This window comes from Streptomyces sp. NBC_01198 (assembly GCF_036010485.1).
Taxonomy (GTDB): Bacteria; Actinomycetota; Actinomycetes; order Streptomycetales; family Streptomycetaceae; genus Actinacidiphila.
This window is the reverse complement of record NZ_CP108568.1, coordinates 1142929-1256275: the sequence shown is the minus strand read 5'-3', so window position 1 is coordinate 1256275 and position 113347 is coordinate 1142929. Positions and strand designations below refer to the sequence as shown.

Below are 113347 nucleotides of genomic sequence, written 5' to 3'. Positions count from 1 at the left end.
GCCGGGCCGCCTCGCTGATCTCGTCGGGGATGGTCAGGTAGAACTGGCGCATCAGGAAGACCCCGAACGCACCGAACGCCTGGATGAGGATCAGCGACCAGCGGGTGTTCACCAGGCCGAGCTTGTCCATGATGATGTACTGCGGAACCATGTACGCCTGCCAGGGCACGGCGATGGTGGCGATGTAGCCCAGGAAGAGGGCGTCCCGGCCGGGGAAGCGCACCTTGGCGAAGCCGTATGCGGCGAAGCTGCCGGTGAGCACCTGGAGGAAGGTGATCACCGCACTGAGCAGCAGGGAGTTCCCCAGATAGGTGGCGAGCGGTATCTGCTTCCAGATGTCCGTGAAGTTGCGCCAGCGGTAGCTCTTGGGGACCCACTCGATCGGCACGGTGAAGACGTCCCTGTCGGCCTTCACCGAGGAGATCGCCATCCACACGAAGGGCAGCAGGATCGCCGTTGTGAGGAGGACCAGGAACAGGTACAGCAGCGCGCGGCCGGCGGCGTGCCCGGTGTGGCGCCGCGACACGGCCGCGGCGGTCGGCGGCGCGGGTGCGGGCGTCGTCCGGGGGCGTTCCCTGCCCGGCGCGGTGGTGTTCATCGCTCGCTCCTGCGCTGGATCTGGAACTGGGCGAGGGTGACGGCCAGCACGATCACGAAGAGCGCGAGCGAGACCGCTGAGGAGTAGCCGAACCGGCCGTGCGTGATGCCCTCGCGGAAGATCAGCTGGGACAGCACCAGCGTGGACCGTCCAGGACCGCCCTCGGTCATCACCTGGACCAGGTCGAAGACCTTGAAACTGGAAATGGTGAGCATGACCGTCACGAAGAAGGTGGTGGGCCGCAGGCCCGGCATGGTCACATGCCGGAAACGCGCCCACGGCCCCGCGCCGTCCATCCGGGCCGCTTCGTAGAGCTCGGCCGGGATGGTCTGGAGGCCGGCCAGGAAGAGCACCATGTAGTAACCCATGTCGCGCCACACGCTGGTCGCGATGAGCGCGGGCAGGGACCAGTCGGTCGAGGTGGTCCACCCCGGCGGATGGGACCAGCCCAGGTGCCGGAGCAGCTGGTTGACGGGGCCGATGTCCGGGCTGAGCAGCATGTTCCAGACGACCGCCACCGCGACCAGCGAGGTGACGTAGGGGAAGAAGAACGCGGTGCGCAGGATCCCGACCCCGCGCAGCTTCTGGTTGAGCAGGACCGCCAGGCCGAGCGATGCCGCGAGGGTCAGCGGGATGTGCCCGGCCGCGTACCAGCAGGTGTTCTGGAGCGCTGTCCAGAAGTTGTCGTCGTGCCGCATCCGGCGGAAGTTGGCCAGGCCGACCCACTTCGGGGTGGAGTACGAGTCCCAGTCGGTGAAGGCGACCACGAACGTACCCGCCACCGGGACCAGGGTCAGGGCGGCGAAGCCCAGGAGGTTCGGCAGGACGAAGCTCCAGCCGATCAGCGCGTTGCGCCGGCGCCGGCGGCGGGTGGCCGCCGGCGCCGTACGGGTGGTGACGGTCGTCACTGGACTTCGGTCTTCACGCGGTGGTCCATCTCCTTGATGCCCGCGTCGACGGACTTCTCGCCGGTCATCACCAGTTCGTGCTCCTCGGTGAGGATCTGGTCGATGTCGGAGGACTTGTCGCTGACCGGCATCTCCAACTGCACCTTGGACGGCTGCATGGCCTGGCGGGACGCCGCGTCGGTGGGCATGCCCCGGACCCCGAAGAAGGTGCTCGTGACCGAGCTGTCGTGGTACGACGGGACCAGGCCGACCTTCGCCAGGACGGCCGCGCCCTGCGGACCCGAGGCCCATTCGACGAACTGCTTCGCGGCGTCCGCGTTGCGGGCCTTCTTGTTCACCGCGAAGGCGGTGGGGGAGCCGAAGGTGACGGTTTTACCGTCGGCGGTGGTCTGCGGCAGCGGCGCCATGCCCCAGTCGACCGGGTTCTTGCCCTCGGCTTTCTCAGCGAGCAGGGCTGCGGCCCACCAGGTGCCCATCGGGACCATGGCGGCCTTGCCGGTGGTGAACTGGGAGTCGTAGGTGGTCTTCTGGCTCGACGCGGTGGCGAAGGGCAGGGTGGCGCCGGCCTTCTGGACGTCCAGTGCGATGCCGTACTGGTCCTTCATCCACCCGTAGTCCCCGCCGAGCAGGTCACCGCCGGTCTGCGCGGACGCTACCGCCTGCACGACCGAACGCCAGGTGTGCAGATACGTGCCGTACGTCTTCGATGCCCCCGATCCCGTGGTCAGCTGCTTGGCCAGGGAGTCGAAACCGCTCCACGTCAGATGGGACACATCCGCGTCACCGACCAGCTTCTTGTTGTAGAACAGCACCCAGAAATCCTGCCGGTACGGGAGCGCGTAGTACTGACCCCCCAGGTCGTAGTCGGCAAGCCCGGCGTAGGCCGACTTGTCCGGGAGTCCGGCGACCGAGCCCGTCAGCGGCAGCAGTTGGCCGCGGGTGGCGTAGCGGGCGTAGTCCGTGACGTTCTTCATCGTCAGCACGTCGGTCCTGTCGCCACCGGCGAGCATCGTGGTGACCTTGTCCGGGTAGTCGTCAGCGAGGATGTCGACCGGCTGCACGTCGATCTTGGGGTACTTCGCCTCGAAGCCGTCGATGAGCGCCTTGAACTCCGGCGTGGTCTGGTAATTCCACAGCGCGATCTTGACGACCGTACGACCGTCGGACGTGGTGCCGGAACCGCCGCCGCTCCCGCATGCCGCGGCGCCGAAGAGCGTTGCGGCCAGAGCGACCGGCAGGAGTCTCGTGGTGGTCATTCTCATGGGGTGCGGCTCCTTGTGCCGAGGGGGGATGAAGCGGGGGATCAGGGGGGAGTCAGGCGCTCAGACCCAGCGCCCAGTGCTCGGCCGTTATCTCGGCGGTGAGCGGCTGGTGCGCCGTCCACCGCGCGAGTTCGTCCAGGGTGTGGTCGGTGAGCCGGCCGATCTCGGTGCCGAGTGAGCCGGCGATGTGCGGCGTGACCATGACCTGGGCCAGCCGCCGCAGCGGGGAGTCGAGCGGAAGCGGCTCGGGATCGGTGACGTCGAGGATGGCGAACAGCCGGCCGGCGGCGCACTCCGCCGCGAGTGCGGCGCTGTCGATGAGGCTGCCGCGCGCGGTGTTGATCACCGTGGCGTGATCGGGCAGCAGGCTCAGCTCCGCGGCCCCGATCAGATGCCGGGTCTCGGCCAGTTCCGGGGCGTGCAGCGTCAGGACGTCGGCCCGGGAAAGCGCTTCTTCCAGGGGCACCAGCGTCGCGCCGGCCGCCGCGACCTGGTCGGGGTCGGCGTACGGGTCGGCGACGAGGCAGGTGGTGCCGCCGAGCAGGCCGAGGAGGTCGACGACCTTGCGCCCGATCCGGGAGAAGCCGACGACACCGACCGTGCGGCCGAAGTTCGACAGGTCGCCGTAGCCGGTGACACTGCCCCAGCCCCCGTAGGCGCGCTGCTCGTCCGCGGCGAGGAAGGGGGCTTTCTTCCCCGCGAAGATGATGGCGGCCAGGGTGTATTCGGCGACAGGTATGGCGTTGGCGTCGGCCGCGCTCGCGACCTGGATGCCGCGCCGCCACACCGCGTCCCCGAGCAGGCCCCGTACGCTGCCCGCGCAGTGCAGCACCGCACGGAGCTCCGGCGCTGAGGTCAGCCGCGCGGACGTCAGCGGCGGCGCGCCCCATGAAGTGATCAGCACCTCGACCTCGGCGAGCCGGGCTCTCGCCTCGGGGGTGTCGAGGTCGTCTGTCCACAGCGGGTCGCCCAGTGTGACCAGCGCGGCGAGCCGGTCCAGCCGGCTCCGGTCGAAGTGGGCGTCGAAGCTCTGTCGGCTCATCACGACCAGCGCGTCGGGCTTGGTCTGCATCAGGCGTCGGGTCCTGTTCCTCGGAACGACTGCTACACCGGTGTTTCCAGGCAGTTCCGTTCCAAATACGTTGGGAACAGGGATAGTGGTGTTCAGTAGCCGTTCACTAGCGTTCGAACAGAACTGCAACCAAACGTTCAGATGCGAACACCTGGACTGAGAGGCGCCTTGATGGGCGACGACCGACTCTTCGCACTCCAGCGACGTGAGCGCGTGATGGAGGAACTGCGCCGCCATGGCGCGGTGCGGGTCCGTGACCTGGCCAAGGTCCTCGAAGTCAGCGAGCTGACCATCAGGCGCGACATCAGTACGCTCGCCGGCTGCGGTCTGCTCACCAGGGTGCACGGCGGCGCGACCCTGCCGACCGATCTGGAGCGTGCCGGCACGGCTGCTCCGGGTCGTCGGCCGCGGCCGGCGGCAACGGCCTTCACCATCGGAATGGTGGTGCCCTCACTGGACTTCTACTGGCCGCCGATCGTCGGGGGCGCCCGTGCCGCGGCCGCCGCGCTGGGTGTGCAGATCCAGCTGCGCGGGTCGAGCTACGACCAGGCCGAGGACCGGCGCCAGATATCCCGGCTGATCGCCGCCCAGCAGGTGCAGGGGCTGCTGCTCGCCCCCAACCTCGAAGGCGACGGCGTCGACGAGATGATCGACTGGATCGGCAATCTGCCGGTCCCCACCATCCTCGTCGAGCGCCAGACGCCCGACTGGACTCCCACACCCCGCCAGCTGGAGTGGGTCCGCAGCGATCACGCCCTCGGCCTGGAGATGGCGGTCCGCCATCTGTACGAGCACGGCCACCGGCGCATGGGCCTGGTGCTCTCCAAGGGCAGTCCCACCTCCGCCCACCTCTCGGTGGGCTGGCAGCGGGTCTGCGCGGAACTGGCACTGCCCGCCGAGTTCGTGGTGCGCGAGACCGTCGCACTCAGCGTGCCGGGCCACCGCGAGATCATCAGCAGGATCCTGGCGCGCTGCCGGCACCACCGCACCACCGCCCTGATCGTGCACAGCGACCCCGACGCGATCTCCATCGCGCAATACCTCGCGGAGCAGGGCGTCACCATCCCCGGCGACATGGCGATGGTCAGCTACGACGACGAGGTGGCCCAACTCGCGGAGCCCGCCATGACCGCGGTGCGCCCGTCGAAGGGCCGGGTCGGGCGGGTGGCGGTCGACATGATGGTCTCCCGGCTGATCGAGGGGAAGCGCCGCCCCGCACAACGCGTCCTCATCCTCCCGGAGTTGGTCATCCGGAACTCCTCCGTGGCCTCCTCCGGGCAGATCTGGACCACACACGCGGGCAACACCGCTCCCTACGGCTGACGCTTCCGCACCGGAACCACCGTGCTCGGAAGCCGGCGATCGTGTTCGACTGTGTTCGCAACTGTTGACCGGGCGGCGCCGGACGGATTGAGTGAGCGGACACCACGGCCCGCCCGGGCCCCCGCATCCCATGGAGCTCGCCATGACGTCCGGTCTCCCGGCCGAGGACCGCGACCGGTCACCGTTCACCGGCTGGACCCGGGAGCACTGGGCGGCGCTGGCCGACCGCACAGCGGAAGCGGTGGCCCCCTACCGCTCCCCGAAGGGGGCGTCCATCGACCTGCCCGGCCCAGCGAGCCGCAACGGCCGCCGCTCGGACGGTCTTGAAGGCTTCGCCCGCACCTTTCTGCTGGCCGGATTCCGGGTGGCGGGCGAGGCCGGCGCCGACCCGGCCGGGCTACTGGAGCGCTACGCGGAGGGGCTCGCCGCCGGTACGGACCCGCACTCGCCCGAGGCGTGGCCGCGTCCCGACGAGTTGGACCAGGCCAAGGTCGAGGCCGCCTCCATCGCCCTCGTCCTGCAAACCACCCGCCCCTGGCTCTGGGACCGGCTCGACGACGGGGTACGGCAGCGGACGCTTGACTGGCTGGGCACGGTCGTCGGACAGCGGTACCCGCCGATCAACTGGGTGTGGTTCAGGATCGTGGTGGAGTCCTTCCTGCGGGAGGCGGGCGGCCCGTGGAGCGCCACCGACATCGAGGAGGACCTCGACGTCCACGCCTCGCTGCGGCGCCCCGGCGGCTGGCTCAGCGACGGACAGGAACGGGCCTACGACCACTACACCGGGTGGGCACTGCACCTGTACCCGCTGCTGTGGACGCACCTGTTCGACGTGACGGGGACGCTCTGCGCACCCCGGTTGCGCGGCAGATGGCAGGACGACCTCGGCGCGTATCTCGACGACGCGGTGTGCCTGATCGGGTCCGACGGATCCCCGCTGCTGCAAGGACGCAGCCTCACCTACCGCTTCGCCGCCGCCGCGCCCCTGTGGGTCGGGGCGCTGACCGGCACCGGAAACCTCGGCCCCGGTCTGATACGGCGCGCGGCCAGCGGTATGCTGCGGCATTTCCGCGGGCAGGGCGCGTTCGAGCCCGACGGACTGCTCCGCCTCGGCTGGCGCGGGGAGTGGCTGCCGATACGGCAGGCATACTCGGGGCCCGGCTCCCCCTACTGGGCCGCCAAGGGCATGCTCGGCCTGATGCTCCCCGCCGACCACCCGGTGTGGACGGCCACCGAGGCGCCGCTGCCGGTGGAAGAGGCCGACGTGGCACGGGTGGTCGCCGCTCCCGGCTGGCTGGTCTCCGCGCGGCGGTCGGACGGCGTCGCGGTGGTCGTCAACCACGGCACCGACCACGGCCGCCCCGGGGACTGCCGCGCCGACGCACCGCTGTACGCCCGCCTCGGCTACTCCACCGCCACCGTGCCGCCGCTGACCGGGCCGACGACATCGGATCCGCTCGACAACAGCGTCGTCGTACTTGACGACACCGGCCGGGCCACCCACCGGAGCGGCTTCACCACACTCTTCGCCGACCGCCGTACCGACGGCAGCCTCGTGGGGGCGTCGCGGGGCCTGGTGCGATGGGTCGACACCTCCGGGGACGCCACACCCGACCACGGCTCCGGCCGCACCGGCCCGCACATCCCGGGCCCGCTGGTCACCGTCGCCTCCGTACTGCGCGCGGGCACCGAGATCCGGCTCGTCCGGCTCGACGCCCCCGAGGGGCCGTCGGCGGCCTGGCGGTCTGTACGACTGGGCGGCTGGCCGCTTCCCACCGAGGCGGGCCCCGCGCACACACCGGGCGAGGAGGGTGCATACGCCGAGGCGAGCGACGGGGGACTGCGCAGCGCCGTACGCGGCTTGCGCGGCTTCACCCGCGCCGGCGTGTTCGTCGAGGACGGCACGACCCCACTCGCCGCCCGGACCGCCGTCCCCTGGCTGGCCACCCCGGAACCCGTACCGCTCGGGGTCGTACTGGCCGCATCCGTACGGCTCGACCGCGGCGCCGGCGATGACCAGGAACCGGCCGTGTCCGTGCGGGACGGGGGCGGCGGAATCCACCATGTGACGGTCGAGTGGCCGGACGGCGTGTGCACGGACGTGACCCTGCCCGCGCCGTGAGGCGACGGCCGGTGCCCTCAGGCCGACGGCCTGGGCCATGGGATCGCCGACGCCGCGACCTTCGCCTCGTCGAGTGTCCTGACGTACGGCAACCGCAACGACAACCGCCTGCCGGGACAGTCCCCGGTACACCAGCCCCGGCCTGCGACGAGGCCGGGGCGTGGCGGCACTACTGCGGCCGGTTCAGCTCCACTTCTGGTTGCTGCCCCCGTTGCAGGTCCACAGTTCGAGCAGCGTCCCGTTGGTGGTGGCGGCGCCGGTCGCATCCAGGCACAGTCCGGACTGGACCCCGACGATGGTTCCGTCGGAGTTGAGGCGCCACTTCTGGTTGTCGCCGCCCCAGCAGGAGTAGATCTGGACCTTGACGCCGTTGCCGGTTCCGGCAGCGTCCAGGCATTTGCTCCCCAGGACCCTCAGCTCGCTGTCGGAGGTGTAGGTCCACTGCTGGTTGCTGTTGCCGGAGCAGTCCCACAGCTGCACCTGGGTGCCGTCGGCGGTGGTGGAGTTGGGGACGTCCATGCAGCGTCCTGACCCCGAGCCCTTGATCGCCCTGGTGCCGCCGTTGCTGGGCGGTGTGGTCGGCGAGGTCGGCGACGAGGTCGTGCCGGCGGCGTTGAGGGTGTTGAGCACTGTGGTGTAGGCGGCCTTGGCGTTGCCGTTGCTGTCGAAGAGCAGAGGGTTGTCGCCGCTGCGCCAGGAGTCGCTGTCGCGGATGCCCCAGACGGTGATGCCGGTGCAACGGGCGACGTTCAGGCAGGCTCGGACGGTGTTGCCGTATTGGGTGGTGCCGGCTTGGGCGATGTCGAGTTCGGTGAGCTGGACGTCGACGCCCAGGGCGGCGAAGTTGCTGAGGGTGGTCTGGAAGCTGGAGGGGGGTCCGCCGTTGCCGAAGTGGCTCTGGAAGCCGACGCAGTCGATCGGGACGCCACGGGACTTGAAGTCCTTGACCATGTTGTAGACGCCCTGGGTCTTGGCGTCCGACCAGTTCTCGATGTTGTAGTCGTTGTAGCAGAGCTTGGCGTTCGCATCGACCGAACGGGCCGTGCGGAAGGCGTGCTCGATGAAGCCGTTGCCGAGCTTGTCCTGGAAGGGCGAGCTGCGGTGCTGGCCGCTGCCACCGTCGGCGAACGCCTCGTTGACCACGTCCCAGGCGTAGATCTTGCCCTTGAAGTGCGTCATCTCCTGCGTGATGTGGTTGTCCATCGCCGACTGCAGGTCCGAGGCCGACAGGTTCGACACCCATCCCGGCAGCTGGTTGTGCCAGACCAGGGTGTGACCGCGCATCCGCTGGCCATGGGCCTGGGCGTGACTGACGATCTGGTCGGCCGGCCCGAAGTTGAAGTTCCCGCGGGACGGCTCGGTGGTGTCCCACTTCATCTCGTTCTCCGGGGTGATCATGTTGAATTCCCGGTCGAGAATGGTGGAGTACGCGGAGTTGCCGAGCTTGCTCGCCGGCACCGCGGTACCGAAGTACCGGCCCGACTGCGCGGCCGCCGAACCCAGCGAACCCGCCGCCGCAGCGTGCGGCGCCGATGTCGCCAGAGCGACGACAGCCAGGGAGGCGCCGACCGCCACTCCGGTGGCCGCTGCCACGGCTTTTGTGTGGATGCTTCGATGTCCGGTGAGCCAAGACATGTCGGTGGGTGCTCCTCACAGTGGGGGGACAGGGCATCGACCGGAGGGCCGGGTGCCCTGCTGCTATCTGCGCACTGTGCGCACTGTCTGCCCTGGCGGGCAGGTGAGCGCTAACAATCCGCTCGCCGTCCGTGGGTAGGGAGGGCGAAATTTTCGGGATTCCAACGATCGATTCGCGGCACCATAGGACGCCCGTCGGAACGCGTCAATACATCTCACAGCGAGGCTCCTCGTGTGCGAAACGGGTGCGGGCGCGGGGCACTTGACCAACTCGCACTGCTACCAGCGCCTTGACCAGGGCCGATCAGATCGGGCGCGATCTTTCCTGTTCCTGGTCGACGGCGGAGACATCGAAAATTTCGATTCCTAGGCGTTGACGTTTCGGGGACTGCGTGCGCACACTTGCCCACGTCTCGCACACCGGGCAGGGATGCGCCGCCTGTCGACCCGTCGTCGCCTGCGAGGGGCCTTGCGTTCGCGGTCCGCGTCCGGAGTTGTTTGGGAGCGCTCCCACCCCTACGTCGGCTGCTGTCCGGAAGGGAGACGTACCGTGCACCTAGCCTGGGAAGCGCCCACGGGCGCTCGGAGAAGCACGATGTACCAGCGTTCACGGCCCGGGTCGGTCAGAACGGCCGTGGCCGCGCTGGTGGCCGTCGCGGGACTGCTCGCGGTGTTGCTGGCCCTCCAGCCGGCGGCGGCCGCGGACAATCCCTACCAGCGGGGACCCGACCCCACGCTGGCCGGTGTGGCCGCTTCCAGGGGGCCGTTCGCCACCGCGCAGACGAGCGTCGCGCCGGGCAACGGATTCAACGGCGGCACGATCTACTACCCCACCGACACCAGCGCGGGCACCTGGGGAGCGGTGGCGATCGTCCCCGGTTACACCGCCCTGTTCGCCGATGAGGAAGCGTGGATGGGACCCTGGCTGTCCTCTTTCGGGTTCGTCGTGATCGGCATCGAGACCAACAGCCGTACCGACTACGACGCTGCTCGGGGAACCCAACTCCTGGCGGCGCTTGACTACCTCACCCAGCGCAGTCCGGTACGGGACCGCGTCGATACCAGCCGGCTCTCCGTGATCGGCCACTCCATGGGGGGTGGTGGCGTGGTGTACGCCTCCGAGCACCGGCCGTCGCTCAGGGCCGCGGTCGCCCTGGCGCCCTTCTCACCGTCGCAGAACATGTCCACCGACCAGGTGCCGACGATGGTCATGGCCGGGCAGAACGACACCGTGGTCACCCCCTCGTACCTCGACGGCCTCTACGCCACCATGCCGGCCGCCACCCAGAGTGACTTCGTGCAGATCGCCGGGGCCGACCACGTCTACTACACGCATCCGCAGAGCACCGAGATGCGTCTGCTGATCCCCTGGCTCAAGATCTTCGTCGACAACGACACCCGCTACACACAGTTCCTCTGCCCGTCGTTGGCCGATCCGGGCGGTATTTCGATCTACCACAGCAAGTGCCCCTACGTGCCGCCGGGTGGGACCACCAGCGGTGGCACCACGACCGGTGGCACCACGACCGGTGGCACCACGACCGGTGGAACGACGACCGGCGGCACCACCACCGGCGGCACGGTCAGTGGCGGTACGACCTCAGGGGGCACCCAGGGGGGCGCTTGCACGGCGACCTACACGACTGTCAACGCCTGGTCCGGCGGCTTCCAGGGAGAGGTCAAGGTCACGGCAGGCGGCGAACCGATCAGCGGATGGACCGTGCGGTGGACGCTGGGCAGTGGCCAGAGCATCAGTCAGGTGTGGAACGGCACCATCAGCACCAGCGGCTCTGATGTGTCGGTGCGCAACGCCTCCTACAACGGTTCACTGCAACCCTCCGCGTCAACCACGTTCGGGTTCCTCGGCACCGGTACGCCCGCCGGCGTGTCATTGAGCTGCACCAGTCAGTGACCGGGGCGGGTCGGAGCGGCGGAACCGGACCGCCCCCTGCTGGCGCGCAGGGAGACCTGACGGGCCGGCAGGGTCTGACCGCCGGCCGGTAGTCGACGGTCGGACCACCGCTGCTCCGGCAGCCGAACCGCCGTCCGCGGCGGAGCTCAACGGCCGCGAGCCCGACCGGCTCCGCCGCCGGCCGGGCTGGGTGGTGTCAGCTCAGGAGAAGAACCCCACAACGCTGCGGATGCGGTCCCCGGCGAACTCCACACTGTCGTAGCCGGTGGCCACGGTGCCCAGGCGCCAGCTGAACAGAGCCCGGTCGTGGTGGACGCCGATCAGCTTGTCGAGGCTGAACTGCAGGTCGCCGAACGTCTCCTGCGCCCGGCCGATCGCCTCCGACAGTTCGGCCCGCCCCAGCAGGCCCGCGTAGTCGGGGTCCACGTAGAGCGAGTCGTCCGTCAGGACGGACCGCATCAGCTTCAACCGGGCGGCGGCGTCGCGTTCGTTCCAGATGTCGAGGTAACGGAGGATGAGGTCGTCGGCGCTCACTTGCTTGCTCCTTGGAGGGTTTCGGGAACGACGCCCGGCCCGGGTGCGGGACGGGAAGGGGGGTAGGCGAGGGCGATCACACCGCCGGCGACGGTGACGGCTGCCACGGTCCATCCGGCGGCGTGCAGGCCGTCGAGGGGATCGGCCGAGCTGGTGGCGATGGCGACGAAGACCGCCAGGCCGAGCGCGCCGCCGAGTTCCTTGGTGGTGGCGGCCAGCCCGGACGCGACACCCTGCTCGTGGGGGGCGACGCCGGATCCGGCGGCGGCGAAGAGGGCGACGAAGGCGACGCCGCCGAAGAAGCCCCACACGGCGCTTCCGGGCAGGAGCGTCCAGAAGCCGCCCCCGGGTGTGGCACCTGCGATCAGGACGGCGATGCCCGTGCCGGTCCCGGCCATCGCCACGGCGAGCGTGGTGCGGATACCCCATCGGCCGAGCAGCACCGGGGTGGCCTTCAGGGCGGCGATCATGCAGGTGACGGTGAGCGGAAGGAACGTCAGTCCCGCCTGCAGCGAGCTGTAGCCGAGGACGGGCTGGAGGTAGCAGGTCAGGATGTAGTAGCCGCCGCCCAGCGTGCCCTGGAAGACCGCGATCACGATCATGGTGACGGCCAGGCCGCGGCTCCGTACCAGGTGCAGCGGGACCAGCGGCTCGCGGGTGCGGGTCTCCACCGTCAGGAACAGCGCGAGCAGGAGCACCCCGGCGGCCAGTGCCCCACCGCCGCGCAGCGTCCCCCAGCCGACGTCGGTGGCACTGGCCAGCCCGAACACCAACAGGGCCGAGCCGGCGGTGCCGAGCGCCGCACCTGGTACGTCGAACCCGCCGGGGGAGCGGGCGGGGTCGGCCGGCAGCAGGCGCGGCGCCGCCAGCGCGCAGCCGAGCGCCAGCGGCACGTTGACGAAGAACACCCATTCCCACCCGAGGTAGTTGGTGAGCACCCCGCCCAGGAGCGAACCCGCGGCCAGGCCAGAGCTGCCCGCCATGCCCCAGACGCCCAGTGCCCTGTTGCGTTCCGGGCCTTCGGCGAAGCCCCGGTAGATGAGCGTGAGGGTGGCCGGGGTCAGCAGGGCCCCGCCGACGCCCTGCACCGCACGGGCGGCGACCAGCGCCCCGGCACCTGACGCCAGACCGCCCGCCAGCGAGGCGATGCCGTACAGCGCCAGCCCGGCAACGAACATCCGGCGCGCGCCCAGCCGGTCGACGGCCCGCCCGCCGAGGAGGAGAAACCCGCCGAGTCCGACCGCGTAGGCGCTGACCACCCATTGCACGGACGACGGGCCGAACCCCAGCGCCTGCCCGATGTCGGGCAGCGCCACATAGACGATGTTGTAGTCCAGAGCCACGATGAGCTGCGTCAACGCGAGCAGGCCAAGGCGTAGCCGTTGCAGTTCCATCACATATCCTACGTCGTAGAATTTCTACACGCCGTGTAGAAACAGACACGGCGTACAGTAATCCAACCTTGTAGAGTGTCAAGCGTGAGCGAACAGCAGCAGACCCAGAGCCGCCGCGCTCGGCTCCGTGAGCAGACCAGCGCCGAGATCAAGGCGATCGCGCTGAAGCTCATGGCCGGCGGAGGCCCCGACGCCATCTCGCTGCGAGCCATCGCCCGGGAGATGGGGATGACGGCCGGCGCGATCTACAGCTACTTCCCGACCCGCGACGACCTGATCACGACGCTCATCGGCGACGTCTACTCCTCGGCGGTGCAAGCCGCCGAGTCCGCCCGGGACAGCGTCTCGGAAAGCGATCCCGGAGCCCGGATCATGGCCTGGGCAGGGGCCATGCGCGCTTGGGCGCTGGCCAACCCCGAGGGTTTCCGGTTGATCTACGGCGACCCCGTACCGGGCTACCAGCCCCCGGAGGACGGCCCCGGCAAAGCCGCCGAACTGCGCGCCTGCACCGGCCTCGTCGGCCTCGTCGCCGCCGCCTGGCCGTCGGCCTGCACGCAGCATCCGGCAGATCACTACGAATGGGCCGACTTCGATCCCGGCCTGGTCGCGCACGTCCGGGAGGACTTCGCCGCCCTGCCGCCGATGGCGCTCGCCGTGACCCTGCGCGTCTGGGGCCGCATGCACGGCCTGATGGCCCTGGAGATCTACGGTCACCTGCGCACCCTCATCCACGACCCTGCCACCGTCTACCGCGACGAGATGCGCGACCTCATCGCGTCCCTCGGCCTCACCTGCTGATCCCTGCTGCCGACCAAGCAAGGGATCGGCGCCGGTACGGTCGGGCGGCTCGGCCGGCCTGGGGCGGGGTCTCAACGCGCGTTGAGGGCGGCGAGCTTGACGCGGATCCCGTCGGCGTGGGGGCGGTCGAGTCCGGTGAGGATGCCCAGGTGCGGCCCGGGCATCTCCGGCACCCCGGAGGAGAACGACTTCTTCGCCGGATCGCTCGCCGTCGGCGACCTCCGCGCCCTGTCCGACAATGCCGCGTGGCCGGCAGGCAGGCGTCAGCCGGTCAGCCGGTCGCCGGATAGGCCAGGGTCCGGTCGGTGTCCTCGTCGTCGACGAGGCCGACGTAGGCGTCGACGGTGCCGGGGACGACGGTGAGCGCGGTCGACCTGTCGTTGCCGGTGCGGGCGTCGACGACGACAGGTCCGTTGGCGGTCTGCCCGTAGACGGCGCCGTGCCAGACCGCCGACACCTTGGGGGCCACGCGCGTGTGCTTGCTGTCGGGCAGCCACCACAGGTCTTTGGCACTCTTCGCGTCCAGAGCGATTACGTAATTGTCGATGGGTGCCGTGCACACGGTGACGCTGCGGTCGTCATAGACGCATGAACTGCCCGCCCACTCCTCCAGTTCGGTGAGCTTGTCGCCGCTGACGGCATCCAGGATTCGCAAGTTGCTGTTGTGGGAGCCGCCGTAGTTGACCGACAGGCGGTCCGGGGCGAAGTAGTGTGCGCCCAGCTCGTACTCGTCCTTGTACTTGGTCCAGACCGGCTTCCCGTCCGCGAGGCCCAGAGCGGCCAAGGATTGCTTCAGGCCCTCGAACGTGCCCACCACCACACCGGTGCCGGTCATGATCGGATGGAAGTCGTCCGCCTTGTGCCACAACGTCGCGCCCGTGGCGCCCTTGACGAGGTCGACGGCGTACGTGGTGGGGGCGCCGTAACTGTCGTCGGCCGCCACGACCGCGATGCCGTCCTGGACGCCGATCAGCTTGACGGCGACGGACGGGTCCGCGGAACGGCCCCAGTCGGGCAGGTCGCCGAACCGCTTGGTCCACGCGGGACGGTTGGTGACGCTGTCCACCGCGATCATCTCGATGACCCTCTTGCCCTGGGTCGTTCCGCGGCCGGGGAGGTCCAGCACGAACGTGACCAGCACGAGCGTCCTGCCCCCCACGGTGGCGAGCGAGGGCGCTTGCGTCATCCCTTTCACCACGGTTTCCCCCGCACCGGGTTGCGGCCGGACGGTGTTCAGGGTCTTGCCGGTTCCGGCGTCGATGATCTGCAGTTCACCCGACTCCGACGTGGCGAGCAGACCGGTGTCCTTCGGCGGAGCCAGGTAGACCGTCCGGTCGTGGAGCAGCTTCAAGCCGTCGGGGATGACGACACCGGACTCGGCGGCGAATTTCAGCGGCGGATCGAAGGGCTTGGCCGTCCGGGTCGGTGGCGCAGGCGCCTTCGAAGGCGCCTGCGGGCCCGACACGCTCGGCTCGGCTGACGGTTTCGCCGGACCGGATTCGCAGGCGCTCACCAGGGATAAGGAGACAGCGACGACCGCCAGGCCGGCGGCCAGTCGTCGTGCGGGTCGACCCATGGACCTCATACGGACGCTCCCCGTCTTCACTGGCATCGTCGAATGGCCGGCGTCGTGTCGACGACCGGGGCGGAGCGGCCGCGGACCAGGGTCTGCGCAGCGTGGTACGTGGGGGTCCTACGGTACTGGTGGTCTGCTACCGGCGGTAGCTGTCGGACTACGGTTGGCTGATGCCGGTGCGCCGGACGCGGCGGAACCGGACGAGCCGGCGAGTCCCACTGCGGATCAACTGGTGCTGCCGCCCCTGCCCCGGCATGCCGCATCTCGCACACGCCCTCCCACCGGGATGGACGGGGTTGTCGGCAGGAGCAGGGCCGGGCGGATCACTCGCCCGAGTTCCGGCCGTCCGGCGGCCGCTTTCGCCTGGCCGTGGGCGGGTTGCGTCGGCATGCGCTGTTTCGGAGATCACTATGGACGATTCGTCGCGGGTTCATTCGGCCGCATCGGGGGTTTCTTAGCGTCGCTAATGGTTTGCACTGTTCCGCAGGGGAGCGGTGAACGAAAGGCGAAGACGCAGATGGAAACACCCAGGGAGTCCAACGGTTCTGGCCGTACGGCCGAATCCGCCGACCTCACCCGTCGGAGGTTCGTCGTCGCGGCCGGTGCCGCCGTCGCCGCGGTCGGCATCGGCGCGGGCACCGCCGAAGCGGCCACCGGCTCCGCGGCCAAGGCGACCGACACCGTCAAGGCGGCCACCACGGTCACCGGCGTCGTCAACGGATCCGGCGCCGGCAAGGCACCCAAGGGCAAGTGGCTGGCGGGCGACACCCACGTCCACGACGACCATTCGTCCGACGGCAGCGGTCCGCGGCAGACGTCCCACCAGGCCCTCCCCGGCAACCTGCCGGTCGGCGACCAGATCGGGCAGGGCGAGAGCGCCGGCCTCGACTTCATGCCGCTGACCGACCACCGGACCTACGACCAGGTCTGGGACCCGCAGTGGAAGTCGTCCAAGCTGCTGCTCCTCCCCGGCGAGGAGGCGAACGGCTCGCCGCACGCCATCGTGCTGGGCAACGTCGACGTGATCGTGGACGGCGCCAACCCGCCCGGCTCCGCGAGCTTCCGCCACGTGCAGCAGTCGGTCTGGGACGCCCACGCCCAGGGCGCGGTGTGGTCGCAGGCCCACCCCGACGACGGCGAGTACACCCGGGCCGACGGCCCGAACGACAACGCCAGCGTCCAAGGCGCGAACCTGGTCGAGGTGCTCAACGTCGCCAGCGACCCCGATGTCGAGGTCGAGTACGCGGAGAACCGCTGGAACGCCGGATTCCGCTTCGGTGTGGCTGCGGCCAGCGACTGCCACTTCCGCGAGCTGTGGGACGTCGACTCCCCCGGGGAGCCGACCACCCACGTCTACGCGGCCGACCGCTCGGTCCTGGGCATCCTCGACGGTTTCCGCAGCGGCCGCACGACGCTCTCGCAGAACACCGCAGGTCCGTTCGTCACCATCGAGGCGGACGTCGACGGTGACGGTGTGTTCGAGGCCGTGGGCGGCGACGAGGTCGTCGTGGCCGACCGCAAGCTGTCCAAGAAGGCCACGCTGCGCGTGAAGGTCAAGGGCGGCAAGGGCACCAGCGTCCTCGTCTACGCGGCCCCCGGCCGTTCCGCCGGCCCGGTCGTGACCTTCCGGCCGCAGCGCACCAACGAGACGTTCGAGGTCCCGCTGGTGCTCAAGGGCACCGACCACGGCTGGTACCGGGTCGAGGTCCGCTCCCCGGGCAGCGCCTCCGGTTCCGAGGCCGACCCGAACCTGCCGGACCAGCTCCGCGCCGCCACCTCGCCGATCTTCGTGTCCGTCGGCGCCCCGGCCGACCCCCGGCCCGAGATCGCGCTCCCGGCGGCCGACATCACCGACGACCGGGCGACGCTGATCACCGGCGACCTGGGCACCTTCACCGGCTTCTCGGACGTGGCGGTCGTCGGCGGTGTCACACACGTCGTGGCCGAGCTGCACGAGAACCAGGCCAGCAAGGTGGTCTACCGCCGCCTCGACGCCAAGGGCCGGCTCACCAAGTCCGTCACGGTCTCCGGCCGTTCGGCGACCGCGCGCTTCCCGCGCATCGTCGCCACCGGCAAGGACGTCTGGGTGGTGTGGCAGGACGAGCGGGGCAAGGAGCAGCCGCACCGTCCGGTCGTCCTGCTGGCGCACAGCCCGGACGGCGGCGACTCCTTCAAGGCGCCCGACCAGATCAGCAAGGGCAAGGGCCGCGCGATCAACCCGGCGCTGGCGCTGATCGAGGACAAGCACCCGCTGGTCGCCTGGTCCGACAACAGCCAGGGCGCGTTCGACGTCTACGCGCAGATCATCGGCGTCGACAAGGCCGCGATGAACCTCTCCACGGCTGGCAAGGCGACGAGCCCCGGTGTGCCCACCGACGCCCGCTCCCCGCGCCACCCCGCTTCCCTCTTCCCGGTCATCGCGGTCCAGGACGGCAAGCACGCGGTGATCAGCTGGCAGGACGACCGCTACGACCCGGACCCGCTGTGGACCGGCCACACCCCGCCCGCCGGCCAGCCGGCGAGCGGCGGCACCGACCCCGACAACTGGCAGATCCTGGCGTCGGTCCGCAAGGCCCCGAACCGCACCTGGAGCAACCCGGTCCAGGTCAGCAAGGTCACCGACCGCGCCGACCGCCACCCGGGTCTGACCGTGGACGAGGACGGCACGTTCGTCGCCATCTGGCAGAGCGGCGCCCTCCAGAGCTCCGGCGCCAACCTCGGGCTCCGCGCCGCGCGTTCCACCGACGGCGGCACCACCTGGACGGCCTGCGAGCAGGTCGCCCCGGCCCCGGACGCGATGAGCCAGCTGGCGAAGCTGGCCGTCGACCCCGACGGCACGGTGCGGGCGGTCTGGTACGACTCCCGCTCGACGGACTGGCGCTGGAAGATCTTCACCGCCACCCTCGACCCGAAGACCGGCTGGACCCCGGCCACCCAGGTGAGCCACCAGGGCAACAACACCTGGCCGGCGCTCCACCAGGGCGTCGTGGTCTTCACCAGCGACCGCGGCGCGAAGCGGACGCAGCGTGACGCGACCCAGCAGGTCTTCCTGACCAAGCTGGTCTGAGCACACCTCCCACAACACGCCCCGGGGCGGCCGGCGCCCCCCGCCGCCCGCCCCGGCCCTGTGGGTGTCAGTCCGGAACTGAATGAATCTGTCCGATCGAGTCCATTTGGTTGGATGTATTGACACCCGATCGAACACTAGGGCTCAATACGGAACAGTCTGAAACTCCTGACGTGGTGATCGACTCAAAGGAGAGTCATGTCCAAGCGCGCGCTCGTCGCGACGGTTGCCCTGGCGTCCTCGCTGTTCCTGTCCACCCTTACGGGCTCGACGCCCGCGCAAGCCCAGGACAACGGTGCGTCGCGGACGCCACCGATGGGGTGGAGCAGCTGGAGCTCCGTCAGAAACAACCCGACCGAGGCCAAGATCAAGGCCCAGGCTCAGGCGATGCACGACTCGGGCCTGATGTCTGCGGGTTACAAGTACATCAACCTGGACGACTACTACATCAAGAACCCCGGCACCACCGTCGATCAGTACGGTCGCTGGGTCGTCGACACCGGCAAGTTCCCGGACGGTATGAAGAACCTGGGCGACTTCGTCCACGGCCTGGGTGAGAAGTTCGGCATGTACGTGACGCCGGGCATCCCGAAGGCGGCGTACGACCAGAACACTCCGATCGAGGGCACCTCCTACCACGCACGGGACATCGTCTCGAGCACGTCGACCTTCGAGTCGAACTACGGCGGGTTCGGCAACGTCATGTACTTCATCGACTACAACAAGAACCCCACGGCGGCACAGGCGTTCGTGAACTCTTGGGCGAACCTGTTCGCCTCCTACGGGGTCGACTACATCAAGATCGACGGCGTGCACACCAGCGACCAGAACGACGTCATCGCCTGGTCGAAGGCGCTGAACCAGACCGGCCGCACCATCCACCTCGGCCTGTCGAACACCCTGGACATCAACAACATCAAGACCTGGCAGCAGTACTCCAACAGCTGGCGGACGGGAGGTGACATCGAGTGCTACTGCTCGACTCTCACCACCTGGAGCAACGTCGGGCCGCGTTGGGCGAACCTGGCTCAGTGGGGGCAGTACGCCGGTCCTGGTGGCTGGAACGACCCGGACTCGATCGAGGTCGGCAACGGTGACCACAACGGTCTGACCGTGAACGAGCGGCAGAGCGTGATCACCCTTTGGGCGATCACGCGGTCGGTGATGATGCTGGGGAGCGACCTGACCAACCTGGACGCCGGTGACCTCAACATGCTGAAGAACGCCGAGGTCACCAACGTCAACCAGACCGACTCCGTGGTGGCCGGCCAGATCTCGAACAACAACGATCTGCAGGTGTGGGCCACGAAGCAGAAGAACCCGGACGGCAGCTACACGGTCGCGTTGTTCAACCGTTCAGACCGGGCCGGCAACGAGACGGTGACGGCCAACTTCTCCGACCTCGGGTTCAGCGGTTCCGCCACGGTGCGCAACCTTTGGGGCAAGTCGAACGAGACTCTCACCAACTCCGTCAGCCGGAGCCTGGCCCCGCACGAGTCCGCGTTGTTCAAGGTCACCCCGTCCGCCTCCTCGACTCCGGTCGGCGGCAGCCTGACCAGTGGCCTCTCCGGCCGCTGTGCCGACGACCCGAACAGCACCCTGGTGAACGGCACTCAGCTGGCTGTGTGGGACTGCAACGGCGGCGCCAACCAGAAGATCACCTACAGCTCCTCGGCCAAGACGCTGAAGGTGCTGGGCAAGTGCTTCGACGCCCACGGCGGCGCCACCACCGCCGGTACGCACGTTGAGATCTACGACTGCAACGGCGGGACCAACCAGCAGTGGAACGTCAACTCCAACGGCACGATCACCGGCGTTCAGTCCGGCCTCTGCCTCGACGTCACCGGGACCACCAACCCCAACGGCGCCGGCCTGGAGTTGTGGAGCTGCACCGGAGGCGCCAACCAGAACTGGACCCTCGGGTCCGGCGTCAAGGTGGCCTGACGAACCGAGTCGTGTCCATCGCTCCTGATCGAACGGGCTGACCGCACGGACCGACTTCTGGTCCGTGCGGTCACCGGACGGGGTGTGATGCCACGTTCCTTCGAGCCATCGCCGCTGGTGGTCGTAGTCGTAGCCCGGCCCGGATGGTGGATCAGACCAGGAAGGCGTGTGATGCCGCGGAAGCCTCCGGCGCCCAGCTCTGAGGACCTGCCGGACTCCGCCCAGCGGCATGCCCTGCAACCGGAGCTGCGGGACGTCCACGCCGTGTCGGGGGGGGCGTCGGCGTATCGCGGACACCCCCACCCTCGTGTTCGACAGCTATTTCCGCATCGCTCGCCTGACGATGTATACGATGAGTATGACGAGCAGGAGCAGTCCGACCCATACGGTTGCGGCCCCGCCGGGAGAACCGCCAATCAATACGGCCTCGTTGACCCTTCCTGACACGAGCTCTCCCCTTCTTACGCGAGACCTGGCCGACGCCGTTGCAGGTGACCGATGAGAGTGACGGGGGTCTTGGTGAGGTTCCCGGAGCCAGTGGCTGTGGTGCGGTCGCCGCACCCGTCGTAGCTGTAGCAGTACGTGTCCCCGCCCCCAGAGGTCGCCACCGACGTGAGCCGGTTGCCCGGGTCGTCCCCGTAGGTGGTGGTCTTCCCCGACAGGTTGTCCTCAGACGTCCTTTCAGTTGATGAGTCTCCGGTAATGCGTGGCCGGATGCTGCGTTCCACGGCAGGCGGCGGTACTTGTCGAAGTATTAGCCGCGATCGGCGAACAGCCGCTTCTGCGGGTTCCGCAGGCGGCCGCGCAGTCCGCCTATACGAGGACGACGCATGGTGCAGCAACTGGTGCACCTCTGAATTCTCCCCGTGCTGCCGGGTGAGATGGCAGGATTGTGTGCCAGCATCGGTGACGGCCGGGGGGATACACGCTATGCCGTACGGATCGGTCCACGCGCTCTACGAGGCGTGTGCGCGACAGACGCCGTCCGCGCCCGCCGTGGTGTGCGGCGGGGAGCGTCTCACCTATGGTCAACTCGACCGCCGCGCGAACCAGTTGGCCCACCGGCTGCGGGAAGCTCGGCTGCCGGCCGGCGGTCTGGTCGCGGTGTGCCTGGAGCCGGGCATCGACGCGCTGGCGGCGATGCTCGGCGTCCTCAAGGCGGGCGGCGCGTACGTGCCTCTCGGGCCGGGCGTCCCGGAGCAGCAGCTGCGCCGTGTGCTCGCCGACGCCGAGCCGTTCGCGGTGGTGACCACCGAGGCGTTACGGGTCACGGTGTCCGACGGCGGGCGCCGCCAGGTCGTGGCGGTCGATCGGGCGGCCGACGCGTCAGCCGGCCGCCCCGGGGAGCCGCTGGACGTGGAGGCGTCCGATCTCGCGTGCGTCCTGTACACGGCCGGGACGACAGGTCCGGCCAAGGGTGTGCTGGTGGAGCACGGCGTCCTCCTCAGCGCGTTCGAGGGCTCACAGGTTGTGCACCGCTCGACGTCCGATGACCGACAACTCCTCGTCGCGCCCGTGGAGTCCGCGGCGTTCACCGCGGGCTGGCTCCGTACGCTCGGCGCCGGCGGCACGCTGGTGCTCCCCGCGCCGGACGGCGTGACGCAGGACGCGCCGGCCACCGCGAAGGCGTTCCCGTCGGCCACCGCGGGGGCGCCCGCGAGTGCCGGCGCCGCAGAGCCCGCCGCCGTGCTGCGCGCGCTGATCCTGGCCGAGAACGTCACCGTGCTGGACTGTGACACGGCCACCGCACGGGGCCTGCACCGGTATGTCCGGCGGGGCGGGCTGGACCTCGGCGCGGTCCGCCTGGTCAGCGCAACCGGCGACGTCTGGTATCTCGACGAGCAGCAGGCGCTGCGCAGGACCCTGGGACCGTGGGTCCGCGTGCTCAACGTGTACGGCCCGGCCGAGGCCGCCGGCTGCGCGACCTTCTTCGAACTGCCCGACCGGCCCACGACCCTCGACCACCCCGAACGCGTCTCGCTGATCGGGGAGTCCTTCCCCGGCCTGGACGTCCAGGTGCTCGACGCAGGCGGCCGGTCCGTCCCCCAGGGCTCGGTCGGGGAGATCGCGCTCGGCGGTCCCGGCGCCGCCCGCGGCTACCGGAGCGCCGTCCGGCAGTCGGGCGCCGACGGGTGGCTGCGTACTGGCGACCTCGGCCGGATGCGGGACGACGGCCGGCTCGAACACCTCGGCCGCAAAGGCGCGCACCTCGACGCCGAGACGGTGCTGCGCGGCCACCCGTCGGTCGAGGAGTGCGCTGTCGCCGAGATCGAGACCGCTCCAGGTCGCGCGACCCTCGCCGCCTACGTCGTCCTCGCCGACGGCGCACGGTCCGATCCGGCGGGCATACGGACCTACGCCTCAGGCCGGCTGCCCTCCGCGCGGGCCCCGCGCACCGTCGTCCCGCTGGTCTCGCTGCCGCGCACCCGGGCCGGCCGGATTGACCGACGCAGCCTTCCGCTCCCGGTTCGGCCGTCCGGAGCCGGAGCGGGGCCCGGCGGCAAGGGCGGATCGGGGTACGGCTCCGACGACGCCGCGGGCTGCGCTCCGGTGGCGGTGGGTGTCGTGGCGGCCGTCCTCGCAGCGGTGTTCACCGGCTTCCTGTGGCCGCACTCGACCGACCTCGCCGGTGTGCCCCAGCCGGAGGCCCTGCTGTTCCTCGGGCTCTACGTGTGCGAGTGGCTCTCCTTCGGGCTGGGGGTCGCGTTCCTCTTCTGGGGAAGAGACGTGATGGCCCGCCAGGAGCGCTCCCGCCGCCTCACCGTCGCGGCGCACCTCTCGGCGGTCTGGCTGCTCGCCGCCTGGTGGCCGCAGGACAACTTCTACCGGCTCGCGCGCAAGACGGACTGGCCGCGCCAGGCCGCCTTGGTCTACGGCTTCAACATCACCCTCATGATCGCCGCCGCGGTGCTGCTGGCATTCCTCGCCGCGCGGCCGCGAGAACGGACCTGACGCCCGAGAGCCCGGCTTGCGCAGCCGAGGCGACGTCGGCCGCCCCCAACGATCCGTCCTGGAACATCGCGCCCAACGCGCGGTTGGCGGCGGCCACCGCCTCCTGCGCGGCGTCCAGGGCCTCGGGCGTACGGGCGGCGAGCGCCACCCCCACGTACGGATACGGGTCGAAGCTCGCCGTCGGCACGGTCGGCAGCAGCGTCGCACCGAGCGAACGGCACTCCCGTGCCACCCGGCCCAGGTGCTCGAACAATGCCGCGGGAGGCAGCCGCGCGCCCAGCGGCAGGCAGTCCAGGGTCCGTACGCAGAACGAGCCGCCGTGGATCTCGGTCAGCCTGGCCTGGATCATGAAGGCGACCGCCGGGCCGGTGAGCCGGAGGTTGATCTCGGTGGGGGAGAGCCGTCCCGCCCGGTCGGCGACGAAGTCCACGTCGTACCAGCCGCGGTAGCCCTCAGCGGCCAGCGCGCTGCCCACGGCCGAGCCGAAGCGGGCAGCGGTCTCCGCGACCGCGTCGGGCACGACCGCGGGACCGACGGTGACGCCCCGATAGCTCGTGTCCTCGATGTCCATGGCCCCGACACCGACAGCATGGACACGGCCGTCGGCGCCCACGACAGCGTCAAAGGTCGGGTCGCGCAGCGGCCCCGAGCCGTCCACATGGTCCTCGACCAGGACGCCGCCGGCAGGCAGCCGACGCGCCAGGGCGCGGGCCTGGCGCGCCGAGCCGACCTGGCCGGGCGTGACGACGAGGGTGCCGGAGCCGCCGACGCCGTACTCCGTCTTGACCACGGTCGTCCTCCCCGCGGCGCCGCGGGCGGCCAGCACTCGGGCGAGCGCGCGGCGGGAAGGGACCCGGTGCTGGGCCGGGACCGCCACGCCGGGGTGCTCGTGGGCGAGCGCCTGGAAGAGGGCGTGCGCGGCGGATTTGGACTCGTAACGGTGGACGGCCCGGAGCATCGCCGCGTCCTCGCCCCCTTGCGGGCTGGTCACGGTCGTCGCGACCCGTGCGAACTGCGCGGTGTGCCCCCACGGGATCACCGGTAAGCCGGCCGTCGCCATGCGTTCGCGTAGCACGGGGTCGGCGAGAACCGCTTCCGACAGCCCGGCGGCGTCCGCGCGACCGCCGTACACCTCGACGTCTCGCCAGCCGAGCAGCCCTGCCAGCACCTGCATCCACGCCGGATCCACGTGCCGGGGCAGGACGACGGCCTTCGGGTGCGGGCTGGCGAAGGCCGCCATGCAGGCGTAGTGGTCACCCCCGCGCCGCAACCCGGCGGAGGCGCCGGGGAATTGGGCGTTGAACTCGGCGACGTTGCCGAGGTGGACCGCACGTCGGCCGCCGGTCCACGCGCTGATCCAGGCGGGCGGCCGCACCGGACGGAGCCAGGCGGTGAGCAGCGGGAGTTCGCGGCCGGCGATCGCGCCGGACGGCGTGGTGCCCGTCCGCTCCGCGCCCATGGCCAGGTAGAACGGCTCGGCGTGCGGGTCGGAGGCGATCACCATCCGGCTGAAGCCGAGCCGCCCCGCCTCGGCCAGCACGTGCCGGTACAGCAACCGCCCCACGCCCCGCCCGATCGCGGCCGGTTCCACGAACAGCATGCCCAACTCGCCGTCCGGCGCGGTGCCCTCCAGCGTGGCGAGCCCCAGGACGCGCCAGGCGTCCCCCGACTCCGCCGCGGCGTCGGCGTTTTGCCTGAACTCCTCCACGACCACGGTCCTGCGGGCCGCCACCTCTCCCGGCCGCAGCCGCAACTCCTCCCGGCACGCGGCCAGGAACTCCGCGTCGTAACCCCAATGCCCCTTCGACCGCAGCGCCAACTCACTCAGCAGCTCGGCCTCGTCCTCCCGCGCGGCCCTGAGCCGGAGCGCCCCACCCGTGGGCCCGATCTCCGCCGCCCGGCCCGACTCGTTCCCCATGGCCCGATCCTGCCACCCGCGGCGGTCAGAAGACGTGTGCACTCTGGCAGATGGGAGAAGGCTCCGATCGGAGTTTCTGCCGGCCGGGCGGGCACCGAACGAGTTCGTGAGGCCATGGCCGCGTCCGATAGGGTCCGGCGGGAGGTGAGGGGATGAGTTTCCGGTTGGCGGCGTACGCCGTGTGCATCGAGGACGGAAAGGTGCTGGTCGCCCGGCACGTACCAGCGGTCGGGCCGGGCAACTGGACCCTTCCGGGGGGCGGGGTCGAGCCGGGAGAGGATCCGTTCGACGCGGTGATCCGGGAGGTCGCCGAGGAGACCGGCTGCTCCGCGGTGGTGGACCGCCTGCTGGGAGTGGACTCACGCGTGATCCCTGCGGCTGCCGCCCGCGCGGGAGTTGAGCACCAGAACGTCGGCATCTTCTACCAGGTCCGTATCACCGGCGGTCGGCTCCGCCCTGAGCCGAACGGCCGGATCGCCGAGTCGGTCTGGACCGCGATCTCCGATGCCGCCCGCCTGCGCCGGTCATCCCTGGTCGACATCGGCCTCGCCCTTGCGCTGGGTCTTCCGGCGACCGGCCATGTCGCTCCCGTCCCGGTCGGTGGCCTGATCCAACACTGAGGCCGGCGCCCACGGGAGCCCCCGCCCCGCCCGCGGGCCCGGACCGTCTTCCTACCCGCCGGCGCCGGCACTGTCTGCTCCCTCAGTGGGTCGGCGGCCTGAGGCTGTACCGCTTCACGACGTCGTCGAGCCAGTCCGGATCCCCGTAGGTCAGGCCGAACCTGGAGGCCAGAGCTGTGAACTCGTCGGTCCCGTGGAGACTGTCGGAGGAGGACGAGCCGGCCTCCTTGTCGGCGGCGAGCAGCTCGCCGAGTTGGCGGAAGTAGTCCTCGAATCCGCCCGGCGTGATGATCTCGACAATGCGCCCCGGCACGTCACCCGCGTTCCACATCGCGTGCATCTGGCCGCGCGGTTTCGTGATGTAGCCGCCCGCCCCGAGAACCACCTCACTGTCGTCCGACCGGAAGCCTATTTCCCCTTCGAGGACAATGGAGTGCTCGTCCTCCCCGGTGTGCCGGTGGGGGGCGGTGATGATGCCCACGGCAAAGGGGTGCTCCACGATCGACACCTCCCCGCCGGTGTCCCGGCCGTAGAGCTTGTAGGTCGCCCCGAATCCGGGGATGGTGACTTCCTCTCCCTTTCCCGGAAGCACCACGTTGACGCCCTGCGCACCTTCACCGGTCATGATCTTCCCTTCCGTTGTTCCGACGTCCTTGATCCGGTCATGCATCGCCGAACCCCTGGACGGCCCGGTCGCCGATGTCCTCACCGCCTACGAAGTGGGAGCCGAGGAGAGCCGCATAAGGCGCCGGGAAAGCGCCGGGCTCATGGCGGCGCTGCCACTCGGCGGCAGTGAGCGCGGAGAGGGTGTTGGGCAGCCGGGCGGGCCGGCGCAGTGGGGGACCGGCGGCGCGCGCCTCGCCCTCCAGGAACTCGTCCATCGCACCCTGCCGAGGACCTGCGCCGGTGCCGTCCTGCGGGATCTCCGGGTGTACCGGAAGCGGGATGCTCAGCACCGTGAAGCCACGCCCGGTGAGGATGCGGGACCGATCCTGCCCGACGTAGCAGAAGGGGCACACGAAGCCGTACCAGTGCAGGGCGGGCGCTGTATCTCCGCCCCCACGGGTGAGGAGTCGTCGATCCACATACCTTCCACCATCGCGCACCGCGCCACGGGCTGCGAGCCCAGGCGCACGGTCGGCCAGGACGGACTCCGGATGGTGCCGCCGGTGTCCTGATCAACCTCGGGACACATCAGGCGGAGCCACGGGCCGGCGAACCGGCGAACCGGCGGGACGAGCCGGCCCGGTCCGGAGCCGGGCCGGGGCGCGTCACTCGTTCGGGGACGGTGTTCGAGTCGATGTTCGAGCACGTAGGCCGGGACGCCGGGCAGGCACCTGGCACGGGCCCGCCCAACCCCCACGGGCGGGCCACCACAGGGGCCGCCCTTCTCGGGGATGACCAGGGCGGCCCCACAATCCTCATCGGGCCACCGGCCGCGTGACCCCCGGTCGTGGCGGGTTGGGCCGGACCACCCCGCCGGGCCGGGCGTCCGGGCTCCCTCTCGCGTGCACGTGTGCGCACTTGCGCAGGCTCTTCGGATGTGACCCTCACCGACCGCCGGAACCGGCCCGGCAGGCGTTCCACCGGCGCCATTACCGCAGGTCAAAGCTGTGGAATGGTGGTATGCGAGGCGGTGCAACCCCAGCGAGCAGCCCTGAGGGAAGCGCCGAAGTGATGACCGTCCCGGCCTCTCAGCCGGCCGTCGTCATCGGCATGCTCAGCGGAGGACATCTTCGCCGCCCTCATCCGCGACCAGGCCGGCCTGCCTGCCCCCGCCAGCAGCAGGGCGCGTGCAGGGCATCCCCGAGTGGGACAGCCCGCCACATGCGGCGACGCGCTCACAGCCCGGCCTACCTGAACGGTCGGCGGGCGGGGCGCTTCGTCATGTCCCTCTGCGCTCGCGCTTCCGCTTCCGGTGGCGCCACAGCGCCAGTACCGCTGCCAGTGCGGCCTTGACCCACATCGCGCTCTCCTCGCCTCGAACATGCCCCTGTCTGCCAGCCTAGGGTCCAGCCCGGGGAGTGCGAGTTCACGACCGGTGTCGCCAGACGGTTCCGGCCGCCGTCCTTCACCTCGTATTCGGCTGGGACAGGGACAGGAGCCAGGGCAGCCGCCATCGTGGAGAGACCCCCTCGTCCGCGGCCGGATCGGCGGCCGGGGCAGGAGCGGTCCAAGGGAAGCACCGCGGCCAGCAGGCCACCAGGCCGGTCCGCGCTGAACGCGCCGTCCTCGGCGACGGCGTCCCGGCACCGACGCGGGCTATGTTCGAGCAGACACCCACGCGGGCCTGATCGCCGATTCCCTGACCCTACGCACAACCCCTGGGCGCGAACCCCGATCGCTGCGAGCCCACTTCGAGGAAATACGCCAGGAAGGACAAACAGCATGACCGCCTTCAACCGCACCGACCCCGCCATCCCGGACGACGACCCGACCCGAACACTGACGGTGGCCAGCCCCGACGACCCCGCAGTCACTTACATCTCCCTCGCCGGGGACAACTACGCCATGCTGATCACCGGCAAGCAGACCAACGGGCAGTACTGCCTCATCGACATGCGCGTGCCCGACGGCGGTGGCCCCCCGCCGCACCGGCACGACTTCGAGGAGATGTTCACCGTCCTCGAAGGCGAGATCGAGTTCACTTTCCGCGACGAGAAGCACAGCGTGCGGGCCGGATCCACCGTGAACATCCCGGCCAATGCCCCCCACAACTTCCGCAATGTCGCCGGCGCACCCGCGCGCATGCTGTGCATGTGCACGCCCGCGGCCCAGGATGAATACTTCATGCTCGTCGGCGACGAGGTCGCGAGCAAGGACGCGCCGCCGCCGCGGCTCACCGACGACGAGATGGCGGAGCGCCGGCAGCGCGCTGCCGAGTTGGCTCCCGCATACCGCACCGAGATGCTCTGACAGTTCTGCGAGCGCCGGCCCGACGGCTCTCCGTGCCGGGCCGGCCTCGTAGAACCCGCACCGTCGCCGCCCTCCGCTGGGCCATCTCCGCCCGGTTCGGCTGGCGGCACGAGGTTTTCGGCAGCGCTCGGTCACAGCACGTCGAGCGGCTGCTTGCGGTCCGGCGGCGGGAAGGCGGCGTCCAGGGCGCGCAGCTCGTCCTCCCTGAGGAGCAGGTCGAGGGCGGCGCGATTCTCCTCGACGTGGGCGACGGTGGACGCCTTGGGAATGGCGATGACGTCGTCCCGGCGGAGCACCCAGGCGAGCGCCACCTGCGCGGGGGTGCTTCCGTGCACTTCGGCCACCGCGGCCAGTGCCGGATGGCCGAGCAGCCGGCCCTGTTCCACCGGTGAATACGCCATGACCGGTAGCGAGCGCTCCCGGCAGAACGGGAGCAGGTCGTACTCCGGTCCCCGCCGGGTGAGGTTGTAGAGCACCTGGTCCGTCTGCGGGCGGGCACCCGCCGGCAGGTCCGCCAGATCGTCGACGTCCAGGTTGCTCACGCCCCACGAGCCGATACTGCCGTCCGCCACCAGCCCTTCCAAGGCTTCGACCGTCTCGTCGAGCGGTACGTCACCCCGCCAGTGCAGCAGGTACAGATCGATCCGGTCCGTGCCCAGACGCCGCAGACTCGCCCGGCACGCCGCGGGCGCTCCGCGCCGGTCGGCGTGCCTCGGCGACACTTTGCTCACCACGAACGTCTCGTCCCGCCGACCGCGGATCGCCTCGCCGACCACTTCCTCGGCGGCGCCGTCCGCGTACATCTCCGCGGTGTCGACCAGCGTCATCCCCAGGTCGAAGCCCCGTCGCAGGGCGGCGACCTCGGACTGACGCCGCGCGGGATCCTCGCCCATCCCCCAGGTGCCCTGGCCGAGCGCGGGCACCCGCACACCGGAGGGAAGCTCCACTGTTCGCACCACTGCCATCCGTGCCTCTCTCAAGCCGCCGAACCGCCCGGCCGCCGACCGGCCGGGCCCCGCCATGCCCGCAGCCCGCCCAGCGGCGGCACGCCGGAGCCGGGCGGGGTCGCCAATGACGGGGAAGCGGGCCGAACCGTGAAACAGTCCGATGCGGACGATGCGGACGATTATCTCGAAGACCGGCCTCGGACCGGTGCAGCGACGCGTCACGGAGGGTGCCCGATGTCGAAACCACCGCTGCCCGAGGAGGTCGTCGCCCTGCTGGCGAAGGCCAATCCGGCCGTCATGGCCACCCTGCGGCCGGACGGCCAGCCGATTTCCACGGCGACCTGGTACCTCTGGGACGACGGCCGCATCCTCCTCACCCTGGACGAGGACCGGGCCCGGCTGAACCACCTGCGCAACGATCCCCGGGTGACGCTCACGGTGCTCGACGAGGCCGACTGGTACACCCACGTCAGCATCATCGGCCGCGCCGGCGAAATCCGGGAGGACGAGGGTCTGGTCGAGGCCGACCGGGTGTCCCAGCAGTACCTTGGACGGCCATACGCGATCCGAGACCGCCGCCGCGTCAGCGTGTGGATCGAGATCGATCGCTGGCACGCCTGGGGCGCCCTGAAGGACAGCAGCCAGGCCGGCTGACCGGCACCGTCGTTCCCACGTACGATCCGCGCGCCTCTTGATCCGCGCACCCCGTACCTGGCGCCCCGTCGGGTGTTTCCACGCCGGGCCACGTCGATGGTCCCAGGAGAGAGATCGACACCCAAGGCGTCAACGCCAAGAACGTGCAGGTACGCGGTGACGTGCCCGGGGACGCAGCCGATGTCCGCGGCAGGGCCGCCGCCTCCAGGCCGCGGCGGGAACCGCGAAGGCGGCCGACCAGGTTCCTTTGAGGACGGCTCCGGCCAGAAGGATCTTGTGAGCTGTCGCCGCACGTCAGAGGCACACTCACACTGTTCTGCCAGCGGTGAACACCGGCCCGACCGGGCTCGACGATCGCTACCGTCCAGTCTCATGACGACGATCACAACGCGCACGGTCGCGTACCCGGCCGACGGCCTGACGATGATCGGGCACCTCGCGCTCCCAGCCGGAGTCGACCGCCGGCCGGCGGTGCTGCTCGGACCGGAGGGCATGGGGCTCAGCGACGTCGAGCGCCGCCGGGCCGATGCTCTCGCCGAGCTGGGATATGTGGCGCTGGCCTTCGACGTCCACGGCGGGCGCTATTTGGCTGACCCCGAGGAGATGCTGGCCCGTTGTCTGCCGCTGCTCGCTGATCCCGACCGGATGCGGGACATCGGCCACGCCGCGCTCGACGTGTTGCGCGCCGAGCCGCGGACCGACCCCGACCGGATCGCCGCCGTCGGCTACGGCACCGGCGGCGCCATCGGGCTGGAACTCGGGCGCGACGGCGTCAACCTACGCGCGATCGGCACAGTCAACGCACTGACCACGGGCCGACCGGGCGAGGCGGCGCACATTCGCTGCCCGGTGTGGGCCGGGGTCGGGTCGGAAGACCCGATCATGCCGCCCGCGCAACGGGACGCGTTCACCGCCGAGATGCAGGCCGCGGGCGTCGACTGGCGCCTCGCGGTCTACGGCGGCGGCTTGCACGCCTTCCACCACCCGCCAGTCGACCACCCCACGGTCCCCGGCGTCGGCTACCACCCACAGCACGCGCAGCGCGCCTGGCGCGACGTCGTCGGCCTGCTCGCCGAGTGCCTGCCGGTGACGGAGTGATCCGGCCGGCAATCCGGGAGATGATCGACCGACAACATCAGGCACCAAGCGCTCAGTCCGAGCCATGAGCACGCTTCCCTGTGTGACCCCAAGAACTCGCCTGCGGATCGAACAACAGAACAATGCTTACGCCACGGTCACGAATCTTGTCCCGTTGTGGCCAAGTTTGCGATAGTTGGTCAGGTGCGGAAGACCTGGTCGGCAGGGTCGCGCCGCAATCACGCCAGAGGGGTGTTGAGCCGACGGGCGGGGCGAGGGGCCGATCGCGCCCGTCGCTTTCGCATCCGAGGTCATCGGCGCCTGATCCGGATTGCCGTAGTCCTCCACATTTCCCGCTGAGAATGAACTGATGAGTGAGGATCCGTAATGAGCGGAATGGATTCTACGTATGTTCTGATCCCGGGTGCCTGGCATGGTGGGTGGTCCTGGCGGCCGGTGGCCGAGCGGCTGCGTGCCGCCGGGCATCGCGCTGTCTGCCTTACTCTTCCCGGCATGGGGGACGGCGAGGATCCCTCGGGCATCGGCCTCCAGGACGCGGTGGACCATGTGGTCTCCGAGGTGGAGCGGCTGGGTCTCACCGACGTGATTCTGGTGGGTCACAGCTGGGGCGGATATCCGATGGCCGGCGCCGTGCACCGCCTGGCGGGCAAGGTGTCCCAGGCCGTCTACTATGCCGCGCAGATTCCTGTGCGCGGCAAGTCGATGCTGGAGGACAACCCGCCGGAGGCCGCAGCGATGCTGCGAGGGCTGATCGACGCCTCCCCGACGCGCTCCATCCCGCCCTCCCTGCAGTTCGTCCAGGACATCTTCATGCAGGATGCCGGGGAGGAGGCCCAGCGTCTGGTGGCGGAGCTCCTGACGCCGCTGCCCGGCAACTACTTCCTGGACGCGCTCGATGTCCCCGACGCGGCCGAGCTCGGCATTCCCGCGCTCTACATCCTCGGCGAGGACGACCGTGCGCTTCCCCGGCCCGGTGCGGAGTTCGCGGCGCGGCTGGGTCTGGAACCCGTCATGATCCCCGGGACCCACGAGGGCCTGCTGACCCACCCCGACGAGGTCGCCGAGGCGGTCCTGAACGGGAGGGTCTGATCAACGGCGGCGCTGTTGAGGGCGGGATCACGGACCACCTCGGTTGGCAGAAGCACGACGCGGCCGGCCGGAGCGCCGGCAACAACTGCAGCGGAGAGTGCTCCAAGGCCGTGCCGGCGCCGCCGAGCGTTTGTGGGGTTACCCGGCCGCCGAGGTGTTGTATCGGTCCGCCGGAGGCTTGCTCGCTTCGGGCGGTCCGGTCCTCGCTGGCTGGTCTGGGCATACGACTCCCCGACCCGGCCCGCGGCGGATCCAGCCGCGCTGGAAGCACTCTTCGGGCATGCGTCGGTCAGTCTGGTCGTCTGGGACCGGGACCTGCGCTGTATCCGGTTCAACGACAGCATCCACAACGGGGAGGTCTTCCGCGCCGGTCCCGAGCTCGGGGGCCACCGTTTCTGGTCGTAGGAGTGGACGGGTCACTCATGTCCTTCGTGGCGCTGGACGCCGCCGCCATCGAGTCGCGACGGCGTGCGGCAGATCTGGAAGTCGTCTTCTGCGTGGGCGCCCTCGACGGAGCCGGCCCGGTCCTTCGGGCCGCAGCCTGGCGTGGGGGTGGCGATCACTGCTGCTTGGCCAGGAATGCCTGGAAGGCGTCCACCTCCGGTCCGGACAGCGGGGCGCCGTGGCCGAAGCCGACTGCGGTGACGTTGGTGGGTATCCGAGCGGCGCCGGTTGCGCGAGCGGCGGGCTCGGCGGCGAAGGTGGCCGGCCCGTAGCCGAGGCGGCCGGCGTGGAATACCGCGTCGCCGACCAGTACCGTGCGGGTGGGTTCGTGCAGCAACGCGATGTGGCCGGGGGAATGGCCCGGCGTGTGAATCACGCGCAACCCGCCGGAACCGGCGATGAGTTCGCCGTCCTCGACCGTGGCATCGGGTTCGAACGGCGTCCAGTGTGCGGCTGGGAGCTGGTCGTATCGCCTGGCCGCCGGGCTGGACCGCCCGTCCGCCGGTACCCGTCCGCCGGCCAGCCACGCGGCGTCGGCGACATGGATCAGGACGCGGGCGCCGGTGTGCTCGCGCAGCGTGGGCGCGCCCTGCACGTGGTCGGGGTGTGCATGGGTCAGCACGATGCGGTTGAGGTCGCCAGGATCTCGGCCCAACTCGGCGATTGTGCGCAGCAGCGGGTCTACGGCTTTGGTGCTGCCGACGTCGACGAGGGTCAGACCGTCATCACCCTCCACGAGGAAGGCGTTGTTGGACTTGGATGTGGCGATTTGGATGACGCCGGGAGCAAGGATCGTCACGGATTCTCCTCGGTGCGGTGCGGTGCGGTGCGGTGCGGTGCGGTGCGGTGCGGTGCGGTGCGGGTCACCAGCGCAGTGCGGTGAAGTCGATCGGTCGTGGTGAGAGTTCTCCGGTGCGGGCGGCCAGGTCCTTCATCCGCCGGGCGAACTCGTCGGCGGGCAGCCGCTTGCGGTCGCCGTGGCCCGGCAGCAGCCATTCGAAGCGCACCCGCGGTGCCGCACGGGCCAGTGATGCGGCCAGCTCGGTGATGGAGTACCAGGTGACGGACTCGGCGACGGCGATGTCGCCGACGGACCGGGACCAGTAGAAACTGTCGCCGCTGAAGCAGTAGGTGTCGTCGGCTAGATACAGCACGCTGCCTTGGGTGTGTCCGGGCAGCGGGTGCGCGGTAACGCCGTCGGCGATCTCGATCGGCTCGGTGCCCCGGAGAATACTGTCGGCGTTCGGCGCGGCAGCCAGGTCGCCTTCGTGGATCCACAGGCGGGCGCCGAACCGGTCGGCGTATTCGCGGCCGTGCGCGGCGTGGTCGCGATGGGTGAGCAGCACGTCGGTAATCGGGCCGAGTGCCGCGTATCTCGAAGCCAGGGCGGAACTCCAGCGCGGCGTGTCGACCATCATCAGGTTTCCGGCCGGCCGGCGCAGCAGGTAGGAACTCGCGCCGGCGGTGCGCGGCGAGTTGTGGCCGCACAGGTGCACGTGCTCCGAAAGGCGGAGCGGGAAGGGATCGAGCGCCGGCTGCGGGCCGCGCGCGCCGTGCCGGATCGATCGGGTGTGGCACGCGAATGCCGCGGCGTGCAGGGCCTTTTCCTCCGCGTCGTTGCGCGGCTGGCGGATGACCGAGGAGCGGCCGGCGACCTCGGCGATCAGGTCCGGTGCAAGCTGCCGGGCTGCGTCACAGTTTGTGCAGCGGTGATCGACGCGCCAACTGGCGTCAGCCGAGTGTTCGTTCATGGCGGGATCCCTCCGCGCGGGGATAGCGGCGAATAGCGCCCAATTGATATCACGTACCGCGTGGTGAAAACCAATCGCCAAACGCTATTGACTTTATCGGAAATCGCCGCTCTCCTGACCTCATCTTGTGCGGTTGACAATTGCGGAAATAGTGCTCTCCTCAGTACCCGAGCCATAGATCGCGATCTTCACGGCTGGAAGGCGGCCTGGCTGCGGAAGTGGCTTTGTCGGGCCAGGTGAGCGGAATCAGCCCGTTCCGGCTGGTTCCGTCGTCGGTCAGGGCGGGGTCACCGCGTTCGCGGGCGACAGTGACGGCGAGGGAGGCATCGGCGAGCAGGGCCGGGGCGACCCAGCGGTGCCGGGAGTCCCGGCGGCGGACGCGAAACCCTGACCGGTTACGGCGCGGGCCCGCGCCGTCCGGTCCGTATGCCGGCCGACCACCTCCGGGAAGAGCAGAACCTAGGCGGGCAGCCGCGCCGCCGCGCTCGCTTCTTCCCGGATCGGGTCAGCGTCGCTGTCCGTTGCCGACGCGGACGGTGATATCACTGATCGCGGCGTCGGGCGGAAGGTCGAGGGCGGTCAGGATGGCAACTGCCAGCGTGGACGGGTCGATCCAGCAGGCGGGGTCGTAGACGCGGCCTTCGTGCTGCTGCATGCGTTCCTGCATCGGGGTTGCCGTGCGGCTCGGGTAGAGGGAGGTAACGCGCAGGCCGGTCTGCTGTTCTTCCGCGCGCAGGGCGTCGGCCAGTGCGCGCAGGCCGTACTTGGCTGCGGAGTAGGCCGAGCATCCGGCACGGGTGTCCAGGCCGGAGGTGGAGTTGACGAAGATCACGTGCCCGGCAGGGTGTCTGAGCCGGGGCAGCATCAGGCGGGTGAGTTCCGCGGGGGCCATGAGGTTGACGGCGAGGGTCGTTTCCCAGGTTCGCGGTGTGAGATCCGCGACGGGACCCAGGTTCAGGGTGCCCGCGACATGCAGCAGGCCGTCGACGGTGTCCGGCAGGCTGCTGTCGTGCAGGATCTTCTCCAGCGCGGCGGGCTCGGCGAGGTCGGCGATGATCGTGTGGGCTCCGGGGTAGCGCCGTGCGACGCGTTCGGCGCTCTCCGGGGTGCGGACCGGCAGGTGCAGGGTGGCGCCGCGGGCGTTCAGCCGGTCGGCAACCGCCTGCCCGATACCGGAGCCGGACCCGGTGATCACGTAGTGCTTCACGGTGTGCCCTCATAGGCCAGGGGTCCGGCCGGCCGCAGGTGCGCCGGCTCGGATCGGGATACCAGGAGGCGGCTCAGCAGCGGGGAGGCGCTGGTGGCGTCGCGGGCCTGCGCCGCCGGCAGGCCCGCGACATCGGCCGGAAGCGCACTGCCGGCGCGGGGAATCGCCAGGACGCGCATCCCGGCCCCGACGGCCGAGCGGATCCCGTTCGCGGAGTCCTCGACTGCCATGCACTCCGACGGCGGGATGCCGATGACGGCGGCCGCGCGCAGGTAGGCGTCGGGAGCCGGTTTGCCGCGGACCACGTCCTCCGCGCAGACGATCGCGCTCATCCGCGCCGCCAGTCCCAGCTCTTCGAGGATCGCGTGGACGTAGCGGCGGGGACTGGCCGTGGCCACGGCGACCGGCCCGTGGCGTTCGGCCGCGGTGACCAGGCCCCTTGCCCCCGGGAGCGCCGGGACCCGGCCCGCTGCGCATTCCACCGCCATCGCAGCGGTGCACTCCTCCATGGCCTCGGCGGCGCTGATCCCGTCACCGCACAGAGCGGCGACGAATGCCGGCCAGTCGCCGTTGCCGTGCAGCACCGCGTCGTCCGCAGGTCCCCAGCGGTGCCCGTGGCGGGCGGTGACGGACCCGCAGGCCCGCCCCCACGCCGCTCCGCTGTCCACCAGCGTGTCGTCCAGGTCGAAGACCGTCGCCGTGCGCATCGGGGGTCAGACCGCCGCCGCGCCGGCGGGCTGCAGCGCCTGCGACAACTGCTCGATCGAGACCACGGGCAGTCCGTGCAGGTCGGCGAAAGCACCTAGCCGGTCGACGCTGGTGACGGAGCCGTCGTCCTCGCACACCTCGCTGATCACCCCGACCGGCGTCAGGCCGGCCAGGCGCAGCAGGTCCACGGTCGCCTCGGTGTGCCCGCGCCGCTCCGCGATCCCGCCCGCGCGGGCGCGCAGCGGGAACACATGCCCGGGACGGACCAGTTGGCCGGGGACGGTGGTGGGATCCGCGAGCAGTCGCGCGGTCAGCGCCCGGTCCGCAGCCGAGATCCCGGAGCTGACGCCGACCGCGTCCACCGACACGGTGAAAGCCGCCGGGTCGGCCCCGGAAGCGGTCTCCACCATCGGCTGAAGCTCCAGGCGGTCGGCGATCTCCGGTGCCATGGGCACGCACAGCAGACCACCGGACCACCGGATGAGGAAACCCAAGGCCTCGGCGGTCGCGAACTGGGCCGCCATCACGAGATCGCCCTCGTTCTCACGATCCGCGTCATCGACCACGATCACGGGCCGACCCGCACGCAGCGCGTCCACCGCCACCGCCACCGTGTCCAGTGCCTCATCCGACCGGGGCAACGAGGTTGACATCACAGGAGTTCGACCCTTCACACGTTCACCGATTCACCATTCCGGGAGGTGCATCGGTATGCACGGCAGGTGTCTTGAGGAAGCCGTACGCCGAGCGGGTGAGGAGCGGGATCCGCTGCCGCCGACCGGGCACGCGTCGGCGCGGCGCGATGTCGTCGCTCACCCACGCGGTGTCAGATGGGTCCGGCGCCCCGTCGACGGCCGGTTTGAGCCGGCCTTCGAGGCAGGCGCCCGCCCGCGGCGCATTGACCTGCTCCCCGTCGCCCGAACCGCGTCGGCCGGGAGCTCCTCGTACAGTGCCTCCGCCGGCGGCAGCGCGAACGGACAGTCGCACACCCAGGAAGAAGGCAAGGCAGACGTATGAAGCACGCCACACTCGGGGGGATCGAGGTCCCGCGCATCGGCCTGGGCTGCATGTCGATGTCCGACTACTACACGGGGGCGGGAACCGACGACGCCGAGGCCATCCGTACGGTGCACCGTGCCCTCGACCTCGGGGTCACCCTCTTGGACACCGCCGAGGTCTACGGCCCTTTCACGAACGAGGAACTGGTCGGCCGCGCCGTGGCCGGCAGACGCGACGACGTGCTCCTGGCGACGAAGTTCGGGGCCATCTCACACGCCGGCGGGCGGGAGGGCGGATTCGACAGCCGCCCGGAAAACATCCGGCTCGCCGTGGACGGCTCGCTGCGGCGGCTGAACACCGACCATATCGACTTCTATTACCAGCACCGCGTGGACCCGGACACCCCCATCGAGGAGACCGTCGGGGCGCTCGGTGAGCTCGTAGCCGACGGCAAGATCCGCTACGTCGGCCTGTCCGAGGCCTCACCGGCCACCATCCGCCGCGCCCACGCCACCCACCCGGTCACGGCGTTGCAGACGGAGTTCTCGCTGTGGGCACGCGATGTCGAAGCGGAGATCCTCCCACTGCTGCGCGAACTGGGCATCGGACTGGTCCCGTACTCACCGCTCGGCCGCGGTTTCCTGACCGGTGCGCTGCGGGACACGGGCTCCCTGGATGCCGACGACTTCCGCAGGACCGACCCCCGCTTCAGCAAAGAGCATCTGAGTCCGAACCTCCGCATCGTCGAGGAGGTGGAGGCCGTCGCCGCAGAAGCGGACGCCACCCCCGCCCAGGTGGCCATCGCCTGGCTTCTTGCACAGGGCGGCGACCTGGCGCCAATTCCGGGCACCAAGCGAGTGTCGCGTGTGGAGGAGAACACCGCCGCGGACGCACTCGACCTCACCACCGGCCAACTGGCCCGCCTCACGGCGATCGCGCCTGCTGCCGGCGCCCGTTACGAGGACATGAACCAGATCGACAGCTGAGCACAGGCGACCGCCGCCGTCGACCACCGCGCGCGGGGATCCCCTCAAGACAAGGCCGGACAACCGCGGTTGGAGCAGGGGGCACTGGGTCCACGACGGGGCCGTTCGCGGTGCCGTGCCGCTGGCGTGGGGTCAGCGGTGCGCACCGGGGGGTAGGGGCGCACTGATGTGGATGCGCGCTGCGGGAGGCATTCCGGTGACAGGAGCCTTGTCGAATCGGTTCCGACTCACTACCGTCACAGTGGGAGCGCTCCCATCTCTCCGCCGACGCAGGCGGTCCCCGCCGGAGACGATCTGGCAGGCGTCTACGACAGGTCTGACCTGTGGCCCGAATGTGGAGGAGGAGTCCATGGCAGGTTCAGGTGTCAGCCGTGGGCCAGACCGTGCCCTCCGCGGGTTTGACCAATGTTAGCGCTCACCCTCCTGCATGAACCGCCCCCCACATCGCAAGGAGAGACCACGTGAACAGCAGATTCCCACGACTGACCGCGTGTGTGGCAACCGTCGCCCTGATGGTGTTCGGGCTGCTGACGGGTGGCGCGACGGCGCATGCCGCGCCGGCGGCCGCCGCGTCGACGAGCCAGTTCCACGGCGTGAACTGGGCGGACCCGAACGACAACTTCATCACCGGCCCCAACATCCCGGTGGGCCTGTCGACATCGGACAGCTACGCGACGACGTACACGAAATCCACCGCCATCCTGAAGGGCTTCCAGAACCTGGGAGCCAACACGGTCCGGCTGGGATTCAACGCGGCGACCACCTCGGGGTCCTGGTGGAACAGCTACACCGCGGCCCTGGACGCCGCCACCGCGCTGGGCATGAACGTCATCGTCGCCCCGTGGCTGCAGGGCGGGAAGGTCAGTGACACCGCGTCCTTCAACCAGATGTGGGACACGATGATCAACAAGTACGGCGCGAAGGGCAACTTCTACTTCGACATCATGAACGAGCCGTACGGCTACAACGCCACCGACCTGACGAACTTCGAGGCCAACTGGCTGGCGCGCTATCCCAACCTCCCCCGTGGCCATGTGATCGTGCCCGGCCTGTGGTCGGACGGGAACCTGTGCGCCGTCGGCGCCGACTCCCGGCTGTCGGGCACCTTGCTGTCGATCCACATCTACGGCATGTTCGGTGACTCCCACACCACCGAGGCCGCCTGGGTCAACGACTTCACCGGCAATCTGTGCGGCTATGCCGGCCGTGCCGTGCTCACCGAGTTCGGCGTCCCCATGAACACCGGCGTCAACTACAACGGGCCGAAGGACGGTTCCAACGATCTGTCCTACCTCTACGCCATCACCGACACCGTACGCAGTCTCGGCATGGGGTCCGTCCTGTGGACCGGCGTCAAGCAGACGAATCAGACGCAGGGCCCCGGTCCCTGCGAGAACGCCTCCTGCGCCATCACCTCCCTGAACGGAACCGGCACCAACCTCTCGGTCAGCGTCACCAACCAGTCCGGCCTCGACCGCCTCCAGTGGGGCTGGGGCACGGGCACGAACCCCGGTGGCGGCAGCGACCCGGGGAACACCGGTCCGCTGCGCGGCGTCGGCTCCAACCGCTGCCTCGACGTGCCCAACGCGTCCTCCACCAACGGCGTCCAGACCGCGATCTGGGACTGCAACGGCGGCGGCAACCAGCAGTGGAACCTCACCTCCGCCAAGGAGTTGCGCGTCTACGGCAGCAAGTGCCTGGACGCCTACGGCGCGGGAACCTCCGCGGGCACCAAGGTCGTCATCTGGGACTGCAACGGCGGCGCCAACCAGCGGTGGAACGTCAACAGTGACGGCACCGTGACCAATACCCAGTCCGGCCTGTGCCTGGACGTCACCGGCGCCTCCACCGCCAACGGAGCCCTGGCCGAGCTGTGGACCTGCACCGGCGCCGCCAACCAGAAGTGGGCCCGGCAGTAGCTGCCCGCAGGAGTTCCGCGGCAGGGGCCTGCGCACTCCCGCGCAGGTCCCTGCCGGACACCACCCCGCATGTCATCCCCCCACGCAGAAAGGGAAGCCCATGAGACGTCGATCCCTGCTTCCAGCGGTTCTCGCCGCCCTGGCGATGGTCCTGGCGGCCGTCGGAATCTCCTTGAGCGGATTCACCGCGACCGCCTGGTCCGCCCCCTCCGCCGCCGCTGCCACCGCCGGCTGCGGCAAGGCGCCGACGCTGACGAGCGGCACGCACACGATCACGAGCGGGGGCCAGAACCGCAGCTACATCCTCCGGGTCCCCGCCAACTACGACCAGAACCACTCCTACCGGCTGGTCCTCGGCTTCCACTGGAACGGCGGCACCGCCAACGACGTCGACTCCGGCGGAACCGACGGGTACAACTGGTCCTACTACGGCCTCAGGCGGCTCGCCGACAACGACGGCAACGGCACCGTCTTCATCGCACCCCAAGGCATCAACAACGGCTGGGCCAACTCCAACGGGCAGGACGTCACCTTCGTCGACAACATACTCAGCCAGATCGAGGGCGGCCTGTGCATCGACACCGGCCAGGTGTTCTCCTCGGGCTTCAGCTACGGCGCCGCGATGAGCTACGCACTGGCCTGTGCCCGGCCGACCGTCTTCCGCGCCGTCGCGGTCTACTCCGGCGCGAACCTGAGCGGCTGCAGCGGCGGCACCCAGCCCGTCGCCTACATCGGGCTCCACGGCCTCCGGGACAACGTCCTGCCGATCGCATCGGGCCGGGCGCTGCGCGACACGTTCGTCAGGAACAACGGCTGCACCCCCCAGAACCCGCCCGAGCCGGCGAACGGAAGCCTGACGCACATCGTCACCGCCTACTCCGGCTGCAAGGCCGGCTACCCGGTGGTGTGGGCGGCCTTCGACGGAGCCGGCCACGACCCCGGCCCCATCGACGGGTCGACCGGGGACGGCTGGCACACCTGGACCTCGGGAGTGGTGTGGAGCTTCTTCACCCAGTTCGACTCCTCCACTCCGCCCACCACCCCGCCGCCGTCCTCGAACCAGCAGATCGTGGGCCAGCAGTCGGGCCGCTGCGTCGACATCAGCAACTCCTCGACGACCAACGGCACGCAGGCCGCGCTCTGGGACTGCAACGGCGGCAGCAACCAGCGGTGGGCCTACTCCTCGAGCAAGCAGCTCGTGGTCTACGGCAACAAATGCCTGGACGCCTCCGGCCAGGGAACCGCCAACGGCACCGCGGTCGTGATCTGGGACTGCAACGGCCAGGCGAACCAGCAGTGGAACGTCAACACCAACGGAACGATCACCGGCGTGCAGTCGGGCCTGTGCCTCGACGCCAGCGGCGCCGGCACGGCGAACGGCACGAAGATCCAGCTCTGGACCTGCACCGGAGGGACGAACCAGCAGTGGAGCACGCGTAACTGACCGCCAACTCGGGGCTGAGCCGGGACACCCGGCTCAGCCCTGGTGCGGGGTACCGTGCGTGAGCGCTGACCTCTCGGGAGCTGCTCAAGGTCACGAATCCAGTCGGAACCATTGACAAGACTTAAAGTGCTGGTTGAGCCTATGGCAACGTTGTCAGGTGCCTATCGGCGCACTCCAACGACCTGTCACTGCAGGGCCCGTACGCAAGATTGGATTAACCCATGGCGCATCAAGCGCAGCCGCCGCGCGACATCTCCAGAAGGACCGTCGTGACGGCCGGGTCGTCGCTGCTGGCCGGCTTCGGGCTCGCTGCGGTACTTCCCGCGCAGCCGAGCTCCGCTGCGGAGCCAGGCGCCGGCGGAGCGAGTTCGCCCTCGGCCGGGGAGTTGGCGCTGTACCGCCCCGTCGAGGTGTCCTCGACCGACTATGCTCCGACGCCCGGTGAGTTCGTGGTGGACAAGATCGCGTCAACCGGCGTACGCGGCACCGGATGGCGGGCTGCCGACGGCGATCCGCAGTGGATCTCGGTCGACCTCCAGGCGGAGTGTCAGGTCTCGGCGATCCGGCTCACGTTCGAGGGGGACGAGCACGACCCGGTCTTCGTCCGACCCTCGGGGAACTGGTCCGACGGGACAACGGGCAAGGAGATCCTTTCGAGCTACTCGGTCGACTTCGTCGTGGAGACCTCGCGGGACAAGCGGGTCTGGACGAGCGTCTACCGCACCACCGCCGGGACCGGCGGAGTAGTGGACATCTCCCTGGACGAGCCGGTTGCCGCCCGCTGGGTGCGGATGACCTCGCGGAAGCGCTCCAATCCCAACCCGCTGGGTCTGAACGGATTCGAGGTCTACGGCGTCGCAAAGGGCCACCGCGAGCCCGCTACCGGCTGGACCGACTGGGGCCGACACGACCACAAGGCTCCCGCTCTGGAGATCGCGGCGGACGGTACGGCGCCGGTGGAGTCAGGGTGGACGCTGACCATGGACGATTGGGCGGCCGGTGAGGGCGCTGCCCTTTCCGGACCCGAGGTGGACACGAGCGCCTGGCTGCCGGCGACGGTGCCCGGCACCGTCCTTGCCTCCCTCGTCGACCAGGGCCACCTGCCAGACCCGGTGAGCGGCCTGAACAACCTGCATGTCCCCGAGGCGCTCTCCCGCCACTCCTGGTGGTACAGGCGCGAGTTCGAGGTGCCGCGTGGTCTGCAGACCGGGCCCGGACGACACGTGTGGTTGGAGTTCGACGGGATCAACCACCAGGCTGAGATCTGGCTCAACGGCCGCCAGGCGGGGGCGATGACCTATCCCTTCGCCCGCTCCGCCCTCGACATCACGGGACTGCTCGCAGCGCGGGATACGAACGCGCTGGCGGTGAAGATCACTCCGATGCCGATTCCCGGAAGCCCCGGCGACAAGGGCCCTGCGGGCGAGTCGTGGGTAGACGCCGGCGCCGGACAGATGAACCTCAACTCGCCCACCTATCTGGCCGCCTCCGGCTGGGACTGGATGCCGGCTGTCCGCGATCGGGCGGCGGGTATCTGGAATCATGTCAGGCTGCGGTCCACCGGCGCCGTCGTGATCGGCGATCCGCGGGTCGACACCGTCCTGCCGCAACTGCCGGACACCTCGGTTGCCGAGCTGACCATAACCGTGCCCGTTCGCAACGCGGACTCTGCGGACTCCCGGGCGACGGTCTCGGCGGCATTCGGCGACGTCAACGTCTCGCAGGCCGTCGTCATCCCGGCGGGGAAGAGCATCGACGTCGTCTTCACCCCCGACGCCTACAGCCGGCTGCGTCTGCGCAATCCGCGACTGTGGTGGCCGAACGGCCTCGGCGATGCGGACCTGCACGACCTGATCCTCACGGCGTCCGTCGCAGGTCAACGGAGTGACCGGCGCACCACCCGGTTCGGCATTCGCCAGTTCGGCTACAGCTACAAGCTCCCGCTGCCGTTCACGGGCAGCGGCGACTCGTACACCCAGACCGTGGATGTCGAGGCGCGAACGGCCCGCTACGTACGCATCCGATGTCTCACCCGGGCAACCGGCTGGGGCTCCTCGCTGTGGAGCCTCTCGGTCCTGGACAGCTCCAAGCCGACAGTGGACCTCGCCCTGCACGCGGCCGCGACGGCTTCCTCCTCGGCGGACGGCACACAGCCAGGCAGCGCCACGGACGGCGACCCGGCCACCCGCTGGACCTCGGCCTACGAAGACGACCAGTGGCTCCAGGTGGACCTGGGCTCGGCCGTGGCCTTCGACCGTGTCGACCTGACCTGGGAGCAGGCATACGCGCAGACGTACACCGTTCAGGTCTCGGCTGACGGCTCTGCCTGGACGGACGCGAAATCCGTGGACAACTCGGCGGTGCCGCTACCGTTCAACGGCGGTGACTCCAGCCTCCAGTCGGAAGACCTCACGCCGCAGACAGCTCGTTTCGTGCGTCTGAACTGTGGTCTCCGCCAGACCAGCTGGGGCACCTCCTTGTGGTCCCTGGCCGTGGTCAACAGTAGCGAACCGGGTACCGACCTGGCCCTGCACAAGAAGGCGACCGCGTCGAGCGAGGATCCCTCCTATCCCGTCTCCAACGCCACCGACGGTGCGCCGGGGACTCGTTGGTCGTCGGAGTACGCAGACAACCAGTGGATCCAGGTCGACCTCGGCTCTGCGCAGACCTTCGACCGGGTGTCGATCCTCTGGGAACAGGCGTACCCCAAGACGTACGTCATACAGGTGTCCAGCGACGGGCAGACCTGGACGGATGTCAAGTCCGTGAAGAATTCGCCCGATCCCCTGCAGATCAGTGTGAACGGCGTGCGGGTCCTGGCTCGTGGCGGAAACTGGGGTTGGGACGAACTGCTGCGCCGCATGCCCGCCGAGCGGATGGACGCCGCGGTGCGGATGCACCGCGACATGAACTTCACGATGATCCGCAACTGGGTGGGTTCCAGCGACCGCGAGGAGTTCTTTGCCAGTTGCGACGAGCACGGCATCCTGGTCTGGAACGACTTCCCCAATGCTTGGGGCATGGATCCCCCGGACCATGACGCCTACAACTCACTGGCCAGGGACACGGTGCTGCGCTACCGCATCCACCCCAGCGTCGTGGTGTGGTGCGGAGCCAACGAGGGCGATCCGCCCAAGGCGATCGACGACGGCATGCGGGACGCGGTGCAGTCGCAGGCACCCGGGGTGCTCTACCAGAACACCTCATCCGGGAACATCATCAACGGCGGCGGCCCGTACAACTGGGTTGAACCAGAGAAGTACTACGACCCGTCTTCGTACGGGAGCAACAGCTTCGGCTTCCACACCGAGATCGGCATGCCGGTGGTGTCCACCGCCGAGAGCATGCGCAACCTCGTCGGCGACGAGCCCGAGTGGCCGATCGGCGGGTCGTGGTATTACCACGACTGGAGCGAGCGCGGTAACCAGGCGCCGCAGAGCTACAAAGCTGCCATCGAAGCGCGCCTGGGCACGGCCAAGGGTCTCGACGACTTCGTGCGCAAGGCACAGTTTGTGAACTACGAGAACACCCGCAACATGTTCGAGGCCTGGAACGCCAACCTGTGGGACGACGCGAGTGGGCTCATGCTGTGGATGTCCCACCCCGCGTGGCACAGCATCGTATGGCAGACCTACGACTACGACTTCGACGTCAACGGAACCTACTACGGCGCGCGTGCGGCGTGTGAGCCCCTCCACGTCCAGGCTGATCCCTTGAAGTGGCAGGTGATCGCGGTCAACCACACGGCCCAAACGCTGAAGGGTGCCACGGTTGACGCCCGGATCTACGACCTGGAGGGCAAGCAACTGGGCTCAGCACGCCGGGCGATCGTGAGCGTGGATTCCTCTGCCGTCGCCGAGGCATTCGCGATGCCATGGACGGACAGCCTGCCTGACGTGCACCTCCTGCGGCTCGTCTTGGAGGACAAGCGGGGGAACGAACTGTCCCGGAACACCTACTGGCGCTATCGCACGCCGGCGTCCATGACAGCGCTCAACACGGTCGAGCCGGCCCGGCTCTCGGCTTCCATCGGACGTGTCAAGCGCCTCAACGGACGTGGTGAGCTGACCGCGACAGTCCGGAACCGCGGTTCCGCTGTCGCGGCCATGGTTCGCCTCTCCCTGCGCGACCACCACACGGGTGACCGCGTGCTGCCGACTCTGTACGGCGAGAACTACCTCTGGATGCTGCCGGGGGAGACACGAACCGTGACGTTGTCGTGGCCCGAGACGGCCCTTCCTTCGGGGCGTCCTGAGCTGCGAACTGAGGCCTACAACGCTCCGTCCATCACGGTGAGCTGAGACGAGTGCCATCCGGCGGCCGCCACGGTAAGACGGCGGCCGCCGGACGACCTCCGACAGCTCCGCCCGATCGGACCGTGTGCGGCACGTAGGAGTCCGACTCCTGCATGGAGACATCGTGCAGTGGACCGTAACGGACTGCCCTTGTCACTCGGAGTCTCGGCGCCGATGAGCACGACAGCATCCCATCCCCCCGAAGGTTGAGGACGGTGGTCCGCCTCCCCGGCCCTGACGGCCACACAGTGACTGTCCGTGGGGGGCGAATCCCGATATTGCCCCGCCGCGTACGGATGTCGCCGGGGTGAGACGATGCGGCGTCCCCGTAGGGGGATCGGAGTTTGGGGAATGTGACCACGTCTTCTGGGGTGCTGGGCGGCGGCGTGCTGCTGCTGAGCGTGATGTTCTGGGCGCAGCAGTTGCGTCTGCGGTCGTTGGGGTGCTTGCTGCGGATCGACGCAGCCGGCGTGACAGTGGTGGGCGAATCGACCGTGCCGTGGCGTGATCTGCGCAAGGTCGAGGTCGTCAGGCGGCGGATCGTGGCATTCGTGCCGCGGTCGGCGGACGTGGTGCCGCCGATCGTCCCGTCCGGGCTGAAGCGCCTGAACCCCCAGCGCACCCGGGAGAAGCTGACCGCGCGCTTCGGTTCGTCGCTGGTCGTGCCCACGAGCGCGTACGGCGTGAGCGCCGAAGAGATCGTCCACGCTGTCCGAACGTACAGCGGCGGGCTGCCGGTCTTCGACTGACCCGGACCCACATGTGACGGACCGAGGCGGGGCTGTTTTTGTTCCGCACTCTTCATGCTCACGGTGGCCATCAGCAGGACTCCCCGATCCGTGACGCGATCATCCCAGCGGGAAGCATCGCGCACTCTGCGGTCCCGCGGCCACCTCCTTGACAACGGGTCGGTACTCGCGACAGCATAAATGTGTCACGACATACACGTCGTGCCATACGACAGCGGGCGAGTGTCATGGGTCGGGCCCTCGCGATCGGGCACAGAGTGAGGAGACCTGGCCATGAATCTGGATCACCGAGCTCATGCCGACGCCTGGCTGGCCGCGTGGAACGCGCATGACCTGGACGCCGTCATGGCCTGCTACTCGGAAGACGTCGACTTCGCCGCCTCGACGGTCGTACGACGCTGGGGCAGGCCGGACGGACGCCTTCGGGGCAAGGGGGAACTGCGGCAGCACTTCGCCCTCGGCCTGGAGCTTGCTCCCGGCTTGGTGTTCACCGAGGAGACCCTGCTGGCGGCTCCCACCGGCTACGCCCTCCTGTACCGGCGCGAGAACGGCAACCGCGTGCTGGACGCGGTCGAACTGGACGAAGCAGGCCGAGCAGCCCGCGTACGGGCCTTCTACGCCACCCCCCAGAAGTAGCTGCCCCACGGACCGACGGTCGGTGGACCGCGCCGGTGGGCAAGTGATCGGCCGGCGGTTTCGCCCCCGTCAGCGAGGCATCTGCTTCCCCAACTCCCGTGCCTTCTCGCGCAGTCCCTCAGCCCGGATACGCCCTTCGGCCTGAGCGGACATCCCTGCGGCCGCAGAAACCTGGGCGCCTTCGAGTACGCCATCCGGGGCGGGTCCGAACTGTGCCCAGTCCCCACTGATCCCGGCGCGCTCGGCGAGAACCAGCACGGTGGCGGTGACCCCCTCGGAGAGCGCGAGCACTACGGCATGACTTGTTCCTCGGTGCTGCGCCAGCAGGGCGTTGACGAAGACCTCGAAGACGGCCGGGTCGATCTGGCACTCGTCGTTCTCCATCGGTCCGATGGCTGGCTCAACACGGCACCTTTCGCCAGGTCGTGACGGGTGCGGGTATCCGGTCGGATCAACGCTTCCGTCGCTGTTACGTCCTGGCCGGTCGCCGGCGACGCGGGCGTCGCTTTGCCCGGTCACCAGAGCCCTTTGGCGACAGCGACGGAGGCGTCGTCGTGGTACTTGCCGGCGCTGCGCAGGAGGTGGCCGGCGATCACGGTGGGGGAGTGCCTGAGGAGGGCGGGGAGGGTTTTGGGGGTCCACCGTTGGGTCAGTCCGTCGGAGTGCATGACCAGGGCGCTGCCGGCCGGCAGGGGGAGGGTGACGGTGCGCAGGGTGCTTATCTGGTGTCCGGCGGTTCCTGGCGTGGACGGCAGGCTGTTCTTGGTGTTCGGGGTGACGACGGCTGCGGAGATGTTGCCGATCCCGCACAGGAGTACCTGCTGCCGGTCGGGTTCGATACGTGCCACGGCCACCGCGGCGCCCCGGGTTCCGGGCAGGGCGTGGTGGATGTCCTCCATCACCGCTTCGGGTGATCGTCCCCTGCTGGCATGGAAGGCGCGGATCGCGGCCTGGGTGGCCATCTTGGCCAGGGGGCCGTGGCCGAGCCCGTCGCAGAGCAGCACCAGCAGCCCGGGCTCGGCGCCGATTGTCACGGGTGCGCTGCCGGTCGTGCTCCTGCCGCGGTCCGGCAGGGATCGCTCGGGGGTGCCGCTGCGGGAATCCGGCGCTGCCCTGAGGAGGGGTTGTCCGGGCGCTGATGTTCCGGCATCTGCCCAGCGTGTGGCCCAGCCGTCCCCGCAGTCCTGTCCTCCGCTGATGGGCCGGGCCAGCCCGCCCACCACGGATTCCGGCAGATCACCGGATGAACCGTGGTTGTAGAACCGGGCGTCACGTGGCCAGAACCGGGCCAGCATCACGGTTCCCTGGCCGGGTAGGGAGTGCAGGTCGAAGGTGTCCGCGAGCCGGGCGACCATGCCCAGGCCGATCCCCAGCGTCCCAGCCGTCGAGCGGCCATCAAGCATCGATGCGGCGACATCCGCCATCCCCGGCCCGTGGTCCATGGCCAGGAATTCGATCCCGGCCTGCTGCGCGGTCCGCACGACCCGCAGCGCGATTGCTCCGTCGACGGCGTGCTTGACCAGGTTCGAGGCTGCCTCGGAGACCGCCAGGGCGACCTCGCCGGTCCGGTGCTCGCTCAGTCCGGTCCGCGTCGCCAGCTGTGAGGCGGCCGGCCGGGCACCGGTGAGGTCGTCGCGGAACCAGGCCACGTCCTCGCTCTCCAGCAGCACACGGTTCATGGCGTACCCCAGGTGGCGCACGCCGGGACCGAGGGGCTGATCATGCTGGCACTGCTGTGTTCCATGGCAACCCCCGGAGTGGGCCGTCCCTGCCGGCGCACTCCGCCGGTCCCTGGCGGGGGCCGTCTGCCCCTGAACGGCAACCGTGATCGTGTCGAGGGAGGGTTTTCCGAGTATCGGGTGAGAGTTACCTCCTCCTCGAACACCGAAAAATCTGTCCTGGCTGGAGTAGACATTGAGCTCCGGCGTGGTTATGGTTTCTCTTGTAGCCGAGATCGAGCAGGGCCCGGCAGAGATGAACTGCCGGGCAGGCAGTACCCGCAAGTGCAGTACGCAGGACGGTGCGGTGGTGGAGTTCCGAAGCCAGAGCGGTTGCAGGACGGGCGACGGGGCTGACGACCGGACCGGGTGGCCCGCAGTGATCAGGGGCTGCCATGAGCAGGACCGCAGTTCAGGCAAGTTGCAGTACCCGTAAGTGCAGTTCGCAGTATCACGCAGCGAAGTTCAGTGAGCGGTACCTCGGTAAAGGCGTCGGCTGCGGGCGCGCGTACCGGGAGGTTCGGCAGTGGGGTTCCAAGCCAGAGCAGATGCAGGACGGGCGACGGGGCTGGCTGCCGGAGGTGGTGCTTACTCAGGCCACGGCGGTGTGCATCACCAGCAGGACCAGCGGTGCGCAACGCCAGCAGTTGATGTGTGACGGGTAGTTGACCCAGAGGGAAGAACGGAGGAGCCGAAGCATCATCGGATCGCCCGGGCGGAGCCATGGAGTCCGGGTACCGCAGGACATCGTTAGTGAGGTGGTCTCCGGTCAAGCAACCGCGATCCCCGCGCCCCCGGCAGCAGTCCGGTCGGGTCCGCGGACTCAGTAGGCCGGCGCAGTATCAGGGCCGGCAGATGGTGTAGTAGTTCCTTCGGGGCCTTGGTGCCGTTCGGCACCAAGGCCCCTCCAGCGCGTTCCGCAGAGAGGCGAGATGACAGTAGGCGACTCGTACAACCGGCTTGACGACGACGATTACCCCGCCTTCACCATGGGCCGGGCCGCCGAACTGCTCGGCACCACCCAGAACTTCCTGCGCGCCATAGGCGAAGCCCGCCTGATCACCCCGCTGCGCTCGCAGGGCGGCCACCGCCGCTACTCCCGCTACCAGCTGCGTATCGCCGCCCGCGCCCGGGAACTCGTCGACCAGGGCACTCCGATCGAGGCAGCCTGCCGCATCGTCATCCTCGAAGACCAGCTCGAAGAAGCCCAGCGCATCAACGCCGAATACCGTCGCGCCGCATCCCAGCACGTCGACCACTGACCCGCAGTCCGCGGCAACGCGCCGATACCGCGACTTCCGTGACCTTCCACTGATTTCGTAATATGAGTGCATGATCGCTGAAGAAGCCCAGTCGTCGGCACCCGGACGGGAGCCCCGGCACCTGTCCGGTGCCACACCCGACACTTTCCGCGCACCGGCGGTCGACTCGGCTGCCGGCCCGACCGGCCGGCTGAGTGCCGGGAAGGCGGCCGCCGACCTGGAAGGCGGGGTGGAGCACGCGGCTGCCGTGGTGAAGCCGGCGATGCGCGGGTGGCTGCACGCCGGGATGTTTCCCCTCGCGCTGGCCGGCGGCATCGTCCTGATCGCGCTTTCGCGTTCGGCCGCGGCAGTGGCGGCCTGCGCGGTGTACGCGGTATCGGCGCTGCTGCTGTTCGGCACGAGCGCGGTGTACCACCGCGGCAACTGGGGCGCGCGCGGGGAGGCAGTCCTGCGCCGGCTGGACCACGCGAACATCTTCTTGATCATCGCCGGCACGTACACGCCCCTGGCGGTGCTGCTGCTGAACGGCCGCCAGCAGGTGGTACTGCTGTCCCTGGTATGGTCCGGCGCCGCGGCCGGCATCGCCTTCCGCGTCTGGTGGATCCGGGCGCCGCGCTGGCTCTACACCCTGTGCTACATCGCCCTGGGCTGGGCGGCGGTGTTCTATCTGCCCGGCTTCGCGCGCGCCGGCGGCATCGCAGTCGTCGTCCTGGTCATCGCCGGCGGCCTCCTCTACACCGCGGGCGCCCTCGTCTACGGCCTGAAGCGCCCCGACCCCTGGCCGCGCTGGTTCGGGTTCCACGAGGTCTTCCACGCCCTCACCCTCGCCGCCTTCAGTGCCCACTACACCGCCATCCTCCTGGCAGCCGCATGACCTTGTTGAGGACAGGGCGATACGCGGGTTGGCAGGGGTCCGAACCCGCCTGACCACTGAAGCACCGCGCCTGCAAGGGTTGCCGGGCTTCACGCACTGTCGCTGCGGGGGTGGATGGTGAACACCTGGTCCAGGCCGGCGATGGTCAGGATGCGCAGGGTGTCGGCGGGGACGGCGGCGAGGATGAGGTGGGCGTCGGCGGCTTGGGCGTACTGGCGTGCGGCCAGGAGAGCGGTGATGCCGGTGGAGTCGCAGAACTCCAGGCCGGACAGGTCGATGACCAGGTTCTGGCCGGGGCTCAGAGCGAGTCGTGCGACCTGTCCGCGCAGGGCGGTTGACTGCTCGTAGTCGAGTGCGCCGATCACGTGGAGTACGACTCCGGTGGCGGTGGCGCGGTGGGTGATGTTCAGCGGGCTCATCGTGGTGGGTTCGTTGCCGGGCGGGTGGTCGGAGGGGTGGCGGGTGCGCCGAGTGCGAGCAGGGCGGTGTCGTCGTCCAGGCCGTCGCCGAAGCTTTCCAGCAGCCCGGTCAGTGCGGTGATGATCTGCCCGGGTGTGGCGGGGGCGTGCTCGATGGCGAAGGCGTGCAGGGCGTCGTCGCCGAAGAGGTGTTCGCGGGTGAGGCCGGTGCGAGCCTCGGTGAGGCCGTCGGTGTAGAGCAGGAGCGTGTCACCGGGGCCCAGGGTGGTCCGGGCGGTGGTGAAGCGGGCGGCGGGCAGGACGCCGACGAGGAGCCCTCCGGGGGTGGGCAGCTGGTCGACGCGCCCGTCGGCCCGCATCACCAGCGCCGGCGGGTGGCCGCCGGAGGCAAGGCGTACGGCGATGTGCCCGTGGGCGGTGCCTGGTTCGAGGATGCCGAAGATGACGGTGCAGTAGCGGGGGTCGCCGCTGGTGGCGTACCGCTCGTGCAGTACGGCGTTCAGCGTCGTCAGCGTCGCGGCCGGCTCGGGGTCGTGGAGGGCGGCGGCCCGCAGGGTGTAGCGGGTCAGTGAGGTCAGGGCAGCCGCTTGGGGACCCTTGCCGCACACGTCTCCGAGGAAGAACGCCCACTGGCCTCCGCTGAGGGGGAACAGGTCGTAGAAGTCGCCACCGAGGCGGTCGGGGGAGGCGGTGTGGTAGTGGACGGCTGTCTCCAGTCCCGGTACGGCAGGCAGCGTCGAGGGCACGAGGGACTGCTGGAGTACGGAGAGGGCGTCCGCCAGGCGTTGCCGGTCCGCCTCGGCTTGCCGGCGGGCCGCTTCCGCCTCCGCGTGGGCGCGTTCGGCCTCGGCGCGCGCTTGCTCGGCTTCCTCGCGGCGGCGCAGGAGTTCGCGCTCGTAGGCGCGCCGGTCGGAGGCATCGAAGACGGTGGTGCGCACCAGCAGCGGCTCGCCCTGGCTGCCGTGCTTGACCTTGGAGGAGACCAGCACCGGCAGTCGGCGCCCCTCGGCGGCCTTCATCTCCAGCGCGACACCGCGCAGTTCGCCCTGCATCCGCAGCAGCGGCGCGAAATGCGTCTCGTGGTACAGCCGGCCGCCGACGGTGAGGAGATCCGCGAAGCGGACCCGGCCCACCACGGCGTCGCGCTCTATCCCCAGCCATTCCAGCAGTGTCGCGTTGATCTTCGCGATGGTGCCGTCCATAAGCGTCGACAGGTAACCGCAGGGCGCCTGCTCGTACAGTTCCTCGGCGCTGTCCTCCAGTAGTGCGGAGAACGCGACATCGGTGCCCAGGGCGTCCTGCACGCCCGCTGACTCCGGTCCGTCGCCCGGCTCCTCGCCGGTGCGGCACATCACCGCAGGTCCGCCAGGAACTCCAGGATCGCCTCGTTGGTGGCCTCCGGTGCGCTCAGTTGCGGGCAGTGCCCGGTGGCATCGAGGGTGACCAGGCGGGAGGTGGGAATCGCGGCATGCACGTACGCGCCGACCTCGCGGGGGGCGATCAGGTCCTGGGAGCACTCCAGGACCAGGGTCGGCACGCTCACGCTCTTCAGGTCCTGACGGGTGTCGGACAGGAACGTGGTGCGGGCGAAAACCCGGGCGATGTCAGGATCGGTGGCGCAGAAGCTGTTCGTCAGCTCCTGCCCCAGCTCCGGCCGGTCCGGATTGCCCATGATCGCCGGAGCCATCGCGGCCGACCAGCCCAGATAGTTCGACTCCAAAGACTCCAAGAGCTCATCGATGTCCTGCGCGGCGAAGCCGCCTCGGTAGCCGTCGTCGTCGATGTAGCGGGGCGAGGGAGCCACCATGACCAGCGCCCCGATCCGCTCCGGCGCCCGACGTGCGGCCAGCACCCCGACCATGGCGCTGACCGAATGCCCGACGAACACCGCCCCGCGCAGGTCCAGCTCCTCGCAGACCTCCACCACGTCAAGGGCGTAACCCTCCAGCGAGGAGTACCGCTCCTGGCTGAAGGCCGACAGGTCCGAACCGCCGGAGCCGACGTAGTCGAACAGCACCACCCGGTGCCGCTTCTCCAGGGCGGGCACGGCCAGCCGCCACATGTTCTGATCGCAGCCGAAACCGTGCGCCAGCACTACCACCGGCCCTCCGGGAGGTCCGCTGACGGTCACGTTGTTCCTGCTGCGAATATCCATACACACCGCCTTCCCCCGCAGCCTCAGAAAACCCGGATGGCCAGGTGACAGGCAGCTCCACCGAAACGAGCGACCCCCGCCAGCCGGCCGGACGCCTGGCCACGGGCCGCGCAAAGGAGCCGGGTGAACCTATGTCATTCGGTCAGCGCCGAACCATTGGTGACTGTCACGGGTTCGTGGCGAGGCTGGGGACATGACGACATCCGCCGTACCCGCACAGGCCGACCAGCGGGCAACCTACCGGGACGTGCTGGCCGAACGCCGATTCCGGCTGCTCTTCTCGACGCGCACCCTCGCGGTCACCGCGGACTCGCTGCGCATCACCACCTTCTCGGTGCTGGTCTTCACGAACACCGGCTCCGCACTGTTCAGCGCACTGGCCTTCGGCGTCGGCTTCCTGCCGCAGCTGTTCGGCTCGGTGCTACTGGGTTCACTGGCCGACCGCCTGCCGCCACGCGCGCTCATCGCCGGCGGCTATGCGCTGGAGTGCGCCGCCGCCCTGCTGCTCGCTCTGCTGCCGATGCCGGTCGCGGCGAGCCTGGCCGTCGTGGCCCTGGTCGCTCTCGTCACACCGGTGTTCGGTGGCGTGTCGAGTCGGCTGGTCGCGCAGTGGCTGGAGGGTGACGCCTATGTGCTGGGCCGTTCGCTGAACAACATCGCCTCCTCGGGCGCGCAACTAGTCGGCCTGGCCCTTGGCGGCGCTGCCGTCGCCGCTCTCGGCCCGCACCGCGCAATCGCGGTGAGCGGCGCACTGTATCTGGGCTGCGCGCTCGCCATCCGACTCCGGCTGCCCTGGTTGGCGCCGGGGGCGCCCCGCGACGCCCGAGGCGGTGGCGGAGCCGTCCGGGCGAGCCTGCGCGGTGCCGGCCTGCTGCTGCGCGGACGCCCGGTGCGACGGCTGATGTTGGCCCAGTGGCTGCCGTCCGCGTTTGTCGCCGGCGCGGAGGGTCTGATCGTCGCCTACGCGGGCGGACGCCACTTCGCGCCGGGCCGTTACGCGGTGCTGATGGCCTGTCTGCCGGTCGGCATGCTGATCGGTGACCTGCTGGTCGGCCGACTCCTCGGGCCAGATACCCGGGAGCGACTTGTGGTCCCGCTGGTCGCCCTGATGGGGCTGCCACTGCTCGGCTTCTCCATGGAGCCCGGTGTGGTCCTTTCGTCCTGCCTGCTGCTGCTCTGCGGCTTCGGATTCGCCTACGGTCTCGGCGTGCAACGTCCCTTCCTTGACGCCTTGCCGCAGGACGGCCAGGGCCAGGCCTTCGGGCTGCTCGGCTCCGGCAATATGACGCTGCAGGGCGTCGGGCCGGTTTGCTTCGGTGCCGTGGCCGCGGGCATCGGAACCGGCGGCGCAATGGCGCTGGCGGGTGTTGCGGCAGTGCTCACCGCAGGCTGGATACTCAGCTGGCACGCGCCCACCTCGCCGGCCCCGGTCGAGGGCTGCTCAACGGGATCAAAGGGCGACACCGAACACCATGCGTAGCACCACTCCCGCACGGTAGCCGGTGCGTGATGGGTCACTCGCGACCCGTCACGCACCCAATCAGCAGGCGTCCTGACGGAGAGCCATTTCACGTAGCTCATGGTGTGAGGAGCCCCAAGCTTTTCAACTGGACAAGTGCGGCGGAATCCGTGCCGACCTTCCACCTCACTCAACGAGTGCGGCGACAACGAGATTCACGGGTCGGGCGCTCATGCCCGCCAAGACCGACGAGCCCTGTCCTAGGTGAACAGGGCCAGGTCGACGGCGTCCGCGAGGGTCCGGGCACCATCGTCGCCCGGGTGGACGCCGTCGCCGGAGTCGAAGGCGGCGGCGAGTCGGCCGGGGTCGCCCCGATCGGCGACGGCGGCTGCGAAGTCGACCACGGGCCAGTCCTGTTGGGACAGGATGGCGTGGTTCACGGCCTGCCGGACGTCCTCGTTGCCCTCGGCCAGGAACGCCGGGTAGCTGCTTCCGCCGAAGGGGGTGAGGGTGCCCAGGGCCGGTCGGATCCCGCGCTGCTGCGCACGGTCGGCCAGTGCGAACAGGCCTTCTGTGAGCTCCTTCGCGTCGGGACGGGGCGACAGGGCGATGTCGTTGAGCCCGCCCATGATCACCACATGAGTGGCTTCGGCGACGCCCAGCACGTCGCGGACGAAGCGGTCGGTCATCGAGGGCCCGACCGGTGAGCGGAGCACTCGGTTTCCACCGATACCCGCATTGAGCACGACGGCCCTGTCGACGCCGGCAGCGAGCAGCCTGCGCTGGAGGTGATCGGGATACCGCTGGTCGCGATCGGGTGTGGTGCAGTCACCTCTGGTGATCGAGTCGCCGAACGCGACGATCACCGGGCCCGTAGCCGGTGCGTCGACCAGAACCTGGGAGATCCAGAACAGTGAGGCGCACCGCGCGGATTCCGTGAGCTCGGGGCGGTCCACCTGGTTTCCGGGCGCCACCTCGGCGGTCCGCTGGGCGGAGTGCAGGTAGGTGGCGGGCTCCGTACTGCCGGAGGTGAAGCAGCTGACGACCAGCTCTTCGCCCGCTGCGACCGTGAGCGGGATCGGATCGCTCACCGCCGACTCGCCGGCCGGGATCTCCCATCGTGCGCCGCCGAGTCGGAGGGCCGGCAGCACGGACGTCGTGTCGCTGGTGCTCACCGCGACGGCGTCGAGCACCAGCGGTCCACGCCCGAACTCGTTGCTCAGCGTTACCCGCAGCGCTGCTCCTCCGCGCCGTAGCCGGACCGCCTGCCGGACCGTCTGCGCCGAGAACGCGCGGGGCGGCGGGAGGAACTGAAGCGTCTCGTCCGGCTCCGCCAGGGCGGCCAGCACTGCGGTGGACCAGGCGTCTGACATGGTGCCTCCTTGAGGGTGACGCGACCGTTTGTGGTCGTAGATCCTGCGGCGTTCGACGCACGCCGATTACGTCGATGATTGTCGAACAGTACGACCCTGATCGACAGGCTGGCAAGCGCGAACTAAACTGCTCGCGTGACCGAGACCAACGACGACAGACACCCGCCCGCCGCAGACCTCCGGCTGCCGACCGTGCTCGCTGCCCTCGCGGATCCGGTCCGGCTGGTAACGGTCCGGGTCCTTGCGGCTGTCGGTGAGTCGCCGTGCACCCAGCTGCACCACGCTGCGGAGTTGCAGATCAGCCGCTCGACGTTCTCCCACCATCAGCGGATCCTGCGCGAAGCGGGCATCCTGCGCGAGCGCATCAACGGCGCCCGGCGCATTCTCAGCGTCCGCCGGGAGGACCTGGACGCCTGTTTCCCAGGACTTATGGACGCCATCCTCAACACCCCTGACGCCTTCCTGGCCGCCCCTTGACCGGCCGGACCTCAGACGAGCCGGAACTGCCACCGGTGCGCTTGTGGTTGGAACGCTGGGACGGCCGGCCGGAAGGCCAGTGCCACTGGAAGATGGACTACCGGGCGTCAGTGGACTACTCGGGCCGGATCTCCTGGCCATCGACAACGCCGGTGTCATGTGGCGCGAGGACACCGAACAGGCCCCCTGGGCCACCCAACTGGCCGGGAGCGACCGGGTCAGGATCGGTGCGGGCTGGAACACCTACAACCGTGGTGCCGCCGTCGGCGACCTGGTGGCCTGTGACGCCTCCGGTGTCCTGTGGTTCTACGCGGGCACGGGCAAGGGGACGTTCGCGGCACGTACGCGTATCGGCGGCGGTTGGAACGTGTACACCCAGCTGATCGGCGTGGGAGACAGCGACATCGACGGCAGGGCGGACCTCATCGCTGTCGACCGCGGCGGATCCCCGTGGCGCTACCGTGCCACCGGCATCCCGCAGGCCCCTTTCGCACGCGGCGAGTTGACCAGCCTGTTCAACACCGGCAGCTACAAGTCCATGGAATGATCCCGCCACCGGAGCAGCGGGTTCTCCCCGCGCGGAACCCGCTGCTCTGATCGGGCATCGTGGACCACGATGTCCAACGGGACGCTCAGCTGTCGGGGAGCCGCCAACCCCGTTCGCCCGCAAGGCGCATGGCCGCCTCCGGGCCCCACGAGCCGCGCGCGTACGGCAGCGGGTCGGGGTGGTCGCGCAGCACGGGGTCGCACACCTGCCACAGCCGTTCGATCTCCTCGGCGCCGGTGTAGAGCGTCTGGTCGCCGTGCATCGCGTCGAGCAGCAACTTCTCGTACGCCTCCAGCGGTTCCGCGCTGGGAAACGCCTCGTCGAACCGCAACTCCAGCCGGGCGTCGGCCAGCACCATGTCCGGGCCGGGCTTCTTGGCACGCAGCACCACCGACACCTCTGGTTCGTCGGTGAGTTCCAGCACGATCTCGTTGGGGTCGCCCTGCCTGCAGGAGGCCGCGCCGAACAGCGCCTGCGGCGGGTTGCGGAACCCGACGGTCACCACCCGGCGCGTCTGCCCCATCGACTTGCCGGTCCGCAGCAGGAAGGGCACACCCTGCCAGCGCCAGTTGTCGATCCAGGCCCGGACGGCGGCGAAGGTCTCGACCGTGGAGTGCGGATCGACGCCTTCCTCGTCGCGGTATCCCTCGTACTGCCCGAACACCACCTCGTCCTGCGCGAAGGGGCGCAGCGACTGGTAGAGCTTGTACTTCTCGGCCCGCAGCTCCTTCCCGCCGATCCGCACCGGCGGCTCCAGCGCGACGAAGCCGAGGATCTGGCACAGGTGGGTGGTGACCATGTCCCGGAAGGTGCCGGTGCCCTCCATGAAGGCGGCCCGGCCCTCGATACCGAGGTCCTCCGGCACGTCGATCTGCACGTAGGCGATGTGGTCCCGGTTCCACGCCGGTTCGAACAGGCCGTTGGCGAAGCGCAGCGCAAGGATGTTCTGGACCGGCTCCTTGCCGAGGAAATGGTCGATCCGGAAGACGCGCTCCTCCGGGACCACCTCGTGCACCGCCGCGTTCAGCGCCTTCGCGCTCGCCTCGTCACTGCCGAACGGCTTCTCCATGATCAGCGACGCGTTCTCGGCCAGGCCGGTGGCGCCGACCATCTGGATCATGGGCTTCATGGTGCTCGGCGGTACCGACATGTAGACCAGCGTGCGGGCCCGCTCGCCCGCGTCCTGCTGGGCCTGCCGCACTGCGGCCGCCAGGTCCGCGCCGTCGTCCGCCGACGACGTCTGGAAGCGGATGTGGGCGGCGAAAGCCGTCCAGACGTCGTCCTCGAACACCTCGCCGGCGTGTTCACGGACCTTCGCGGCCAATTTGTCGCGGAATTCCGCGTCAGTGCCGGGTGAATGCCGGCCCGAGCCGACGATCGTGAACTTGTCTGGCAGCATCCGGGCGCGAAAGAGTTTGTAGAGGCCGGGAAAGAGTTTCCGCCCGGCCAGGTCTCCGGTCGCGCCGAACAGGACGAGGATCTGCGGATCCGCGGGGGCGGCGGAGATCCGGTCGGCAGAGGTCATGGTGCGCGTCGTCTCGCTTTCGGGGTGTGGCGTCGCCTGCGGGGGATGTGCGGCACGGTCTTGCCGGGCGAGTCTAGGTTTCGGCACCCCGAATTCCGGCGACCCGCCGTCCCGGGCGTGCGCGGCGCCACCACGATCGACCGAACGGCGGCGCGTTCGGCCACCCGACCGCCCCCACGGCCGGTCGGCCGCGGCCCGGTCGGGACGCCCCCACGCGGTCGCCCGACGGCTGGAGGCCGGCCCCGTATGGATCAATGAGTCCGCGGTCCGCGCCGAGGCCGTAGTGGCCGGCATTGGCCCGCGCGATGGCGTCCTCGATGTCGTCGAACCTCATCAGGCTCAGAACGGGGCCGGATTGTTCCTCCTGGACGATGCGGACGTGCTGCGGGGGTTGCCGGGCTGTCGATCGTCACGCGGCCGGCCAGGAACCTGGCCAGCACGGGTACCGGCGCGCAGACGCAGAGCGATGTTCGATCCGTAGTCTGCAGAACCGGCGCTGCATGCGGTGGCGCACTGACGGCATGACAGACTGTCCATCGACAGCGGGAGTTGAGGAGCGGGGACGCCGTGACGGACCTCTGGCCGGGTGGAGCCCCCACCGTCTTGCGCATGGCGCTGGGCAAGCGCCCCCAGGACCTGCCGGAGCAGGCCGGAATCGGCCCCGAGCAGGCCGCCGGCCGCTGGACGTCACGCACGCCACCGTCCGGCCGACGGAGAAGGCCGAAGCCGGGCGGAAAACCGGCCGGCCCCGTCACGCTGCGGGCCGAACGCCAGGCGCCGCTCGCTCAAGCTGATCCGCCACAAGCTACGCAGGAACTATCTACCCATGAGGCAGCACGTTGAGGACTCGCACAGTGGTGAGGCCGCTACAAACCGGAGGACGGCGATGACTGAACAGGGCTTCTCCGTCGCGGAGATCGACACGGCCAGGCCGCACCCTGCCCGGATGTACGACTTCTACCTCGGCGGCAAGGACAACTACGAGGTGGACCGGGAGGCCGCCCAGCGGGTGATCGACCTGGCCCCGCAGATCGTGCCCATGGCCCGGGCCAACCGGGCGTTCATGCACCGCGCCGTCCGGTTCCTCGCGGAGAAGGGAATTCGGCAGATCATCGACATCGGCACCGGCATTCCCACCGCGCCCAACACCCACCAGGTGGCACACGAGGTGTCACCCGAGGTCCGGGTCGCCTACGTCGACAACGACCCGATCGTCGCCACCCACGCGGGAGCGCACCTGCTCGACGCGGGCAACACCGGCTTCTTCCTCGGCGACCTGCGGGACCCGGAGAGCATCCTGGGCCACCCCACCATCGGCGAGCTCATCGACTTCGACCAGCCGATCGGCCTGATGCTCGTCGCCATCCTCCACTTCATCCGCGACGACGAAGACCCCGCCGGGCTCGTCGCCGCCTACTGCGACGCCCTACCCGCGGGCAGCTACCTGGTCCTCAGCCACGGCACCAACGACTTCCACCAGACGGACGCGAAGTCGTCGCAGGCCCGTGACGTCTACCGGGACAGGGGCGCCACCGCCACCTTGAACCTACGGTCCTACGAGCAGGTGCTCGGCTTCTTCCGTGACCTGGAACTGGTCGAGCCCGGCCTGGTCCAGCCGCCGCTGTGGCACCACGAAGGACCGGAACCGACCACGGAAGAACTGGCTCGGATCGGCTTCTACAGTGGCGTCGGTATCAAGCGCTGAGGCCGAGCGGCTTGCCCGGCGCGGTGCCCGGCAGTCGACCCTGGGCCTGACCGTGCCCACGTTGCTGATCGTCCTGCCCCTGCTCGGGTGCCGCCAGCCGACGTGCCTGCCGAGTCCAGGGGACGGAACGCCGTGATCGGCTACCCCGCGATCGGGGGACGTGGTCTGCGCCTGCTGCTCTGCGGGGGCGGGACCCTCCAGGTGCTCCGCGTCTCCGGATGCTCGATAACAACCCTCTGTTCAGGCTGAGTTGGGCGCGGAACTGTGGTGGGGCAGCCCAACGCGGGGCTAGGGTCCTTGCTGCCCGGGACCGCCACCGGAGTCGAGTGGCGGTCCCCTCACACCCTTGGGGGTCGCGTTGACCGCAATCGCACGATGCCGCCGTGCTGCCGCCCTGCTGCTCGCCACGACGGCACTGGCTACCGCCGGGGCCGCCACTGCGCAGGCCGATTCACCGGGTGGGTGGGTGCGGAGTGGCAGTTCCTCGGTCAACTCGCTGACCGGCGGCGAGGGGATCGCCACCCGCGCGGACGGCTCGGTGCTGACTCGCGGTCTCGGGTCGATCCCGTTGCGCCTGCGGTTCGCGGGCTGGAACCACGTCGGCGACCCGGACGTCGCGAACGGCTACGTCTTCGACGCCTACCAGGGCGGCGGCGACGCCACCTCGAAGATGTTCGAGGTGACCACGCCGTCGGGGCAGAGCTACGACTACACGCACTCGCTGGACGCCGGGGAACTCCTCAACAACTCCTTCGACGCGGTCTCGCCCGACGCGCAGTGGCTGGTCGGGGGCGAGTGGGGCACGATGAACCGGCTCCAGGTCTTCCCGGCCCCGCTGACCAACCCCGCCACGTCGGCCACCGGGGGAAGCCTTGCACAGGCCGGCCAGATCACCCTCGACCGCGCTGTCGAGAACATCCAGGGGTGTGACTTCGTGTCCGCGACCCGCCTGGTGTGTGCCTCGGACGACGCGGCGAAGGACGTGCTCCAGGTCGACCTGCCGCACGCCCTGGACGGCACGCCGGTCACCGGCACGGTCAGCACGCTGTTCCAGGTGCCGCGGTCGAGCATCTGCTCGGGCTCGTTCGAGACCGAGGGCATCGACTACGACCCCGCCGCGAAACTGCTGCGGGTGCAGATCGTCTCGCCCAGCGTGTGCGCCGTGACGACGACCGTCTACACCTACCGGCCGACGACGGACTGACGCAGTCCTTGCCGAAGACCTCGTCCGTGCAGGTCAAGGGGCGTGGCGGTACTGGTGGAGGATGCCGCCGAGCCGGTCGTGTTCTCGGGCGATCAGGTCCCGGTGCCAGCGCAGGACGGTGTCCGGCCGCACCAGCGGTCGCATGCGGCGGTCCATCGAGCCACCATGGCTCATCGTCGCCGTGGCCGCGACGGCCTTCGCCCCTTCCTCCTCGTACGCCGCAACCCGACCGCGGCGTGCGCGCCAGACGCAGTCAGAGGACAAGCGGTTGCACCAGCAGTCGGCAGTGTTGCGCCTGCTGAGGCTGCCGTTTACTGCACAGGCGCCGCCGTACTGCCGACGCTATATTTGCGCCTGCGGGGAAGATCCCTCGTTCCGCCGCCGGGTGCAGGGTCGGACGAGAGCGGGCGACTTACGAGTCCGCCAGAGGGGCGAGAACGAGGGGGGTTGGTTATGGCTGCTGAGCACGAACTGACGTTCTGGGGGCGGGATCAGTTCCGGAACGCGCAGTGGTCGACGATTATCCCGATGCTTGCGGGGCTGTTGATCGAAGGGGCCCTGTCCTTCTTGCAACTCGGTGCGGTGGCCGCCGGGTGGCTGATGGGCGGAACGTTGGCCCTACTGGGACTGATCGTCGTGAGCGTGTGCCGGCGCCGGACGACGTTCAGCACGGCCGGAGTCACCATCTGCGCGGGCTTCGGCCGCGGCCGTACCCACCCGTGGCAGGACATCCGATGGGTCGGCGTCCATCGGGAGAGCAACCAGCACGGCGATTACGCCCTTCTGCGGGTCACCTTCGCCAACGGGCGGACCCGCTCGCTGCCCGGCCTCGGGCGCAGCACCCTGCACCCGGTCCCGGATTTCGAAGCCAACTGCCGGAAGGTCATCCGCTGGTGGGAGGCCAGCACGGACCCGTCCATGAGGTTCCACCCGCAGGGGAAGAACTGGCTGTACCGCAAGACGCCGGAGGAGTTGGCGAGGATTCTGGTCCCGATCGCCGCGTTCATCATCATTGCCGTCGTCCTCCTGGTCCGGAAGTAGCCGCTACGTTGCCGGTGAAGGGGCACGCCGGCAGCGAGCGAAGGCCTCTACCGGGCCCCGCAACGTCGACGGCAAGGCAGGCCCTCTCCATCGAGCCGTACGGTCACGGAACACCAGAGCGGGTCTCGCGTGCCACAGCGACAGCCGCGGTCGTGACTCACAAGTCCCCGGCGTCGGCGCCGGCCAGTAGCAGCGCCAGATGGAACCGGCTGCGCGCCCCGTACCTCTCCATCAGATCCGCGACCGTGTAGGTGATGGTGCGCCGGCTCAGGCCCAGTTGTTCGGCCACCGTCTGGTCGGTGCGGCCCTCGGCGAGCAGCGTGACCACGGCGCGCTCCCTGGCCGACAGGCCCGCCGGCCATCGCACCGGCTCAGCGGCCTGCCCCCACAGTCGCTGGTAGATCTCGACCAGGGCGCGCACCAGCGGCTCGGCGGTGATCTGCCAGACCCCCTTCAGCGGATCCTCCGGGTCGATGGGCGTCATGACGATCGCCCGGTCGATGATGACCATCTTGGCCGGCAGGGCCGGCAGGATCCGATGTTCGGAGCCGGCGGCGATCAGACGCACGTCATGGCTCGACGGGGCCGATCCCAGCCAGCGCGTACGCGCATCCGGCGGCATCGGGAGCGTCCCAAGCACCGGGCGCTGGGACGACTCGGGAACCATGACCAGCCGCTCGCTGCGCTTGACGGAGACGATGTCGGCGAACCGGGCCACCACGGCATCGGCCCCGAACAGCGGGCACACACCGCGCCCGGCCCGCAGCGACTTCAGCCACGCCACCTCAGACATCGCCGGCCATCCCCTGACGTCCCACCCTGAATCCGCATCCTGCCCCAGAAACCGGGTCGCGCCAACGCGGGGCGGACACCGTTGCGACTTTGCGCAAGAACGGGGCGGGAGTGATGCGCGTCCCCCGCCGCGCCCCGCATGGTTCCTTTCATTCCCCAGTCCCGAAAGGACACCGCATGAACTACGACCTGCGCACCCTGGCCGACCGCGCCGAGCTGCACGACCTGCTCTTGCAGTTGGGGCGGGCCTTGGACGAGCACCGCTTCGGCAACCTGAAAGACGTTCTGGCGCAGGACGCCATTGGCACGACCCGCAACGGCATCGGGTCCGGCCGCGACGTTCTGATCGCACAGATCGAGGCGGGCAACAAGGACTACGCCCGCCTGCTCCACCGGTTCAGCAGCGTGCTGATCGAGGTCGATGGCGACACCGCGACGATCCGCGCGTACATCACCGCCCTGTCCGGCCACGCCGACAGTCTCCTGCCCGCCTCCCGGCGCTACGGCCTGGCCCGCAACAAGGCCGTCCGGACGCCCGACGGTTGGCGGTTCAGCGAACTGAACGTCGAGCCGGTGTTCGTGGTGGGGCAATAACACCGGGACCTACGGCCTGTCGGACACTGCGGGCGCCGAAAGCCTCCGTTGTGGGTCTCGCCAACCGAGGAGCTTCTTGAGCTTCTTCGATCCGGTGCGGAGGCTGTCGGGGCCGGGGTGGACATCCTCCGCGACCCGAATGCCGAGATCACTCTGATCACTCGCAGTCACTGATTGAATGCTCTCGGTAGTCAGTCGTGATGAGCACGACGCCCAGGAACGAGGAGAAGTCCCTCATGCGACATGTGTTCACCAAGGCGGCCAGCGTGGCCGCCGTTGGCGTGCTCGCCTTCGCCGTGGCACAGCCCTCTCAGGCCAACACCCCCCAGCAGGGGCCGGTCCGCGCCGCCGCAGCGGGCCCCGCCTACTTCGAGATGACCGACATCACCAGGGCCACCTTCGTCATCAAGCTGACGGAGAGCTCGGACATCGAGCACGCCCGCGAACTCGTCAGCGGCGCCACCACCGACGAGCCCCATGTTCTGACGCGGATCATCCCCCGGCCGGCCCCCTACAACCCGGGCTGGAGCTTCCAGGCGAACCCCGACGAGACCAGCTTCTTCAACCAGGCCATCGAGGTCTGCGACTCGTCCATCCCCTACGTCGAGGACCACCTCGACGAGGTCGGCGGCCCCTTCCTGCCCGGCCGCGTCTGGTGCGACTGGACCTCCCGTCTGGTCAGGGAAATCCCCGCACCGTAGGGTGACCGCCCGCGGGTACCGATGCCCACCCATCACGACACCCGCGTCACCGGAAGGTCTGCTCGGAGCCGGCCGTTGACCGCCTGCCCGAGCAGACCGCCACTCCCACCAGCCCGAAGCACCGGAACTCGTCTGCGACGGGGCCGTCGTGGGCACTGGTGGGGATCGAGACGGGGGCACCATGTGCCCATCGGCCCGGTCGTCAGACCCGAGGACGTGGCCGTAGGAGCCGTGCACCGGCCCCTCGGGGTGTCACTTCAGGCCGAAGGCCCGGACGACGGTCTGGGTGATGCCGCCGCCGTTGCGCTGCTTGGCGGTGACCCGGATGGAGACGTAGCCGGCCCCGTGCGGAGCTTTCAGAGACGTCTTCCAGGTGCCCCGCTTCTCCCTGAGGTCCTGGCGGTGCCAGGCGGCCCCGTCGTCGTAGGAGACGTCCAGAGTGACCGAGGAGACCGCGTCATGGGCGGAGTTGCTGCCGAGCACCTGGGGGGTGATGGAGAAGTCCGAGGTGCGCTTCGCCCGCCCCTCGGGGTCCAGGTCGGTTCCGTAGTCCAGCTGGGCCAGCGGGACGGCCTTGGCGTCCACGTCCTGAGGGGCGCCGGAGGTGAAGTCCCACTCGGTGTGGGTGGTGGGGGAGTACGGGCCGAACGCGGGGTCAGCCGTGGTCTCGGCGACCAGTCGATACGGCAGTTCCTGCGGTGACAGGTCCCAGACGTCGAGTGTGGGCGCGTCCTGGGTTCTGCGCTGCGTCACCAGCGTGTCGCCCTGATAGAGCGAGAACGTCCCCGACACCAGGTTGGAGTAGGCGTTGTGCGCCGACCCCGCGTCGCCTGCGGGTCCCGTGATGAAGAGGCTCATGCCGGGCCCGCCGCGGAACGGGATCTCGGCGCTGGTCAGCCGCGGCCGTGTGATGGGGCCGAACCAGCGGTCCTTCTGTACGCTGCCCGGCCGGAAGGACCGCACGTCGGTGTTGGACTGCCAGCCGTCGATACTCGCGTACTGCTGCCACTTGACGCCGGGTCCGGTGGACACCCAGTCGGATGCCGCCGGTCACGGTCCCCCCGCAGCAGGGCGCGCAGGCGCCTCACCTCAGCCACACCCCCGCGGATGCGGCCGCGGCGCAAAGCTCCATGGAATCGAGCTCTTCTCCAGTCGGCATGACCGGATCATCCACCCCGACCTGCCCGACCGTCCACGGGGTGCCCAGCGACCCAGCCGGCTACGGAGTAACCCTCAGCGGGAGCCGGCGCCACTTCAGGCAGTCGGTCGAGAGGCCATCTCAACTGGCAGGTGGTCAAAGGTTCAGGTGGGCCAGGACCTCTTTGTTCACGGGGAACGGACATTCCTGGGGGAGGAGTTGCCTGGCTCTCGCGCCGGAAGGCACCGTCTCAGGCCGGGCGGCCGAAGGCGCCTACACGGCCCTCCTGAGCAGTCTTGGCGCGGACGAGCGATCCCCCATAGCTCGCGGGGCCACCACCCGGGCCTGGACCCGCCAGGCCTGATGCCACTGCCCGGGCCGACAGACCGCCGAACGGACGCGGGCCCTCGCGCCGGCATCCGGTCGAAGCCGTTCACCACAGGCCGGCGCGCCGCCGCGACGGGGTCGCCCGCCAGCTCCCACCACACCACCTGGCTGGCCAGCTCAGCGACCGGGGCGGGTGCTGCGGCCCGGCTACGCCCCGGCGTTGCGGCAACCAGGTCGTGGCCGAGGTGGGTGATGGTGATGCGGGGTAGGACGGAGAGTATGGGTACCAATATCGTCGTCACGGGAGGCGCTGCCGGGCTCGGTTATGCGATCGCTGAGGAGCTGGTTGCTCGCGGACGGGGCGTTGTTCTGCTCGACCGCGACGAAACGGCATTGAAGGCCAGCGTCGAGCGCCTCGGCGGCAGGGACCGAGCAGTCGGTCTCACGGGCGATCTGTCGACCGTCGAAGGGGTCCGTACTGCCGCCAGTGCCCTCTTGGCGCGTGGTGACATCGGAGGGCTGGTGAACAACGCCGGTGGCTGGCTCCCGGATGAGCAGTATCCCGACGCAGGGCCCGAGCGGTGGATGGCCGCGCTCACACTGAACCTCACCGCTCCGATGTTGCTGACCCACCTGCTGTGGCCAATGCTCTCCACCGCAGCAGGCGCGGTGGTGAACATCGGGTCCAGCGGCGGCCTTGGCGACGCTGCCTACGGTTCCCCGGAGTACGGCGCCGCGAAAGCCGGCCTGCACCGCTTCACCACAAGCCTTGCGGGACGTACGGATGTCCGTGTGATGGCCGTGGTGCCCGGGTGGATCGGATTGGAGCGCGCACGAAAGCAATGGGCCGCGCTGACCGGACCCGAGCGCGACGAAGTCGGCCCACTCGTTCATCCCGAAGACATTGCCGCCGCAGTCTGCACTCTTCTCGCATCGGGCCGAGCGGGAGAAGTGGTCGAGATGCTGAACGGCCACCGGCCCTGAGCCGATGGTGCCGTGCGAAGCCCGGCGCCCTACCGGGGCAGTTGCGGCGACGAGGTTGCTGCACGGCGCGGCTGATCATGCCGCGCCGAGCGGCCCGGGAAGTGGCCGCCGGCTGGGAACGGGTGTGAGCGTCAGGAATTCATCGCGGCCCGGTCGGACTCACTGCGAAGAACGCAGAACTCGTTGCCCTCGGGATCGGCGAGAACGGCCCAGCCCGAGCCGTCGGGATTGCGGCGGTCGGCGACGAAGGTGGCGCCGAGGCCCACCAGGCGGTCCACCTCCTCGTCGCGTGAGGTCTCGGGGCGCAGGCACAGGTGGATGCGGTTCTTGACCGTCTTGCCCTCGGGCACCTGGTTGAAGTGCAGCACCGGGCCCTCGGCCAGCAGGACCTGGGCCTCGGGGTCGCCCGGTCCGTCCTCCGGATGCTGCGGGCGGCCGGTCACTCTGCTCCAGAACCGGGCCAGCTCATAGGCGTCTGCACAGTCGATCGCTACGTTCTGCACTACTGAGACCATGCGCGTCAGCCTTCCTGATATCCGGGCCGAACGCCATGGAGCACAACCCGTTGTGCCGGGACTTCAGACTGGAGTGGCGCCTGTCACGGCAGTTGGTGGAATGCCTGGTCGGCATCGGCCACGGCCTCGGGGTGGACGTCGGGGGCGGTTCGGCCGTCGGCGATCTTCTGCCAGTTGGCCTGGGCGAGCACCCGTTGGACCGCGAGTACCTGGGCGGCTCGCAGGCGTGCCTGGATGCCTTCGCCGAGGGCGTCCGCCAGTGCCTCCTCGTCCTCGAGCTGGTATCGCGTGAGTCGTCCCGCCAGGCTCGGCGTGCTGAACACCAGCCGATGGAACGCCACCACCGCGGGATGATCGTTGAGGCCGGTGACGGGGTCGTGCCGGTCGAGGCCGGCCCGGAAGTGCCGGTGCAGCGCCGTCACCGGCTTGATGCCGGGGCTGCGGTCGCGTACGACGCATGCCGCCTCGCCCTGGTGGTCAGCGAACCGGTGCAGCACCAGGTCTTCCTTGGTGGGGAAGTACCGGAAGAGGGTCGGCTTGGAGATCTCGGCCGCCGCAGCGATGTCGTTGACCGAGACGCGGTCGAAGCCGCGCTCCAGGAACAGTGAGATGGCCGCGTCGCCGATGGCGTCGCGCGTCCGCTCCTTCTTGCGGGCCCGCAGCCCCGTCGGCTCGCTCATCTGACCAGTTTAACATTCGTTACCGAGTTGCTTTTTTAACCGGGTAACGTTTTGATGGGCGGCATGGATCAGATACACCTTTCTCCCGTGCTCGTGACCGGGGCGACGGGCCGGGTCGGCCGCGTCGTCATCGACCGACTCCTTGACGCGGGCGTGCCGGTCCGCGCCCTCACCCATCGCTCCGAGGCGGCGGCGACCCTGCCGGCGGAGGTCGAGGTCTTCACCGGCGACCTCACGGTGCCCCAGACACTCGCCCCAGCGTTGAACGGCGCCGGTGCGGTCTTCCTCGTCTGGACCGCCCCGCCTCAGACCGCGCAGGCAGTCGTGGAGCAACTGGCAGCCCACGTACGGCGGATCGTCTTCCTCTCCTCCCCGCACCAGACACCGCACCCCTTCTTCCAGCAGCCCAACTCCATGGCGATGCTGCACGCCGACATCGAGCGGCACATCGCAGCCACCGGACTCGAGTCGACGATCATCCGGCCGGGGATGTTCGCGTCGAACTCGCTGGCCTGGTGGGCGCCGGCGATCCGGGCCGGCGAAGTCGTCCGGTGGCCCTACGGTGCTGCCGCGTCGGCACCGGTCGACGACCGCGACGTCGCAGCCGTCGCGGCGCGGACGCTCCACCAGGACGGACACGTCGGAGGCGACTACGTGCTGACGGGCCCCGAATCACTCACCCAGGCCGCGCAGGTGGGCGTCATCGGTGACGCCCTGGGGCGCCGGATCGCCTTCGAGGAGATGACACCGGACGAGTTCCGGAGCCTGTCGGAGGGCTCGGTGCCCAGCTCGGTCGCCGACATGCTGCTCGCCGCGTGGAGCGCGGCGGTCGGACAGCCCGCGTACATCACCACTGCGGTGGCCGACATCCTCGGTACGCCGCCGCGAACGTTCCACCAGTGGGCCGCCGACCACGCCACCGAGTTCACGGAGGGGCCGCAGGGGTCGTAACCTCGTCGACCGCGATCTGCGCAAGCCGCAGCGCCCACCCGCACCCCGGGGCCTCCGGGGTGCGGTGGGCCGGGCATGTCGGCCGAGGTCGCCCGGTCGGGGGAGGGCCGGGGCATGGCGGGGATGGCGGCGGTGGGCGGGTGGTGGCGGGGTCGGCGTCGGCGGCAGCGCGTCGAATCGGGTGCGGAAGTCATGCAACGGTTCACGGCCGACTGCCACTCTCCAGTGGCATGGGTAACCGTGGGGGAGGGGAACGATGAGCGCTGAGGCCGATGGCCGCGACGCCGAGTTCAGGGAGTTCATGACGGGCCGCTGGCCGTCCCTGGTGCGGATCGCCTACGGGCTGACCGGCGATCGCGGCCACGCCGAGGACCTGGCGCAGACGGCACTGGCCAAGGCCTACGCGAACTGGGCCCGGGTCCGCAGGGCCGACGATCCGGACGCCTATGTGCGCCGGATCCTCATCAACGCCAACCACGGCCGCTTCAGCAAGCGCCGGGTCACCGAGCACGACTGGGATCTGCGCCAGGAGCCGGCGGTCGCCGACGTGACGGGCGACCTCGACCAGCGGTCAGCACTGGTGGCGGCCCTGATGGAGCTGCCTCCCAAACAGCGCGCGGTCGTCGTGCTGCGCTACTGGGACGGCCTCACCGAGAACCAGGCCGCGGCGATCCTCGGCTGCTCGGTCGGCAACGTGAAGAGCCAGGCGTCGCGGGCGCTGGCGAAGCTTCGGACCAGCGCACAGCTTCAGGACGGGAGCCTGTCATGGTGAACGACGAAGACATCATCGCCGAACAACTCGGCACGGACATCGGCAGCTTCGAGCCGGGCCGTGCGCCGGTGGACGCGGTGATCAGACAGGGCAGGGCGATCAAGGCCAAGAGGCGGCTGACGGCCGGGAGCGGGCTCGCGCTCGCCGCAGTGCTGGGGGTCGGTCTTCCGTTCGCGCTCAGCGGCCACCACGGCGGGACCCCATCAGACAGGCCCGGCGACCGGGTGACCGTCGACACTCCGTCCAAGGACGACAAGGGCGTGACCGTCTTCTCCGGCAGCATCGGGCTCTACTCGTGGAACGCCCAGGTCGAGGTGCTCCCCCAGGGCCCCGACGGCAGATCAGCCTGCCTCATGGCGTTCGGCAACTGCTTTGCCGACTTCCCGGTCCCGACCGATCCGGCGGAGTTCTCGGTGAGCGGCGGCATCGCGCAGGTCGGCCAGAACGCCGACGACTACCAGTACACCGTGGACTTCCGCGCGGATGTGAAGCGGGTGGAGGTCGACCTGCAGGACGGCCAGCGGCTGCTGCTGGATCCCGTGCCGATCAGCCACCACCGGGTCGCCCTCTTCGAACTCCCGGGGGATCTGCGCATCAGCCGGACCACTGCCTACGGTGCCGACGGTAAGCAGGTCGGGTTCTCGATCCCTTTCCACCATCCCGGCGGGGCGAGCATTCCCGTCACCTGGGACGCCCCCGGCGCGACGCCCCCTTTGACGGAGGCTTCCGCGCGGATCGCGTCCGGGGTGACGGCCGGCATGATGGGCGAGGAGAAGTGGTCCATCACCGCTTACGTCGGCCCGTACGGCCAGTGCGTCGTCCGGACGGGAAGCCAGGGCAACGCCTGGTCACAGTGCGTCAACCGCGACGCGAAGCCACCCGAGTCGCTGTCGTTCACGCACGCCAAGGCGAAGAGCGCGCCGTACTGGCTGCAATCGGAGATCGACACCTCCATCGACCACCTCAGCGTCGCCTACTCCGACGGCACCACCAAGCGCCTCACCCCGACCCGCGTTGCCGGCCACGCCTTCGTCGGGGTCGTCGTCCCGGTCGGCCTGGAAGTGGAGAGCGTGACCACATTCGACAGGTCCGGCAGGCAGCTCGACGTCAACACCGGTGACCCGGTTCCCGCCAAGTAGCCCGTGCCCAGGCCGCCCGGCCGCCACGGGTCGGCCCGGGGTCAGGCCAGCGCCGAAGCGCAGCGACGCTGGACCAGGCTCAGCACCTCATCCAGGTTCCGCCGGGCCATGGCCTCCGCGGCCAGCGTGACGCACGTGTCGTGACGCAGACGCCGGATCAGTGTGCGGACCTCGTCCAGCGCGGCGGGGGAGACCGACAGGCTGTCGCAGCCGAGGCCGACCAGCAGCGGCGCGACCAGCGGCTGCGCGGCGGCGTCCCCGCATACCGAGACCTGGCGGTTGTGGCGGTGCGCGGCCCGTACGACCCGGTCGATCGCCCGCAGTACGGCGGGGTGCGCGGCGAGGTCGGGCGTCGCTGCCTGGTCGCGCCGGTCAAGGCCCAGGATCTGGCTGGTCAGGTCGTTGCTGCCGATGGAGAAGAAGTCCGCCTCCCGTGCCAGCTCGTCAGCCCCGTCGACCGCCTCGGGCAGTTCCACCATGATGCCGAGCGCCGGCACCGGAACTCCGGCGTGCGCGGCCGCCCGCTCCAGCAGCGCCCGGCAGGCCCGTACCTCGTCGACGTGGGCGACCATCGGGATCATGATCCGCAGGTCGGTGTCCGCACCCGCCCTCAGCAGGCCGCGGAACTGGTCGGCGAAGGCGTCGGGCTGCGCCAGCATGAGCGGCAGCCCGCGGCCGAGCCGCCCCGACCGGCCGCGCGCCAGGAACGGCGGCAGCTTGTCGTCCGCGAAGTCCAGCGTGCGGGCGACGACGACCTGTCCGCGCAGCGCCCCGAGCACCGGGCCGAGCACCGCCTCGTGTTGCGCCGCGCTGGGCCAGGACTCGGCGTCCAGGAAGGGGAGTTCGGTACGCAGCAGGCCGACGCCCTCCGCGTTCGCCTGCAGCGCCGCCTCGGCGTCGGCGCGGGTGGCCGCGTTGGCGCGCAGCGCGATCCGCCGCCCGTCGGCGGTCTCGGCCGGCGACTGCCGACCCACTGCGAGCTGCCGCCGGCGCTCCTGGGCCGCGGCGATGGTCCGCAGCGCGTCCGTACGCTCGCCGTCGTCCGGCCCGGCGACCGCGGTCGCGAGCCCCGCGTCGAGCAGGATCTCCGCTCCGTCCGGCAGGTCGAGCAGTGCAGGATCGACGCCCAGCAGCAGCGGGATGCCCAGCGAGCGGGCCACGATCGCCGCGTGCGAGTTGGGTCCGCCCGTCACGGCGATGGCAGCGGCCACCTTCCGGCCGGGTTCCAGCAGGTCGGCGGCGCCGATCTCGTGGGCCGCCAGGATCAGCGGCCGCTCCTCGGCGGCGGCCGGCGCCGCCCCGTGCAGCCGGGCCAGCGCCCGCCGTCCCACCTGGCGTACGTCGGCGGCCCGTTCGGCGAGCGTCGGGTCATCGAGTCCGGCCAGAGTCGCGGCCTGGGCGTCGACAGCGAGTTGGACGGCGAGCGCCGCCGGCCGCCCGTCCCGGGCGTGCTGGACCGCCGTGTCGCGCAGCGCAGGATCCTGCGCGATGAGGCTGCCGACCTCCATGATGTCGGCCTGCTCCGCCTCGCCCTGGGCGTGCAGCGTCCGCGACAGGTCCAGCAGGTGCGCGGCGACGGCATCGAATGCGCAGCTGATCCGTTCGGCGGCGGCCGCCCGGCCCTCGTTCGTCACGCCGCCCTCCGGCGCCGGGGCCCGCACCGGGCGGTCGACACGGTGGAGGACGCCCAGGGCCGTACCGCGGGAGGCGGCCAGACCGGGATACGCGCGACGGGTCATCGGCGGGCCGCCGTGTCCGCGAGTGCCCGGAAGACCAGCGCGGTCGAGGTCGCCCCGGGGTCCTGGTGGCCGATGCTGCGCGGGCCCAGATAGGACGCCCGGCCCTTGCGTGCCTGCATCGGCGCCGTCGCCCGCATCCCCTCCTCGGCAGCGCGGGCCGCTGCCCGCGCGGCCGCCGCGAACTCGGCGCCGGCGTCCGCCTCCTCCTGGAAGGCGGCCAGCGCGGGGGCGTAGGCGTCGATCATCGTCTTGTCGCCCGGCGTGGCGGCGCCGAGCTTCTGGACGCTCTGCAGCCCCGCCGCGAGCGCCGCCGCGAACAGCACGGGGTCGGCCTGCGGTGTGTCGAGCGCCTTGCCGATGGCCCGGAACGTACTGCCGTACAGCGGTCCCGAGGCGCCGCCGACGCTGGATATCAGCGTGCTGCCGACCTTGACCAGGACGGCGCCGACCGTCTTCAGCCCGTCGTCGTCCAGTGCCGCCGCCGCGGCGGCGAAGCCGCGTTGCATGTTGACACCGTGGTCGGCGTCCCCGATGGCCGAATCGAGCTGGGTGAGGCGGTCCCTCTCGCCGGCCATGACGGCGGCGATGGCCTGCACCCAGGCGCGGGCGAGGTCGATGTCCACGTCGGTCTCCGTTTCTCGGACGCGTACGGTCGTGCGTGCGGCCCGTGTGTGCTGTCGGTGTGCGGGGGCGGTGCGGATGGTACGGATCCGGCGCCGCGGGCTGCGGCGCCGGATCGGTGGTGCGGGTCCTGCGCCTGTGGCCGGACCCTCGACGCGGGGTTCAGGACTCCCAGCGCAGACCGGGGGTGTTCACCGGAGCGTCCCAGAGCGCCAGCATCCCCGCGTCGGCCTTGCACACGGTCAAGGAGACACCGGCCATGTCCAGGCTGGTGACGTAGTTCCCCACCAGGTTTCGTGCCACGACCACGCCCCGCTCGGCCAGTGCGGCCGCCACCTCGGCGAACACCACGTAGAGCTCCAGCAGTGGAGTCCCGCCGAGGCCGTTGACCAGCACGATCGCCTGGTCGCCCGCCGACATCGGCTGGTCGGTGAGGATCGCGTCCAGGGCGATCGCCACGATCTCCCGGGCCGAGCGCATCGTGTCGCGACGGCGGCCCGGCTCGCCGTGGATGCCCACGCCGATCTCGATCTCGTCGTCCGGCAGGTCGAAGCCCGGTTTGCCCGCGGCGGGCGCGGTGCAGGCGGTCAGCGCGACGGCGAAGGACCGCGAAGCCGCGTTGACCGCGCGCCCCACCGCGGCGACCGCGGCCAGGCCGGCGCCCTGTTCCGCCAGCGCGCCGGCGATCTTCTCCACCAGGACGGTGGCCCCGGTGCCGCGCCGCCCCGCCGTCCACGTCGAGTCGTCGACGGCGACGTCGTCGTTCACCAGCACTGTCTCGGTGCGGATCCCGGCGTCCTGGGCCAGTTCGGCGGCCATCTCGAAGTTGAGGACGTCGCCGGTGTAGTTCTTCACCACGAACACCACGCCGGCGCCGCCGTCCACGCGCTGCGCGGCTGCCAGCATCTGATCCGGCACCGGGGAGGTGAACACCTCACCGGGACACGCGGCGTCCAGCATGCCCGTTCCCACGAATCCGCCGTGCAGCGGCTCATGGCCCGAGCCGCCGCCGGACACCAGCGCGACCTTGCCCGGTCTGGTCCCCGCGGCCCTGGTGATCACCCGGCTGTCCCGGTCGACACGCAGCGAGGTGTGCGCGGCGGCGATCCCGGCGAGGGCGTCGTCCAGAACCGTCTCGGGGGAGTTGATGAGCTTCTTCACGACAGGACTCCTTCGGCGCTTGCCAGCGGCGCGACCGGTTCCGCCGGGGCGGCGGCGGCCCGCTTCCCGGCGTTCAGCGCGGTGTACACGAATCCGGCCAGGACCGCGCCTGCCGCCTCCGCGACCAGGTAGACGGGCAGTTGGCTCCAGTGGACCGCGGAGCCGAACAGCCGGCCGACGACCATCGGGCCCACCGTCCTGGCCATGTTGATGGACGCGCCGGTGGCGGGCGCCACCGGGATGATGATCGCGAAGACGGCGAGCCCGATGGCCATGCCGGCGAAGCCGCCCGCCGCCCGGCGGTCGACGGCCCCGAAGACGACGAAGACCAGGATGAAGGTGCCGACGGCCTCGGCGAAGAAGGCGTGACCGGCGCCGACCCCGGACCCGTAGGACGCGATGCCGAGTCCGACGTCCGCGGCCTTGTGCCCCAGTACGCCGACGATCGCCAGGGACCCGAGCAGGGCGCCGGCCGCCTGGGCGGTGATGTAGCCGGGCACCTGGCGCCAGGGCATCTTCCTGGTCGCGGCCAGCGCCAGGGTGACAGCGGGGTTGATGTGGCAACCCGATATATGGCCGATCGCGTAGACCATCGCCACGACCGCGGTGGCGAAGGCCAGCGAGATCATGCCCAACTCGGCCATGGTGAACGGGGCGTTGCCGCCGATGATCGTGGTCGCGGGGACCGAGCCGACACCGATGAACACCAGCACCGCGGTGCCCAGCGTCTCGGCCAGGAGCTTCTGGGAGTAGCTGTTTTCTTCCATAGCGGGCGCCCGGCGCCGCATCGGACCGGGCGTCTCACCTCCTGCGCGCAGTGCGGGATGAGAAAGGGAGGTGGCCGCCGGAGGATCGGGGAGGCCCGGCGGCCGGCTCAGCGGGTTCACGGCAGTGATACGACAGAATGGCGGGTCTGTTCATCATTGATGAACGTTGTTCGGACGTTAGGAGGATGTTTCCCGGGTGTCAAGAGTCTGGCGCCGACCCGGCTGCCGCAGCGTGAAAACGGCCCCCGACGGCGAACTGCCGGGAGCCGTACGGCGAATGGGGCGGCGCGGGGCCGCCCGGCCGGAAGGGCCGGCAGGTCACACGGCCGCGGGCCGCCCCGCCCCGCGAGGCGCACCGAGGTCGCGCGACAGGTTGCGTGCGGTCTCCCGCACCGCCACCGCGAGCTCCTGACGTGCGGATCCGTCCAGCAGGCGCTCGACGGGACCGACGATTCCGATGGCGCCGACCACCTGCCCCGCGCGGTCGAAGACCGGGGAGGCGATGCCGGCGTCCCCGATCGCGGACTCCTGGTCCTCCAGGGCGTAGCCGTGCGCCCTGGCCTGCTCCAACTGCGCGGCCAGTTCGTCCCTGTCGGTGACGCTGGCGCCGGTGAGCACCGCCGGCTCGCCGTCCAGCAGCCGTTCCCGGTCCTCCGCAGGGGCCACCGCGACGATCGCCTTGCCCAGCGCGCAGGTGCTCCACGGGATGCTGGCGCCCACCTCCAGGATCTGCACGGCCCCCTCGGGGCGGAACGCGTGGTGCACCACCAGTACATGGTCGCCGGTGAGCACCGCCACCCACACCGCCTCCCCGCTCCGGGTGGCCAACTGGTCGGCCCAGGTCAGCGACCGGGCACGCAACTCCTGGGTGTCCAGATACGCGTTGCCAAGCAGGATCAGCCCGGGCCCCAGCTGGTACTTGGAACTGTCCCTGTCCTGCACCACCAGGCCCTCGCCCTCCAGGGTGCGCAGCAGCGCGTGCACGGTCGGCTTGGCCACTCCGAGGCGCTCGGCCAACTCGGTGACCCCGAGCCGGGGACCGGTGGCCGCGAGCTCGCGGAGGATCTGGACCGCCCGCTGCACAGCCTGCACCATCAGGCGACTCCTCATTCGGTATTGCTGAACGGCGTTCCGAGATCTATCGTATGCGTTCATGAACGCACCAGTCGGCATCGTACTCGTCTCCCACAGCGCCGAGCTCGTCGGCGGCCTCCGCGAGTTGGTCGAGCAGATCGGTTCGAGTACGGTCCCGCTCGCCGTCGCCGGCGGCACCGACGACGGCCGGATCGGCACGAGTTACGACCTCGTGCTCGCCGCGATCGGCCGCGCCGACCGGGGCGGCGGCGTCGTCGTACTGCCCGACCTCGGCAGCTCCGTGCTGACCGCCCGCACCGTTCTGGAAGACCACCCCCGCGCCGACGTCCTCATCGTCGACGCCCCGTTCGTCGAGGGAGCCGTCGCCGCCGTCGTCACCGCCGCAACCGGTGCCGACCTCGCGGCGGTCGCCGACGCCGCCAAGGAGGCCCGCCATGTCGCCAAACTCTGAGACCGGCGCGAGCACCACGCGCTACGAGTCCACCGTGCAGTTGCCCGCCGACCTGCACGCCCGCCCGGCCGGCCGTCTCGCCCGCGCCGCCGCCGGCTTCACCAGTACCCTCCGGCTCGAGCACGCCGGCCGTACGGCCACGCCGGCCGGGGTCCTGTCCGTCATGGCCCTCGGCGCCACCGCCGGAAGCACGGTCACCGTCAGTGCGGAGGGCCCCGACGCACTGGAGGCCGTCACCGCGCTGGCCGCGATCCTCGCCGCGGGCGAATGACCCGTGCCACTCGCACCGGGTGTTCGGCTTGTCTCACACGGTGGATTGGGTGCGGTCGAGTGCGGTGTTGAGGAGGTGGGCGGCGGCGGGGTCGTGTGCGGCGAGGATGGTCAGTCCGGGGTTGCGGGTGGCGAATTCGTTGACGTGGCGGGTGGAGGTGTGGAGGCCTGTGGTGTCGCCGACGCCGGGGATGCGGTCCTGGGCGAGGAGGTTGACGTCGTAGGTGAGGTCGCCGACGAAGAGCAGGGGTGCGGCCTGGGGCTTGCGCAGCAGCAGGGAGAGTGAGCCCGGGGTGTGGCCGGGGGTGGGGAGGAGCAGGAGGGTGCCGTCGTTCATGACGTCGTAGGCGTTGGTGAAGGGTGCGAGGGTGGGGTCGTCGACGGGGGTGGGGGTGACGCGGTTCCAGTGCAGTGCGGGGATGTCGATGTGCTGTTTGAGCAGGCCGATGAAGGCTGCGTCGGGCCTGTCGAGTTCGTCCCAGTCCTGCTGGCTGACTATGATCTCGGCGTGGGGGAGTTCGCGGAGTCCGCCGATGTGGTCCTGGTGGAGGTGGGAGAGGATCGCGACCTTGACGTCGGCGATGTCGTGGCCGAGGCGGGCGAGTTGGGCGGTGAGGGTCTGGTCGGCGGGGATCTCGAAGCGGGCGAGGCGGTCGTAGACCTCTCCGGCGGGGCCGCCGGGGAAGTAGTCGGGGTCGGTGACCGAGCTGCGGTCCTGCCCGGTGTCGAACAGGACGAGGCCGTCGCTGTGCTCGATCACGTAGACGTTGATCGGCCTGGGTGCGGTCCAGGTGGTGGCGGTGCTGAGCCACTCCGTCATGGAGGAGCCGTCGGATTCGACGTGCTGGGGGCGGATCTGGACCTGGCCGGTGCTGAGGACTGAGATGTTGTTGATGGTGCCCATGACGCTCTCCCCATGTGTGCTGTGACATGCATGTCGTGACACATGAATAGTCGCCTGCTGGCCGGACCCGTGTCAAGCACGGGCGGGCACGACTTCTGCGGCCGCTTCGACCTGCGGGGCGCCTTCCACCTCTCCCACCTGGGGCGAACAGTCTCCTTGTTGACGTAACAGACCGGTCGGTCTGCCGTTGTTCACAGGAAGACCGACCGGTCTGACTACCGAGTCCGGGAGAGTATGATCATGACTGATTTCACCGGCAAGACCGCCCTGATCACCGGATCGACCCAGGGCATCGGCCGGGACATCGCCGCCACCCTGGCCGCCTCCGGCGCCCGGGTCCTGATCACCGGCCGCAACGCGGAGCGCGGCGAGAAGGCCGTCGCTGAGATCCGGGCCGCCGGCGGTGAGGCCGACTTCCTCGTCGCTGACCTGCACGATGCCGCCACCGCCAAGACGCTTGCCGCCGAGGCGGTGGCCCTGGCCGGTGAGATCGACATCCTCGTCAACAATGCGGGCGTCTACATTCTCGGACCGACCGCCGGCGTCACCGAGGCCGATTTCGACGCGATGTACAACATCAACGTCAAGGTTCCTTTCTTCCTGGTCGCTGAGCTGGCTCCGCTGATGGCTGAGCGCGGGCGCGGTGCCATCGTCAACATCACCACGGCGTTCGCCGAGAAGGGCGCGGTGGGGCCGGCCGCCTACGGCTCATCCAAGGCGGCGGTGGGTCTGCTCACCAAGTCGTGGGCCGCCGAATTCGGCGTCAACGGCGTCCGTGTCAACACCGTCAGCCTCGGCGCGATCCTTACCGAGGGTTCGACCAAGGCCTTCGGTGAGGCCGTCCATGACTTTCCCAAGGGATCCCCGGCCGACCGGGTCGGCACGACTGCGGAAGTAGCCGCTGCCGTCGCCTTCCTCGCCTCCGACGAGGCCTCCTACATCCACGGCGCGAGCCTCGCAGTTGACGGTGGAATGGCCATCTGACCAGCCTGTCCCAGGCAGTAGTCAGACCGGTCTGCCTGTCTTGGTAGACTTTTCTCCGCCGCGCTGAATGAGGCCCGGGGCCGACGTCATCGAAAGGACGCTGCCGTATGAGCGAAGTCGACTCGGCGCCGAGGCCGTCAGCGCGTGAGCGACTGCTCGCGGCAGCGAATCGGCTGTTCTACGAAGAGGGCATCCATACGGTCGGAATCGACCGGGTGATAGAACAGGCCGGGGTGGCCAAGGCCAGCCTGTACAAGACGTTCGGGAGCAAGGACGAACTGATCCGGGCATATCTGGACCTGCAGCACACCTCCACCGTCGACCAGATCATGGGCGGGACGGCGGAGGGAGCCAGCGCTCGCGACCGTATCCTGGGCGTTTTCACCACTCTGGGAACGATTTTCGGCAGTCCGGACTTTCACGGCTGCGCCTTCATCAAGGCCACCGCGGAGGCACTTCCCGGAAGTGCGGCCCAGCAGGAGAACGCCAGGTACCGAGCCTGGGTCCGGGGACTGTTCACCGATCTGGCCCGGGAGGCCGGGGTCGCGGATCCGGTGTCCCTGGCCCGACAGTTGCACATGCTCTTCGACGGAGCGGGACTCGGGGCCGATATCGAGCGCGACCCGTCGCTGGCTGATGAGGCGAGGGCTGCGGCCGAGGTTCTGGTGGACGCGGCCATCGCTCGGTCATAGGGCACGAGCTGAGCCCGTCCCATGTCCGGGACCGCCGACAGTGGCAGGGGCTTACCGTCGCCCGTCCTCGCGGAGTCTCGTGATCGAGCTGATGAGCTCTATCTCGACTTGAGCGAGGTCCGGCCAGGGGAACTGGTAACCGTTGCGCAGCAGGACGAAGCCGTGCATGGCCGCCCACAACAGCGTCGCGGTGGACAGGATGTCAGTCACGTCGGAGGATCCGTCGGCGACGCAGAGCCGGATGCTCTCCATGAGGTAGGCGAATGGCCCGGCGTCGGGGTTGCGGGTGTCCGGCTCGTCCGCGGAAGTGGGACGGGGCTCCTCTCCGCGAAGGAGCCGGTTGCGCTGGAAGAGCAGTCCATAGAGGTTCGGGTTCTCGACTCCGAACGCCATGTAGGCGCGGCAGCCGGCGATGAGCCGGTCCCGGGGCGCCTCGATCCCCTGTTTCGCGTCCGCGATGAAGCGACCCAGTTGGGCGAAGGTCTCGACGGTGACGGCCTGCACGATCTCGTCGGGACCGGTGAAGTGCAGGTAGATCGACTGGGGCGCGATGCCGATCCGTCGCGCCAGCCCCCGCAGGGTCACCGAACTCGCGTAGCCGTCCTCGACAAGGACCTCGCGGGCGGCCGACACGATGTCGCCGCGTAGTGCCTGCCCCGCGCCTCGGGGGTTGCGTCGTCTGGTTCCGGCGGCCTCTTTGCTCACGGCCGTAACCTTACGCCGACGCCGTTCCGGGGCGAACGGGCGTCAGCCGAGAGGGTCGGGGACCTCGTCGGCAGTGGCCGCGATGCGCAGCAGGGCGGTGTCGTCCCCACTGAGCGGCTGCCCGTGGCCGAAGCACACGGTGTTGACGTCGATGTCGGCGAAGCGGCGGAAAGACGCGCCGGCTTGTGGCCGGTCGAGGTTGAACGGCCCCAGTATGACCTGGCCCTGGTGCTCGGTGGCGATGTCACCGGTGAACAGGACGGAGTCGTTCGGGAAGTGCAGCGCGATACTGCCGTCGGTATGGCCGGGAGTCGACAGGACGCGGGCGTCTATCGCGTCGAGGATCTCGTCGTCGTCGAGCTCGCGGTCGACGCGGGACGGCGGGGCGTCGGGGATGCTGCCGGAAATGTGGGCGTAGAGCCCCTCCTCGGCGTGGCTGAGGGCGGGAATCGAGCCGTAGCCGTCCCCACGGATGATCGGGGCGTCGCTGCGGTGCGCCCAGATGCGCGCGTTCGGCCATTCGGCCAGTTCGGCGGCGGACCCTGCGTGGTCGGGATGCCAGTGCGTCAGGATGACGTGGGTCAACGACTCCCGGTCCAGGCCCCAATCGCGCAGAGCCTCGGTGAGGACCTTGCCCTGCCCGGCTATGCCCGTGTCGACCAGTACCGCCCCGGACCCCCTGCGCAGCAGGTATGCCTGCCCGGGCCCGCTGTCGAGGACCATGCGCAGGTCAGGACGCACGGTCCAAGCAGCGCGCTGGCGAGTCAAATGCCCGTCCGACGCAGCCACCAGGGCCACTCAAGCGGTGCGAAGGGGTCTTGAATCGACCGGCTGTATCGGGCGGGGTCAGGTTGACGCGGGAGGCTGCGCGCGGAACGCATAGGTCACAGCCCCAGGTTCGAGACGCTGTCGGCCGTGAGCGCCCCGGCGCGGCTGCCGCTGCCGCTGGGGCCGTCCGCCGGGCAGAACCCGGTGAAGTCGCTGGAGGTGACGCCCTTGCGCATACTGACGGGACAGGGCGAGTACTGAAAGACCCCGCCACTCATCCGTTCGCCGGCAGACGGGCTGGAGTTCAGGCGTAGGCGTCCTCGACGGCGACTCGGCGCACCGTGCGCAGTGTCGACCGGAGACTGTCCAGATCGGTCGAGCCCAGGGCGAGGCGGATCGCCTGTGGTGTGTGCGACGAGGTGGTGAACGGCTCCGCCGTGGTGACCGAGATGTGTCGGCGCGCGAGCGTGGCGGTCAGGCGGTCGGCGCGTGCGTCCGCGGGCAGCGGCAACCAGGTGAAGTAGGACGAAGGGTGGCCGATGAGCGGGAGGCCCGCCAGCTCCTGCCTGGCGAGTGCCTGCCGCGTCTCGGCGTCGTGGCGTTTCTGCGCCTCCAGGTGGTTGACTGTGCCGTCGTCGAGCCATCGGCAGGCGATGGCGGTGGTGAGGGCGGGGGTGTTCCAGGTGGTCGCCCGGATGGCGCGTTCGAGCGAGGGCACCGCGGGTGGCGGGGCGAGGACGAAGCCGACCCGCAGGCCGGTGGCGATGCTCTTCGACAGCCCCGAGACGTAGACGGTGATGTCCGGCGCGGTTGCGGCCAGAGGCGGTGGGGGGTCCTCGACCAGGTAGGCGTATGAGGCGTCCTCGATGATGAGCGCACCGTGCTGTCGAGCGATCCTGATCAGGCGGGTGCGGTCGGTTGCCGGCATGACCCAGCCCAGAGGGTTGTGCAGGGTGGGCATGGTGTAGATCGCGCGCACCGGGCGGGTCGCGCACAGTTGCTCCAGGGCGTCGAGATCCGGTCCGCCGGCGGTGGTGGGGACGGGCTCCAGGTCGAGGTGGAAGGCCTGCGCGAGCACCTTGAAACCCGGGTAGGTGAGTGCGTCGACCGCCACGACGTCGCCGGCGCTCAGCGTGGCCATGATGGTGATGGCCAGGCCGTGCTGGGCACCGTTGGCGATGAGGATCCGGTCCGCATCGGCGGTGATACCCCGGCGTCTGAGGTGTCGCGCGATGGAGGCTCTGTCCTGTGGACGCCCCCGGTGTGGTTGGTAGCGCAGCAGCGACTCGAGATCACCGGAGGTGGCCACCTCTCGCAGGGCCTGCCGCAGGAGGTCGGCCTGGCCTGGCAGCGACGGGTAGTTGAAGCTGAGGTCGACCGCGTCTGGGGCCACGACCTGCTGATCGATGCCGTGACCGGCGGGGACCGCGATGTCACGCACGAACGTGCCGCGGCCCTGTTCCCGGCTGACCAGGCCCATCGCTTCCAACTCGGCGTACACGCGGGTCGCGGTCACCACGGCGATGCCCTCGCGGGCGGCGAGAGCACGGTGGGTCGGCAGCCGCACCCCCGAGGCGAGGCGCCCGGTCCGGATGTCGGACGCGAACGTGTCGACCAGCGACTTGTATCGCGAGGCTGCCATGCACCGGATTGTATCCATGACAATTCTTTGATTGTCCTGCTCGCGGGTCCCTACTGTCGAGCCCCACTCATCCGGAAGGACAGCCGTCGTGCACATCGCCATCCTCACCTTCGAGGGCTACAACGAGCTCGACTCCCTGATCGCGCTCGGTGTGCTCAACCGCGTCAAGACCGACGGCTGGCGCGTCACCATCGCGACCCCCAGGCGCAAGGTGACGTCGATGAACGGGGTGGTCATCAAGCAGATGTCCACTCTTGAGGAGGCGTGCGCCGCTGACGCCGTCATCGTCGGCAGCGGCATCGCCACCCGCGAGGTCGCAGAAGACCCGGCGATCATGAACGTCCTGCGGGGCCTGGACCCCTCGCGCCAGCTCGTCGCGGCGCAGTGTTCGGGCGCGCTCGTGCTGGCCAGGCTCGGCCTGCTCAACGACGTCCCCGCCTGCACCGATCTCGTCACCAAGCCGTGGGTCGTCGCGGCCGGCGTCGAGGTCCTCGACCAGCCCTTCTTCGCCAGGGGCAACATCGCGACCGCCGGCGGCTGCCTGGCCTCGCACTACCTCGCCGCCTGGATCATCGCCCGCCTTGCGGGCGACGACGCCGCGGAAGGCGCGCTGCACTATGTCGCCCCGGTCGGTGAGAAGGAGGAATACGTCGAGCGCGCCTGGCGCAACATCGCGCCCTACCTGGGCGTCGATCGGGCAACACCGCTGCTCAAGGCTGCTGTTGGCGGTGTTCACGGGCCCTCCCCTTCGGCCGGGCTGCTCCGGTGAAGTCCGATCGGATGCGGAGCCCCTCCGAGGAGGGCCGGCCTCATTCCCGGCCGACTCTGCGCGCCCGGTGGGCGGCTGCCTTGACTCGGCTTTGGCAGGCCGTGGAGCAGAACTGGCGGGCGGCGTTGCGTGAGGTGTCGACGTAGACCCGGTCGCACTTCGGGGCCTCGCAGACGCCGAGGCGTCCGGCGAGGTCACTGCCGACGGCGAGGGCAAGAGCTGTGGCGCACCCGGCGCTCCAGCCCACCGCGAGGGTGTCGTCGCTTCCGTGGAAGTGGACCTGCCAGGGCTCCCCGGCGGTGTAGTCCAGTTGTGGGCGGGCGCCGGTGTCGCGCAGAAGGGTGTTGAGGGTGCTCGCCGCCAGGTCGAGGTCCGCGCTCTCGACGGCGGCGAAGACCTGGCGCAACTGCTCGGCGGTGCGGACCAGGTAGGCCGCCTGACCGGTCACTCCCTCAGGATCTAGCGTGCGTGACTGTCATTACGTGGTTCGTCAGTGATGGACGGGGGGCTGGGTGCGTTTCTTGTCGGCTGGAGAGCCGCTGCCACGACCGGTGTGGTGGCTGATCGCGGCGCGCGCGGTCAATCGGCTCGGGGCGTTCTCGCTGTCCTTTCTCACCGTGCTGATCGCCACCCGGTACGGCGCGAGCGAAGCGACCGCCGGCTTGGTCTCGGCCGCCTTCGGCCTGGCGACGGTCCCCTCGCGGCTGGCCGGCGGGCGCCTGTCGGACCGTGTGGGGCGGCGCCGCACCATCGTCCTCGCACTGGTGGCGTGCGCCGTGGCCCAGTTGGGGATCGCCGCCGCCAACAGCCTGGTCATGGCCACCACCTTCGTGGTGCTCCTCGGTCTCGCCTTCGAACTGTACGAGCCGCCGAGCCAGGCAATGATCGCGGATGCGGTAGGTGCCCCCGAGCGTGTGCGGGCCTACAGCCTGCTCAACGCGGCGCTGGCCGCGGCCGGCATGGGCGCCGGGCTGATCGCGGCGGGTCTGGGGCGGTGGGACTTGCGGTGGCTGTTCGTCGCCGACGCCGTCACCTGCCTGCTCTGTGCGCTGGTGGTGCAGCGTGTCCTGCCCGGCGACCCGCCGAGAGCCAACCGCGCCCCGGATCAGGCCGACAACATCGCTCCATGGCGTGATCCCAGGCTGATGGCCCTCCTCGCCTCGGGCACGCTCCTCGCGCTGGTCTACCTCCAGATCATGATCACCCTGCCCCTTTCGATGGCGCACCGCGGGCTGCAACCCGCCGACGCCGGAATCCTGTTCACCACCTCGGCCCTCACCATCGTCCTCGGACAACCGCTGCTGCGTCTCAAGCCGATCGCCGCCCTGTCCGCACCTGCCGCCTTCGCCACCGGCTACACCCTGCTCGCGGTGGGCCTGGCCGGATACGGCGTGACGCACCCTCTGGGCGCCCTCCTCGTGCCGACCATCGTGTGGAGCCTGGGCGATCTCGTCCTCATGGGCCGCGTGTACGCCCTGGTCGCCGACCTTGCCCCGACCGGCGGTACCGGCCGTTACATGGCCGTCTTCGGCATCAGCTGGGGAGTCGCGGGAGTCCTCGCTCCCGTGGCCGGCACCCAACTGCTGGAGCACGAGGGAGCAACCACACTGTGGCTCGCCATGTCCGGCGCCTGTCTCACCCTCGCCATCACCCAGCCCTTCCCTCGCCCGTGCCATCGCCGCACGCACCTCACCACCGGCCGCGGCGGCGTCCCCGGGCGCGCTCGCAGCCGAGAGCTCACTGCGGCAGAACCGATGACGGGGCAGCCGTAAGACCTGCCCCAGCCCGCCTGCCGGGCAGCTTGTGGCAGGAGGCTGACCATGCCGCAGCCCGCTGCCGCGCGTCACCACGTCACCACGTCTTCGGCGCTCCAGTAGCCGACGTCGAAGGAGTTGTCGGTGCTCGCCTCGGGCCCGGGGGCCGGCGGCAGGCAGTGGGCGCAAGCCTTGTATCCGGCCCCGTCGTAGGGATCGCCGTGGCCCCGGACCCATTCGGCGGCCTCGTCCGCGGTCATGACCTGCATCCCGGCTGCCCACGCGGTGCTGAAGACCCCGTGGTGGGCGAAGGAAGGCAGGCCGGCCAGGCAGAAGGGGGAGCCGATGGGTTCGACCCGGCCGACGAACCGCGCCACCTTGGGGCAGTTGCTCAGGTGCAGGGTGTGCCTGCCTGCGGCGTACGGGTAGTGCTCCGGGTCCGACAACCGGACCTTGTGCGTGAACGACTCGGCGGCGATGGCATCGAACTCGGCCCGGGCGTCGGCGCACACCGGACACCCGTGCGGACAGCCTTCCCCGACGGCGTCCTGGGCGTAGCGATCGTCGCCGGGCCGCTCCGGCTGGCCGCCGGGAGGGTACGCGTAGCCGCTCACGGTGTCCGCATAGCCTCTGGCCGGTCCCGGATGGCCGGGCACCGTGTCGGTCGAACCGTGCGGCGCGCTCGGGTAGCGGGCCTGGGCGGCGGCGTAGGTACTGGCAGCGCCCGGGTGGCCGGTCGCGCTGTCAACCATCCCCGCGTTCGCATAGTCGTTCGGGGCGCCCGGGTAGCCACCCTGGGTGTCGGAGTATCGACCGGACGCCTCGGCGGGAGTACCGAACCGGCGGGCGAAGATGTCCAGTGCCTGCTGGAGCTGCTGCCCGGAGACATGTCCCTGCGAGAGCAGGCTGATCATTTCCATGATTGTGGGGAGGTCGACCACCAGGGGCGAGCCGGCCTGCCCCCACGGGGCAGTGGGGCGGTGCGGCACCCGGAAGAACTGGTCCTCCATGTACGGGCTATCGATCATGACCTGGTTGTTCCTCCACATGGGGTCCTCTGGGGGCGCCGCGTCATCCGGTCGGGTAGCTGCTTCCGATGGGGTCCGAGGGGCATGCCCCGATGGGGTCAGTGCTTGCGCTGGCGGGGCAGTTTGGCTTTGGCGTGACGGGGGTCGAGGAGCGTGATCTGCCGGAAGAGCAGGTGGAAGCTGGCCAGGGCGGAGACCGGCGGCAGACCCGCGGTGGCGATCCCGGTGATCGTCCGCGGGGCATGGGCGATGCACAGCGCGACCGCCACACTGGAGAACAGGGTCAGCGTGACCCAGGCGGCCCTGGCCTGACGCCGGTGCGCGGCCGCGTACAGGATGGACAGACAGCTGACCAACCAGGGGCCGTAGACCAGCAGCGGCCACGATCCGGCGAGGCTGCGGGCTGTCGGGAAGGCCAGAAGGCGCAGCGGATCGTAGGAGACCATCGCGCTCAGCACGCTGACGATGCTGGCAACGGTGGCGGTGGTGCCCGCGATGACGAGACTGAGGATGCGCAGGCCCCCCAGCCCGGCGAGCCTCGACGGTCGGCGGCGGTCCACCCGGGGCGGGGCGGTCAGCCGCTCCGTGGGTTGTGTGTCCTCGGCCGACTGCCGGAACAACTGCTCGAACTCGCCGTCCAGATTCCACTGACCCGAGGCATCGTCCGTCGGCGTGGCGTCGACGTAGTATTCCGCGGTCTCCCCAGGGGCAGGTGGGAACACCTCGGAGAAAATGAGCGGTTGAACGTCGTATTCATACATGATGCGGCCATTCGAGTCGTGAAGCCTGTGGTGAGGCTCCCCTCTCCGTGCCGAGGCGCGCGATGTCCCACCGCTGTGTGAAGTCGGCCTCGATCCGCCCGAGCCGGTAGAGGAGTTCACAGAGCAGCGCACCGGACGAGGGAACTTCGTAGGCCGGTTCGCTGTCGGATCTCGCCCCGTTCTGCGGCCATACGTGAATGCCCGCAGGGAACGGCATCGACGGCGACGGAACCGATCCGGCAGGTCGCGGAGGTGCGGGCGGAGGGAACTGGTGGCCAGAAGGGATGTTCACATCTCCATCAACGATGCTGTGTTGAGGTCGGGACGTAGCAATTGAGTGAACGAGCTCGGCATTCGGTTAGACCGTTTGCCAGGCTTCGGTGATATGACGTGCTGATGATCATGTTTTTTTCGATCTCGGCTTGTCGGCCGCGCTGTCCCCGCCCGTGAAACGGGACGTGGCCGCGACCACGACCGGCGCTCTCCGCGTCCGTGCCGTCCGTGGGCTCACCGGCGAGGCTCGAGTCTGCGGATCACCACTCCGAGAACGTCGCAGCCGTCGACGTACCCGATGTGGCGGGAATCGTGGCTGTGAGCGGTGTTGTCGCCCGTGACCACGAACCGGTCCCGCGGTACGGGCTTCCCGGCGTCGGTGGTGAGGGCCGGGCCCAGCCCTGCGGGAACCGGGTCACCGGGGCTTGCCACGACGCGCTTGATCATCCAGCCTCGGGCCTTGCGTGGCGCGCCGGTCGGTCGGCGGGTGACGCCGTGGGCCACCGCGGCCTTCCCCGGCGGGGCGCCGGAGGGCGGGCGCCAGGCCGCGACGACGACGCTGTCCCTCCCGATGCCGGCGCGCCCGCTCCTGCCGAGCCGCCGTACCAGCGCCCGGTCGCCGCTTCGATAGGTCGGCTCCATGCTGCCCCCGGCGACGGTTATGACCACGAAGCGGCGCCGTGCGAGCAGGAGGCCCACCAGGGATGTCCCCACGGTGAGGACGGAGACGGGGACCAGCCGTTGACCCGATGGCCGCATGGGACCACCTCCTCAGGTGTCGAGTGCCGTCACAGGTGTCCCCGGCCGATAGCCGTGGGCCTGCATCCCGAACAGCCGGGCATAGGCCCCGTCGGCCCTCGTCAGCTGATCGTGCGTGCCCTGTTCGATGATCCGGCCGTTCTCCAGCACCACGAGGAGGTCGGCGTCACGGAGAGCGCCGAGCCGGTGCGAGATCAGCAGACTGGTACGGCCCGCCCTGCGCTCACGCAGGCGCAGATGGATCTCGTGTTCGGCCTCGGCGTCCAGCCCGGAGCTGGGTTCGTCGAGGATCAGAAGGTCGGCGTGGTCGCGGAGGAACGAGCGGGCCAGGGCGAGCCGTTGCCATTGCCCGCCGGACAGGACGACACCGGCATCCGGGTCGTCCTCGTCATCCCCGGAGAAGAAGGTCCGGCTCAGCATGGTGCGGTAGCCGTCGGGCAGGCCGGCGATGACGTCGTGCATCCCGCACAGGCGTGCGGCGCGCTCGATGCTGTCCTGGTCTGTCAGCTGCTCCAGGTTGCCCAGCCCGATGTTCTCCCCTGCGGTCAGGTCGTACTCCATGTAGTCCTGGAAGGTGGCCCCGATGTGCCTCCGCATCTCGTCGGGGCGGAAGGCCCGCAGGTCGGCGCCGTCCCACAGGACCTGGCCGCGGTCCGGGTCGTACAGGCGACACAGGAGCTTGACCAGCGTCGTCTTTCCCGCTCCGTTGAGTCCCACCAGACCGACCGAGGTGCCCGCGGGAATGGTGAGGTTCACCCCGCGCAGGACCCAGGGGTGTTCCGGGGCGTAGCGGAACCAGACGTCACGCAGTTCGATGCCCTGTCGCAGGCGGGGCACCGGCCGGGGGCGGGTGCTGACCGGCAGGTCGTCCTCGGCGTCCCGAACGGCGACGTAGTGGTCGAAGAGCAGCAGCGCCTGGTGTCCGTTGGCGATCTCGTTGGCCAGTCCGGCCAGTGCCGCCTGCACGGCGGGCAGCGCGGCCACGAGCAAGGAGACACCGCCGACGCTGATACGGCCCTGGCCCGCGGCCCTGACCGCCCACAACAGGCCGAGGCCGGCGACCGTCGCCGCGAGTATCCCGAGGCCGAACTGGATCAGCAGTTCCTGGCGGTCCACCGTCTGCTTCGCGGCGTTGGCCTTACGGCGTTCGGTGAGCATCCGCCCGCGCAGGAACCCGCCGATGCCCAGCAGCCGCAGCTCCTTCGCTGCCTGCGTGCTGGTCAGTAGCTGAAGGTAGAACAGCTCACGTCGCTCCACGGGGCCGATGGCCCAGAACATCGCTGCCCGGCGGCGGCTCATCACCAGCTCACCGAGGAGTACCGGCACGCCGGAAAGGATCACGGCCGTGGCCAGCAGCGGGCTCAGCACGATCAGCGATCCGAGGAATCCGCCAATGGTGAGCGTGCCGCGCACGACCCCAAGTGCGTTGTTCACTGCCTGGGTCGGCATGATGCCCCCGGCCTGCTGGGCCAGACGCAGGCGGTCAAGGAACCGTGGGTCCTCGAATCTGCTCAGGCCGGTCAGGGCGTCCACCGCCCGGTAGAGGGAGTCCTGGGCGTGCAGTCCGGCCGCGCGCTGAATCTGGGCCTGGGCGTACTGGAGGAGGTGCGGCACTGCGGCAGCTGCGACTCCCGCCGTGGCAAGCATCCCGGTGGGCACCAGGAGCGCGTCGATCCCGCTGCCGCGGGCCAGCCGGTCCAGCACTGCCCGCACCATCCACGCGGAGGCGATGGGCAGCACCGCGCCCAGGACAGTGAGGAGCGTGAGCGCTGCCAGCTGCCGGGGTGCTGCCCTGAACGCGAGTCCCGTCGCCGTTCGGAAGACGCTGAGCAGCCGTCGCAGCCCCGGCGACGAGACCTCTGCTCCCCTCACCGTGCCGCGGGGATGGGCGCCGGCAGGACGTGCTCACCCACCGCCTCCACCACGAGTTCGTCGCCGACGGCCCGGACCCGGCACATGACGGGGAAGGCGCGCGCTGCGAACGCCTCGGTCACGGGGCCGGTGACGGATTCGTGTACCACCCTCGCGACCGGTGCGAGCTCCTTGAGCATCTGCTGGGCGTCAGCGTCCCCCTCCCCTCCGCCCGCGACGACGGCGACGGCCCCGCTCACAGGAGCCGCCCCCAGCGCGGCCACCACTCGCGGCAGCTGCGCGTGGCACGGGGGGCAACCGGGAGAGAGGAACACCACGACGGTCCCGGTGTCGAGATCCCGGCTGAGCAGGGGGCGGCCGTCGACGGTTCGGGTCCCGAAGGCCGGGACGATCGCGCCGGGGGGAAGCATGCCCTCTTCAGCGAACCCGTCTCCGGACGGGCGAGGCGCCGGCTGCGCGCGCAGCCTTCTGATCAGCCCCACCGTCAGGAGGAGGTCGAGCAGGCACAGCGCGCCGACGAGCACGACCACCACGATGAGATAAGCCATGATCACTTCTGCCCTTTCCGTACGGCGACGGGGAAGGAGTCGCGCAATGATTCGGCGATGTCGTCAAGGACGGTCACCACGACGCCCAGGACCAGGCCGGTGCCGGCAGCGGCGACGGCACCGGATGCTGGTGGCAGGCCGTGGTGTGTCCCGACGGCGCCGGTCACCGCCACGGCGATCAAGAAGCCGTTGCGGACGAGTCCGAGGGCACCTGAGCTGCTCGTGGAGGCCCCGAAACACCGGCAAGGCACCCGCGCACCGCGCCGGAGCGAGGCTCCGATCGCGAGGCTGAACACTGCGAGTACGCTCCCCGCCAGTGCGAACCCCACGGTCACCCGGGGTCCCGTGAGCAACAGGAGGACGATCACCACCGCCTCCGCCCCGATCACCGCGCGGGCCACGACACGTCCCTGGCTCGGAGACAGCGCAGCGAAGCCCCGGACGGATCGCACGAACCCTCCGAAGGACTCCGCACTGCGGACTTTGCTCACCACCGCGACGGTGAAGACGACCAGAAGCAGGATCCGGCAGGACATTGCGACGAATTCCATGTCGGGACAATCTCCTTTGCGACGATCTACGAAGGCCTACGAAGATCTACGGAGGCCAGGGGGCGCCGGCGGCCCCGTACTCGAGAGACCACCGGCGCCCCGGTCGCCCCGGTGAAGACCGGAGGCTCAGCGGACGGGTTCTCAGCAGCCGCAGTGGCCGTACGACCAGTACCAGCTGCCGTCGGAGCAGCTCATCCGGTAGTGCGTGTAGTTGGGCTTGCTCGCGCAGCTACCGGTGACGCACTGCGAGCCGACGTTCGTGCACGTGACCGCGTGAGCGGTCGTCCCGGGCACCATCCGTTCCAGGAGGCGATCGTTGATCGCCTGCAAGGTCTTGATCATCTGTGACTCCTTCCATTGATTCTCTGGTGGGAGTGCCGCGCCGCGCATGCACCAGTCCTCGACGGGTGGGCGCCGTGATCTCCGGGCGCCGGCTGCGGACTTCGGGAAGCCTTCGGGAAACCTTCGGGGAGTCTGCGAGCGGGCGGCCCCCTGGTGCGGAGACGCGGGGTGGCCGACTTGCGGCTTGCTGACGTGCGTCGACCTGTTTCGAGCTTGCTGACATCGGCCGAGCTGAAGCAACGGTTTGCGACTGTCCCGGACAGTCATCGCCTGTCCGGCCTGGTCAGCCCGTTGCGGCGGACATGTCCGGGTTCGCTGCGCCTACGACGCTGCTCCGGCCGCGTCGACGCATCGCGACGGTGGTCGACCGGAAGCGCCTGGTAGTGCTTCGTCAGGTCTTCCGGTCATGGCTGGTCGGGGGTGTGTCGCGCTGCCGACGCAGTACCGTGGGCCGGTGGACGAGATGCCGGCCCCGACGCCAGGTATGACGATCAGCGTGCCGATACGCCAGGACGTGGTGATCGTCGATCCGGAGCGCTTTGTCGCTTCGGCCCGCGAGGCGTACCGCGAAGCCTCCCCTGAGATCACCGAGGGGAGGGCAGCCGAGGAAATCCGTGATGTCTACGCCGCTGTCTGGGCTCTGCTGGACCGCTTCGGTCGACTCGCACCCGACGCACCAGCGTCCGCCGGACTCCCAGGCCAACGGGTTCTGGACCGCCCAGACGGACTCTCACCCGCGGGCGAGTGGAAGCGCATCGTGCTCGACGATCCGCAACCACTGCAGGACTACGGTTGTTTCATGCCTGAGGGTTACGACTCGTTCGCCATCCCGTCGGGGGTGTGATTCCGCCCACCGCGACAGGCTGGTAAGCCTCACTGAGCGGTTGGGCTGTCCAGCCGATCAGACGGCCGATCAGGCCGCGGGCCCTAGGTCTCCCTCAAGGAGCGTTTGTACGATCTGGGGCCGGTCCCCAAGGGCCAGGATCTCGTTGGCGATGGCCACGACGGGCAGGTGGTCCTGGTGCTGGACCTTGACGGCTGCGGCTTTCAGAGTGCGCGGGACGGCTCTGGCGTTCAGGAGGACACGCCATTCCTGCACGCCGAGGGCCAGGAACTCCAGTGTGGTGAGCCCGGCGACCTCCAGGGGGTCGGCCAGTGTGCCGGGCATGGCGGTGAGAGTGCGCAGGTGGGGGAGCCCGGCGAGAGGCGCGAGGTTGAACGGCGCGCCGTCGCAGGCGTTGAGGGACAGGACTTCCAGGGCGGGATGGGCGGCCGCCTGGATCGTCTCAAGGCGTCCGGTGCCGACCCTGGCCACGGCCGGAAGCTCGTCGCCGCGGCGGTCACGGCGTTCCTCCTTTACCCGGCCAAGAACGAAATCGGTGAGGGAATCGGCCACGAGCTCGGCACCGAGGCTCTCCCCGTGATTGACCAGGATGATCTGCCCGAAGTGCCCGCGCGGGCCGGGGGTCAGGTCGACTGCGAATACGTCGCCGCCGTTGGTGCCGAAGCAGATCCAGCCCGGTGAGCCGCCCAGGCCCTGAACCGCGGCGTCGGGCAGGGTACAGATCGCATCCGTCGCGCCGAGGTTCCAGCCGGGGCAACGGGGCGCCGCTTCGATGCTGAACAGGTGTTCCACGCCGGAGATCTCGCAGCCGACCGCCTTGTCGATGCGCATCGCCGTTTCGAAGTCGTGGCCCCAGTCCCCTCCTGCCACCCGGTAGAGCACCTTGAGCTCATCGGACAGCGTGACACCGAGGCGTGCCTCGGCGGCAGCGATCTCCTCTTCCGTCGCGCCGACGGCGTCGGGCAACCGTTCGCGGAGCGTCCACTCCAGCAACTGCGGATCCGCCGATGGTGCCGGTACCGCCCCGGGCACCGGATCGGGGCGGCGGAGCCAGGGTGCGGGAATGGAGTTGTCGGCCAGGATGAGCGGCCCCAGGTCCGGGTAGCCGTAGATCGGTTCCACAGCCGGGCTCGGCCAGACCAGGCCGAGCGTGGTCCGTCCGTCCGGTCGGGCCTCCGCCCTGAATGCGATCTCCTGGACCACACCGCCACGCGCGAGCGCCCTTTGTATGTTCTCCACCGCGGTCCGCGCTGTCGACGACATGGATCCCCGATGCACAATGCTGTGTCCGGATTGACCGATGCGTCCTGCCACACGGGCCGCCCGGCCTGCACGCCGCTCTGTGTCGTCCGCCAGCATGAGCCGGAGCACGGGCTCCCAGATCGCGAAATCGCACACCGATGACAAGGTGAGGCTCTGATCAACCATGCGCAGACCATACGCGGAGCCACTGACAGGGGAAGCTGTGACTGAGCGCTTCAGTTGGCGGATGAGCACGAGAGTCGGCGGAGCGAACTGAGGATGTTGGATCCTCACGGTTTCTCGCTCGTGCTGTCGGATTCTCATTGTGTCGTGCGCCGGGCGCGGCAGTTCAGTTCTTGGGTGGGCAGATCGTCAGCTGCAGCGCTTTGTTGATGGCCACGCCTTGTTCGTCAGCGAGCGGGTGCTCGCTGGTGCTGAATCGCATGGCTGCGGCGTGGCCGTCGGGGTCGCCATCGTTGAGGACCGAACACTGGGAGCGGCCCTTGGCAATGGCGTCAGGATCGGCGGCGAGGCCGGGCTCTACGGCTGTGAGGGCTTCGAGGAAGATCGCCTGGAAGGCAGCGGCGGTGTTTTGCAGAGCGCCCGGGTTCGGCTTGTCGCTGCCGGACGAGCAGGCACTGAGGGGCAGAAGCGCGACGGCGGTGGCCGCGACGCCGAGACGGATACGCATCGGGCAGCATGGCGCGTAGGCGCGCTCGACGGGCGGCGGTCCTTTACCCTTTGGGTCCTGCTGCTAGGTCTGTTGGGGCTGCTAGTGCCGTTGCAGGCGACGTTCGCCCTGTGTTCGGTGCAAGATATGGTCCTCAGCCATGGGCGAATTGGTGTTGATCAGGCACGGCGAGACCGCATGGAGCCGGACCGGCCAGTATGCCGGCCGCACCGACGTGCCGCTGACCGAGGCGGGGGAGGACGTGGCGCGTGCGCTCGCACTTCGACTGGCCGAACGGGAGTTCGGCGCCGTCTACGTCAGTCCGCTGACTCGCGCCGTGCGGACCGCCGAACTGGCGGGGCTGAGCGGCGCGGAGCCCGATACGGACCTGATCGAGTGGGACTACGGCCGCTACGAGGGGCTGACCGCCGATCAGGTCCAAGATCTCAAGCCCGGCTGGGAGCTGTGGCGCGACGGCGTCGACGCCGGCGAGGACCTCGGGCATGTGACGATGCGGGTCGACGCCTTCCTCGGCCGGGTCAGGCCGCTGCTGGACATGGGCGACGTGGCCGTCGTTGCGCACGGCCACCTGTCACGCATACTCACCGCGCGCTGGCTCGGGCTCGACGCGTCGGCCGCGCGGCAGTTCGGGCACCCGCATCCGGGGACGATCAACACGCTGGGTTACGAGCACAGGATGCCAGTTGTGCTCGGGTGGAACGTGCCGTAATGGCGGCTGCCCTTACCCCGTCCGAGGTGTAGCCACTAGGGCGTTTCGTTTGGATCATCGGGCGGACCAGATGAAGATGCCGGCGAGGTAGATGGTCGCGGTCTTGTCGTAGCGAGTGGCCAGGCCGCGCCACTGCTTCAAGCGGTTGATGCACGGTTCGACGGTGTTGAGCTGTTTGTAGGCATCGCGGTCGAGGGCGGGCGGTCTGCCGCCGCGGCTGCGGCGGCGGAGTCGGTGGCCGCGCTGGTCGGCCGGAATGGGGATGACTGCCCGGATGCCGCGTCTGCGCGGGTGGTCGCGGATGGCGCGGGAAGAGTACGCCTTGTCGGCCAGGACAACGTCGGGCCGGGTGCGGGGCCGCCCGCGCGGGCGGGGGACGCGCAGGCGGGCCATGACCTGGGTGAACGCAGGTGCGTCGCCGGCCTGCCCCGGGGTCAGGACGAAGGCCATGGGCCGGCAACGGTCGTCGGCGGCGAGGTGGATCTTCTTGGTCAGTCCGCCGCGGGACCGGCCGATGGCATGGTCGTGCGGCTCGCCGGCCGGAGCCCCCTTTTCTACGGGCCCCGGCGGCGTGCTGGTGCGCGCGCACGATCGTGGAGTCCACCGAGACCGCCCAGGTCAGGTCCTCATCGGCATCGGCCCGGGCCATCAGCGCGGTGAAGACCCGCTCCCAGGTGCCGTCCACCGCCCACATCCGCAGCCGGTTGTAGACCCCGCGCCAGTTGCCGTACTTCTCCGGCAGATGGACCCACTGAGACCCCGTCTGGAACTTGAAGACGATCGCGTCGATCACCTCACGGTGATCCCGCCAACGCCCACCCCGCCGAGGCGTCCGGTCCGGCAACAACGGCTCGATCCGCCCCCACTGCGCGTCGCTTGACGGCACACCCGGACCAACGATCAGAAGATCCGCATTGGCACGGCCTAACGCCCGCGTTGCCGATGCTGACGTCGGGCACGTACCAACGCCTTGGACGGGCCGTCGCCTTCTGCTCGAAAGGCCAGATACGTGACCCACTCGCATTCGCGCAGGTCCTCACCATCGGGGTCAAGCACCTGGACCCAGTCGGTGAAGGGGCTCACCAAAAGCGTCGAGGTGTCCGGAGTGCTCCCGTCCCAGCAGATGTACATAAGCCAACACCCATCGGAGGGTTGCACATCGATCTCAGGCAGGAGCCCAAAGCCAAGCAGGGATCTCCGAGCCAGTCCCACTAGCCGTTCGAGCCGACTGCTTACTGCGTCCACCGGTGCAGCGTACTCAACAGGCCGCCCACCACGTTGGCCAGAGCTCTTGTCCGCAAGGCAACAGGGTGAGCCAAACGACAGGCCCTAGAGGCGACGTTGTCCCTGTCGGCGACGGTGCGTAGGCGCCGGTCGTCGGCGTGGCGATTTCGCCAGACGATGTAGCGGCGGACATGCTGCCCTGCTCCTTGTGGCTGGCGTGGTCGGTAGCATTGAGGGTGAAGTAGCGCAGCGCAGTGAACTGGGCTTCTGTGCGGCTGAGCCAGGAGCTGTTTGTAGGGGCGTAGGCGATCTCGACGTTGTTCGCCGCGGCCCAGGTGCTGACCCGCTGGCACCACTTCGTGGTCAGGTGAGGGGAGAAGTTGTCGCAGACGATCGCGATACGGACCTCGGGCGGGTAGAGGGTTCGCATAACGGGTCGGATCGTCTGCGACTTCACGGTAGGACCGGGCCGGGTGCCGCGCGGCCGCCGGTTCGATCCCCTTGACCGCGAACCGCTTCTCGTCGCTACGGCGCTCCCCCCGCCCGACTGCCGGCCGCTTCTCGTGTCCCGGCCGGCACCCGCGCCGGCCCCGGGTGGGGAGCACGTGAGCCGCAGCCGGTCGGGACGGCTGCGGCTCGTGGCGCCTGTCGGCGCAGGTGGGGATGGGCCCGGGACTACGGCTGGGCGGGCTTGCCCGCGGTGTAGAGCCAGGTGTGGAAGAGGTCGCCGAGCTTCCTGCCGGATATCTTCTCGCTGAGTGCGATGAACTGAGCCGTGGTTCCGTTGCCGTAGCGGTGGCTGCCGGCCCAGGTCTTGAGGATGCTGAAGAAGTGGGCGTCGCCGACCGCCGTACGCAACTTCTGCAGGGTCATCGCGCCACGGGTGTAGACGGGTGAGGCGAAGATGTTCGCCCCGTCGCCGGGGTCGCCGGTCGGAAAGGCCCACAGGCTGCTGGTGGCCGGTCGGGCGTAACAACTGTCGAAGGTGGCCTGGGCGCTCTGCCCGCCGTGCTGCTCCTCCCAGAGCCACTCGGCGTAGGTGGCGAAGCCCTCGTTGAGCCAGATGTCCTGCCAGTTGGTCAGGCTCACGGAGTCGCCGAACCACTGGTGCGCGGTCTCGTGGACGAGGGTGCCGACGTCCGGCGCCCGGTCGTAGATCGGGCGGGTCTGCGTCTCCAGCGCGTAGCCGACGTCCGGCGCATGGTCGACGATCGCGCCGGCCGCCGAGAAGGGGTACCGGCCGAAGAGGTTGCTCTCCCAGTCGAGGACCGCCGGGATCTGGGCCAGTGCCGGGGCGGCGTCGGCCGCCTCGCGCGGATCCACCGCGTTGTAGACGGGGATGCCCGAGGCGGTGGTGTACCGCTGCACATTGAACTTCCCCACCGTGGCGGTGGCGAGATAGGAGGCCATCGGCTCGGCCTGCCGCCAGCGGAAGGTGGTCTTGCCCCGCGTGGTCCGCTGCGACGTCAGCACGCCGTTGGCGACCGCGGTGTATCCGGCCGGCACGGTGATCGCGAAGGTGTACGACGCCTTGTCCACCGGCTCGTTGTCAGCGGCGAACCAGGACATGGCGCCCTGCGGCTCACCCGCGACGAAGGCCCCGTCGTCGGTGGGTATCCAGCCGTCCGGGGAGCCGTCCGGGTCGGTGACGGTCTCGGGTACGCCGCCGTAGGAGAGGTCGACGCGGAAGCTCTCGCCCTTCCGGAGCGACTTGCGGGGGGTGATGACGAGTTCCTGTCCCGCACGCGTCCACCGGGCCGTCCGCCCGTTCACCCGTACGCTGCGCACCGTCAGCCCGGACAGGTCGAGGTCGAACCTGGTCAGCGGCTGCGTGGCGCGGGCGGTGAGGGCTTCGGTGGCGTCCAGCCGCCGGCTGGCCGGGTCGTAGGCGAGGTCCAGATCGTAGTGCGCGGTGGTGTAGCCGCCGTTCCCGGCGAGCGGGAAGTACGGGTCGCCCTGACCCGGTGCGCCGTGGCCGTCCGTGCCCGCGGCCACGGCGGGGCCCTCGGCCGTCAGGGCCAGGGAGGTCGCGAGGACCGCCACGGCGATGCCCAGGTATCGGGCCCGGGCGGTCCTCGGGCGCGGGTGGGCGGGGGCGGCCTCTCCGTGGGCAGCGAGCACGTGCACTCCTGAACGACGCGGCGGAACCGAACATGATCACATCAACGTGGCCACACCCTATGGCGCCGTTCTCCCCGCGACAAGGGATCTTCTTCCCGGTGAGCGGGCGGCTCGGCCTGCTCACCTGCCGGGTGGGATGCCGGGCTCCGGTTCGCCGCGCAGCAGCCGGGCCCTGGCCAGCCGCGCGCACCGCACGGCGGCGGATGAGGGGGCCGCCGGCCTCCTGGGCGCCCTCCTCGCCGTAGTGGCTCAGCGGAGTGGTGTGGCGCGGATGTCGTGGTCGTCCGCGGTCAGGCAGCGGCCAGTGGTCATGTCGTAGCGCCAGCCGTGCAGCGTGCAGGTGAGTTCGTCGCCCTTCACCACTGCGAACCGGCTGAGGTCGGCGCCCAGGTGCGGGCAGCGACGTTGTACCTGCCAGCCGTCGATCAGGATGTCCTCGCCGTCGTCGTCACAGGCGTCGTAGTAGTTCTCCACGTAGTCGATTCGCTCGGGCGACAGACACTTGAAGAACACGTACACGAACTCGTTGTAGGGTCCGACCCTGCTGGCGGTGAACCGCAGCGACAGCAACAGGCTGTTCGACCAGTCGATCTCGCGCCTCGCGATGTTGGTGGCCACCAGGTCGCCCGAGGTCGACAGCGTGTAGCGGCAGCGCTCACCGCGCTCACCGTCCCACAGGCGGACCTCCCGCGCCGGGAAGTCGATCACGATCGGGGTGTCGTCCACATCAAGGCGCACCGTGCCACCCACTCCGGCGCAGATCCGGTCCGCGCGTACGAGCAGCGGCTCCCACCACTCCTTCAGCGCTGCCAGCAACTCCTCGGGCGGCAGCGCCGGCGCCCGGGAAGCACGCTCGGCGTCCAGCGCGGGCTGCTGCCTGCGGGCGTAGCTGCGCAGGTACTCGCGCTTGTCACCGAAGAGGTGGTCGATCTCTTCGGGGGTGTGGCGATGGGTGAGTTTGCACGCGGTCCGCTCCGGTTCGGCGACGGTTCCCGGCAGGATCAGGTGCGCCGATGTGCCGGGCCGTTCCTGGGCAAGCTGTTCCAGGAACTCTCGTTGGTCGGTGAAGATGCTTTCACCGTCCCGGCCAGTGCCGTTGAACTCGAACAGTTCCTCGTCAAGGAAGCACGGCGGGCCTGAGGTGGGGAAGACGTGCGCCGCCTCGACCGCGTCGATGTAGCGCAGCGCGCGGTCGAACTGTCCCCGGCGCTTGCGGGCGGCGAACTCCTTCTTCGCGCTGTCCGGCAGTTGATAGACCATCGGCCACCAGATGGCGCCGGAGAACTGCAGGAAGTGCGCGTCGATCTCACCGAACCTCCTGATCGCCGGAATGTCCAGCGGGTGCGCGTCGTTCTGGTTCAACAGCGTCGCCGTGCCGTCGTCCAGCAGCAGCGCGGAGTCGCCGATGGGCCCGTCGCCGGGTCCCGTCAGCGCGGTGATCATGATGCGCAATCCATCGCGCTCGATCGGTACGTCACTGTGAGTGCGCAGGAAATTCGTGAACCCGAGCGCGTTCAGCTCACGCTCCAGCTCATTGGTGGCGAATGCCGGCAGGAGGACGGTGACGTCCTTGCGCACGTTCCGGCGCAGGTTCTCCGCATCGAAGTGGTCTCGATGCAGGTGCGAGATGTACAGGTAGTCCGCCGTCTGCCCGTACTGCGCCCAGTCCAGATCCGAGTTGTCCGGGAACGGGAACCAGGAACCGAAGAAGGCCGGATTGACCCACGGATCGCACAGCACCGATCCCGCGACGCTCTCGATGAACAACCCCGCGTGCCCAAGCCCTGTTACCCGCATTCCACTGCGCTCCTCCCCGGCTGAGTGAGTCACCGAGCCCGACCACCATCGGAAGGGACGGATCCGACATCCCTGTCTACGGTGTCTGCGTCTCGGCCACCGCGCACCACCAGGGCGGGTGCCCCTGCCGGCAGAGGACGTGAATGCGCTGGTCAGAGCAGGTCGTGGAGACTACGGTTCGCCGGAATGGCCGTCACCCGGTCGCCGTTCCCCGCCTGCGGCGACTTCGTCGCCCCCCGGATCGAGGCGCCTCCCCCCGGCTGCCCGGTAACGCCCCACGGCGTCGGCGGTCCGTTCCGCGCCGTCATCGGATCGCCAGCGCACAGGACATGGCCCCCCAATGCGACCCCGGCTCCGGGCCGGGTGTTCGGCGCGGGGTGCCGGCGCCCTGGTTCGTTGCGCCGCGACGCCGAACAGACGGTACGCCGTGGCAGACCGCGACATCGGATGATTTCGTATGAGCACCAAAGTACAAAGAAGCAGCAGGATTGTTCCACGGGATGCGCTGGTGAGTTCACTGAGAACCTCAGTTCAAGCTCAGATTCGCCGGGAGTGCTTGCCATGCCGAGCGCCCCGCCAATACAGTGCGCGGCAAGCCCGAGCAATTGGAGACCCCTTCCGGTGGGGCTCTAGGGGGAAGAAAAAGGGACCTGTCATTCACTCTGTCCGAATCCTTCTGATTTCGGATTGTGGTCGCTCCTTTCGAAAGATATGGATCGATGCGGAGCGGTAGCTGCCCGGTTGGGTGTTCCCGGCGTATTTAGTCACGCGCATATTGAGGAGTTCGATGAGGAAGAGACTGTTATTCGTTGCTTCGGCGGCTCTGACGGCTCTCGGCGCTTCCGGCCTCGGCGGTGGCCCGGCTCAGGCTGCGGCGCCGGCACTGACGCGGCAAGTCAGTTATGCCGACTACGTTTTCACCGTGCCGGCATCGTGGCAGGTGGTGGACTTGGGGGAGAGTCCCCGGTCTTGTGTGCGGTTCGATCAGCACACGGTGTATCTGGGGCACCCCGGCGCCAGCCAGGACTGCCCGAGCGACCTCATCGGCAGGACCGAGTCGCTTCTCGTCGAACCGGCAGTGAACCCGGCGTCCCAGCAGGGAACGACAGCCGATCTGATCGGGCACGAGTACGACGTCAGGGCAGCCGATCTCACCGTTACCGCAACTTACGACACCGACGCGGACCTGGTGCAGAACATCCTGTCGGATGCCGGGCTCCCGATGAGCCCGCCGCAGGGGAAGCAGGCGCAACACCCCCTGGCCGCGGCAGCGTTGCCGGCGACGGTGACCAACTACACGGGCAAGGGCTTCGACGCCTGCGCGGCGCCTTCCGCCGGAGCCATGAACGCGTGGAACGCGAGCTCACCGTACGGCGCCGTCGGCATCTACATCGGCGGTTCGCAGCGGGCCTGTGCGCAGCCGAACCTGACGGCCGCTTGGGTGACGCAACAGGCCAGTGCCGGCTGGCGGTTCGTGCCGCTGTACGTCGGCCTGCAGGCTTCTGACATCACCTCGTCCACCGCCCAGGGCACCAGCGCGGCGGACGACGCGGTCAGCCATGCGGGTGCGCTGGGGCTGAGCCCCGGATCGACGCTGTACTACGACATGGAGGCCTACTCCAGCAGTTACTCGGCCACGGTGCTGTCGTTCGAGTCCGCCTGGACGAAGGAACTGCACGCCAAGGGATACCGCTCGGCGATCTACAGCAGCAGCAGCTCGGGGATCCAGGACCTGGTCAACCACTACACGGGCTACGCCATGCCGGACGCGATCTTCGACGCGCTGTGGAACGGCGCCGCGAACACCACCGACCCGGTGGTGCCGGCCGCCGACTGGGGCAAGCACCAGCGCGTGCACCAATACTCGGGTGGCACTCTCGAGACCTGGGGCGGCACCTCGATCAACATCGACCGGGACTACCTCGACGTCCAGTTCACAACGGATACCGCTGCTCATGGGCGGGTGTGGGATCGGTCGCGTGCTTCGGGTGGTGCGTGGGCGGCGAATGCGACGTTGATCGATGACAACGACGGGATCAACTTCGTTGCGGCGGGTTCGCTTCCGAACGGGACGGAGCATGTGGAGACGTTGATCAACGGTGATATCTGGGACCGGACGCGGAATGCGGACGGGACGTGGTCGGGTGGTACGAAGATCGATGATCAGGGGGCGATCGTGGATGTCGCGGGGGCGGGTTTGCCCAACGGGACGTATCACGTGCTGTCGCTGGTCAACGGCGAGGTGTGGGATCGCACCCGTAACGCCGGCGGGACGTGGTCGGGTGGTACGGAGGTCGATGCTCAGGGTTCGATCACCGATGTGGCGGCTGCTGCGCTGCCGAACGGGGACCTCTATGTCGCCATGGTCGTCAACGGTGAGATCTGGGTCCGGCACCGTACCGGGAGCACCGGTGCGTGGAGTGGTTCGACGGAGATCGACGCTCAAGGTGCCATTGCTGACGTGGCGTTGGCGGCTCTTCCGAACGGGACGCTCCATGTTCTGTCGATGGTGAACGGCGAGGTGTGGGACCGCACGCGTAACACTGACGGGACCTGGTCCGGTGGTACGAAGGTCGACGGTGGTGGTCCGGTCACGCAGATCTCGGCGACCGGGCTGCCCAACGGTGAGGTCCATGTCGCGACCGTTGCGGGGGGTCAGGTCTGGGACCGGGCCCGGAGCGCGGCCGGCACCTGGAGCGCCAGCGCGACCAAGGTCGACGCCAACGGCCAGATCTTCGCCACCTACCTCACCGCACTCCCCGACGGATCCCTCCACCTCGGCACCAACGCCTGACCCCTGCCCGGGGCGTACGGCTCGGCCGGCGCTCTCGCTCACCCGGCGCTGAAGCACCGCGCTTCAGCGCCGGGGCGGCCTGCACCCCCACTTTCCTGCATGAGGAGAATCGTGTCTTCAGCTCACTTCCGACGAGGCAAGACCAGCGCCGTCGCGACGGCCGCGCTCGCGGCGACCGTCCTTGTGATCACCGCTCAGACAGCCGTTGCCGTGCCGGGCGCGGGGACGTCCCTCGCCGGCGCGGGGACCTCATCGGTGCCAGCCGGGGACCGCGGCGGCGCCGGCCAGGGGCCGGTCACCGCCGTAGGATCCACTCCAGGCGCTCCGAACCTCGCCAGCCCCCAGGTGTCCTCTCCGCCGATCACCCGCAGCCAGGTCATCCAGCGGGCCAAGACCTGGGTCGGTATCGGCCTGGACTACAACCAGGGCGGCAGCTACGCCGGGTACCGCACGGACTGCTCCGGCTACGTCTCGATGGCCTGGCACCTGAGCGCGTCCTTGACCACCAACACCTTCATACCCGACGGTGTGGCCGGGTGGAGCACCAAGGACAGCCTCGCGGCCGGCGACGTCCTGCTCAACGACTCCTCCGGCAACAGCGGCCACGTGGCCCTCTTCTCCTCGTGGACCGACTCGTCCCACACCGCCTACATGGGCTACGAGTTCACCGGCAGCGGCGTGCACTACCGCCAGATCCCGTACCCGTACTTCGCCGGATACGGCACCTTCAAGCCCGCGCGACTCAAGAACATCCAGGGCGATGCCACTGCTGCTCATGGGCGGGTGTGGGATCGGTCGCGTGCTTCGGGTGGTGCGTGGGCGGCGAATGCGACGTTGATCGATGACAACGACGGGATCAACTTCGTTGCGGCGGGTTCGCTTCCGAACGGGACGGAGCATGTGGAGACGTTGATCAACGGTGATATCTGGGACCGGACGCGGAATGCGGACGGGACGTGGTCGGGTGGTACGAAGATCGATGATCAGGGGGCGATCGTGGATGTCGCGGGGGCGGGTTTGCCCAACGGGACGTATCACGTGCTGTCGCTGGTCAACGGCGAGGTGTGGGATCGCACCCGTAACGCCGGCGGGACGTGGTCGGGTGGTACGGAGGTCGATGCTCAGGGTTCGATCACCGATGTGGCGGCTGCTGCGCTGCCCAATGGAGATCTCTATGTCGCCATGGTCGTCAACGGTGAGATCTGGGTCCGGCACCGTACCGGGAGCACCGGTGCGTGGAGTGGTTCGACGGAGATCGACGCTCAAGGTGCCATTGCTGACGTGGCGTTGGCGGCTCTTCCGAACGGGACGCTCCATGTTCTGTCGATGGTGAACGGCGAGGTGTGGGACCGCACGCGTAACACTGACGGGACCTGGTCCGGTGGTACGAAGGTCGACGGTGGTGGTCCGGTCACGCAGATCTCGGCGACCGGGCTGCCCAACGGTGAGGTCCATGTCGCGACCGTTGCGGGGGGTCAGGTCTGGGACCGGGCCCGGAGCGCGGCCGGCACCTGGAGCGCCAGCGCGACCAAGGTCGACGCCAACGGCCAGATCTTCGCCACCTACCTCACCGCACTCCCCGACGGATCCCTCCACCTCGGCACCAACGCCTGACCGAAGCGGGGAGCTACGCGGGGGCGCCGACCTGCTTCGGGTGCCGTGCGGCCGCGTCAAGGGGTGGCCCGCAACGACATATACGTACCAGGGTCTCCGCACTTTCCTGACCGACAACGCAGTCGGGGTGGTCGGCTCGGGCACCCGCTCGCCCGCCGCACCACCCCGCCGCTCAACCACCCACTGAGGGAACCGTGTTGCTTCCTATCTGCGCTTTACCTGCCGGCCGCGGCTCCTGGCGGCTGTTGCGGGCCGCCGGCCTGATCCTCGGGCTGCTCGGCACCCTGCTCGGCTCGGGGACCGCGCATGCCGCATCCGGTCTGGCACCTATCGACGCGAGCCATTTCACTCTCACGCCGGACGTGGACTACGGTCCGCAGATCGCCGGGCTGTCCGCCAATTCTGGTCTGACGTATCAGGATCTGAGCACCCTTGCGGGTACAGGGGCTGCGGGGAAGTCCGGACTGTGCTTCCCGACGCCGTTCAATCCGGGTGTGGATGCCGACGGTTACTGCTGGAACAACCCCACGGATGACGGCGGGCGGGACTCCTGGGCGCCCCAGGGGATCTCGGTGCCGCACGACGCTGCGGGTGACGGGAGTTGGCGGGGTAACCGCTGGCAGGTGGTGTCCTGGCACGGCGGTGAGAGCGACAGCCTGAGCAAACTCCGCTTCGTCGACCGCGGGTCGAGCACTCCGCGGTACGTCGACGTGCTGATGGTCACCGCGGGCTCCGGTGGATCGGTGATCCCGCGGGGAAGTCATGCCGACAGCGTGGTCTGGTACGGGGACAACCTGCTGGTCGGCGCCGGTGGCCGGCTCGATGTCTACCAGCTCGGCGACCTCCGGCGCGCCAAGGGCGGCCTGCAGGGGTACGCGTACGTGTTGCCCGTCCGCTACGTCTACCGGACCACATCCGCATCCGGGGCCGCTTGCAACTCCGTGACCGGAACGGCGCCGTGCCTGAACGGGATGAGTTTCGACCGCGCGAACTCCGCGCTGACGACCAACGAGTACGTTCAGGCAGACGCGGCCGGCGGGCGGCTGATCCGCTGGCCGTTCGATCCGGAGACCGGCCTGCCGAGGGCAGGCAACGGCTCGTCCTTCGGCACGGTTCCGGCGAGCGCCGCCTGGACGTCGCCTGTGTGGCACATGCAGGGTGTGGTGTACGCCCAGGGTTCGTTCTTCATCAGTGGCGCCTGCCCGAGCAGGTACCACACCGGCTACCGTGAGAGTTCCTGCGTGCACAAGGGCCCACCGGGCGGTGCGACGTCGGTACTCACCGCGGCGCCCGACATGACCCAGAACCTTGACTGGGACGCCTCAACCCAGCGTGTCCAGGGCGTCAACGAGGTCGACCAGTCCACCCAGAAGTACCCGCAGCGCCTGGTCTTCGACTTCGCGCCGAACGCTCGGGCCATCACCACCGTCCGGCTCAAGAACGTCAACAGCGGGAAGTGCCTGATGCCGTCCGGCTCGGCCCTCGACAACGGCGCGACGGTGGTACAGCAGACATGCGACGGGAGCAGCGCGGAGAGCTGGTACTGGAACGGCTCCGAGATCCGCGACTTCCAGAGCGACCGCTGTCTGACCGTCTACGGCGGCAAGACCGCGGCGGGCACCACCATGGTGCAGTGGGACTGCAACAAGAGCTCGGCGCAGCAGTGGACACGCGGTCCGGATGGTGCGGGCGGCGGCTCGATGCTCGTCGACACCAACGCCCACATGTGCCTGACAATCGACGGAGCCCGCACCGACGACAACGCCCCGGCCACCCAGTGGCCGTGCCTGTCCGCGAGTACCGCCCATTACTGGACCGGCAGCTCGTGACGCCGGCCCCCTGACCGCGTGCCGGGGCCCTGTCCTCTCCCCCGTGGGGGCGGGCCCCGGCACGCACCTCTCCGCCCCTCGACGGAACGCTGAGCTCTTTCAGCGCTGCCGCTCCAGAGCGACAACGGCCACGGAGATTGACGACATTCGATTCGGAGTGCGGAGGACGGGTCTGCTCGAACGTATTCTCGTTTGCCCGACCTCCCGTTGAACACGTTCATGCAGATCGCACCCGGCTCTCAGTCGGGACGAGCTGAAAGCGACCATGAGCTGCGTGGACGAAGTCTTCGGCAGGGCCGCGGTCCGCTCCATTCTATGTTCCTTCACCCTGCCGATTCCCGAAAGGCCGAGGCCATGGCCGAGCACTGCTGCGCGACGATGACAAGCCAGGTGAACTGGCACTGTGACCATCACGACGACCCTTTCGTATGCCCGGACGCTCTGGTTTTCTGCAGCGTCAGGTTCCACGAGTACGGCCTGATCATCCATGACGGGGGTGCATCGAGCGTCAGGATCGACTTCTGTCCATGGTGCGGAAAACGGCTTCCTGAGTCGCAACGGGACCGGTGGTTCGACGAACTGGAGCGTCGCGGAATCGACCCGTGGAAAGACGAAGTCCCTGCCGAGTTCCAGGATGGCAGATGGTTCACCACGCTACCTCAAGCGTGAGCAACCAGCGCTTTGACCCATTTCTGAAAGGGGCCCTCATCCACCCCCCGGAGCGCAGAGCGAGTCCCGGATGGGGAGGTTGGCCGTGGGGCGGGACCAGCTCGGCCGGTGCCATTCCTGACGCGGTGGAGAAGTCGACGGTGCGCCGTTGACCCCCGCACTGTCGAAGGGGGCCGGCCGCACCCGTTACCGGCCCCGGTCGAGCGGCCACACCGAGCGCCGTGGGGCATCGGCGTCAGCATCGCCGCGAGGGAGTCAAGTCCGGCGAGCAGTTGGGGCGAAGCAGTTTTCAGACCGGGTCCGCCGAGCCTCGTTTGTCCTCGACGTGGACGACCTGAAGCTCGGTGCCGTCCCGGTGGCGCTTGGAGCGTCCGAGCAGCCCGACAGCGAGATGTGACGGATCCTGAGGTTCATCGGGGCCGACATAGGTAAGGACGTCGTCGTGATGCCCGGTGACGACCCACCCCTCGACGTCCGTGAGGTCGATCACCCCGAAGTCTCCCGCCGAGGATCCGGCATTCACCGGGCCGAACTTCTTCAGGAGCTCGGCGGCCTGCTCCGCAAGCTCCCCGTCCGGAGCGGTCAGCACGACACAAGTGCCCTGCCCGAACAGTACCCACGACTTGCCAGGCTCGGCGAGAAGCTGCTGCCAGACGTCTACCAGTGTCTCGGTGTTCACGCCGATCATCATGCCGCAGGGCACTGACACAGGGGAGCAGACGCAGCATCGGCTCCGCGTTCGTCACGGTCGGGTAGGCCGGTTGAAGCAGCACGGTCGATCGTCGTCCCCTGGGATCACCTCGGCGGCATGTTCGTCGGTAACGCTTTCCGCCTGGATTCCCACGTACGGGTGTCAGGTAAGAAGGGCAGTCGAGATCGGAGAGCGATCCAGTGAACAGACCAATGCGTCGCCGGGGTGATCCTGCCCGGGATCCCGGGGATCTGGAAGCCTTCTACCGGCGGCACATCGAGGACGTGACCCGCTTCGTGAGCCGGCGGTTCGACGATCCGCACACCGTCGCCGACGTCGTCGCCGACGTCTTCCTCGCGGTCGTCGACTCCGGCGACGCCTACCGGACGGCGGCGCGGAACGAGCGGGCCTGGCTCTTCGGTGTGGCCCAGCACGTGGTCTCCGCGGAGTACCGGCGCAGGCGCCGGGCCGACGTGCTCAACTCGCGTATCGCCGGGCGCAGGTTGATGAGCCCGGACGACATCGCCAGGGTGGAGGACCGGCTGGTGGCCGAGAACGAGGGCCGCGCCCTGATCGAGGCCATGTCCGGACTCCCGGAACGGCAGCGGGCGGTGCTTGAACTCGTCGCCGTCGACCAGCTCTCCGTGGCCGACGCCGCGGCCGCGCTCCGCATTTCCGCGGTGACCGCCCGGGTCGCCCTCCACCGCGCACGCACCCGGCTGCGCCGGCTCGCCGTGACCCCTGGCGGGGACGTCCCCGCCGTACCCGCCACCTCCAGCACCTCCGCCACCTCCGTCACCGTCACCGGGAGCAGGAAATGACCGACACCTTCGAAGACCGCCTCTGGGACGCGCTCAAGGACGAGGCCGGGCGCCCCGCGAGCGAGCTTCCCACCGACCGCTTCGTGGCGGCCCCCGCGCGCCGCGGCACGATCGCCCGCCGGACCGGCATGGGCCTGGCCGCGGCGGCCGCGGTCGGCGTGGTGCTGGCCGTGGTGCCCGGCGGCGGTTCGACCCCCGCATACGCGGTCGAGGTGCAGAAGGACGGCGCGGTGAAGGTCACCGCGCACCAGGCTCTGAACCTCATCCGCGACAAGGCCCAGGTCGAGGCGCTGGAGAGCAAGCTCCGTGCGGCGGGCATCAATGTCGTCCAGGACGCGACGGGCCCCTACACGTGCCACTTCAACGGCGGTTCCGGGAAGGAGTTCACGCAGCTCCCCATCCACCCCGGCGAAAATGGCACGACGGTTTGGGGGCGCTCGGACAAGCCCAATCAAACCGGCCCCACCTTCATCCTCTACCGGGGCGACACCGCGTGGATCGGGAGCGGCCCCTCGGGCAAGGGCGGCCACTTCTACGCCATCGGCTTCCTGCCGGCGACCTGCGCGCCCGCCGGCGGCCACTGACCGCCCGAGGAACTCACCGGACACACCGGCGGGGCGTCGTGAACGGGTGCAGCCGCACCCCTCGCGGCGCCCCGCCGTCCCCGGACGGCGACCCTGCCGTGGCGGCCGCGAAGCCGAGGGCCACGAGCAGTGCCGCCCAGAACTCGGTGGGGTCAGGGGCGGATGAGGACGGCGCCGATGCTGTCGCGGCTCTCCACCGCGCGGTGTGCGTCGGCGGCGCGGTCCAGCGGGAAGGTGCCGTGGATGCGGGGGACGAGCTGTCCGGCGGCGGCTGCCCTCAGAGCCTCGGCGGCGTCGGCGCGTTGCTCCTCGACGGGCTTGGCGAAGGTGATGCCGAGCGCGCCTACGACGGTGATGCCGCGCCGTCCGATCTGGTGGGCGTCCAGCGGGAGCCAGGTGCCGGAGGTGAAGCCGTACAGGCCGAACCGGCCGCCGCCGTCGGCGGTGGCCTCAAGTGCCTGGGTGGCGATGTCGCCGCCGATCGCGTCGACTACGACGTCGGCGCCCTTGCCGCCAGTGGCCTCCCTGACCTTCTTGACCCAGTCGGGGGCGGTGTAGTCGACGACCGTGTCGGCTCCGAACCCGGCCGCCGCCACGGCCTTCTGCGGGTTGCCCACGGCGGCGATCACGGTGGTCGCGCCCGCGGCCCTGGCGCGCTGCACCAGCAGTGAGCCGATCCGGCCCGCGGCCGCGGTGACCAGCACGCTGTCGCCCGGGCGCACCCGCATCGCCGAGACCAGGCCGATCGCGAGGGCGCCGGCCTGGAATACCGCGACGGCGCGTTCCAGCGTCGGGCCCGCGGGCACCTCGTAGGTGTTGGCGGCCTCGGCGAGCGCCAACTCGGCGTAGCCGCCGGTCATGCCGACGGTGGCGGCCACGACGCGCTTGCCGACCAGCGACCGGTCCGCACCTGCGCCGACCGCTACGACCCTGCCGCCGGCTTCGAGTCCTGGCACGTAGGGCTTGGGGAAGGGGTAGCGGCCGGACCTGACGACGATGTCGCCGTAGCTGACCCCGGCCACCTCGACCGCGATCAGGACCTCCCCTTCCGACGGACTGGGGTCCTTCACCTGCTGGACGCGGAGGACTTCCGGCGGACCGCACTCACTGACCTGGACGGCTTTCATGGGATGGCTCCTCGGTGGACCGATGGACGTGCGCACCCGGGCGGGACAACCTGTCCGGGGCCGGGCATCCTGTTCGGGTCCAGCCTCGCCATCCGGCGGAGGGTCCGACAAGGATCAGATCGACGGCTCTGTCCCGGCCGAGACAAGGAGCGCGAAGTGTCGCAGCCCGCCGAGAACCTCCGCGTCCGCCGCACCCGCAAACTCCTGCGTGACGCGCTGATCGAGCTGATCGAGGAACGCGGATTCGACCGCCTGACGGTCGGCGGGATCACCGAACGGGCGATGGTGAGCCGCGCCGCCTTCTACCGCAACTACCAGGACAAGTTCCACCTGGTCGAGCAGATCTTCGACGACGCGATGGCCGAACTGCACGGCACCATGGCCGACGGCGAGACCCGGTCCGCCGCCGAGCGCTGGGCCGCCTTCTTCGAGCACATCGCGCAGTACCACCGCTTCTACGGCGCGATGCTCGGCAGGAAGGGCAGCACCTGGTTCGCAGCGAAGATGCGGGCTTCGCTCTCCGACATGGTCAAGGAACACCTCCCGCAGCCTGCCCAGGCGCCCGGCCGGCCGGCCCCCGACACGCTGCCCGCCACCCTGCTCGGCGCCATGTTCACCGAGTCGATCACCTGGTGGCTCGACCAGGGCATGCCCTCCCCACCCCGGGTGATCGCCGCACAGTCCGCGGAACTCGCCGGCGCGGTCATCACGGTCGCCAACACCTGGGCGACAGCGCCGAAGCAGGGCTGACCCGGACGTGACCCCGCCTGTCACCCGCCCTGGTGTGCGACCCCCGATTCGTCACCTTCCCCCGCCACGACCGCCCGCACCCGCTGATCCTCCCGAGCGGAGCTGACGTCCCGTTCCAGGGGTGTGCGGGTCACCGCCGTCGCGAAGTCGTCCAAGGCCCGCTTCTGCAGTTCCGCCCCGCGCCGCACCACCGGGCCACGGTCCCCGGCGGCACCGTCCCATGCGTGGAGCGCCTCCTTCACGCGCTTCCAGTCCGGATTCCTGTGCTCGCGTACGTCGGCTGCCGCCCGCGCGGTGTCCGCTTCCAGGGCCTCGGCGAACCGCTTCGACTCGGGGACGGAGCGGCGGTCGGCCCGCGGGGGGTGATTCTCCATGACCATCGCCGCCCGGCCGAACCCCTTGAGCGCTTCCTGCGCCTCCTCCGCCTCGCGCGACGTCAGACCCCTGGGGCGGACCGGTTCCCGCCTCGCCCTGTCGTAGGACTCCTGCCAGGCGGCAGCTGCCTTCCTGCTCGCCAGCAGTGCCCTACGCATGGCGGCGTGATGCTCCCGAGTCGGCTCGGCGTAGTTGCGGAACACCGCTGCCGCATAGCGTCCGTTGGCGGCGAGCCAGTCTGCGAGCCGGCCCGGCAGCCGGTGCGTCTCCCATGCGGGAAACGCCAGGTACGCCAGCATGGCCAGGGCCCCGCCGAGCAGGGTGAGCACCAGGCGCTCCGGGACCGTCTGCTCCCATGCCTGACCTGCCATGCCGAGCAAGAAGACGGCGTACGCGGCGGTGAAGCACTGGGAGTAGGCGTAGCCGGTACGGATCACGGTGTACGACAGGCCCGCCGCGACCACCGCCAGCGCCCCGCACACATGGGTGCCCGAGCCCAGGGCCCGCACCATCGCGGTGGCGAGCGCGACTCCCGCCAGGGTGCCGGCGAGACGGGCCACCGCGCGCGTGAACGTCCGGTGGAAGTCCGGCCGCATCACCATCACCGAGGTGAGGGGCGCCCAGTAGCCGTGGCCCAGGGGGAGGCGGGTGGCGAGCAGGTAGCCGAGCGGGGCCACCGCCGCCAGGCGGACGGCGTGCCGGAAAACCGGTGAGTCCCGGCGGAGTTCACGGCGGACCGCCCGAAGGACGACGGGGACCAGCCGGAAAAGGGTCGGGCGCACCAGGAACTCGGCGCCCACGGGGCCGGGCGGCGCAGGCGCAGGCTCGCGGTCGTCGCCGGTCGCGGCGATCTCCATCGCCTCGCCGAGCAGCTCCACGAGCTGTTCGGCGGCCTGCCGCGCGGACCCTTCGAGCACCTCGTGCTCCTCGTCGACGCGCAGGGCGTCCACGCTCTCGGGCGGGACCTCGGCGGGAGTGCCGCGGCGGATCGAACGGGCTGCCGTGTCCAGAACGTCGGCGGCCGCGTCGAGCAACTCCCGGGCGCGGTCCCGCCCGGGTCCCTCCGCCGGGGCGCCGATGTCCGGGTCGGCGAGCGCGGCGAGGACCGGGCGAATGCGCTCGGCGAGTCCCCGGGGGCCGTGGAGTACGGGGGGACGGGTGCGAGCCTGTGACGGCGTCA

100 protein-coding genes and 3 pseudogenes (2 of these 103 running past the window's edge) are annotated in these 113347 nt (G+C 69.7%); 47 read left to right on the top strand and 56 right to left on the bottom strand.

Annotation, left to right across the window (positions count from 1 at the left end; translation table 11 throughout):
- The 4 genes in view from OG702_RS05580 to OG702_RS05565 are tightly spaced (at most 52 nt apart) and all read right to left on the bottom strand, a layout consistent with a single transcriptional unit that may run on beyond the window.
- Window positions 1–598, bottom strand: partial view of a carbohydrate ABC transporter permease gene (locus OG702_RS05580; RefSeq protein WP_327287767.1) — the 5' portion only. The gene continues 311 nt to the left of window position 1, outside the view; only the first 598 of its 909 coding nucleotides appear in the window; its start codon is at window positions 596–598; its stop codon lies off the left edge, out of view.
- Complete coding sequence (locus OG702_RS05575) at window positions 595–1506, bottom strand: carbohydrate ABC transporter permease (protein WP_327287766.1); 912 nt, start codon at window positions 1504–1506, stop codon at window positions 595–597. The genes OG702_RS05580 and OG702_RS05575 overlap by 4 nt, the downstream gene beginning before the upstream one ends.
- Window positions 1503–2768 (bottom strand): extracellular solute-binding protein, encoded by a 1266-nt coding sequence (locus OG702_RS05570; RefSeq protein WP_327287765.1) that lies wholly within the window; start codon window positions 2766–2768, stop codon window positions 1503–1505. The genes OG702_RS05575 and OG702_RS05570 overlap by 4 nt, the downstream gene beginning before the upstream one ends.
- A gap of 52 nt (window positions 2769–2820) precedes the next feature.
- A complete protein-coding gene (locus tag OG702_RS05565; RefSeq protein WP_327287764.1) occupies window positions 2821–3840 on the bottom strand; it encodes a hydroxyacid dehydrogenase in 1020 nt (339 codons plus the stop codon).
- 171 nt (window positions 3841–4011) lie between these two features.
- On the opposite strand from OG702_RS05565, the gene OG702_RS05560 reads away from it, so the two are divergent.
- Both OG702_RS05560 and OG702_RS05555 read left to right on the top strand, forming a co-directional pair.
- Window positions 4012–5163 (top strand): substrate-binding domain-containing protein, encoded by a 1152-nt coding sequence (locus OG702_RS05560; protein WP_327287763.1) that lies wholly within the window; start codon window positions 4012–4014, stop codon window positions 5161–5163.
- 142 nt (window positions 5164–5305) lie between these two features.
- Window positions 5306–7285, top strand: coding sequence for a DUF2264 domain-containing protein (locus OG702_RS05555; RefSeq protein WP_327287762.1), 1980 nt, complete (start codon window positions 5306–5308; stop codon window positions 7283–7285).
- Window positions 7286–7468: 183 nt separating this feature from the next.
- Here the strand turns inward: OG702_RS05555 and OG702_RS05550 are convergent, their stop codons facing one another.
- On the bottom strand, window positions 7469–8920 hold the full coding sequence (locus OG702_RS05550; RefSeq protein ID WP_327287761.1) for an endo-1,4-beta-xylanase: 1452 nt from the start codon (window positions 8918–8920) through the stop codon (window positions 7469–7471).
- A 595-nt stretch (window positions 8921–9515) separates the two neighbouring features.
- Between OG702_RS05550 and OG702_RS05545 the strand changes: the two genes are divergently transcribed.
- Window positions 9516–10832, top strand: coding sequence for a poly(ethylene terephthalate) hydrolase family protein (locus OG702_RS05545; protein ID WP_327287760.1), 1317 nt, complete (start codon window positions 9516–9518; stop codon window positions 10830–10832).
- A 201-nt stretch (window positions 10833–11033) separates the two neighbouring features.
- Here the strand turns inward: OG702_RS05545 and OG702_RS05540 are convergent, their stop codons facing one another.
- Window positions 11034–11366 (bottom strand): nuclear transport factor 2 family protein, encoded by a 333-nt coding sequence (locus OG702_RS05540; protein WP_327287759.1) that lies wholly within the window; start codon window positions 11364–11366, stop codon window positions 11034–11036.
- Window positions 11363–12760, bottom strand: a complete 1398-nt coding sequence (locus OG702_RS05535) for an MFS transporter (protein ID WP_327287758.1) — start codon at window positions 12758–12760, stop codon at window positions 11363–11365. Before OG702_RS05535 ends, OG702_RS05540 begins: the two co-directional genes overlap by 4 nt.
- An 84-nt stretch (window positions 12761–12844) precedes the next feature.
- On the opposite strand from OG702_RS05535, the gene OG702_RS05530 reads away from it, so the two are divergent.
- Window positions 12845–13558, top strand: coding sequence for a TetR/AcrR family transcriptional regulator (locus tag OG702_RS05530; RefSeq protein WP_327287757.1), 714 nt, complete (start codon window positions 12845–12847; stop codon window positions 13556–13558).
- Window positions 13559–13829: 271 nt separating this feature from the next.
- On the opposite strand, the gene OG702_RS05525 is transcribed toward OG702_RS05530, so the two are convergent.
- Entirely contained in the window at window positions 13830–15143 is a 1314-nt protein-coding gene (locus OG702_RS05525) for a hypothetical protein (RefSeq protein ID WP_327287756.1), read from the bottom strand.
- A gap of 508 nt (window positions 15144–15651) precedes the next feature.
- Here OG702_RS05525 and OG702_RS05520 point away from each other — a divergent pair.
- The 3 genes from OG702_RS05520 to OG702_RS05510 all read left to right on the top strand — a co-directional run bounded on the left by OG702_RS05520 (window position 15652) and on the right by OG702_RS05510 (window position 23097).
- Window positions 15652–18201 carry a CehA/McbA family metallohydrolase gene (locus OG702_RS05520; protein ID WP_327287755.1) on the top strand — a complete coding sequence of 850 codons (2550 nt, stop codon included), beginning with the start codon at window positions 15652–15654 and terminating at the stop codon, window positions 18199–18201.
- 198 nt (window positions 18202–18399) lie between these two features.
- The gene (locus OG702_RS05515; RefSeq protein ID WP_327287754.1) at window positions 18400–20145 is read left to right on the top strand and encodes a glycoside hydrolase family 27 protein; all 1746 of its coding nucleotides are present in this window, start codon (window positions 18400–18402) and stop codon (window positions 20143–20145) included.
- 930 nt (window positions 20146–21075) lie between these two features.
- Complete coding sequence (locus OG702_RS05510) at window positions 21076–23097, top strand: AMP-binding protein (protein ID WP_327287753.1); 2022 nt, start codon at window positions 21076–21078, stop codon at window positions 23095–23097.
- 1390 nt (window positions 23098–24487) lie between these two features.
- Here the strand turns inward: OG702_RS05510 and OG702_RS05505 are convergent.
- Window positions 24488–25015: pseudogene (locus tag OG702_RS05505) on the bottom strand (GNAT family N-acetyltransferase); the annotation flags it as partial.
- Between the two features lie 152 nt (window positions 25016–25167).
- Here OG702_RS05505 and OG702_RS05500 point away from each other — a divergent pair.
- Window positions 25168–25635 (top strand): NUDIX hydrolase, encoded by a 468-nt coding sequence (locus OG702_RS05500; RefSeq protein ID WP_327287752.1) that lies wholly within the window; start codon window positions 25168–25170, stop codon window positions 25633–25635.
- 82 nt (window positions 25636–25717) lie between these two features.
- Here OG702_RS05500 and OG702_RS05495 read toward each other — a convergent pair whose 3' ends face one another.
- Window positions 25718–26260, bottom strand: a complete 543-nt coding sequence (locus OG702_RS05495; RefSeq protein ID WP_327287751.1) for a cupin domain-containing protein — start codon at window positions 26258–26260, stop codon at window positions 25718–25720.
- A gap of 37 nt (window positions 26261–26297) precedes the next feature.
- On the bottom strand, window positions 26298–26516 hold the full coding sequence (locus tag OG702_RS05490; RefSeq protein WP_327287750.1) for a hypothetical protein: 219 nt from the start codon (window positions 26514–26516) through the stop codon (window positions 26298–26300).
- A gap of 1507 nt (window positions 26517–28023) precedes the next feature.
- Between OG702_RS05490 and OG702_RS05485 the strand changes: the two genes are divergently transcribed.
- Window positions 28024–28551 carry a cupin domain-containing protein gene (locus OG702_RS05485; protein WP_327287749.1) on the top strand — a complete coding sequence of 176 codons (528 nt, stop codon included), beginning with the start codon at window positions 28024–28026 and terminating at the stop codon, window positions 28549–28551.
- Between the two features lie 131 nt (window positions 28552–28682).
- Here the strand turns inward: OG702_RS05485 and OG702_RS05480 are convergent, their stop codons facing one another.
- The gene (locus OG702_RS05480; RefSeq protein ID WP_327287748.1) at window positions 28683–29516 is read right to left on the bottom strand and encodes an aldo/keto reductase; all 834 of its coding nucleotides are present in this window, start codon (window positions 29514–29516) and stop codon (window positions 28683–28685) included.
- Between the two features lie 216 nt (window positions 29517–29732).
- Between OG702_RS05480 and OG702_RS05475 the strand changes: the two genes are divergently transcribed.
- The 3 genes from OG702_RS05475 to OG702_RS05460 all read left to right on the top strand — a co-directional run bounded on the left by OG702_RS05475 (window position 29733) and on the right by OG702_RS05460 (window position 32339).
- On the top strand, window positions 29733–30152 hold the full coding sequence (locus OG702_RS05475; protein WP_327287747.1) for a PPOX class F420-dependent oxidoreductase: 420 nt from the start codon (window positions 29733–29735) through the stop codon (window positions 30150–30152).
- A 372-nt stretch (window positions 30153–30524) separates the two neighbouring features.
- The gene (locus OG702_RS05465) at window positions 30525–31250 is read left to right on the top strand and encodes a dienelactone hydrolase family protein (RefSeq protein WP_327287746.1); all 726 of its coding nucleotides are present in this window, start codon (window positions 30525–30527) and stop codon (window positions 31248–31250) included.
- Between the two features lie 366 nt (window positions 31251–31616).
- The gene (locus tag OG702_RS05460; RefSeq protein ID WP_327287745.1) at window positions 31617–32339 is read left to right on the top strand and encodes an alpha/beta fold hydrolase; all 723 of its coding nucleotides are present in this window, start codon (window positions 31617–31619) and stop codon (window positions 32337–32339) included.
- Between the two features lie 559 nt (window positions 32340–32898).
- On the opposite strand, the gene OG702_RS05455 is transcribed toward OG702_RS05460, so the two are convergent.
- The 5 genes from OG702_RS05455 to ribB form a co-directional block, all read right to left on the bottom strand.
- Entirely contained in the window at window positions 32899–33582 is a 684-nt protein-coding gene (locus OG702_RS05455) for an MBL fold metallo-hydrolase (RefSeq protein WP_327287744.1), read from the bottom strand.
- Between the two features lie 64 nt (window positions 33583–33646).
- Window positions 33647–34534 carry an MBL fold metallo-hydrolase gene (locus tag OG702_RS05450; protein WP_327293095.1) on the bottom strand — a complete coding sequence of 296 codons (888 nt, stop codon included), beginning with the start codon at window positions 34532–34534 and terminating at the stop codon, window positions 33647–33649.
- Window positions 34535–35039: 505 nt separating this feature from the next.
- Window positions 35040–35741: an SDR family oxidoreductase gene (locus OG702_RS05445; protein ID WP_327287743.1), complete on the bottom strand. Its 702-nt coding sequence runs from the start codon at window positions 35739–35741 to the stop codon at window positions 35040–35042.
- Window positions 35738–36448 carry an HAD family hydrolase gene (locus OG702_RS05440; RefSeq protein WP_327287742.1) on the bottom strand — a complete coding sequence of 237 codons (711 nt, stop codon included), beginning with the start codon at window positions 36446–36448 and terminating at the stop codon, window positions 35738–35740. The genes OG702_RS05445 and OG702_RS05440 overlap by 4 nt, the downstream gene beginning before the upstream one ends.
- A gap of 6 nt (window positions 36449–36454) precedes the next feature.
- The gene (gene ribB / locus OG702_RS05435; RefSeq protein ID WP_327287741.1) at window positions 36455–37102 is read right to left on the bottom strand and encodes a 3,4-dihydroxy-2-butanone-4-phosphate synthase; all 648 of its coding nucleotides are present in this window, start codon (window positions 37100–37102) and stop codon (window positions 36455–36457) included.
- A 360-nt stretch (window positions 37103–37462) separates the two neighbouring features.
- Between ribB and OG702_RS05430 the strand changes: the two genes are divergently transcribed.
- The 6 genes from OG702_RS05430 (at window position 37463) to OG702_RS05405 (ending at window position 47477) form a co-directional block, all read left to right on the top strand.
- Window positions 37463–38434, top strand: a complete 972-nt coding sequence (locus tag OG702_RS05430) for an aldo/keto reductase (RefSeq protein ID WP_327287740.1) — start codon at window positions 37463–37465, stop codon at window positions 38432–38434.
- Between the two features lie 461 nt (window positions 38435–38895).
- Complete coding sequence (locus tag OG702_RS05425) at window positions 38896–40353, top strand: ricin-type beta-trefoil lectin domain protein (protein ID WP_327287739.1); 1458 nt, start codon at window positions 38896–38898, stop codon at window positions 40351–40353.
- Between the two features lie 100 nt (window positions 40354–40453).
- On the top strand, window positions 40454–41797 hold the full coding sequence (locus tag OG702_RS05420) for a ricin-type beta-trefoil lectin domain protein (protein WP_327287738.1): 1344 nt from the start codon (window positions 40454–40456) through the stop codon (window positions 41795–41797).
- 221 nt (window positions 41798–42018) lie between these two features.
- A complete protein-coding gene (locus OG702_RS05415; protein ID WP_327287737.1) occupies window positions 42019–46098 on the top strand; it encodes a discoidin domain-containing protein in 4080 nt (1359 codons plus the stop codon).
- 347 nt (window positions 46099–46445) lie between these two features.
- Window positions 46446–46841, top strand: a complete 396-nt coding sequence (locus OG702_RS05410; RefSeq protein ID WP_327287736.1) for a hypothetical protein — start codon at window positions 46446–46448, stop codon at window positions 46839–46841.
- A 273-nt stretch (window positions 46842–47114) separates the two neighbouring features.
- On the top strand, window positions 47115–47477 hold the full coding sequence (locus tag OG702_RS05405; RefSeq protein WP_327287735.1) for a YybH family protein: 363 nt from the start codon (window positions 47115–47117) through the stop codon (window positions 47475–47477).
- Between the two features lie 69 nt (window positions 47478–47546).
- On the opposite strand, the gene OG702_RS05400 is transcribed toward OG702_RS05405, so the two are convergent.
- Window positions 47547–47870: a DUF6086 family protein gene (locus OG702_RS05400; protein WP_442814691.1), complete on the bottom strand. Its 324-nt coding sequence runs from the start codon at window positions 47868–47870 to the stop codon at window positions 47547–47549.
- Window positions 47871–47992: 122 nt separating this feature from the next.
- Window positions 47993–49156, bottom strand: coding sequence for an ATP-binding SpoIIE family protein phosphatase (locus OG702_RS05395; protein WP_327287733.1), 1164 nt, complete (start codon window positions 49154–49156; stop codon window positions 47993–47995).
- A 971-nt stretch (window positions 49157–50127) separates the two neighbouring features.
- Between OG702_RS05395 and OG702_RS05390 the strand changes: the two genes are divergently transcribed.
- Both OG702_RS05390 and trhA read left to right on the top strand, forming a co-directional pair.
- Window positions 50128–50457 (top strand): MerR family transcriptional regulator, encoded by a 330-nt coding sequence (locus OG702_RS05390; RefSeq protein ID WP_327287732.1) that lies wholly within the window; start codon window positions 50128–50130, stop codon window positions 50455–50457.
- Between the two features lie 70 nt (window positions 50458–50527).
- A complete protein-coding gene (gene trhA / locus OG702_RS05385) occupies window positions 50528–51331 on the top strand; it encodes a PAQR family membrane homeostasis protein TrhA (RefSeq protein ID WP_327287731.1) in 804 nt (267 codons plus the stop codon).
- A gap of 89 nt (window positions 51332–51420) precedes the next feature.
- Here the strand turns inward: trhA and OG702_RS05380 are convergent, their stop codons facing one another.
- From OG702_RS05380 to OG702_RS05370, 3 genes are read right to left on the bottom strand one after another with little or no spacing between them, the layout of a single operon-like run.
- Window positions 51421–51750 carry an STAS domain-containing protein gene (locus OG702_RS05380; protein ID WP_327287730.1) on the bottom strand — a complete coding sequence of 110 codons (330 nt, stop codon included), beginning with the start codon at window positions 51748–51750 and terminating at the stop codon, window positions 51421–51423.
- Window positions 51747–53102 carry a PP2C family protein-serine/threonine phosphatase gene (locus OG702_RS05375; protein WP_327287729.1) on the bottom strand — a complete coding sequence of 452 codons (1356 nt, stop codon included), beginning with the start codon at window positions 53100–53102 and terminating at the stop codon, window positions 51747–51749. Before OG702_RS05375 ends, OG702_RS05380 begins: the two co-directional genes overlap by 4 nt.
- Window positions 53102–53905 carry an alpha/beta fold hydrolase gene (locus OG702_RS05370; protein ID WP_327287728.1) on the bottom strand — a complete coding sequence of 268 codons (804 nt, stop codon included), beginning with the start codon at window positions 53903–53905 and terminating at the stop codon, window positions 53102–53104. The genes OG702_RS05375 and OG702_RS05370 overlap by 1 nt, the downstream gene beginning before the upstream one ends.
- Before the next feature lie 193 nt (window positions 53906–54098).
- On the opposite strand from OG702_RS05370, the gene OG702_RS05365 reads away from it, so the two are divergent.
- Window positions 54099–55385: an MFS transporter gene (locus tag OG702_RS05365; protein ID WP_327287727.1), complete on the top strand. Its 1287-nt coding sequence runs from the start codon at window positions 54099–54101 to the stop codon at window positions 55383–55385.
- Between the two features lie 239 nt (window positions 55386–55624).
- Here the strand turns inward: OG702_RS05365 and OG702_RS05360 are convergent, their stop codons facing one another.
- Complete coding sequence (locus tag OG702_RS05360; protein ID WP_327287726.1) at window positions 55625–56737, bottom strand: GDSL-type esterase/lipase family protein; 1113 nt, start codon at window positions 56735–56737, stop codon at window positions 55625–55627.
- Window positions 56738–56872: 135 nt separating this feature from the next.
- Between OG702_RS05360 and OG702_RS05355 the strand changes: the two genes are divergently transcribed.
- Together OG702_RS05355 and OG702_RS05350 are read left to right on the top strand one after the other, a co-directional pair.
- On the top strand, window positions 56873–57214 hold the full coding sequence (locus OG702_RS05355) for an ArsR/SmtB family transcription factor (protein ID WP_327287725.1): 342 nt from the start codon (window positions 56873–56875) through the stop codon (window positions 57212–57214).
- 79 nt (window positions 57215–57293) lie between these two features.
- Window positions 57294–57761 carry an FG-GAP repeat domain-containing protein gene (locus tag OG702_RS05350; protein WP_327287724.1) on the top strand — a complete coding sequence of 156 codons (468 nt, stop codon included), beginning with the start codon at window positions 57294–57296 and terminating at the stop codon, window positions 57759–57761.
- Between the two features lie 85 nt (window positions 57762–57846).
- Here the strand turns inward: OG702_RS05350 and zwf are convergent, their stop codons facing one another.
- Together zwf and OG702_RS05340 are read right to left on the bottom strand one after the other, a co-directional pair.
- Complete coding sequence (gene zwf / locus OG702_RS05345; protein WP_327287723.1) at window positions 57847–59286, bottom strand: glucose-6-phosphate dehydrogenase; 1440 nt, start codon at window positions 59284–59286, stop codon at window positions 57847–57849.
- 73 nt (window positions 59287–59359) lie between these two features.
- Window positions 59360–59665 (bottom strand): annotated as a pseudogene (locus OG702_RS05340) (aldehyde dehydrogenase family protein); the annotation flags it as partial.
- A gap of 507 nt (window positions 59666–60172) precedes the next feature.
- On the opposite strand from OG702_RS05340, the gene OG702_RS05335 reads away from it, so the two are divergent.
- Both OG702_RS05335 and OG702_RS05330 read left to right on the top strand, forming a co-directional pair.
- Window positions 60173–60991 carry an SAM-dependent methyltransferase gene (locus tag OG702_RS05335; protein ID WP_327287722.1) on the top strand — a complete coding sequence of 273 codons (819 nt, stop codon included), beginning with the start codon at window positions 60173–60175 and terminating at the stop codon, window positions 60989–60991.
- 367 nt (window positions 60992–61358) lie between these two features.
- A complete protein-coding gene (locus tag OG702_RS05330) occupies window positions 61359–62195 on the top strand; it encodes a hypothetical protein (protein WP_442814690.1) in 837 nt (278 codons plus the stop codon).
- Between the two features lie 33 nt (window positions 62196–62228).
- On the opposite strand, the gene OG702_RS05325 is transcribed toward OG702_RS05330, so the two are convergent.
- The gene (locus OG702_RS05325) at window positions 62229–62351 is read right to left on the bottom strand and encodes a hypothetical protein (RefSeq protein ID WP_327287720.1); all 123 of its coding nucleotides are present in this window, start codon (window positions 62349–62351) and stop codon (window positions 62229–62231) included.
- Window positions 62352–62648: 297 nt separating this feature from the next.
- On the opposite strand from OG702_RS05325, the gene OG702_RS05320 reads away from it, so the two are divergent.
- A complete protein-coding gene (locus OG702_RS05320) occupies window positions 62649–63236 on the top strand; it encodes a hypothetical protein (RefSeq protein ID WP_327287719.1) in 588 nt (195 codons plus the stop codon).
- Window positions 63237–63393: 157 nt separating this feature from the next.
- Here the strand turns inward: OG702_RS05320 and OG702_RS05315 are convergent, their stop codons facing one another.
- Window positions 63394–64029: a helix-turn-helix transcriptional regulator gene (locus OG702_RS05315; protein ID WP_327287718.1), complete on the bottom strand. Its 636-nt coding sequence runs from the start codon at window positions 64027–64029 to the stop codon at window positions 63394–63396.
- Between the two features lie 176 nt (window positions 64030–64205).
- Between OG702_RS05315 and OG702_RS05310 the strand changes: the two genes are divergently transcribed.
- Entirely contained in the window at window positions 64206–64622 is a 417-nt protein-coding gene (locus OG702_RS05310) for a nuclear transport factor 2 family protein (protein ID WP_327287717.1), read from the top strand.
- 200 nt (window positions 64623–64822) lie between these two features.
- Window positions 64823–65323 (top strand): BP74-related protein, encoded by a 501-nt coding sequence (locus OG702_RS05305; protein ID WP_327287716.1) that lies wholly within the window; start codon window positions 64823–64825, stop codon window positions 65321–65323.
- Window positions 65324–65575: 252 nt separating this feature from the next.
- Here OG702_RS05305 and OG702_RS05300 read toward each other — a convergent pair whose 3' ends face one another.
- Window positions 65576–66355, bottom strand: a complete 780-nt coding sequence (locus OG702_RS05300; RefSeq protein WP_327287715.1) for a hypothetical protein — start codon at window positions 66353–66355, stop codon at window positions 65576–65578.
- A 712-nt stretch (window positions 66356–67067) separates the two neighbouring features.
- Between OG702_RS05300 and OG702_RS05295 the strand changes: the two genes are divergently transcribed.
- Complete coding sequence (locus tag OG702_RS05295) at window positions 67068–67772, top strand: SDR family NAD(P)-dependent oxidoreductase (RefSeq protein ID WP_327287714.1); 705 nt, start codon at window positions 67068–67070, stop codon at window positions 67770–67772.
- 131 nt (window positions 67773–67903) lie between these two features.
- Here OG702_RS05295 and OG702_RS05290 read toward each other — a convergent pair whose 3' ends face one another.
- Both OG702_RS05290 and OG702_RS05285 read right to left on the bottom strand, forming a co-directional pair.
- A complete protein-coding gene (locus OG702_RS05290; protein WP_327287713.1) occupies window positions 67904–68287 on the bottom strand; it encodes a VOC family protein in 384 nt (127 codons plus the stop codon).
- Window positions 68288–68370: 83 nt separating this feature from the next.
- Window positions 68371–68967 carry a TetR/AcrR family transcriptional regulator gene (locus OG702_RS05285; protein WP_327287712.1) on the bottom strand — a complete coding sequence of 199 codons (597 nt, stop codon included), beginning with the start codon at window positions 68965–68967 and terminating at the stop codon, window positions 68371–68373.
- A gap of 63 nt (window positions 68968–69030) precedes the next feature.
- On the opposite strand from OG702_RS05285, the gene OG702_RS05280 reads away from it, so the two are divergent.
- The 3 genes from OG702_RS05280 to OG702_RS05270 all read left to right on the top strand — a co-directional run bounded on the left by OG702_RS05280 (window position 69031) and on the right by OG702_RS05270 (window position 71829).
- Complete coding sequence (locus tag OG702_RS05280; protein ID WP_327287711.1) at window positions 69031–69918, top strand: NAD(P)H-binding protein; 888 nt, start codon at window positions 69031–69033, stop codon at window positions 69916–69918.
- 256 nt (window positions 69919–70174) lie between these two features.
- Window positions 70175–70690 carry a SigE family RNA polymerase sigma factor gene (locus OG702_RS05275; protein ID WP_327287710.1) on the top strand — a complete coding sequence of 172 codons (516 nt, stop codon included), beginning with the start codon at window positions 70175–70177 and terminating at the stop codon, window positions 70688–70690.
- Window positions 70684–71829, top strand: a complete 1146-nt coding sequence (locus tag OG702_RS05270; protein WP_327287709.1) for a hypothetical protein — start codon at window positions 70684–70686, stop codon at window positions 71827–71829. Before OG702_RS05275 ends, OG702_RS05270 begins: the two co-directional genes overlap by 7 nt.
- Window positions 71830–71870: 41 nt before the next feature.
- Here OG702_RS05270 and OG702_RS05265 read toward each other — a convergent pair whose 3' ends face one another.
- The 5 genes from OG702_RS05265 to OG702_RS05245 all read right to left on the bottom strand — a co-directional run bounded on the left by OG702_RS05265 (window position 71871) and on the right by OG702_RS05245 (window position 77212).
- Window positions 71871–73568, bottom strand: a complete 1698-nt coding sequence (locus OG702_RS05265) for a phosphoenolpyruvate--protein phosphotransferase (protein WP_327287708.1) — start codon at window positions 73566–73568, stop codon at window positions 71871–71873.
- A complete protein-coding gene (dhaL, locus tag OG702_RS05260) occupies window positions 73565–74191 on the bottom strand; it encodes a dihydroxyacetone kinase subunit DhaL (RefSeq protein WP_327287707.1) in 627 nt (208 codons plus the stop codon). Before dhaL ends, OG702_RS05265 begins: the two co-directional genes overlap by 4 nt.
- A 160-nt stretch (window positions 74192–74351) precedes the next feature.
- On the bottom strand, window positions 74352–75350 hold the full coding sequence (dhaK, locus tag OG702_RS05255) for a dihydroxyacetone kinase subunit DhaK (protein WP_327287706.1): 999 nt from the start codon (window positions 75348–75350) through the stop codon (window positions 74352–74354).
- Window positions 75347–76117 carry an MIP/aquaporin family protein gene (locus tag OG702_RS05250; RefSeq protein ID WP_327287705.1) on the bottom strand — a complete coding sequence of 257 codons (771 nt, stop codon included), beginning with the start codon at window positions 76115–76117 and terminating at the stop codon, window positions 75347–75349. The genes dhaK and OG702_RS05250 overlap by 4 nt, the downstream gene beginning before the upstream one ends.
- A 318-nt stretch (window positions 76118–76435) precedes the next feature.
- On the bottom strand, window positions 76436–77212 hold the full coding sequence (locus tag OG702_RS05245) for an IclR family transcriptional regulator (RefSeq protein ID WP_327287704.1): 777 nt from the start codon (window positions 77210–77212) through the stop codon (window positions 76436–76438).
- 58 nt (window positions 77213–77270) lie between these two features.
- On the opposite strand from OG702_RS05245, the gene dhaM reads away from it, so the two are divergent.
- Together dhaM and OG702_RS05235 are read left to right on the top strand one after the other, a co-directional pair.
- Entirely contained in the window at window positions 77271–77663 is a 393-nt protein-coding gene (dhaM, locus tag OG702_RS05240) for a dihydroxyacetone kinase phosphoryl donor subunit DhaM (protein ID WP_327287703.1), read from the top strand.
- A complete protein-coding gene (locus OG702_RS05235) occupies window positions 77647–77934 on the top strand; it encodes an HPr family phosphocarrier protein (RefSeq protein ID WP_327287702.1) in 288 nt (95 codons plus the stop codon). Before dhaM ends, OG702_RS05235 begins: the two co-directional genes overlap by 17 nt.
- A 33-nt stretch (window positions 77935–77967) precedes the next feature.
- Here OG702_RS05235 and OG702_RS05230 read toward each other — a convergent pair whose 3' ends face one another.
- Complete coding sequence (locus tag OG702_RS05230) at window positions 77968–78837, bottom strand: N-acyl homoserine lactonase family protein (protein WP_327287701.1); 870 nt, start codon at window positions 78835–78837, stop codon at window positions 77968–77970.
- Window positions 78838–79077: 240 nt separating this feature from the next.
- Between OG702_RS05230 and OG702_RS05225 the strand changes: the two genes are divergently transcribed.
- Both OG702_RS05225 and OG702_RS05220 read left to right on the top strand, forming a co-directional pair.
- The gene (locus OG702_RS05225; RefSeq protein ID WP_327287700.1) at window positions 79078–79821 is read left to right on the top strand and encodes an SDR family NAD(P)-dependent oxidoreductase; all 744 of its coding nucleotides are present in this window, start codon (window positions 79078–79080) and stop codon (window positions 79819–79821) included.
- Window positions 79822–79928: 107 nt separating this feature from the next.
- Entirely contained in the window at window positions 79929–80513 is a 585-nt protein-coding gene (locus OG702_RS05220) for a TetR/AcrR family transcriptional regulator (protein WP_327287699.1), read from the top strand.
- 51 nt (window positions 80514–80564) lie between these two features.
- On the opposite strand, the gene OG702_RS05215 is transcribed toward OG702_RS05220, so the two are convergent.
- The 3 genes from OG702_RS05215 to OG702_RS05205 all read right to left on the bottom strand — a co-directional run bounded on the left by OG702_RS05215 (window position 80565) and on the right by OG702_RS05205 (window position 83628).
- Window positions 80565–81218 (bottom strand): TetR/AcrR family transcriptional regulator, encoded by a 654-nt coding sequence (locus OG702_RS05215; protein ID WP_327287698.1) that lies wholly within the window; start codon window positions 81216–81218, stop codon window positions 80565–80567.
- Window positions 81219–81260: 42 nt separating this feature from the next.
- Window positions 81261–81959: an MBL fold metallo-hydrolase gene (locus tag OG702_RS05210; protein WP_327287697.1), complete on the bottom strand. Its 699-nt coding sequence runs from the start codon at window positions 81957–81959 to the stop codon at window positions 81261–81263.
- Between the two features lie 331 nt (window positions 81960–82290).
- On the bottom strand, window positions 82291–83628 hold the full coding sequence (locus tag OG702_RS05205) for an aminotransferase-like domain-containing protein (protein ID WP_327287696.1): 1338 nt from the start codon (window positions 83626–83628) through the stop codon (window positions 82291–82293).
- 88 nt (window positions 83629–83716) lie between these two features.
- On the opposite strand from OG702_RS05205, the gene OG702_RS05200 reads away from it, so the two are divergent.
- A complete protein-coding gene (locus tag OG702_RS05200; protein ID WP_327287695.1) occupies window positions 83717–84397 on the top strand; it encodes a DJ-1/PfpI family protein in 681 nt (226 codons plus the stop codon).
- Window positions 84398–84437: 40 nt separating this feature from the next.
- Here the strand turns inward: OG702_RS05200 and OG702_RS05195 are convergent, their stop codons facing one another.
- The gene (locus tag OG702_RS05195; RefSeq protein WP_327287694.1) at window positions 84438–84845 is read right to left on the bottom strand and encodes a CGNR zinc finger domain-containing protein; all 408 of its coding nucleotides are present in this window, start codon (window positions 84843–84845) and stop codon (window positions 84438–84440) included.
- A gap of 73 nt (window positions 84846–84918) precedes the next feature.
- Here OG702_RS05195 and OG702_RS05190 point away from each other — a divergent pair, with 73 nt between their 5' ends.
- Window positions 84919–86169 (top strand): MFS transporter, encoded by a 1251-nt coding sequence (locus tag OG702_RS05190; protein WP_327287693.1) that lies wholly within the window; start codon window positions 84919–84921, stop codon window positions 86167–86169.
- A 71-nt stretch (window positions 86170–86240) separates the two neighbouring features.
- On the opposite strand, the gene OG702_RS05185 is transcribed toward OG702_RS05190, so the two are convergent.
- From OG702_RS05185 to OG702_RS05155, 7 genes are all read right to left on the bottom strand, one after another.
- A complete protein-coding gene (locus OG702_RS05185; protein ID WP_327287692.1) occupies window positions 86241–87179 on the bottom strand; it encodes a hypothetical protein in 939 nt (312 codons plus the stop codon).
- A 98-nt stretch (window positions 87180–87277) separates the two neighbouring features.
- On the bottom strand, window positions 87278–87901 hold the full coding sequence (locus OG702_RS05180) for a hypothetical protein (RefSeq protein ID WP_327287691.1): 624 nt from the start codon (window positions 87899–87901) through the stop codon (window positions 87278–87280).
- Between the two features lie 546 nt (window positions 87902–88447).
- A complete protein-coding gene (locus OG702_RS05175; protein WP_327287690.1) occupies window positions 88448–88972 on the bottom strand; it encodes a S26 family signal peptidase in 525 nt (174 codons plus the stop codon).
- Window positions 88973–88984: 12 nt separating this feature from the next.
- Window positions 88985–90844 carry an ABC transporter ATP-binding protein gene (locus OG702_RS05170; RefSeq protein WP_327287689.1) on the bottom strand — a complete coding sequence of 620 codons (1860 nt, stop codon included), beginning with the start codon at window positions 90842–90844 and terminating at the stop codon, window positions 88985–88987.
- Complete coding sequence (locus OG702_RS05165; RefSeq protein WP_327287688.1) at window positions 90841–91392, bottom strand: TlpA family protein disulfide reductase; 552 nt, start codon at window positions 91390–91392, stop codon at window positions 90841–90843. Before OG702_RS05165 ends, OG702_RS05170 begins: the two co-directional genes overlap by 4 nt.
- Before the next feature lie 2 nt (window positions 91393–91394).
- The gene (locus OG702_RS05160) at window positions 91395–91943 is read right to left on the bottom strand and encodes a MauE/DoxX family redox-associated membrane protein (RefSeq protein WP_327287687.1); all 549 of its coding nucleotides are present in this window, start codon (window positions 91941–91943) and stop codon (window positions 91395–91397) included.
- A 141-nt stretch (window positions 91944–92084) separates the two neighbouring features.
- Window positions 92085–92285, bottom strand: a complete 201-nt coding sequence (locus OG702_RS05155) for a hypothetical protein (protein WP_327287686.1) — start codon at window positions 92283–92285, stop codon at window positions 92085–92087.
- A 454-nt stretch (window positions 92286–92739) separates the two neighbouring features.
- On the opposite strand from OG702_RS05155, the gene OG702_RS05150 reads away from it, so the two are divergent.
- Window positions 92740–93129 (top strand): hypothetical protein, encoded by a 390-nt coding sequence (locus OG702_RS05150; protein WP_327287685.1) that lies wholly within the window; start codon window positions 92740–92742, stop codon window positions 93127–93129.
- 69 nt (window positions 93130–93198) lie between these two features.
- Here the strand turns inward: OG702_RS05150 and OG702_RS05145 are convergent, their stop codons facing one another.
- Together OG702_RS05145 and OG702_RS05140 are read right to left on the bottom strand one after the other, a co-directional pair.
- Entirely contained in the window at window positions 93199–94557 is a 1359-nt protein-coding gene (locus OG702_RS05145) for an SMI1/KNR4 family protein (protein ID WP_327287684.1), read from the bottom strand.
- A gap of 163 nt (window positions 94558–94720) precedes the next feature.
- Window positions 94721–95062: a hypothetical protein gene (locus OG702_RS05140; protein WP_327287683.1), complete on the bottom strand. Its 342-nt coding sequence runs from the start codon at window positions 95060–95062 to the stop codon at window positions 94721–94723.
- 139 nt (window positions 95063–95201) lie between these two features.
- On the opposite strand from OG702_RS05140, the gene OG702_RS05135 reads away from it, so the two are divergent.
- The gene (locus tag OG702_RS05135; protein ID WP_327287682.1) at window positions 95202–95771 is read left to right on the top strand and encodes a histidine phosphatase family protein; all 570 of its coding nucleotides are present in this window, start codon (window positions 95202–95204) and stop codon (window positions 95769–95771) included.
- A 54-nt stretch (window positions 95772–95825) separates the two neighbouring features.
- On the opposite strand, the gene OG702_RS05130 is transcribed toward OG702_RS05135, so the two are convergent.
- The 4 genes and pseudogenes from OG702_RS05130 to OG702_RS05115 form a co-directional block, all read right to left on the bottom strand.
- A protein-coding gene (locus OG702_RS05130) for an IS5 family transposase (RefSeq protein ID WP_442814689.1) occupies window positions 95826–96672 on the bottom strand; the annotation gives its coding sequence in 2 pieces (ribosomal slippage) (window positions 95826–96323 and window positions 96325–96672; 846 coding nt in all).
- A 433-nt stretch (window positions 96673–97105) separates the two neighbouring features.
- A pseudogene (locus OG702_RS05125) lies at window positions 97106–97425 on the bottom strand (IS630 family transposase); the annotation flags it as partial.
- Window positions 97426–97670: 245 nt separating this feature from the next.
- Window positions 97671–99050 carry a M1 family metallopeptidase gene (locus OG702_RS05120; protein ID WP_442814688.1) on the bottom strand — a complete coding sequence of 460 codons (1380 nt, stop codon included), beginning with the start codon at window positions 99048–99050 and terminating at the stop codon, window positions 97671–97673.
- A 315-nt stretch (window positions 99051–99365) separates the two neighbouring features.
- The gene (locus OG702_RS05115) at window positions 99366–100913 is read right to left on the bottom strand and encodes a Rieske 2Fe-2S domain-containing protein (protein WP_327287680.1); all 1548 of its coding nucleotides are present in this window, start codon (window positions 100911–100913) and stop codon (window positions 99366–99368) included.
- 787 nt (window positions 100914–101700) lie between these two features.
- Between OG702_RS05115 and OG702_RS05110 the strand changes: the two genes are divergently transcribed.
- The 4 genes from OG702_RS05110 to OG702_RS35370 all read left to right on the top strand — a co-directional run bounded on the left by OG702_RS05110 (window position 101701) and on the right by OG702_RS35370 (window position 107819).
- The gene (locus tag OG702_RS05110; RefSeq protein WP_327287679.1) at window positions 101701–103707 is read left to right on the top strand and encodes a glycoside hydrolase domain-containing protein; all 2007 of its coding nucleotides are present in this window, start codon (window positions 101701–101703) and stop codon (window positions 103705–103707) included.
- Window positions 103708–103806: 99 nt separating this feature from the next.
- Window positions 103807–105321: a hypothetical protein gene (locus OG702_RS05105; protein ID WP_327287678.1), complete on the top strand. Its 1515-nt coding sequence runs from the start codon at window positions 103807–103809 to the stop codon at window positions 105319–105321.
- Between the two features lie 194 nt (window positions 105322–105515).
- Window positions 105516–107150 (top strand): RICIN domain-containing protein, encoded by a 1635-nt coding sequence (locus OG702_RS05100; protein ID WP_327287677.1) that lies wholly within the window; start codon window positions 105516–105518, stop codon window positions 107148–107150.
- Window positions 107151–107369: 219 nt separating this feature from the next.
- Window positions 107370–107819 (top strand): DUF6980 family protein, encoded by a 450-nt coding sequence (locus OG702_RS35370; protein WP_442814306.1) that lies wholly within the window; start codon window positions 107370–107372, stop codon window positions 107817–107819.
- 289 nt (window positions 107820–108108) lie between these two features.
- Here OG702_RS35370 and OG702_RS05095 read toward each other — a convergent pair whose 3' ends face one another.
- A complete protein-coding gene (locus OG702_RS05095) occupies window positions 108109–108507 on the bottom strand; it encodes a hypothetical protein (RefSeq protein ID WP_327293093.1) in 399 nt (132 codons plus the stop codon).
- Window positions 108508–108794: 287 nt separating this feature from the next.
- On the opposite strand from OG702_RS05095, the gene OG702_RS05090 reads away from it, so the two are divergent.
- The gene (locus OG702_RS05090; protein ID WP_442814305.1) at window positions 108795–109331 is read left to right on the top strand and encodes an RNA polymerase sigma factor; all 537 of its coding nucleotides are present in this window, start codon (window positions 108795–108797) and stop codon (window positions 109329–109331) included.
- Window positions 109328–109915 (top strand): hypothetical protein, encoded by a 588-nt coding sequence (locus OG702_RS05085; protein WP_327287675.1) that lies wholly within the window; start codon window positions 109328–109330, stop codon window positions 109913–109915. Before OG702_RS05090 ends, OG702_RS05085 begins: the two co-directional genes overlap by 4 nt.
- A 152-nt stretch (window positions 109916–110067) precedes the next feature.
- Here OG702_RS05085 and OG702_RS05080 read toward each other — a convergent pair whose 3' ends face one another.
- Window positions 110068–111042, bottom strand: coding sequence for a zinc-binding dehydrogenase (locus OG702_RS05080; protein ID WP_327287674.1), 975 nt, complete (start codon window positions 111040–111042; stop codon window positions 110068–110070).
- A gap of 156 nt (window positions 111043–111198) precedes the next feature.
- Here OG702_RS05080 and OG702_RS05075 point away from each other — a divergent pair, with 156 nt between their 5' ends.
- Entirely contained in the window at window positions 111199–111792 is a 594-nt protein-coding gene (locus OG702_RS05075; RefSeq protein ID WP_327287673.1) for a TetR/AcrR family transcriptional regulator, read from the top strand.
- A gap of 20 nt (window positions 111793–111812) precedes the next feature.
- On the opposite strand, the gene OG702_RS05070 is transcribed toward OG702_RS05075, so the two are convergent.
- Window positions 111813–113347 carry the 3' portion of an FUSC family protein gene (locus OG702_RS05070; RefSeq protein ID WP_327287672.1) on the bottom strand. It continues 640 nt past the right edge of the window, so only the last 1535 of its 2175 coding nucleotides appear in the window; its start codon lies beyond the right edge, outside the window; the stop codon is at window positions 111813–111815.

What these genes read in the sequence shown, in the direction of transcription:
- OG702_RS05570 (WP_327287765.1), bottom strand. Translation starts at nt 2,768, where the DNA reads ATGAGAATGACCACCACGAGACTCCTGCCGGTCGCTCTGGCCGCAACG.
- OG702_RS05565 (WP_327287764.1), bottom strand. Translation starts at nt 3,840, where the DNA reads ATGCAGACCAAGCCCGACGCGCTGGTCGTGATGAGCCGACAGAGCTTC.
- OG702_RS05560 (WP_327287763.1), top strand. Translation starts at nt 4,012, where the DNA reads ATGGGCGACGACCGACTCTTCGCACTCCAGCGACGTGAGCGCGTGATG.
- OG702_RS05555 (WP_327287762.1), top strand. Translation starts at nt 5,306, where the DNA reads ATGACGTCCGGTCTCCCGGCCGAGGACCGCGACCGGTCACCGTTCACC.
- OG702_RS05550 (WP_327287761.1), bottom strand. Translation starts at nt 8,920, where the DNA reads ATGTCTTGGCTCACCGGACATCGAAGCATCCACACAAAAGCCGTGGCA.
- OG702_RS05545 (WP_327287760.1), top strand. Translation starts at nt 9,516, where the DNA reads ATGTACCAGCGTTCACGGCCCGGGTCGGTCAGAACGGCCGTGGCCGCG.
- OG702_RS05535 (WP_327287758.1), bottom strand. Translation starts at nt 12,760, where the DNA reads ATGGAACTGCAACGGCTACGCCTTGGCCTGCTCGCGTTGACGCAGCTC.
- OG702_RS05525 (WP_327287756.1), bottom strand. Translation starts at nt 15,143, where the DNA reads ATGAGGTCCATGGGTCGACCCGCACGACGACTGGCCGCCGGCCTGGCG.
- OG702_RS05520 (WP_327287755.1), top strand. Translation starts at nt 15,652, where the DNA reads ATGGAAACACCCAGGGAGTCCAACGGTTCTGGCCGTACGGCCGAATCC.
- OG702_RS05515 (WP_327287754.1), top strand. Translation starts at nt 18,400, where the DNA reads ATGTCCAAGCGCGCGCTCGTCGCGACGGTTGCCCTGGCGTCCTCGCTG.
- OG702_RS05510 (WP_327287753.1), top strand. Translation starts at nt 21,076, where the DNA reads ATGCCGTACGGATCGGTCCACGCGCTCTACGAGGCGTGTGCGCGACAG.
- OG702_RS05500 (WP_327287752.1), top strand. Translation starts at nt 25,168, where the DNA reads ATGAGTTTCCGGTTGGCGGCGTACGCCGTGTGCATCGAGGACGGAAAG.
- OG702_RS05495 (WP_327287751.1), bottom strand. Translation starts at nt 26,260, where the DNA reads ATGACCGGTGAAGGTGCGCAGGGCGTCAACGTGGTGCTTCCGGGAAAG.
- OG702_RS05490 (WP_327287750.1), bottom strand. Translation starts at nt 26,516, where the DNA reads ATGGACGAGTTCCTGGAGGGCGAGGCGCGCGCCGCCGGTCCCCCACTG.
- OG702_RS05485 (WP_327287749.1), top strand. Translation starts at nt 28,024, where the DNA reads ATGACCGCCTTCAACCGCACCGACCCCGCCATCCCGGACGACGACCCG.
- OG702_RS05480 (WP_327287748.1), bottom strand. Translation starts at nt 29,516, where the DNA reads ATGGCAGTGGTGCGAACAGTGGAGCTTCCCTCCGGTGTGCGGGTGCCC.
- OG702_RS05475 (WP_327287747.1), top strand. Translation starts at nt 29,733, where the DNA reads ATGTCGAAACCACCGCTGCCCGAGGAGGTCGTCGCCCTGCTGGCGAAG.
- OG702_RS05465 (WP_327287746.1), top strand. Translation starts at nt 30,525, where the DNA reads ATGACGACGATCACAACGCGCACGGTCGCGTACCCGGCCGACGGCCTG.
- OG702_RS05460 (WP_327287745.1), top strand. Translation starts at nt 31,617, where the DNA reads ATGAGCGGAATGGATTCTACGTATGTTCTGATCCCGGGTGCCTGGCAT.
- OG702_RS05450 (WP_327293095.1), bottom strand. Translation starts at nt 34,534, where the DNA reads ATGAACGAACACTCGGCTGACGCCAGTTGGCGCGTCGATCACCGCTGC.
- OG702_RS05440 (WP_327287742.1), bottom strand. Translation starts at nt 36,448, where the DNA reads ATGCGCACGGCGACGGTCTTCGACCTGGACGACACGCTGGTGGACAGC.
- ribB (WP_327287741.1), bottom strand. Translation starts at nt 37,102, where the DNA reads ATGTCAACCTCGTTGCCCCGGTCGGATGAGGCACTGGACACGGTGGCG.
- OG702_RS05430 (WP_327287740.1), top strand. Translation starts at nt 37,463, where the DNA reads ATGAAGCACGCCACACTCGGGGGGATCGAGGTCCCGCGCATCGGCCTG.
- OG702_RS05420 (WP_327287738.1), top strand. Translation starts at nt 40,454, where the DNA reads ATGAGACGTCGATCCCTGCTTCCAGCGGTTCTCGCCGCCCTGGCGATG.
- OG702_RS05415 (WP_327287737.1), top strand. Translation starts at nt 42,019, where the DNA reads ATGGCGCATCAAGCGCAGCCGCCGCGCGACATCTCCAGAAGGACCGTC.
- OG702_RS05405 (WP_327287735.1), top strand. Translation starts at nt 47,115, where the DNA reads ATGAATCTGGATCACCGAGCTCATGCCGACGCCTGGCTGGCCGCGTGG.
- OG702_RS05395 (WP_327287733.1), bottom strand. Translation starts at nt 49,156, where the DNA reads ATGAACCGTGTGCTGCTGGAGAGCGAGGACGTGGCCTGGTTCCGCGAC.
- OG702_RS05390 (WP_327287732.1), top strand. Translation starts at nt 50,128, where the DNA reads ATGACAGTAGGCGACTCGTACAACCGGCTTGACGACGACGATTACCCC.
- trhA (WP_327287731.1), top strand. Translation starts at nt 50,528, where the DNA reads ATGATCGCTGAAGAAGCCCAGTCGTCGGCACCCGGACGGGAGCCCCGG.
- OG702_RS05380 (WP_327287730.1), bottom strand. Translation starts at nt 51,750, where the DNA reads ATGAGCCCGCTGAACATCACCCACCGCGCCACCGCCACCGGAGTCGTA.
- OG702_RS05375 (WP_327287729.1), bottom strand. Translation starts at nt 53,102, where the DNA reads ATGTGCCGCACCGGCGAGGAGCCGGGCGACGGACCGGAGTCAGCGGGC.
- OG702_RS05370 (WP_327287728.1), bottom strand. Translation starts at nt 53,905, where the DNA reads ATGGATATTCGCAGCAGGAACAACGTGACCGTCAGCGGACCTCCCGGA.
- OG702_RS05365 (WP_327287727.1), top strand. Translation starts at nt 54,099, where the DNA reads ATGACGACATCCGCCGTACCCGCACAGGCCGACCAGCGGGCAACCTAC.
- OG702_RS05360 (WP_327287726.1), bottom strand. Translation starts at nt 56,737, where the DNA reads ATGTCAGACGCCTGGTCCACCGCAGTGCTGGCCGCCCTGGCGGAGCCG.
- zwf (WP_327287723.1), bottom strand. Translation starts at nt 59,286, where the DNA reads ATGACCTCTGCCGACCGGATCTCCGCCGCCCCCGCGGATCCGCAGATC.
- OG702_RS05335 (WP_327287722.1), top strand. Translation starts at nt 60,173, where the DNA reads ATGACTGAACAGGGCTTCTCCGTCGCGGAGATCGACACGGCCAGGCCG.
- OG702_RS05325 (WP_327287720.1), bottom strand. Translation starts at nt 62,351, where the DNA reads ATGGACCGCCGCATGCGACCGCTGGTGCGGCCGGACACCGTCCTGCGC.
- OG702_RS05320 (WP_327287719.1), top strand. Translation starts at nt 62,649, where the DNA reads ATGGCTGCTGAGCACGAACTGACGTTCTGGGGGCGGGATCAGTTCCGG.
- OG702_RS05315 (WP_327287718.1), bottom strand. Translation starts at nt 64,029, where the DNA reads ATGTCTGAGGTGGCGTGGCTGAAGTCGCTGCGGGCCGGGCGCGGTGTG.
- OG702_RS05310 (WP_327287717.1), top strand. Translation starts at nt 64,206, where the DNA reads ATGAACTACGACCTGCGCACCCTGGCCGACCGCGCCGAGCTGCACGAC.
- OG702_RS05305 (WP_327287716.1), top strand. Translation starts at nt 64,823, where the DNA reads ATGAGCACGACGCCCAGGAACGAGGAGAAGTCCCTCATGCGACATGTG.
- OG702_RS05295 (WP_327287714.1), top strand. Translation starts at nt 67,068, where the DNA reads ATGGGTACCAATATCGTCGTCACGGGAGGCGCTGCCGGGCTCGGTTAT.
- OG702_RS05290 (WP_327287713.1), bottom strand. Translation starts at nt 68,287, where the DNA reads ATGGTCTCAGTAGTGCAGAACGTAGCGATCGACTGTGCAGACGCCTAT.
- OG702_RS05285 (WP_327287712.1), bottom strand. Translation starts at nt 68,967, where the DNA reads ATGAGCGAGCCGACGGGGCTGCGGGCCCGCAAGAAGGAGCGGACGCGC.
- OG702_RS05280 (WP_327287711.1), top strand. Translation starts at nt 69,031, where the DNA reads ATGGATCAGATACACCTTTCTCCCGTGCTCGTGACCGGGGCGACGGGC.
- OG702_RS05275 (WP_327287710.1), top strand. Translation starts at nt 70,175, where the DNA reads ATGAGCGCTGAGGCCGATGGCCGCGACGCCGAGTTCAGGGAGTTCATG.
- OG702_RS05270 (WP_327287709.1), top strand. Translation starts at nt 70,684, where the DNA reads ATGGTGAACGACGAAGACATCATCGCCGAACAACTCGGCACGGACATC.
- OG702_RS05265 (WP_327287708.1), bottom strand. Translation starts at nt 73,568, where the DNA reads ATGACCCGTCGCGCGTATCCCGGTCTGGCCGCCTCCCGCGGTACGGCC.
- OG702_RS05250 (WP_327287705.1), bottom strand. Translation starts at nt 76,117, where the DNA reads ATGGAAGAAAACAGCTACTCCCAGAAGCTCCTGGCCGAGACGCTGGGC.
- OG702_RS05245 (WP_327287704.1), bottom strand. Translation starts at nt 77,212, where the DNA reads ATGGTGCAGGCTGTGCAGCGGGCGGTCCAGATCCTCCGCGAGCTCGCG.
- dhaM (WP_327287703.1), top strand. Translation starts at nt 77,271, where the DNA reads ATGAACGCACCAGTCGGCATCGTACTCGTCTCCCACAGCGCCGAGCTC.
- OG702_RS05235 (WP_327287702.1), top strand. Translation starts at nt 77,647, where the DNA reads ATGTCGCCAAACTCTGAGACCGGCGCGAGCACCACGCGCTACGAGTCC.
- OG702_RS05230 (WP_327287701.1), bottom strand. Translation starts at nt 78,837, where the DNA reads ATGGGCACCATCAACAACATCTCAGTCCTCAGCACCGGCCAGGTCCAG.
- OG702_RS05225 (WP_327287700.1), top strand. Translation starts at nt 79,078, where the DNA reads ATGACTGATTTCACCGGCAAGACCGCCCTGATCACCGGATCGACCCAG.
- OG702_RS05220 (WP_327287699.1), top strand. Translation starts at nt 79,929, where the DNA reads ATGAGCGAAGTCGACTCGGCGCCGAGGCCGTCAGCGCGTGAGCGACTG.
- OG702_RS05205 (WP_327287696.1), bottom strand. Translation starts at nt 83,628, where the DNA reads ATGGCAGCCTCGCGATACAAGTCGCTGGTCGACACGTTCGCGTCCGAC.
- OG702_RS05185 (WP_327287692.1), bottom strand. Translation starts at nt 87,179, where the DNA reads ATGATCGATAGCCCGTACATGGAGGACCAGTTCTTCCGGGTGCCGCAC.
- OG702_RS05175 (WP_327287690.1), bottom strand. Translation starts at nt 88,972, where the DNA reads ATGCGGCCATCGGGTCAACGGCTGGTCCCCGTCTCCGTCCTCACCGTG.
- OG702_RS05165 (WP_327287688.1), bottom strand. Translation starts at nt 91,392, where the DNA reads ATGGCTTATCTCATCGTGGTGGTCGTGCTCGTCGGCGCGCTGTGCCTG.
- OG702_RS05160 (WP_327287687.1), bottom strand. Translation starts at nt 91,943, where the DNA reads ATGGAATTCGTCGCAATGTCCTGCCGGATCCTGCTTCTGGTCGTCTTC.
- OG702_RS05155 (WP_327287686.1), bottom strand. Translation starts at nt 92,285, where the DNA reads ATGATCAAGACCTTGCAGGCGATCAACGATCGCCTCCTGGAACGGATG.
- OG702_RS05145 (WP_327287684.1), bottom strand. Translation starts at nt 94,557, where the DNA reads ATGGTTGATCAGAGCCTCACCTTGTCATCGGTGTGCGATTTCGCGATC.
- OG702_RS05140 (WP_327287683.1), bottom strand. Translation starts at nt 95,062, where the DNA reads ATGCGTATCCGTCTCGGCGTCGCGGCCACCGCCGTCGCGCTTCTGCCC.
- OG702_RS05135 (WP_327287682.1), top strand. Translation starts at nt 95,202, where the DNA reads ATGGGCGAATTGGTGTTGATCAGGCACGGCGAGACCGCATGGAGCCGG.
- OG702_RS05115 (WP_327287680.1), bottom strand. Translation starts at nt 100,913, where the DNA reads ATGCGGGTAACAGGGCTTGGGCACGCGGGGTTGTTCATCGAGAGCGTC.
- OG702_RS05110 (WP_327287679.1), top strand. Translation starts at nt 101,701, where the DNA reads ATGAGGAAGAGACTGTTATTCGTTGCTTCGGCGGCTCTGACGGCTCTC.
- OG702_RS05105 (WP_327287678.1), top strand. Translation starts at nt 103,807, where the DNA reads ATGAGGAGAATCGTGTCTTCAGCTCACTTCCGACGAGGCAAGACCAGC.
- OG702_RS35370 (WP_442814306.1), top strand. Translation starts at nt 107,370, where the DNA reads ATGCAGATCGCACCCGGCTCTCAGTCGGGACGAGCTGAAAGCGACCAT.
- OG702_RS05095 (WP_327293093.1), bottom strand. Translation starts at nt 108,507, where the DNA reads ATGATCGGCGTGAACACCGAGACACTGGTAGACGTCTGGCAGCAGCTT.
- OG702_RS05085 (WP_327287675.1), top strand. Translation starts at nt 109,328, where the DNA reads ATGACCGACACCTTCGAAGACCGCCTCTGGGACGCGCTCAAGGACGAG.
- OG702_RS05080 (WP_327287674.1), bottom strand. Translation starts at nt 111,042, where the DNA reads ATGAAAGCCGTCCAGGTCAGTGAGTGCGGTCCGCCGGAAGTCCTCCGC.